110 protein-coding genes, 2 tRNA genes and 1 other RNA gene (1 of these 113 running past the window's edge) are annotated in these 112,463 nt (G+C 58.3%); 59 read left to right on the forward strand and 54 right to left on the reverse strand.

The window, feature by feature from the left end:
• Positions 1-466: 466 nt before the first annotated feature.
• Together yegS and GFN93_RS16565 are read right to left on the reverse strand one after the other, a co-directional pair.
• Positions 467-1,369: a lipid kinase YegS gene (yegS, locus tag GFN93_RS16560; RefSeq protein WP_328594837.1), complete on the reverse strand. Its 903-nt coding sequence runs from the start codon at positions 1,367-1,369 to the stop codon at positions 467-469.
• Positions 1,362-2,333 carry a DUF4382 domain-containing protein gene (locus GFN93_RS16565; protein ID WP_194285842.1) on the reverse strand — a complete coding sequence of 324 codons (972 nt, stop codon included), beginning with the start codon at positions 2,331-2,333 and terminating at the stop codon, positions 1,362-1,364. The genes yegS and GFN93_RS16565 overlap by 8 nt, the downstream gene beginning before the upstream one ends.
• A 231-nt stretch (positions 2,334-2,564) precedes the next feature.
• Here GFN93_RS16565 and GFN93_RS16570 point away from each other — a divergent pair, with 231 nt between their 5' ends.
• Complete coding sequence (locus tag GFN93_RS16570; RefSeq protein WP_153502420.1) at positions 2,565-2,792, forward strand: DUF2061 domain-containing protein; 228 nt, start codon at positions 2,565-2,567, stop codon at positions 2,790-2,792.
• 173 nt (positions 2,793-2,965) lie between these two features.
• The gene (locus tag GFN93_RS16575; RefSeq protein WP_235902106.1) at positions 2,966-3,529 is read left to right on the forward strand and encodes a TetR/AcrR family transcriptional regulator; all 564 of its coding nucleotides are present in this window, start codon (positions 2,966-2,968) and stop codon (positions 3,527-3,529) included.
• A 7-nt stretch (positions 3,530-3,536) separates the two neighbouring features.
• On the opposite strand, the gene GFN93_RS16580 is transcribed toward GFN93_RS16575, so the two are convergent.
• From GFN93_RS16580 to GFN93_RS16605, 6 genes are all read right to left on the reverse strand, one after another.
• Positions 3,537-4,337 (reverse strand): class I SAM-dependent methyltransferase, encoded by an 801-nt coding sequence (locus GFN93_RS16580; protein WP_153502422.1) that lies wholly within the window; start codon positions 4,335-4,337, stop codon positions 3,537-3,539.
• Positions 4,338-4,346: 9 nt separating this feature from the next.
• Positions 4,347-4,913 carry a TetR/AcrR family transcriptional regulator gene (locus GFN93_RS16585; RefSeq protein ID WP_153502423.1) on the reverse strand — a complete coding sequence of 189 codons (567 nt, stop codon included), beginning with the start codon at positions 4,911-4,913 and terminating at the stop codon, positions 4,347-4,349.
• Positions 4,914-4,937: 24 nt separating this feature from the next.
• Positions 4,938-7,697 carry a valine--tRNA ligase gene (locus tag GFN93_RS16590; protein WP_153502424.1) on the reverse strand — a complete coding sequence of 920 codons (2,760 nt, stop codon included), beginning with the start codon at positions 7,695-7,697 and terminating at the stop codon, positions 4,938-4,940.
• Between the two features lie 102 nt (positions 7,698-7,799).
• A complete protein-coding gene (locus GFN93_RS16595) occupies positions 7,800-8,132 on the reverse strand; it encodes a hypothetical protein (protein ID WP_153502425.1) in 333 nt (110 codons plus the stop codon).
• 29 nt (positions 8,133-8,161) lie between these two features.
• On the reverse strand, positions 8,162-8,581 hold the full coding sequence (locus GFN93_RS16600; protein ID WP_153502426.1) for a DNA polymerase III subunit chi: 420 nt from the start codon (positions 8,579-8,581) through the stop codon (positions 8,162-8,164).
• Positions 8,582-8,647: 66 nt separating this feature from the next.
• Complete coding sequence (locus tag GFN93_RS16605) at positions 8,648-10,117, reverse strand: leucyl aminopeptidase (protein ID WP_153502427.1); 1,470 nt, start codon at positions 10,115-10,117, stop codon at positions 8,648-8,650.
• A gap of 243 nt (positions 10,118-10,360) precedes the next feature.
• Between GFN93_RS16605 and lptF the strand changes: the two genes are divergently transcribed.
• The 10 genes from lptF (at position 10,361) to secF (ending at position 19,569) form a co-directional block, all read left to right on the forward strand.
• Positions 10,361-11,482 carry an LPS export ABC transporter permease LptF gene (gene lptF, locus GFN93_RS16610; RefSeq protein ID WP_328594839.1) on the forward strand — a complete coding sequence of 374 codons (1,122 nt, stop codon included), beginning with the start codon at positions 10,361-10,363 and terminating at the stop codon, positions 11,480-11,482.
• Entirely contained in the window at positions 11,479-12,540 is a 1,062-nt protein-coding gene (gene lptG / locus GFN93_RS16615; RefSeq protein WP_153502428.1) for an LPS export ABC transporter permease LptG, read from the forward strand. Before lptF ends, lptG begins: the two co-directional genes overlap by 4 nt.
• A 1-nt stretch (position 12,541) precedes the next feature.
• Positions 12,542-13,252, forward strand: a complete 711-nt coding sequence (locus GFN93_RS16620; protein WP_153502429.1) for a PP2C family protein-serine/threonine phosphatase — start codon at positions 12,542-12,544, stop codon at positions 13,250-13,252.
• Between the two features lie 40 nt (positions 13,253-13,292).
• Positions 13,293-13,379, forward strand: a tRNA-Leu gene (locus GFN93_RS16625).
• A gap of 73 nt (positions 13,380-13,452) precedes the next feature.
• Positions 13,453-13,926 (forward strand): RDD family protein, encoded by a 474-nt coding sequence (locus GFN93_RS16630; protein WP_153502430.1) that lies wholly within the window; start codon positions 13,453-13,455, stop codon positions 13,924-13,926.
• A gap of 86 nt (positions 13,927-14,012) precedes the next feature.
• On the forward strand, positions 14,013-15,080 hold the full coding sequence (queA, locus tag GFN93_RS16635; RefSeq protein ID WP_328594866.1) for a tRNA preQ1(34) S-adenosylmethionine ribosyltransferase-isomerase QueA: 1,068 nt from the start codon (positions 14,013-14,015) through the stop codon (positions 15,078-15,080).
• 101 nt (positions 15,081-15,181) lie between these two features.
• Positions 15,182-16,294 (forward strand): tRNA guanosine(34) transglycosylase Tgt, encoded by a 1,113-nt coding sequence (tgt, locus tag GFN93_RS16640; RefSeq protein ID WP_153502525.1) that lies wholly within the window; start codon positions 15,182-15,184, stop codon positions 16,292-16,294.
• A gap of 19 nt (positions 16,295-16,313) precedes the next feature.
• Positions 16,314-16,676, forward strand: a complete 363-nt coding sequence (gene yajC, locus GFN93_RS16645; protein WP_235902108.1) for a preprotein translocase subunit YajC — start codon at positions 16,314-16,316, stop codon at positions 16,674-16,676.
• Between the two features lie 76 nt (positions 16,677-16,752).
• Positions 16,753-18,633: a protein translocase subunit SecD gene (gene secD, locus GFN93_RS16650; RefSeq protein ID WP_153502431.1), complete on the forward strand. Its 1,881-nt coding sequence runs from the start codon at positions 16,753-16,755 to the stop codon at positions 18,631-18,633.
• Positions 18,634-18,645: 12 nt separating this feature from the next.
• Positions 18,646-19,569, forward strand: a complete 924-nt coding sequence (secF, locus tag GFN93_RS16655; protein ID WP_235902109.1) for a protein translocase subunit SecF — start codon at positions 18,646-18,648, stop codon at positions 19,567-19,569.
• Positions 19,570-19,780: 211 nt separating this feature from the next.
• Here secF and GFN93_RS16660 read toward each other — a convergent pair whose 3' ends face one another.
• The 7 genes from GFN93_RS16660 to GFN93_RS16690 all read right to left on the reverse strand — a co-directional run bounded on the left by GFN93_RS16660 (position 19,781) and on the right by GFN93_RS16690 (position 28,860).
• On the reverse strand, positions 19,781-20,986 hold the full coding sequence (locus tag GFN93_RS16660) for a pyridoxal phosphate-dependent aminotransferase (protein WP_153502432.1): 1,206 nt from the start codon (positions 20,984-20,986) through the stop codon (positions 19,781-19,783).
• A gap of 116 nt (positions 20,987-21,102) precedes the next feature.
• Positions 21,103-22,509: an amidase gene (locus tag GFN93_RS16665; RefSeq protein WP_153502433.1), complete on the reverse strand. Its 1,407-nt coding sequence runs from the start codon at positions 22,507-22,509 to the stop codon at positions 21,103-21,105.
• 57 nt (positions 22,510-22,566) lie between these two features.
• On the reverse strand, positions 22,567-23,559 hold the full coding sequence (locus GFN93_RS16670; protein ID WP_153502434.1) for a D-2-hydroxyacid dehydrogenase: 993 nt from the start codon (positions 23,557-23,559) through the stop codon (positions 22,567-22,569).
• Between the two features lie 170 nt (positions 23,560-23,729).
• Positions 23,730-24,977 (reverse strand): aspartate aminotransferase family protein, encoded by a 1,248-nt coding sequence (locus GFN93_RS16675; RefSeq protein ID WP_153502435.1) that lies wholly within the window; start codon positions 24,975-24,977, stop codon positions 23,730-23,732.
• A 34-nt stretch (positions 24,978-25,011) separates the two neighbouring features.
• Entirely contained in the window at positions 25,012-26,139 is a 1,128-nt protein-coding gene (locus GFN93_RS16680; RefSeq protein ID WP_153502436.1) for an isocitrate/isopropylmalate dehydrogenase family protein, read from the reverse strand.
• A 167-nt stretch (positions 26,140-26,306) separates the two neighbouring features.
• The gene (locus GFN93_RS16685) at positions 26,307-27,764 is read right to left on the reverse strand and encodes an NAD-dependent succinate-semialdehyde dehydrogenase (RefSeq protein WP_153502437.1); all 1,458 of its coding nucleotides are present in this window, start codon (positions 27,762-27,764) and stop codon (positions 26,307-26,309) included.
• Positions 27,765-28,041: 277 nt separating this feature from the next.
• Complete coding sequence (locus GFN93_RS16690) at positions 28,042-28,860, reverse strand: inositol monophosphatase family protein (protein WP_153502438.1); 819 nt, start codon at positions 28,858-28,860, stop codon at positions 28,042-28,044.
• Positions 28,861-29,020: 160 nt separating this feature from the next.
• Between GFN93_RS16690 and trmJ the strand changes: the two genes are divergently transcribed.
• Positions 29,021-29,794 carry a tRNA (cytosine(32)/uridine(32)-2'-O)-methyltransferase TrmJ gene (gene trmJ / locus GFN93_RS16695; protein WP_153502439.1) on the forward strand — a complete coding sequence of 258 codons (774 nt, stop codon included), beginning with the start codon at positions 29,021-29,023 and terminating at the stop codon, positions 29,792-29,794.
• Positions 29,795-29,847: 53 nt separating this feature from the next.
• Positions 29,848-30,615 (forward strand): serine O-acetyltransferase, encoded by a 768-nt coding sequence (gene cysE, locus GFN93_RS16700; RefSeq protein ID WP_153502440.1) that lies wholly within the window; start codon positions 29,848-29,850, stop codon positions 30,613-30,615.
• A gap of 114 nt (positions 30,616-30,729) precedes the next feature.
• On the opposite strand, the gene ychF is transcribed toward cysE, so the two are convergent.
• Positions 30,730-31,821, reverse strand: a complete 1,092-nt coding sequence (gene ychF / locus GFN93_RS16705; RefSeq protein WP_153502441.1) for a redox-regulated ATPase YchF — start codon at positions 31,819-31,821, stop codon at positions 30,730-30,732.
• Positions 31,822-31,993: 172 nt separating this feature from the next.
• On the opposite strand from ychF, the gene GFN93_RS16710 reads away from it, so the two are divergent.
• Positions 31,994-32,734, forward strand: a complete 741-nt coding sequence (locus GFN93_RS16710; RefSeq protein WP_153502442.1) for a glutathione S-transferase family protein — start codon at positions 31,994-31,996, stop codon at positions 32,732-32,734.
• Positions 32,735-32,823: 89 nt separating this feature from the next.
• Here GFN93_RS16710 and pth read toward each other — a convergent pair whose 3' ends face one another.
• From pth to GFN93_RS16745, 7 genes are all read right to left on the reverse strand, one after another.
• The gene (gene pth / locus GFN93_RS16715; RefSeq protein ID WP_328594843.1) at positions 32,824-33,411 is read right to left on the reverse strand and encodes an aminoacyl-tRNA hydrolase; all 588 of its coding nucleotides are present in this window, start codon (positions 33,409-33,411) and stop codon (positions 32,824-32,826) included.
• Positions 33,412-33,419: 8 nt separating this feature from the next.
• The gene (locus tag GFN93_RS16720) at positions 33,420-34,052 is read right to left on the reverse strand and encodes a 50S ribosomal protein L25/general stress protein Ctc (protein ID WP_153502443.1); all 633 of its coding nucleotides are present in this window, start codon (positions 34,050-34,052) and stop codon (positions 33,420-33,422) included.
• Positions 34,053-34,257: 205 nt separating this feature from the next.
• A complete protein-coding gene (locus GFN93_RS16725) occupies positions 34,258-35,217 on the reverse strand; it encodes a ribose-phosphate pyrophosphokinase (protein ID WP_035231737.1) in 960 nt (319 codons plus the stop codon).
• A gap of 78 nt (positions 35,218-35,295) precedes the next feature.
• Positions 35,296-35,371: transfer RNA gene (locus GFN93_RS16730), tRNA-Gln, on the reverse strand.
• Positions 35,372-35,395: 24 nt separating this feature from the next.
• Positions 35,396-36,286 (reverse strand): 4-(cytidine 5'-diphospho)-2-C-methyl-D-erythritol kinase, encoded by an 891-nt coding sequence (gene ispE / locus GFN93_RS16735; RefSeq protein ID WP_153502444.1) that lies wholly within the window; start codon positions 36,284-36,286, stop codon positions 35,396-35,398.
• A complete protein-coding gene (gene lolB, locus GFN93_RS16740) occupies positions 36,283-36,852 on the reverse strand; it encodes a lipoprotein insertase outer membrane protein LolB (protein ID WP_328594846.1) in 570 nt (189 codons plus the stop codon). The genes ispE and lolB overlap by 4 nt, the downstream gene beginning before the upstream one ends.
• Positions 36,849-38,561: a tetratricopeptide repeat protein gene (locus GFN93_RS16745; RefSeq protein ID WP_153502445.1), complete on the reverse strand. Its 1,713-nt coding sequence runs from the start codon at positions 38,559-38,561 to the stop codon at positions 36,849-36,851. Before GFN93_RS16745 ends, lolB begins: the two co-directional genes overlap by 4 nt.
• Before the next feature lie 225 nt (positions 38,562-38,786).
• Here GFN93_RS16745 and hemA point away from each other — a divergent pair, with 225 nt between their 5' ends.
• From hemA to GFN93_RS16770, 5 genes are all read left to right on the forward strand, one after another.
• Complete coding sequence (gene hemA, locus GFN93_RS16750; RefSeq protein WP_153502446.1) at positions 38,787-40,064, forward strand: glutamyl-tRNA reductase; 1,278 nt, start codon at positions 38,787-38,789, stop codon at positions 40,062-40,064.
• A gap of 27 nt (positions 40,065-40,091) precedes the next feature.
• Positions 40,092-41,177: a peptide chain release factor 1 gene (prfA, locus tag GFN93_RS16755; RefSeq protein ID WP_153502447.1), complete on the forward strand. Its 1,086-nt coding sequence runs from the start codon at positions 40,092-40,094 to the stop codon at positions 41,175-41,177.
• Position 41,178: 1 nt separating this feature from the next.
• Positions 41,179-42,048 carry a peptide chain release factor N(5)-glutamine methyltransferase gene (gene prmC / locus GFN93_RS16760; protein ID WP_153502448.1) on the forward strand — a complete coding sequence of 290 codons (870 nt, stop codon included), beginning with the start codon at positions 41,179-41,181 and terminating at the stop codon, positions 42,046-42,048.
• A gap of 67 nt (positions 42,049-42,115) precedes the next feature.
• A complete protein-coding gene (locus GFN93_RS16765; protein ID WP_153502449.1) occupies positions 42,116-42,868 on the forward strand; it encodes a HesA/MoeB/ThiF family protein in 753 nt (250 codons plus the stop codon).
• Between the two features lie 86 nt (positions 42,869-42,954).
• Positions 42,955-44,679, forward strand: coding sequence for an ATP-binding response regulator (locus GFN93_RS16770; protein WP_153502450.1), 1,725 nt, complete (start codon positions 42,955-42,957; stop codon positions 44,677-44,679).
• Here the strand turns inward: GFN93_RS16770 and GFN93_RS16775 are convergent.
• The 8 genes from GFN93_RS16775 to gatC form a co-directional block, all read right to left on the reverse strand.
• Positions 44,656-45,300, reverse strand: a complete 645-nt coding sequence (locus tag GFN93_RS16775; protein ID WP_153502451.1) for a response regulator — start codon at positions 45,298-45,300, stop codon at positions 44,656-44,658. The genes GFN93_RS16770 and GFN93_RS16775 overlap by 24 nt on opposite strands.
• A 73-nt stretch (positions 45,301-45,373) precedes the next feature.
• On the reverse strand, positions 45,374-48,034 hold the full coding sequence (locus GFN93_RS16780; protein ID WP_194285843.1) for an RCC1 domain-containing protein: 2,661 nt from the start codon (positions 48,032-48,034) through the stop codon (positions 45,374-45,376).
• A 205-nt stretch (positions 48,035-48,239) separates the two neighbouring features.
• A complete protein-coding gene (locus GFN93_RS16785; protein ID WP_153502453.1) occupies positions 48,240-48,386 on the reverse strand; it encodes a hypothetical protein in 147 nt (48 codons plus the stop codon).
• A gap of 36 nt (positions 48,387-48,422) precedes the next feature.
• On the reverse strand, positions 48,423-49,205 hold the full coding sequence (locus GFN93_RS16790; RefSeq protein WP_153502454.1) for a cyclic nucleotide-binding domain-containing protein: 783 nt from the start codon (positions 49,203-49,205) through the stop codon (positions 48,423-48,425).
• A gap of 294 nt (positions 49,206-49,499) precedes the next feature.
• Complete coding sequence (locus tag GFN93_RS16795; RefSeq protein ID WP_153502455.1) at positions 49,500-50,315, reverse strand: crotonase/enoyl-CoA hydratase family protein; 816 nt, start codon at positions 50,313-50,315, stop codon at positions 49,500-49,502.
• 84 nt (positions 50,316-50,399) lie between these two features.
• Positions 50,400-51,860, reverse strand: coding sequence for an Asp-tRNA(Asn)/Glu-tRNA(Gln) amidotransferase subunit GatB (gene gatB / locus GFN93_RS16800; RefSeq protein ID WP_153502456.1), 1,461 nt, complete (start codon positions 51,858-51,860; stop codon positions 50,400-50,402).
• Positions 51,857-53,317, reverse strand: a complete 1,461-nt coding sequence (gatA, locus tag GFN93_RS16805; protein ID WP_153502531.1) for an Asp-tRNA(Asn)/Glu-tRNA(Gln) amidotransferase subunit GatA — start codon at positions 53,315-53,317, stop codon at positions 51,857-51,859. The genes gatB and gatA overlap by 4 nt, the downstream gene beginning before the upstream one ends.
• A gap of 17 nt (positions 53,318-53,334) precedes the next feature.
• Entirely contained in the window at positions 53,335-53,622 is a 288-nt protein-coding gene (gene gatC / locus GFN93_RS16810) for an Asp-tRNA(Asn)/Glu-tRNA(Gln) amidotransferase subunit GatC (protein WP_153502457.1), read from the reverse strand.
• 285 nt (positions 53,623-53,907) lie between these two features.
• Between gatC and GFN93_RS16815 the strand changes: the two genes are divergently transcribed.
• The 9 genes from GFN93_RS16815 (at position 53,908) to GFN93_RS16855 (ending at position 65,123) form a co-directional block, all read left to right on the forward strand.
• A complete protein-coding gene (locus GFN93_RS16815; RefSeq protein WP_153502532.1) occupies positions 53,908-54,945 on the forward strand; it encodes a rod shape-determining protein in 1,038 nt (345 codons plus the stop codon).
• Positions 54,945-55,793, forward strand: coding sequence for a rod shape-determining protein MreC (gene mreC, locus GFN93_RS16820; protein WP_153502458.1), 849 nt, complete (start codon positions 54,945-54,947; stop codon positions 55,791-55,793). Before GFN93_RS16815 ends, mreC begins: the two co-directional genes overlap by 1 nt.
• Complete coding sequence (gene mreD / locus GFN93_RS16825) at positions 55,783-56,274, forward strand: rod shape-determining protein MreD (protein ID WP_153502459.1); 492 nt, start codon at positions 55,783-55,785, stop codon at positions 56,272-56,274. The genes mreC and mreD overlap by 11 nt, the downstream gene beginning before the upstream one ends.
• 141 nt (positions 56,275-56,415) lie before the next feature.
• Positions 56,416-57,009: a Maf family protein gene (locus GFN93_RS16830; protein WP_153502460.1), complete on the forward strand. Its 594-nt coding sequence runs from the start codon at positions 56,416-56,418 to the stop codon at positions 57,007-57,009.
• A 2-nt stretch (positions 57,010-57,011) separates the two neighbouring features.
• Entirely contained in the window at positions 57,012-60,860 is a 3,849-nt protein-coding gene (locus GFN93_RS16835; protein WP_153502461.1) for a YhdP family protein, read from the forward strand.
• The gene (locus GFN93_RS16840) at positions 60,857-61,693 is read left to right on the forward strand and encodes a carbon-nitrogen hydrolase family protein (protein WP_153502462.1); all 837 of its coding nucleotides are present in this window, start codon (positions 60,857-60,859) and stop codon (positions 61,691-61,693) included. Before GFN93_RS16835 ends, GFN93_RS16840 begins: the two co-directional genes overlap by 4 nt.
• Positions 61,693-63,129: a metalloprotease TldD gene (gene tldD / locus GFN93_RS16845; RefSeq protein ID WP_153502463.1), complete on the forward strand. Its 1,437-nt coding sequence runs from the start codon at positions 61,693-61,695 to the stop codon at positions 63,127-63,129. The genes GFN93_RS16840 and tldD overlap by 1 nt, the downstream gene beginning before the upstream one ends.
• Positions 63,129-63,590: a Crp/Fnr family transcriptional regulator gene (locus tag GFN93_RS16850; RefSeq protein WP_153502464.1), complete on the forward strand. Its 462-nt coding sequence runs from the start codon at positions 63,129-63,131 to the stop codon at positions 63,588-63,590. Before tldD ends, GFN93_RS16850 begins: the two co-directional genes overlap by 1 nt.
• 39 nt (positions 63,591-63,629) lie before the next feature.
• A complete protein-coding gene (locus tag GFN93_RS16855; protein WP_153502465.1) occupies positions 63,630-65,123 on the forward strand; it encodes a C13 family peptidase in 1,494 nt (497 codons plus the stop codon).
• A gap of 114 nt (positions 65,124-65,237) precedes the next feature.
• Here the strand turns inward: GFN93_RS16855 and yjgA are convergent, their stop codons facing one another.
• Complete coding sequence (gene yjgA, locus GFN93_RS16860) at positions 65,238-65,777, reverse strand: ribosome biogenesis factor YjgA (protein WP_153502466.1); 540 nt, start codon at positions 65,775-65,777, stop codon at positions 65,238-65,240.
• 42 nt (positions 65,778-65,819) lie between these two features.
• Here yjgA and pmbA point away from each other — a divergent pair, with 42 nt between their 5' ends.
• Both pmbA and GFN93_RS16870 read left to right on the forward strand, forming a co-directional pair.
• On the forward strand, positions 65,820-67,175 hold the full coding sequence (gene pmbA / locus GFN93_RS16865) for a metalloprotease PmbA (RefSeq protein ID WP_153502467.1): 1,356 nt from the start codon (positions 65,820-65,822) through the stop codon (positions 67,173-67,175).
• Positions 67,176-67,209: 34 nt separating this feature from the next.
• Entirely contained in the window at positions 67,210-67,992 is a 783-nt protein-coding gene (locus tag GFN93_RS16870; RefSeq protein WP_235902110.1) for a BPSS1780 family membrane protein, read from the forward strand.
• A 320-nt stretch (positions 67,993-68,312) separates the two neighbouring features.
• Here GFN93_RS16870 and mgtE read toward each other — a convergent pair whose 3' ends face one another.
• The 11 genes from mgtE to GFN93_RS16925 form a co-directional block, all read right to left on the reverse strand.
• The gene (gene mgtE / locus GFN93_RS16875) at positions 68,313-69,677 is read right to left on the reverse strand and encodes a magnesium transporter (protein WP_153502469.1); all 1,365 of its coding nucleotides are present in this window, start codon (positions 69,675-69,677) and stop codon (positions 68,313-68,315) included.
• Positions 69,678-69,828: 151 nt separating this feature from the next.
• On the reverse strand, positions 69,829-70,098 hold the full coding sequence (locus tag GFN93_RS16880) for an HPr family phosphocarrier protein (RefSeq protein ID WP_153502470.1): 270 nt from the start codon (positions 70,096-70,098) through the stop codon (positions 69,829-69,831).
• A 35-nt stretch (positions 70,099-70,133) separates the two neighbouring features.
• Positions 70,134-70,985 carry an RNase adapter RapZ gene (rapZ, locus tag GFN93_RS16885; protein WP_153502471.1) on the reverse strand — a complete coding sequence of 284 codons (852 nt, stop codon included), beginning with the start codon at positions 70,983-70,985 and terminating at the stop codon, positions 70,134-70,136.
• Between the two features lie 58 nt (positions 70,986-71,043).
• The gene (gene ptsN / locus GFN93_RS16890; RefSeq protein WP_153502472.1) at positions 71,044-71,517 is read right to left on the reverse strand and encodes a PTS IIA-like nitrogen regulatory protein PtsN; all 474 of its coding nucleotides are present in this window, start codon (positions 71,515-71,517) and stop codon (positions 71,044-71,046) included.
• Positions 71,518-71,532: 15 nt separating this feature from the next.
• On the reverse strand, positions 71,533-71,832 hold the full coding sequence (hpf, locus tag GFN93_RS16895; RefSeq protein ID WP_153502473.1) for a ribosome hibernation-promoting factor, HPF/YfiA family: 300 nt from the start codon (positions 71,830-71,832) through the stop codon (positions 71,533-71,535).
• 42 nt (positions 71,833-71,874) lie between these two features.
• Complete coding sequence (locus GFN93_RS16900; RefSeq protein WP_153502474.1) at positions 71,875-73,335, reverse strand: RNA polymerase factor sigma-54; 1,461 nt, start codon at positions 73,333-73,335, stop codon at positions 71,875-71,877.
• A gap of 259 nt (positions 73,336-73,594) precedes the next feature.
• On the reverse strand, positions 73,595-74,320 hold the full coding sequence (lptB, locus tag GFN93_RS16905; RefSeq protein ID WP_153502475.1) for an LPS export ABC transporter ATP-binding protein: 726 nt from the start codon (positions 74,318-74,320) through the stop codon (positions 73,595-73,597).
• Positions 74,317-74,835 carry a lipopolysaccharide transport periplasmic protein LptA gene (gene lptA / locus GFN93_RS16910; RefSeq protein WP_153502533.1) on the reverse strand — a complete coding sequence of 173 codons (519 nt, stop codon included), beginning with the start codon at positions 74,833-74,835 and terminating at the stop codon, positions 74,317-74,319. The genes lptB and lptA overlap by 4 nt, the downstream gene beginning before the upstream one ends.
• Entirely contained in the window at positions 74,819-75,376 is a 558-nt protein-coding gene (lptC, locus tag GFN93_RS16915) for an LPS export ABC transporter periplasmic protein LptC (RefSeq protein ID WP_153502476.1), read from the reverse strand. The genes lptA and lptC overlap by 17 nt, the downstream gene beginning before the upstream one ends.
• Positions 75,373-75,870: a KdsC family phosphatase gene (locus GFN93_RS16920; protein WP_153502477.1), complete on the reverse strand. Its 498-nt coding sequence runs from the start codon at positions 75,868-75,870 to the stop codon at positions 75,373-75,375. The genes lptC and GFN93_RS16920 overlap by 4 nt, the downstream gene beginning before the upstream one ends.
• Positions 75,870-76,838: a KpsF/GutQ family sugar-phosphate isomerase gene (locus tag GFN93_RS16925; RefSeq protein ID WP_153502478.1), complete on the reverse strand. Its 969-nt coding sequence runs from the start codon at positions 76,836-76,838 to the stop codon at positions 75,870-75,872. Before GFN93_RS16925 ends, GFN93_RS16920 begins: the two co-directional genes overlap by 1 nt.
• A 230-nt stretch (positions 76,839-77,068) precedes the next feature.
• Between GFN93_RS16925 and GFN93_RS16930 the strand changes: the two genes are divergently transcribed.
• The 6 genes from GFN93_RS16930 (at position 77,069) to hisC (ending at position 82,681) form a co-directional block, all read left to right on the forward strand.
• Positions 77,069-77,719, forward strand: coding sequence for an MlaC/ttg2D family ABC transporter substrate-binding protein (locus GFN93_RS16930; RefSeq protein WP_153502479.1), 651 nt, complete (start codon positions 77,069-77,071; stop codon positions 77,717-77,719).
• 137 nt (positions 77,720-77,856) lie between these two features.
• On the forward strand, positions 77,857-78,111 hold the full coding sequence (locus GFN93_RS16935; RefSeq protein WP_153502480.1) for a BolA family protein: 255 nt from the start codon (positions 77,857-77,859) through the stop codon (positions 78,109-78,111).
• Positions 78,112-78,153: 42 nt separating this feature from the next.
• Positions 78,154-79,416, forward strand: coding sequence for a UDP-N-acetylglucosamine 1-carboxyvinyltransferase (gene murA / locus GFN93_RS16940; RefSeq protein ID WP_153502481.1), 1,263 nt, complete (start codon positions 78,154-78,156; stop codon positions 79,414-79,416).
• A 13-nt stretch (positions 79,417-79,429) separates the two neighbouring features.
• Complete coding sequence (hisG, locus tag GFN93_RS16945; RefSeq protein ID WP_153502482.1) at positions 79,430-80,077, forward strand: ATP phosphoribosyltransferase; 648 nt, start codon at positions 79,430-79,432, stop codon at positions 80,075-80,077.
• A gap of 166 nt (positions 80,078-80,243) precedes the next feature.
• Positions 80,244-81,542, forward strand: coding sequence for a histidinol dehydrogenase (gene hisD / locus GFN93_RS16950; RefSeq protein ID WP_153502483.1), 1,299 nt, complete (start codon positions 80,244-80,246; stop codon positions 81,540-81,542).
• Positions 81,543-81,607: 65 nt separating this feature from the next.
• A complete protein-coding gene (gene hisC / locus GFN93_RS16955; RefSeq protein WP_153502484.1) occupies positions 81,608-82,681 on the forward strand; it encodes a histidinol-phosphate transaminase in 1,074 nt (357 codons plus the stop codon).
• A gap of 152 nt (positions 82,682-82,833) precedes the next feature.
• Here hisC and GFN93_RS16960 read toward each other — a convergent pair whose 3' ends face one another.
• Entirely contained in the window at positions 82,834-83,946 is a 1,113-nt protein-coding gene (locus tag GFN93_RS16960; RefSeq protein WP_153502485.1) for a trypsin-like peptidase domain-containing protein, read from the reverse strand.
• Between the two features lie 176 nt (positions 83,947-84,122).
• On the opposite strand from GFN93_RS16960, the gene GFN93_RS16965 reads away from it, so the two are divergent.
• Together GFN93_RS16965 and GFN93_RS16970 are read left to right on the forward strand one after the other, a co-directional pair.
• Positions 84,123-84,878 carry a Nif3-like dinuclear metal center hexameric protein gene (locus GFN93_RS16965; RefSeq protein WP_153502486.1) on the forward strand — a complete coding sequence of 252 codons (756 nt, stop codon included), beginning with the start codon at positions 84,123-84,125 and terminating at the stop codon, positions 84,876-84,878.
• A 63-nt stretch (positions 84,879-84,941) separates the two neighbouring features.
• Positions 84,942-85,817 (forward strand): diacylglycerol/lipid kinase family protein, encoded by an 876-nt coding sequence (locus tag GFN93_RS16970; RefSeq protein ID WP_153502487.1) that lies wholly within the window; start codon positions 84,942-84,944, stop codon positions 85,815-85,817.
• Between the two features lie 192 nt (positions 85,818-86,009).
• Here the strand turns inward: GFN93_RS16970 and GFN93_RS16975 are convergent, their stop codons facing one another.
• Complete coding sequence (locus tag GFN93_RS16975) at positions 86,010-86,546, reverse strand: YhcB family protein (protein ID WP_153502488.1); 537 nt, start codon at positions 86,544-86,546, stop codon at positions 86,010-86,012.
• Between the two features lie 116 nt (positions 86,547-86,662).
• On the opposite strand from GFN93_RS16975, the gene GFN93_RS16980 reads away from it, so the two are divergent.
• From GFN93_RS16980 to GFN93_RS17000, 5 genes are all read left to right on the forward strand, one after another.
• Positions 86,663-87,295 (forward strand): alpha/beta hydrolase, encoded by a 633-nt coding sequence (locus GFN93_RS16980; protein WP_153502489.1) that lies wholly within the window; start codon positions 86,663-86,665, stop codon positions 87,293-87,295.
• Between the two features lie 66 nt (positions 87,296-87,361).
• Entirely contained in the window at positions 87,362-88,444 is a 1,083-nt protein-coding gene (zapE, locus tag GFN93_RS16985; protein ID WP_153502534.1) for a cell division protein ZapE, read from the forward strand.
• Between the two features lie 205 nt (positions 88,445-88,649).
• Positions 88,650-89,795, forward strand: coding sequence for an acyl-CoA dehydrogenase family protein (locus GFN93_RS16990; protein ID WP_153502490.1), 1,146 nt, complete (start codon positions 88,650-88,652; stop codon positions 89,793-89,795).
• A gap of 203 nt (positions 89,796-89,998) precedes the next feature.
• Positions 89,999-91,351, forward strand: a complete 1,353-nt coding sequence (locus GFN93_RS16995) for an OmpP1/FadL family transporter (protein WP_235902113.1) — start codon at positions 89,999-90,001, stop codon at positions 91,349-91,351.
• Between the two features lie 66 nt (positions 91,352-91,417).
• Positions 91,418-92,080 (forward strand): outer membrane protein, encoded by a 663-nt coding sequence (locus GFN93_RS17000; protein WP_328594856.1) that lies wholly within the window; start codon positions 91,418-91,420, stop codon positions 92,078-92,080.
• 46 nt (positions 92,081-92,126) lie between these two features.
• Here the strand turns inward: GFN93_RS17000 and GFN93_RS17005 are convergent, their stop codons facing one another.
• The 5 genes from GFN93_RS17005 to GFN93_RS17025 all read right to left on the reverse strand — a co-directional run bounded on the left by GFN93_RS17005 (position 92,127) and on the right by GFN93_RS17025 (position 97,582).
• Positions 92,127-93,026 (reverse strand): DUF2167 domain-containing protein, encoded by a 900-nt coding sequence (locus GFN93_RS17005; protein WP_153502491.1) that lies wholly within the window; start codon positions 93,024-93,026, stop codon positions 92,127-92,129.
• Between the two features lie 113 nt (positions 93,027-93,139).
• On the reverse strand, positions 93,140-93,844 hold the full coding sequence (locus tag GFN93_RS17010) for an SGNH/GDSL hydrolase family protein (RefSeq protein WP_153502492.1): 705 nt from the start codon (positions 93,842-93,844) through the stop codon (positions 93,140-93,142).
• Complete coding sequence (locus GFN93_RS17015; RefSeq protein WP_153502493.1) at positions 93,844-95,469, reverse strand: phytoene desaturase family protein; 1,626 nt, start codon at positions 95,467-95,469, stop codon at positions 93,844-93,846. The genes GFN93_RS17010 and GFN93_RS17015 overlap by 1 nt, the downstream gene beginning before the upstream one ends.
• Positions 95,466-96,089, reverse strand: coding sequence for a TetR/AcrR family transcriptional regulator (locus GFN93_RS17020; RefSeq protein ID WP_153502494.1), 624 nt, complete (start codon positions 96,087-96,089; stop codon positions 95,466-95,468). Before GFN93_RS17020 ends, GFN93_RS17015 begins: the two co-directional genes overlap by 4 nt.
• A 455-nt stretch (positions 96,090-96,544) precedes the next feature.
• The gene (locus GFN93_RS17025) at positions 96,545-97,582 is read right to left on the reverse strand and encodes an aldo/keto reductase (protein ID WP_153502495.1); all 1,038 of its coding nucleotides are present in this window, start codon (positions 97,580-97,582) and stop codon (positions 96,545-96,547) included.
• A 248-nt stretch (positions 97,583-97,830) separates the two neighbouring features.
• On the opposite strand from GFN93_RS17025, the gene rplM reads away from it, so the two are divergent.
• The 7 genes from rplM (at position 97,831) to GFN93_RS17060 (ending at position 102,544) form a co-directional block, all read left to right on the forward strand.
• Positions 97,831-98,259: a 50S ribosomal protein L13 gene (gene rplM, locus GFN93_RS17030; RefSeq protein ID WP_153502496.1), complete on the forward strand. Its 429-nt coding sequence runs from the start codon at positions 97,831-97,833 to the stop codon at positions 98,257-98,259.
• A gap of 13 nt (positions 98,260-98,272) precedes the next feature.
• The gene (gene rpsI / locus GFN93_RS17035; protein WP_035231610.1) at positions 98,273-98,668 is read left to right on the forward strand and encodes a 30S ribosomal protein S9; all 396 of its coding nucleotides are present in this window, start codon (positions 98,273-98,275) and stop codon (positions 98,666-98,668) included.
• A gap of 214 nt (positions 98,669-98,882) precedes the next feature.
• Complete coding sequence (gene petA / locus GFN93_RS17040) at positions 98,883-99,470, forward strand: ubiquinol-cytochrome c reductase iron-sulfur subunit (RefSeq protein WP_153502497.1); 588 nt, start codon at positions 98,883-98,885, stop codon at positions 99,468-99,470.
• The gene (locus tag GFN93_RS17045) at positions 99,467-100,750 is read left to right on the forward strand and encodes a cytochrome b (RefSeq protein ID WP_153502498.1); all 1,284 of its coding nucleotides are present in this window, start codon (positions 99,467-99,469) and stop codon (positions 100,748-100,750) included. Before petA ends, GFN93_RS17045 begins: the two co-directional genes overlap by 4 nt.
• Positions 100,750-101,406, forward strand: coding sequence for a cytochrome c1 (locus GFN93_RS17050; protein WP_153502499.1), 657 nt, complete (start codon positions 100,750-100,752; stop codon positions 101,404-101,406). Before GFN93_RS17045 ends, GFN93_RS17050 begins: the two co-directional genes overlap by 1 nt.
• Before the next feature lie 95 nt (positions 101,407-101,501).
• Complete coding sequence (sspA, locus tag GFN93_RS17055) at positions 101,502-102,140, forward strand: stringent starvation protein SspA (RefSeq protein ID WP_153502500.1); 639 nt, start codon at positions 101,502-101,504, stop codon at positions 102,138-102,140.
• Entirely contained in the window at positions 102,140-102,544 is a 405-nt protein-coding gene (locus tag GFN93_RS17060; protein ID WP_194285844.1) for a ClpXP protease specificity-enhancing factor, read from the forward strand. The genes sspA and GFN93_RS17060 overlap by 1 nt, the downstream gene beginning before the upstream one ends.
• A gap of 89 nt (positions 102,545-102,633) precedes the next feature.
• On the opposite strand, the gene GFN93_RS17065 is transcribed toward GFN93_RS17060, so the two are convergent.
• The 4 genes from GFN93_RS17065 to GFN93_RS17080 are packed head-to-tail and all read right to left on the reverse strand — an operon-like array spanning position 102,634 to position 106,087.
• A complete protein-coding gene (locus tag GFN93_RS17065; RefSeq protein ID WP_153502502.1) occupies positions 102,634-103,212 on the reverse strand; it encodes a BON domain-containing protein in 579 nt (192 codons plus the stop codon).
• Positions 103,213-103,217: 5 nt separating this feature from the next.
• A complete protein-coding gene (locus tag GFN93_RS17070; RefSeq protein WP_153502503.1) occupies positions 103,218-103,805 on the reverse strand; it encodes a phosphoheptose isomerase in 588 nt (195 codons plus the stop codon).
• A 39-nt stretch (positions 103,806-103,844) separates the two neighbouring features.
• Entirely contained in the window at positions 103,845-104,222 is a 378-nt protein-coding gene (locus GFN93_RS17075; protein WP_153502504.1) for a YraN family protein, read from the reverse strand.
• Positions 104,222-106,087, reverse strand: a complete 1,866-nt coding sequence (locus GFN93_RS17080) for a penicillin-binding protein activator (protein WP_153502505.1) — start codon at positions 106,085-106,087, stop codon at positions 104,222-104,224. The genes GFN93_RS17075 and GFN93_RS17080 overlap by 1 nt, the downstream gene beginning before the upstream one ends.
• Before the next feature lie 90 nt (positions 106,088-106,177).
• Between GFN93_RS17080 and rsmI the strand changes: the two genes are divergently transcribed.
• The 8 genes from rsmI to GFN93_RS17120 all read left to right on the forward strand — a co-directional run.
• The gene (rsmI, locus tag GFN93_RS17085; RefSeq protein ID WP_153502506.1) at positions 106,178-107,008 is read left to right on the forward strand and encodes a 16S rRNA (cytidine(1402)-2'-O)-methyltransferase; all 831 of its coding nucleotides are present in this window, start codon (positions 106,178-106,180) and stop codon (positions 107,006-107,008) included.
• Between the two features lie 162 nt (positions 107,009-107,170).
• Positions 107,171-107,548: RNase P RNA component class A (gene rnpB / locus GFN93_RS17090), an RNA gene on the forward strand.
• 96 nt (positions 107,549-107,644) lie between these two features.
• Positions 107,645-108,427, forward strand: coding sequence for an oxygen-binding di-iron domain-containing protein (locus tag GFN93_RS17095; protein WP_153502507.1), 783 nt, complete (start codon positions 107,645-107,647; stop codon positions 108,425-108,427).
• A 349-nt stretch (positions 108,428-108,776) separates the two neighbouring features.
• The gene (mraZ, locus tag GFN93_RS17100; RefSeq protein WP_328594858.1) at positions 108,777-109,217 is read left to right on the forward strand and encodes a division/cell wall cluster transcriptional repressor MraZ; all 441 of its coding nucleotides are present in this window, start codon (positions 108,777-108,779) and stop codon (positions 109,215-109,217) included.
• Complete coding sequence (rsmH, locus tag GFN93_RS17105) at positions 109,217-110,155, forward strand: 16S rRNA (cytosine(1402)-N(4))-methyltransferase RsmH (protein ID WP_153502508.1); 939 nt, start codon at positions 109,217-109,219, stop codon at positions 110,153-110,155. Before mraZ ends, rsmH begins: the two co-directional genes overlap by 1 nt.
• Positions 110,152-110,418, forward strand: coding sequence for a cell division protein FtsL (gene ftsL / locus GFN93_RS17110; RefSeq protein ID WP_328594860.1), 267 nt, complete (start codon positions 110,152-110,154; stop codon positions 110,416-110,418). Before rsmH ends, ftsL begins: the two co-directional genes overlap by 4 nt.
• Entirely contained in the window at positions 110,415-112,136 is a 1,722-nt protein-coding gene (locus GFN93_RS17115; RefSeq protein ID WP_153502509.1) for a peptidoglycan D,D-transpeptidase FtsI family protein, read from the forward strand. Before ftsL ends, GFN93_RS17115 begins: the two co-directional genes overlap by 4 nt.
• Positions 112,133-112,463: the 5' end (the start) of a UDP-N-acetylmuramoyl-L-alanyl-D-glutamate--2,6-diaminopimelate ligase gene (locus GFN93_RS17120; RefSeq protein WP_153502510.1), read on the forward strand. It continues 1,148 nt past the right edge of the window; the window shows 331 of its 1,479 coding nt (coding positions 1-331); its start codon is at positions 112,133-112,135; its stop codon lies beyond the right edge, outside the window. The genes GFN93_RS17115 and GFN93_RS17120 overlap by 4 nt, the downstream gene beginning before the upstream one ends.

A 112,463-nucleotide genomic window follows, 5' to 3' on the forward strand; every position in this document is an offset into this window, starting at 1 on the left:
ATCGCCGATGGTAGTGTGGGGTCTCCCCATGTGAGAGTAGGTCATCGTCAGGCTCTTAAATAAACAAAAGGCCCCCGTTGCTAACGCAACGGGGGCTTTTTGTTATTGGGGGTTGTGTGGAATGTGCGGGTTGAGGGTCGAGGAGTGAACCGCTGCTCGTCTCTGGCACTTCCACTAGCCTGGCGGGCTACACGCCCTCTGCCGTCGCCGTTAGCCATGCCGACCAGCACAGGAGTGCCGGCGCTAAAGTCACGGTATGCAAGGTTGGGCTGTTCCGGATGTTCGGAAGTTAGAAAGCGCTTGGTCGATACGCAGGACAGTGATGACCGCTGCCGGCTGACTCCTTGCGAGATGGTGGAGTTGTACCGGGGTGTGGGAAGTGACATGGTCGCCGCTGTGGTCTGAAAGCTGCGTTGCGTTCGTGAGCGAGTGACTCATTCTGCCCTGCGCGTCAGCACCCCAGTGCTCACTCTAATAGTGGGCTTTTCTCCGGCAAGTGGATCGCCAGCCTGTTCTGGATTACCTTGATGTCGAATCTTGTATCCTTTAGAGGTTCACCATCAAGATTGAAATGCATTGGGGAAGGGGTTTCGACGATGAGCTCGTTGACTCTGGCGCGAATGAATAGCCCTTTCTGCTCTGTGTCGTTCCTGCCACCACTGTCAAACAGCTCCCTGACGCCGGCGAGCAAATCCATGTTGGCCGGCAGGATAGCCACGTCCAGTAGGCCATCATTGATGAGGGCATCAGGACAAAGTTGTTGCCCCCCGCCCGCCTGGCGCCCATTGCCCAGACCTGCGGCAAGAAACTCGCCTTCCCACTCGAAATCGTTGCCACGGAAATGGCCTTTTGCTGACTGGATCTCGGTGAACTTGCTGATTCCGGTAAGAAAGTAGGCTGCGCCACCAAGCAGACTTTTCAAATCTTCAGACGTCTGGGTGGTGACTTCGGTGCCGAACCCTCCAGTCGCCATGTTGAGAAAATATTGATCATTAATCTGGACGCAATCGCATGGCACGGCGGGTTGATCGAGAAGATTCAGTGCGTCTTCCGGAGGCTCAGGAATGCCCGCCGCGGTTGCGAGATCGTTGGCGGTTCCCAGGGGGAGAATGGCAAGTCGGAGATCATTCCGGCCACTATTCATCATGGCGTTCAAGACATCTCTTACCGTGCCATCTCCACCTGCGGCAATAAAACTGCGGGATCCTGAATCGAGCCCCTCATTGACGTACCGTTCTACGTCCCCGGCTTCCCAGGTAACGCGAACAGCAATATCGGTACCCGCATTGCGCCGGGCCATGACCGCCCGACGCAATACTTCGTTGCTGGCCTGTTTGCCATGCAAGATTAACCAGTGCTCATTATTCACTGGCGATGACCGGTGGCTCTTCCGGCAGGTCAGCGGTTTCGGTCTTATTCTCTGTTACCGTCACATTGCGCTGCGCGGGGAATATCAGGGCGTCGTCGTTTTCCGGATTATCATCCAGTGCCTGACAGGTAAACGCTACTGTGTAGCTCCCTGCGGGAACAAAGCCGATTTCATAGGTGTAGCTATCTGTTTCTGCGTCATAGACCACATTGGCGGTAGTGACGGGGTTATTGCTGTCAGCCGGTTCACCCTGGGCGTCGAGATAAACATCTCCGGCAGTCGCGTCAGTGCCGCTGTAGAGGTAGACCGCATTACCCTCCAGTGTGTCGGCTTCCATTACAGAGGTGCAGCTGGCGTCCTCAATGAGTGCGTCAGAGATTGTGCCAGTGATGGCGCCTACGGTGCTGTTATCAACCATGCGAATGGCCGGGCGCAACAGGTAGTAATCCTTGTTGGTTGGCTTGGTGATGGCCCGGCGCAGGTCCACATCCAGAGTGAAGCTGACTTCACCGCCAACGGGCACCACAAAGCCGCTGACCAACTGAACATGACGGACTTTCTCGTTGCCACTCTGTTGTCCTGGCACATAGAGCGGATACTGGCCACTCATGTCATCTACAACGTAGGTGTTGTTGTCGCCACTGAGTACATGCAGGCGGATCCAGTTGTAGCGACCGGCCGGTACCTCAGTGGGGGGAAGGACCGCTGTCGACAGAGTGCCCTGCAGATCCAGCAGGTTGTCGACGATCAGTGGTTCATCGAGCTCAAGATAGATCCGCTCGCCATCGGCGGGTTTGAGGGAAATACCGGGAATGGTCAGATGAACCTGTTGCAGATCATCGGCAGGAGCGTCAGTCATGGAAAACGCGACTTCCCCTGTCTGGGGGGCGTTATTGCTGTCTGAGCTGCCGCCACAGGCACTGAGAAGAGCGGTGGCGGCCACAAGAGCGATGTACTGTTTCATTGGAATCTCCCTGTTTGTCATGGATTGATCCCAGCTTATCTGCGTGCGATGAAGATTTCGGCGACGGGCCGCAGGACTTTACAACTATTAACATGTGGATGCTCAAGAGTGTGTGCAAGCGCAACAATCCTGGCCCGGATTGCCTGGCTCTATCATTGCGATAGCGCAATAGAGTTTCTTGATGGCAGTGACGTTGATGATAATTGTTATCAACACCAAGAGGCGGTCATCATGGTCAAAACAGTCAGCTTTGCTGCAGTGCACTTTTCGGTCGCGTTTGCCGTTGTCTGGGCGATGACGGGTGATTGGAGGGTAGGTGGGCTTACGGCGCTGATTGAGCCCTGTATCAATACGGTGGCTTACCACTTCCATGAAAAAGTATGGAAGGGGCGCGACAAAGGGCAATCCCTGAACAAAATGGTCATGTCAGAGGATAAACTCAGTGTTTACTCGGCATAACCCGTTGGTTAAGCTTGCAGCAAGTATACATTTTCAGGGGTGGGTGTCAGGTGCAAAGTCGAAGCAGTGACATAGATGCAATTCGTCAAGTAGTGAATCAGGTGCTCGAAGTTCACGCTCGTGAGGAAGGTTCGCAGCGTTCCCAAGCGAGAGCCGAGATTCTTATTCACTCCATGCAGGTATTTGCTCAGCGAGGCTTGCAGCGCACCACTGTTCAGCATCTGCTGGATGCATCGGATGTGTCCCGGCGCACCTTCTACAAATACTTTCGCAACAAGATGGATGTGCTAGAAAGCATTTACAGGATCTTTGTGGACAACATGCTTTTGCACTTTCATAAGGAAGTGAAGCAAGCCGGTTCCGCTAACGACATTATCCGTAATACCACCAAGGTGTACTTTGAATACCATGTCAGCATGGGGCCGATCATCAAGTTGATGATGGAGGAGGCTCGCTCATCCACGTCGGCACTGGCTCCGCATCGCATGCGTGCCCAAAGCATCGCATCGGAAGTACTTACCGCCCAGATCAGCCGGTTTACCGGGAGGGATTACGATCCCCTGGTATTCCGTACCATGCTGTGGATGTTGGAGAACTACTCCTTGTACATCTTTGATGACGGCGGTTTTTCCCAGGAGCGCCTTGAGCAATGCCAGCGCGTGGCCATTGGTATTGCTGAATCTCTGGTGCTGGGTGAAGTCACTCCCGGCATGCTTGAGCGGCAAGCCGCGTCCTGAGCTGTAACTATTCCGGTTTGACGAATTTCAGTGTCATGCGATCGCTTTCGCCGATCGCCTGATAGGTTTCACGGTCCTGGTCACCCAGCCGTAATGTTGGAGGCAGGCTCCACACCCCGGCTGGATGGTTGGTCTGATCTTTTGGGTTGGCGTTAATTTCCGAGCGCGCTACCAGTTTGAAGCCCGCTTTTTCCGCCTGCTCAATAACATACCCCTCGCTCATGTAGCCTGTCTCGATCTGTCTGGACAGTGGCCGCACTTCGGGAGCTCTGTGTTCAACCACACCGAGAATGCCACCGGGTTTCAGCGCTTCAAAAAAACTGGCAAAAACAGCCTCCGCCTTACCGGCCTTGGCCCAGTTATGTACGTTGCGGAAGGTGAGCACCCTGTCCACAGTGCCGGCAGGTGCAATGGCTGTGTATGCGGGGGGATTCAGTGCCGTGATGCGGACGTGATCATAAACCTCAGGGTGGCTGGCGAGCTTTTCCTTAAAGCGGGTGACCGCGCGGCGAAAGAAGGCAATGTCACTGTCTTCAGGAAATTGAGCCGCGTAGTAAGTGCCGGACTCATAAAGGTAGGGGGCAAGCAGGCTGGTATACCATCCTCCCGCACCCGGCCAGATTTCCACCACCGTCATATTTTGCTGCACATCGAAGAACCGCAAGGTCTCAACAGGATGGCGGTAGATGTCACGGCTTTTTTCTTCAGCGCTGCGGTGTGGTGCATCCAGAAGAGCCTGGAGTGGGTCTGCGTGAAGTGAAGAAATATTCAGGCACAGTAGCAGGGCCAAAACAAAAGTGATTCGCATGATCTCGTCCTATCTGAGGCCGCGGATCAACACCTTCATGTAATCGGCGGCTTGTTCTTCCAGACTGCCTGAGCCTGTCAGCGCCCAGGTATAAGTGGTTCCAATCACCAGATTGACCATCATCAGGATGGTATCGCGTGTAGGCAAGGCTACAAAGTAGCCATCCTTGCGGAGTTCGTTGAAAAACGCCTCGGCCACCGGCAGGTTTTGCTCGATAAGAGCCAGATACTGGCGCTGGATGTCGCCCATGAAGTCACCCGCTTCCTGGATCAGCACCCGGCTAAAGGCCTGATTCTGTTCCAGATAGCGGGCCACCTTGCGACACAGGTTTTCCAGCCGCTGCAGTGGCGATACCACGCTCATCAGCTCGCACAAGACGATGTCGCGGATGTCGTTGAGGTTTTCTTCAACGATGGTGAGTAGCAGAGCTTCCTTGGAGGCGAAGAACTTGTAGATGGTGGCCTTGCCCACCGCCGCTTGTTCCGCGATGGTTTTCACCTCGGCGGTGCGGAAGCCTTCGCGGGCGAAGACCTCCTGGGCGGCAACGAGAATGCGGGCGCGGCGCGGGTCATCCATGACTCAATTCCTGTTTCCTGGTGATTACAGGTATTTGATCTTTTCGAGCTGTTCTTCCAGCTTGGCGAGCTGGGAACGATAGTCATCAAGCTTGGCCTTTTCCTTGTCGACCACGGCTTGCGGCGCCTTGTCGGCAAAGTTCGGGTTCTTCAGCTTGCCTTCTGCGCGGCCGACTTCTTTACGTAACTTGTCGATCTCCTTGCCAAGGCGCTCGATCTCCGCTTCCTTGTCAATCAGACCGGCCATGGGCACCAGTATCTCCATGTCGCCCACCAGCGCGGTGGCAGAGGCGGGAGCGGAATCTTCCGGCGTCAGCCAGGTAATGGATTCCAGTTTGGCCAACTTGCTGAGGAAGCGACGGTTGGCGTCCAGCAAGGCCTTGTCGCTGTCCTTGCCATTGTGCAGATACAGAGGTAGCTCTTTGCCCAGCGGGATGCCCATCTCGCCACGGATGTTTCGCACCGCCGTGATCACGCTCTTGATCCAGGCAATGCCGGTTTCGGCTTCGCTGTCGATCTGCTCCTGCTGGGCAGCCGGGAAGGGCTGCAGCATGATGGTGTCGCCCTGCTTGCCGGCCAGCGGCGCGATGCGCTGCCAGATCTCTTCACTGATGAAAGGCATGAAGGGGTGGGCCAGGCGCAGGATGGCTTCCAACACCCGCACCAACGTACGGCGGGTGCCACGCTTCTGGGCTTCGGAATAATCGTCGCTGTACAGCACGGGCTTGGACAATTCCAGGTACCAGTCGCAGTACTCGTTCCAGATGAACTCGTAAGCGGCGTGGCTGGCCACGTCGAAGCGGAAGCTGTCGAGGGCTTCGCTGACTTCCTGTTCGGCACGCTGCAGGGCTGAGATGATCCAGCGATCGGCGATGGACAGTTCCACGTCATCGTTGAGTCCGCAATCTTGACCCTCAGTGTTCATCATCACATAACGGGCTGCGTTCCAGATCTTGTTGCAGAAGTTCCGGTAGCCTTCGATGCGGCCCATGTCCCACTTGATGTCACGTCCGGTGGAGGCCAGCGACAGAAAAGTAAAACGCAGTGCATCGGTGCCGTAGGCGTTGATGCCGTCAGGGAAATCCTTGTGTGTACGCTTGGTGATCTGCTTTTCTTTCTGCGGTTGCATCAAGCCCTTGGTGCGCTTTTCCACCAGGTCTTCCAGCTTGATGCCGTCGATCATGTCCAGCGGGTCCAGCACGTTGCCCTTGGATTTGGACATCTTCTGGCCGTCGTTGTCACGTACCAAGCCATGTACATAGACCTTCTTGAAGGGCACTTCGCCGGTGAACTTGAGTGTCATCATGATCATTCGGGCAACCCAGAAGAAAATGATGTCGAAACCGGTGACCAGCACGTCGGTGGGGTGGAAGGTACGAAGGGCGTCGGTATCCTCCGGCCAGCCGAGAGTAGAGAAGGTCCACAGGGCGGAACTGAACCAGGTATCCAGTACGTCGTCGTCCTGGCTCAGGGGAATGTCGCCCAGGTTGTTGTCGGCGCGCACTTCTTCTTCGGTGCGGCCCACGTAGACATTGCCGTCGGCGTCGTACCAGGCCGGGATGCGGTGGCCCCACCACAGCTGACGGGAGATACACCAGTCCTGCAGGTCGCGCATCCAGGAGAAGTACATGTTTTCGTAGTTTTTGGGCACGAACTGGATGTCGCCATTTTCCACGGCGGCAATGGCCGGCTTGGCCAGTTCTTCCACGGCCACAAACCACTGATCCGTCAGGTAGGGCTCGATGATGACGCCGGAGCGGTCACCACGGGGCACCTGAAGGGTATGGTCGGCGACTTTTTCCAGCAGACCGAGGGCGTCCAGGTCGTCGACCACTTTCTTGCGGGCCTCGACGCGGTCGAGGCCTTGGTAGGCTTCCGGTACTTCGTCGTTCAATGCCGCATCGATGGTCAGGATGTTGATCATCGGCAGGTCGTGGCGCTTGCCCACTTCGTAATCGTTGAAGTCGTGGGCCGGGGTGATTTTCACGCAGCCGGAACCGAAGTCCGGGTCCACATAATCGTCGGCAATAATGGGGATGTCGCGGTCGGCCAGCGGCAGGCGAATGGTCTTGCCGATCATGTCCTTGTAGCGCGGATCTTCCGGGTGCACCGCCACAGCGGTATCGCCGAGCATGGTCTCGGGGCGAGTAGTGGCGACCACCAAATGGCCGGAGCCGTCGGACAGCGGATAGCGGAAGTGCCACATGTGGCCCTGTTCTTCCACGTTTTCCACTTCCAGATCAGAAATGGCGGTGTGCAGTTTCGGATCCCAGTTGACCAGGCGCTTGCCACGATAGATCAGGCCTTCCTTGTGCAGGCGCACGAACACTTCGCGCACGGCATTGGACAGGCCGTCATCCATGGTGAAGCGTTCACGGGTCCAGTCCACGCTGGCGCCCATGCGGCGCAGCTGACGGGTAATGGTGCCGCCGGATTCGCCTTTCCACTCCCAGACTTTCTCCAGGAATTTCTCCCGGCCCAGTTCGTGGCGGTTGGTGCCTTCGCCGGCCAGTTTGCGCTCTACTACCATCTGGGTGGCAATGCCGGCGTGGTCGGTACCCACTTGCCACAGGGTGTTGTGGCCTTGCATGCGACGGTAGCGCACCAGGGTGTCCATGATGGTGTCCTGGAAGGCGTGGCCCATGTGCAGGCTGCCGGTCACATTGGGTGGCGGGATCATGATGCAAAAAGAATCGCCCTGGCCGGAGGGTTTGAAGTGTCCTGCCTTTTCCCAGGTTTCGTACCAGGATTGCTCAATGCGATCGGGTTGGTAAGTCTTGTCCATGATCAGCGCCTGTTGCCTGAAGAGGTTGCCTGCAAAAATGAGGGCGAATTATAACGAAGCCGGGCGGCGACGTCGCGCCCTGAAGATGGGGAAGGGGGTGGCTCAGTTCTTGCGGCGCAGCGCGTCGCGCAGACGCAGGCGCAGGGCTTTTTCCAGCTTGGGCAGGGCTTCTTCGACGAGGCTGTCCACGATACGGTCGATCTCGGCACTGCCCAGTTGCTGTGCGGGGCGAGGTGCCGGTGATGGAGTTGGGGGTGTGGCGCCCGGGCTCAGGAAGGGGTTGGCTCGTTCGCTGGCCAGTTTGCGGATCTGGTCACTATCCAGTGCGCCACCGGTTTTTGTGGCGGCAGACGATTCCATATCATCAAGCAGGGACTGGATATCACCCAGTTCCCGAAGCAACGCCTGCTTGCGTGATTCGCGATCGTCGTTCATGCCTGTGATCCTGAAGGGGCGGCGATGGCTCAGCCCAGTTCGTGAGTGGTGACGGGGAATCCGCGCTCACGGTAAAACCGAAAGCGCTGGCGTCCGGCCTGTCTCTCATTGTCTGCCCCGCTGATCATTTCCGCCACCCTTTGGAAGCGAGAAGCGAAATCCGGCACTTGATCGGTCAGGTTGATCAGCACATCGTGATGTTCGCCGGGGTCCGGGCCGTGGCCCAGAATGACAGGGGCCTGACCTTCGCTATGCAGGGCGTGGGGCAGGAAGCCCGTCTTGGGAGATTGCCAGAAATCATGGTCCAGCTGACGTGCATGGGCCTCATTCTGGCAATGAACATAAACCAGACGGCCCTGTTTCAGGGCTTTGTCGGCAATGCGCCAGGCCAGGGCCTGACGCACACCGTCGCCAACCTTGCTGCTTAGATAGAATGTTACTTCGGTCATGAGAACGCTCGCACACAACACGCATCACGCAACACGCCTGAAGCGTGTCGCGTGGGGCGAGGCATATCAGGCCAGATCCATCAAATAGCGGGTCAGCATGGGAACCGGGCGGCCAGTGGCGCCCTTGCTCATGCCGCCACTGATCCAGGCGGTGCCGGCGATGTCCAGATGCGCCCATTTCACGTCCTTGGCGAAGCGGGACAGGAAGCAGGCCGCAGTGATGGAGCCTCCCTTGGGGCCGCCAATGTTTTGCATATCGGCGAAGGGGCTGTCCAGCTGGCTCTGGTATTCGTCCCACAGGGGCATGGGCCAGCCGCGATCGCCGGTGGCTTGTCCTGCATCGAGCAGGGCCTGACTGAGCGCGTCATCATTGGCGTAAACCGCCTGGGCGTGGGAGCCCAGTGCCACCACACACGCCCCGGTCAGCGTTGCGATGTCGATGACAGTGTGCGGTTTGTGCTTCTTCTGTACGTAGGTGAGGGCATCGCACAGTACCAGTCGGCCTTCGGCGTCGGTGTTGAGGATCTCCACCGTCTGACCTGACATTGTCTTGACGATGTCGCCGGGGCGGGAGGCACGGCCATCCGGCATGTTCTCGGCGGCGGCTACCACGGCAACCAGATGGATCGGCAGATCCAGCTCGCAGACCGTCTTGACGGTGCCAAACACGCTGGCGGCGCCGCCCATGTCATATTTCATTTCATCCATGTTGGCGCCGGGCTTCAGGGAGATGCCGCCGGTGTCAAACGTGATGCCTTTGCCAACCAGTGCCACCGGGCCCTGTTTGGTGGGCTTGGCACCTTTATATTCCATGACGATGATCTGGCCCTGGCGCTCGGAGCCCTTGGCTACGGCGATAAAGGCGCCCATGCCCATTTTCTCTGCCTGGGCCTGGCTGATGACTTTGACCGACAGCTTTTCATACTGCTTGGCCAGATCGCGGGCGACGCCACTGAGGTATTCGGGATAGCAGTCGTTGGGCGGAAGATTCCCCAGGTCGCGGGCCAGATTAACCCCGTCAGCGACGCCCTTGCCGGTCTTGTGCGCCTTGGTCAGCGCAGACTCTTTATCCGCATGCCAGAACGTCCATTTGGCCAGTTTATTGGCCGGGGCGGGCTTGCTGCGGTACTGATCGAAACGATAGCCACCTTCTTCTACCAGGCGGGCGCCTTCGCGAACCTGCCACTCCAGCGGTTGGGGCAGGGTGTCGTCCAGCAGCATCACTGCGTGCTTCACGGGCGCGGCGAGAATTGCTTTTACGATGGCTCGCAACAGGTTTTGCCACTGTTGGTCACTGGGCTGGCTGTCGCCAGTGCCGACCAGGAGAATGCGGTCAGCGGAGATGCCGGCAGGGTTGTGCACCCAGACGGTCTGACCCTTGCCGCCATTGAAGTCGCCCGCCTTGATCAGCGCGGTCAGCTGCTTGCCTGTTTCTTCAGGGAGTGCCGCGGGCAGGTCGTGTTTCTTGCCCATCGTCACAATCAGTGCATCCGCCTTTATCTTGTCCAGCGGGCGGTTTGTTGCTGCGAAATCCATGTTGTCTCCAATTCGGTGAGCTACTGCCAACATCACGAAATAGTGGGGCCTCTGCGCAGGAAACGCAATCGGGGGCGGGAAGCATTATCACCTTTGATGGCCTGTCAGTTACACTATGCCGAATTCTCCGCGGTCTCCGGTGTTGCGTGTTTGCCGGTGGCGGTTTTTTTCGAGCGGAGCGTACCCGTGCTGCAGGGAAGCCTGCCTTTATGAGCCGGGTACCTCTCATGCAGACAAGGACGAGTGGGCCGCCCCTTGATTCTTCATCGCTATATCAATCGACAACTCTTCATGACCACGGTCATGGTCACCTTTATTTTGGTGATGGTGCTGGTGAGTGGTCGTTTCATCAAATATCTGGCGGAAGCGGCGGCAGGTGAGATCGCTGCCGATGCGCTGTTCATGGTGATGGCATTCCGGATGCCGGAATTCCTGCAGATGATCGTTCCCCTCAGTCTGTATATCGGTCTGTTGCTGGTGCTTGGGCGCATGCACATGGATAACGAGATGGTCGTGCTGCAGGCTGGCGGCCAGGGCCATGGGCGGATTGTCCGCTCTCTGGTGGTGCCAGTACTGGTAGCCACGACGGTGGTGGGAATGTTTTCCCTGTATGTGACGCCCAGGGGGGATGCGGAAGTAACCCGTATCTTTGAAGAGCAGAAAGATCGCTCAGTGCTGGAGCTGCTTACGCCAGGGCGATTTCATGTGAAAGGTTCCCGTAATGCCCAACGTGCCACCTATGCCGAGCACCTTAATCGTGAAAAAGGGGTGCTCGAGAATGTGTTCGTGGCGGACGCCCGATTCGAGGGGCAGGGGGATGCCAATCGTCTGCTCACGGTGTGGGCGAAGAGTGGGAAGCTGGTGCTGGAAGATGGCATCAGCTATCTGCTGCTGACGGATGGTTTTCAATATCAGGGCAAACCCGGTCAGTTGAACTATCGTGAGATCGGTTTTGATGAGGCGCGGGTGCGCATCGGAGGCGAGAAATCAGATAGTCGCCCTCCGGAGGTGCGGGGACGTTCCACGCAGGAACTGGTGTCAGTGCGCAATGAAAACCAGGAGGCCATGGCAGAACTGCAATGGCGTATCTCGCTGATTCTGACTGTGCCGATCATGGCCCTGGCGGCGATTCCGCTGGCCAGGGTGAATCCGCGCCAGGGGCGCTTCTACCGACTGATACCTGCCGTGCTCGGTTACATGCTTTATGTGGGCATGCTGCTGGTGTGCCGCAGTGCCATTGAGGACCACCGGGGCGGGCCGTTGCCCTGGTATCTGCATATGGCCTGGATTCATCTGGTGGCCGCTATCACGGTGTTCCTGTTGTATTTCGGTGGGCGGATCTTCCGCAGGAGGGCCGCCGCATGACCTTGCTGAATCGCTATTTCTGGCGGGCCGTGCTGATACCCACCTTTGCCATTCTTGGCATCATCGTTGGGTTGGACTGCCTGTTTGGGTTTATCTATGAGCTGGAGGCCCTGCGCGGAGACTACCAGGTCTGGCAGGCGTTGCAGTTTATCCTGACCACCACGCCCCGGCGGGTCTATGAGTATCTGCCCATGGCTATCCTGCTGGGTACGCTGATTGGGCTGGGGCTGCTGGCCAATAGTGGTGAGCTGTCGGTGATCCGTGCTGCAGGGGTATCGACCTTGCGGGTCAGTTGGCTGGTGCTGCGCCCGGTATTGTTGATGATTGTCCTGTCCATTCCGCTGGGGGAGTATCTCACCCCCTACACGGAGCAGGTGGCCCAGAGTAATCGTTCCATGGCTGAAGGCGGTGGCGAAGCCTTGCGCTCCAAGTACGGCTACTGGCACCGGGAAGGAAAGGAGTTCATTCATATCAACGCGGTACAGCCGAACGGTGTGTTGTACGGCCTGACCCGCTACCGTTTCGATGAAGATCACAAGCTGCTGGAAACCCAGTTTGTTGAGCGCGCCATCTATCAGGGGGAGTTCTGGTCTCTGGAAGGGATCAGCGGTACCCGACTGACGGAAGAGCGTACCGAAACCTATCGCCAGGATAATGCGGAGTGGGAGACCCAGTTGACCCCGCAATTGCTCAGTATCGTGGTGCTCAAACCGGACAATCTGGCGCTGGCCAAATTGCTGGAATATACCACCTACCTGAAGAGGCAGGGCCTGGAAACCGCAGACTATATGCTCAGCTTCTGGCAGAAGCTGTTTATGCCCCTGGCCACCATCGGCATGGTCTTGATCGCGATCTCTTTCGTGTTTGGGCCCTTGCGGGAAGTGACGATGGGTTTGCGACTGACAGCAGGGATCGTTGCCGGCCTGATCTTCCATTACGGCCAGCAGTTCTTCGGCCAGCTGTCACTGGTTTTCCATACCGAGCCGCTGGTGGCGGCGGCTCTGCCGCCGGTGCTGTGCCTGATACTGGGCATCTGGCTGCTGCAGCGGGTGCGATAGGATGATCTGGCGGGGGCAGGGACGCACCCACAAGGGGCGGCGGGCAACCAATGAAGATGCTCTGGTGTGCCGTGACGGTGAGGGCCTGTGGGCGGTCATCGATGGCATGGGAGGGCATGAAGCTGGAGACCTGGCGGCGAGCATGGTGCGTGACAGCCTGGATTCTCTCTCTCTTGGCGGCGGGATCGCCCATCGCCTCGTCGCGGTCGAAACCGCGCTGCAAACCGTCAATCATGCCATTCGCCACCATGCTGCGATCAACATGCGCAGCAAGCCTATGGGCGCCACTGTGGTGGTGTTGCTGGTGTACCGGGGAGAGGCGGCGGTGATGTGGGCCGGTGACTCGCGCTTGTACCGCTACCACGACGATGCCATGGCCATGCTGACCCGTGACCATACCCCTGTGCAGGATTTGATGGATGCCGGCCAGCTTTCCGAGCAACAAGCCATGACCCACCCCCGCGCCAATGTGATTTACCAGGCCGTGGGCATTGGTGAAAAACTGCAGCTAGACCGAATCCGCTTTGAGCCGGACCCGCTGGCCCGTTTTCTGCTCACCAGCGATGGTATCCATTCGGTGCTGTCGGTAGAGGAGCTGGGCGCATTGATGCGCCACGGGGTGAGTGAGTCCGGTGTGCTCAAGGCGGCGCTGGACAGAGGCAGCAGGGATAATGTGACGGCATTAATTGTCGGTGCGGATCCGGAAGAATAACTGGAAAAGCCCGCGCGGGCTGGTATACTCGCGCCCCACTGCCAGAGTGGTGGAATTGGTAGACACGACGGATTCAAAATCCGTTGCCTTTGCGGGCGTGCCGGTTCAAGTCCGGCCTCTGGTACCAAACAATAAAAAAGCCCGCTTTTTGCGGGCTTTTTTATGTCCGATGCAGTGACGCCCAGGTTTCGGAGTCCATGATGAACGACTACGCCCCTCCCGCCGGTTTAATCAAACGCCTGATGGCGCTGGTCTATGATGGCTTCCTGATTATGGCCATGTGGTTTGTCACCGCGGGTATTTTTGTGGTGGTTTACCCGCATACCGGATTGCCCATGGAAGACATCAATGGCGTCACCCGAGCCTCGACTCATTACCTGCAAGTGATTCTGTTTCCTCTGCTGCTGTTGGAGACCTGGGCATTTTACGCCTGGTTCTGGATGCGTGGCGGGCAGACACTCGGGATGCGAGCCTGGCGATTGCAGGTGAGGGATTACCGTGGTGGCCCGGTGAAATTGTGGCAGACAGTTGCCCGCTTTGCGGCAGGGTGTGTGTCCTGGGCACTGTTTGGCGCCGGTTATCTGGTGGCGCTGGTGGAGCCGCATCAGACGTTGCATGACCGTTTGTCGGCAACGGCAACGGTGGTTCTGCCGAAGCAATCAAAGAAGCCCTGACACCCGCTTAGCGGGTTTGGGTGTTTTTTCCCCGCCAGATAGCAGGTATCCTTGCCGTCCCTTGAACTTCCGTGCCGGTACAGTACGTGAACGTCGACGATTTTGATTTTGAACTCCCCGATGGGCTGATTGCCCGCCATCCCCCCGTTGAGCGCCGTGATGCTCGCCTGCTGGCGTTGACCCGTGATGAATTGCGCCATCAGCAATTTCCGGATCTATTGGGACATGTGCGGCCGGGTGACCTGCTTGTCTTTAACGATACTCGAGTGATTCCTGCGCGCTTGTTTGGCCAGAAGGACAGTGGCGGCAAGGTCGAGGTGTTGATTGAGCGGGTAGTGGATGATCACGAGGCGCTGGCCCATGTGCGAGCCTCCAAATCGCCCAAGCCCGGCTCCTGGCTGCAGTTTGACCAGGGCGTGCGTGCCCAGGTGACTGGCCGCCGCGACGCCCTGTTTATTCTCCAGTTTCATGGTTGCGATACGTTGCTTGGGGCGCTCGAGCAGATTGGTCATGTGCCGTTGCCTCCTTATATCGACCGCCCGGATGAGGCCGGAGACATGGAGCGTTACCAGACGGTCTATGCCCGGGAGCCCGGTGCGGTCGCCGCTCCTACCGCAGGCCTGCACTTTGACGAGGCGATGCTGGCGGCACTGGAGCAGCACGGGGTTGATATTGGCTATGTGACGCTCCATGTAGGAGCAGGAACGTTTCAGCCGGTGCGGGTCGACAAGGTGGAAGACCACCACATGCACAGTGAGCGTTACCAGATCCCGGAATCGCTGGTGGAGCTGGTGGCAAAGACCCACGCCCGCGGAGGACGGATCGTGGCGGTGGGCACCACCGCACTGCGTGCGCTGGAGGCCGCCAGTCAATCCGGCAGCCTGCGGGCCGGTCAGGGGGAAACCGATATTTTCATCTATCCGGGTTACCAATTCCGGCTTGTGGAGTGTCTGCTGACCAATTTTCACCTGCCGAAATCGACCTTGCTGATGCTGATCAGCGCCTTTGCCGGTCGCGACCGGGTGATGGCGGCATATCAGGCCGCGATTGAGGCGCAGTATCGTTTCTTCAGCTACGGCGATGCGATGTTTATAGAAAGAATGCCGGAAGCTGGACGCCTGATGCCCGACGCTTCGGGTTCGGAGGGGGCATAAAGGTATGTTGCTTGCAGCAAGCGTGAAGGTTCCTGTTGTTTTTGTTTTTTCAGCGTCCGGCGTCAAGCGTCTGGCGTCAGGCGAGTAAATCCATGTCCCGAATGACCTTTCAGCTCAACACAACCGACGGCGCGGCGCGTCGGGGGCAGATTACCTTTCCGCGGGGCACCATTCAGACCCCGGCGTTCATGCCCGTGGGGACTTATGGCACGGTGAAGGGCATGCTGCCGAAAGATCTGGCCGATACTGGTGCCGAAATCTGTCTGGGCAATACCTTTCACCTGATGCTGCGCCCAGGCACGGAAGTGATCGAGGCCCATGGCTCGCTGCATGGGTTCATGCAGTGGGACAAGCCCATCCTGACCGACTCGGGCGGTTTTCAGGTGTTCAGCCTGGGTGAAATGCGCAAGATTTCCGAGCAGGGGGTCGTGTTCAAGAACCCCATCAATGGTGACAAGGTGGAGCTCACACCGGAGCGGGCCATGCAGGTACAGCGCTCTCTCGGCAGCGACATCTGCATGATCTTTGATGAGTGCACGCCGTTCCCGGCCACCGAGCAGCAGGCCCGTGATTCCATGGAGCTGTCGCTGCGTTGGGCACAGCGCTCCAAAGAGGCCCATGAGGGTAATGATGCGGCCTGTTTCGGTATCGTTCAGGGCGGCATGTACGACAACCTGCGCCGTGAGTCCCTTGCGGGTTTGGTGGAGATCGGATTTGACGGCTATGCCGTGGGTGGCCTCAGTGTGGGCGAACCCCAGGACGAAATGCTGCGCACTCTAGGCAATCTGACGCCGCACATGCCGGCAGATCGGCCCCGTTACCTGATGGGGGTGGGCAAGCCTGAGGATATCGTGGAAGCGGTGCGCCGGGGTGTGGACATGTTTGATTGTGTCATGCCCACCCGTAATGCACGCAATGGTCACCTGTTTACCTCGCAAGGGGTGATCAAGATCCGCAACGCCAAACATCGTCATGACCTTGCTCCACTGGAGCAAGGGTGTGACTGCTATACCTGCCAGCATTTCTCTCGCAGCTATCTGCATCATCTGGATCGCTGCAATGAAATGCTAGGCTCCCAGCTCAATACCATCCACAACTTGCGCTACTACCAGCGCCTGATGGCTGGATTGCGGGGGGCCATTGAAGGGGGTACATTGTCCGCCTTTGTGGACGACTTCTATGCCGCTCGGGGTGAACAAACCCCGGCGTTATGACTGTTTACTGGAGTAATCAATGAAAATCGCAATGCGTTCCCTGCTGGCTCTGCTGGCCTCTGCCCTGGTCTCTCCGGCATTTGCTGCGCCTGCAACACCGGCGGGTCCGGGTGGCGTCGAGCTGATCATGCTGGTCGTGATGATGGTCGTGTTTTATTTCTTCCTGATCCGTCCGCAGCAGAAGCGCGCCAAGGAGCACAAGAGCCTGGTGGAAAGCCTGAGCAAGGGTGATGAGGTCGTCACCAGTGGTGGCATCCTCGGCAAGATTGCCAAGGTCACGGATGAATTTGTGGTAGTGGAAATCAGCAACAACCTGGAAATCAAACTGCAAAAGCAGAGCATTCAGGCCACCTTGCCCAAAGGCACTATCAAGTCCATCTAAAAGAAGACTCAGCCCCGTCTTGCACGGGGCTTTTTCATTACACCGGACATAACCGGAATAAACACCGGAAAGAGCTATGACCCGCTATCCACGCTGGAAATTTTTCCTCCTTTTGGCCGCCCTGGTTGTTTGCGGTCTTTATGCATTGCCAAACCTTTATCCGGACGCTCCGGCCATTCAGATCAGTCACGCCGATGCAGGCGGTGAAGTCAACGAGATGACTCGCCAGCGCGTACTGAGCGCACTGGACACGGCCGGCCTCCAACATGGGCCCGGCGAAACGGTAGGGACTTCCCTTCTGGTGCGGCTCTCTGACACGGAAGCCCAGTTGCGCGCCAGAGAGCTGGCGTCCGAGACGCTGGGCGACAACTACGTGGTCGCGCTGAACCTGGCGGCAACCACGCCGGACTGGCTGCGCTCCATTGGTGCCAGCCCCATGAATCTGGGTCTCGACCTTCGTGGTGGGGTGCACTTCCTGCTGCAGGTGGATATGGATGCGGTGGTCTCCAGCCGTATGGAAGCCTGGGCTGGCAACGCCAAGTTGACCCTGCGTGATGCCGGTGTGCGTTACCGTAATGTGGATGTGGATGGCACTACGCTGACCGTCACCTTTGCCGATCAAGTTGCTGCGGATGCCGCCCGTGCACCGCTACGCCAGGCGCTGGACAAGTTCACCATGAAGCCTGCCGGGGACGGCCCGGAAACGGTGCTGGTCCTGAATGACAGCGCCCTCAAGGAAATGCAGGATTATGCGGTGGATCAGAACCGTACCGCCTTGAACAAGCGCGTCAACGAGCTGGGTGTGGCAGAAGCGGTCGTGCAGCGTCAGGGTGCGGATCGCATTGTGGTACAGCTGCCGGGTATTCAGGATGCCTCTCAGGCGCGCCGTATTCTTGGCCGTACAGCCACCCTGGAGTTCCGCCTGGTGGACAACGGTGTGTCTGCTGCGCGTCTGCGTACCGGTATGGCTCCTCCCGGGCTGGAGTTCTTCCCGTTCAAGGGGCAGGAAGGCCGCATTGTTGCACTGAACAAGTCCAAGATTGCTACCGGTGATCAGGTGATCGATGCGCGTATGGGTTTCGATCAGCAATCGGGTTCCCCGGAAGTGAACGTGACGCTGGATGCCGATGGCGCCAAACGGATGCAGCGCATTACCGGCAAGAACGTGGGTAACCCCATGGGCGTTTTGTTTATCGAAACCAAAACCGATGTGAAGAAGGTGGAAGGTGACGATGGCAAGATGATGGACAAAATGATCAGTACCACGGACAAGTACGTGATCAACGTGGCGACCATTCAGGATACCCTCGGCAGCCGCTTCCGTATTACCGGACTTGATAATCCTGCTGAAGCCTCTGAATTGGCCCTGCTGCTGAGAGCTGGCTCCCTGGCCGCACCGGTAAGTATTGTCGAAGAGCGCACCGTGGGGCCAAGCCTGGGTGCAGAGAATATCGAAGCGGGTCTCAAGTCCATGGCCCTGGGACTGGCGCTGGTGCTGGTATTCATGATCGCCTGGTACAAGCTGTTTGGCATCATCGCCAATGTGGCGCTACTGGGTAACCTGGTCATCATCATCGGTATCATGTCCCTTATCCCCGGCGCGACCCTGACCCTCCCGGGCATTGCCGGTATCGTTTTGACCGTCGGCATGGCGGTGGATGCCAACGTGCTGATCTTCGAGCGAATCAAGGAAGATCTGCGCCGTGGTCTCAATCCACGTCAGGCTATTGAAGAAGGGTATGCCCGTGCGTTCACGACCATTCTGGATGCCAATATCACCACCTTGATTGTGGCTGTCATCCTGTTTGCGGCGGGTACAGGCTCGGTACAGGGCTTCGCGGTGACACTGTTTATCGGCATTCTGACCTCCATGTTTACGGCTATCATCGGTACCCGTGCCATGGCGGAAATGATTTATGGTCGTGGTGCCCGGGCACCGGCGAAACTGAGTATTTAAGGCGGTGATGCGATGAGTAAAGCAACCATGAACATCAATTTTATGGGTGCCCGCAAACCGCTGGGTATCCTCTCCTTGTTGCTGGTGGTCGCCTCGGTGGTACTGCTGGTGACCCGAGGTCTTAACCTGGGCCTGGATTTTACAGGCGGCACCACTGTGGTAGTGAAAAGCCCGGTCGATGTGGAGCTGTCTCAGGCCCGTGCGGATCTGGCAGCATCCGGTTTCACTGATGCCGTGGTGCAGCATTACGGCTCACCCAAGGAAGTGAATGTGCGTGTAGCTCCCAAGGATGGGGCCAACGCGGATGAAGTCGGTTATGACGTTTTCGCTGCCTTGAAGCTGCACAATGAAGAGCTGGAACTACTGAAGGTGGAGTTCGTCGGTCCCCAGGTGGGCGATGAGTTGCGCGATGAGTCTGGTACCGCCATGTTGCTGGCGCTTGGCCTGATGATGATTTATGTCTGGTTCCGCTTTTCCAACAAGTTTGGCGTCGCTACGGTGGTCGCATTGTTCCATGATGTGATTATCGTGCTGGGTATCTTTTCTCTCGTGCAGTGGCCGTTCGACCTCACGGTACTGGCCGCGGTGCTGGCCTTGATCGGTTACTCGCTCAATGACTCGATTGTTGTGGCGGACCGTATCCGGGAAGATTTCCGCAATTCCCGCCAGAATGAACCTGAAAAAATTATCAATAGTGCGGTGAACGCGACCTTCAGCCGAACGATCAACACCTCCCTGACGACCTTGCTGGTGCTGGTGGCGTTGTATTTCTTTGGTGGCGAAGTGATGCGCGCCTTCTCCGAAGCGCTGTTGGTCGGCGTGTTTGTCGGTACCTATTCCTCGATCTATGTGGTCAGCAATATCCTGTTCATGATGAAAGTGAGCAAGGAAGACTTCCTGATTCCTGAGCCGGAAGAAATCGAGGAAATGCCATAAGAGCAGTTAACAGTGAAAAATTAATAGTTAACAGCGAAAACCAAAAAAGCCGCGATTCGTTCGCGGCTTTTTTGGTTTTGGGGTTTCTGTAGGACCCGCTTGCAGGCGATTGTTGTTGGGAGGTGTAAGTAGCGAGGTACGAGTAACGAGATTCGAAGAGGAAAAGCGGATTTTGATTTTCGTTACTCGCAACTCATTACTCGCTTCTGGTTCACGAGAAATTCTGCTTTTTCATCCACGGAATAATTCGTTCGAAGGCTTCCTCGATCTGGTCCAGTGAGGTGGAGTAGCTGATCCTTAACGCGCTTTTTCCAGCCTCCCCAAAGGTATCACCGGAGATGGTGCAGACGCCGGTTTCTCGTAGCATCTTCAAGGCCACATTGGCGCCGTCCACGCCTTCGGGGAGCGAGGGGAACAAATAGAAGGCGCCTTCCGGACGGTAGCCGGTGAGGTGCGGGGTTTGCTCCACCAGTTCCACCAAGCGGTTCCGGCGTTGCTGGTACTCTTCCACCATGCTGTCGATAAACTGGTTGCTGCCGCGCAGGGCCGCCACGCCAGCCCACTGGCAGGGGGTGTTGGCCACGGTAGTGGTGAACATGTGATAGCGGCGCAGTTTCTTGATGGCGCCCTGGCTGCCAATCAGCCAGCCTATCCGCATACCAGCCATGGAAAAGGTTTTGGAGAAGCTGCTGATCACCATGACATGGTCCAGATCTGAGCAGCAGGACAACACACTGGGGTATTCGCGGCCATCGTAGATCAGGTGGTCATACACCTCGTCACTGATCACATGGATGCCCCGGTAGGCAGCCTCCTCAACAATGGCTTCCACGGTTTCACGCGGGTAAATGGTGCCGGTAGGGTTGCTCGGCGAATTGAGCACCACCGCAAAGGTATTCGGTCCCATGGCATCGATCACTTCTTGGGGATCCAGCTGGTGATTGTTCTCTGCCCGCGTGGCGATGCTCTTTACCGTACCGCCATTCATGCGGATCAGCGGACCGTATAGCATGAATGACGGGTCCGGGACGATAAACTCCCGCCCCGGTGCGGAAGTAGCCGTGAGCGCCAGGTAAATCGCCTCGGTGGCGCCGGTGGTAATCATCAGATTTTCGGGGGAAAGCGCCCGGCCATAACGTTGACTGTAATAGTCTGATAGCGCCTCCAGGAGCTCTGGCAGGCCGGCATCCATGGTGTAGCCGGTTTGTCCTGCATTCAGGGCATCGACGCCGGCCTGGATCACGTGGCTTGGCGGCTTGAAATCCGGCTGGCCGATGGACAGGTGGATCACATCCTCCATGTCCGCCGCCAGATTCACCATGCGACGAATGCCGGGGACCGGAATGGTAAGCAACGCCGGATTCCAGATCGGGTCTTCGCTTTCGTAGAAATCCGTGTCCAGATTGATATTGCCCATTCTGTTCTCCTTTCCTGAAAAACCCTGTGCGCGAGAGCGTGAGTTGGGGTGCCAAACTCGTTACTTGCTTCTTTCCAAGGTTATCGCGGTGCTGACGAGGTAACCGCGATAATGGTTTATTCCTGCAGCATTGGCGGCAGGTGCACGAAGGGTTGTGCCTGTTCGAAGGCATGGCCGGCAGCCAGTACCCGGGCGTCATCAAATCGGGCGCCGACAATCTGCAACCCCATGGGTAACCCGTTGCTGTTCAGCCCCATGGGCACGGACAGGGCGGGTTGGCCCGTCATGTTGAAGGGGTAGGTAAAGGGCGTCCATGTGGGCCAGCGGGTGCTGGGCCAGTCCTTCGGCACTTCGCGATTGGTATCAAACGCCTCCAGCGGAAGGGTGGGGGTGATCAACAGGTCAAACTTGGTATGGAACACCGCCATTCGCTCGCTCACCGCCATGCGTTCATTCATGGCCCCCAGATAGTCCAGCATGCTGAGTTTCTCCGCCTTGCTGGCCACTTCCACCAGAGCCGGATCCATCAGGCTGCGTTGACGGTCGCCCAGGTCGCGCATGGCATTGGCGGCACCGCTGTAGAACAGGTGGCTGAAGGCGGCTAGCGGGTTGCTGAAGCCGGGATCCGCTTCGCTCACGACTGCGCCGAGTGCTTCGAAAACCTTGGCGGCCTCTTTGAAGGCCTTGTCGATTTCGGGGGCCACATCCACGTAGCCCAGGTTTGGGCTCATGGCAATCTTGAGCCCTTTCATGGGCTGGTGCAGTTCATGCACATAATCGATACGGCGGCGTGGCGCCGCGAGGCTGTCACGTGGGTCTGCTTCCGTCAGCACGTTCATCATCAGCGCCGCGTCGGCCACGGTGCGAGTCATGGGGCCGGCATGGGCCAGTGTGCCAAAGGGGCTGGCAGGCCAGTGCGGGACTTCGCTGAAGGTGGGTTTATGGCCAACAATGCCACAGAAGCCAGCAGGGATGCGGATGGAGCCACCGGCATCGGTGCCCAGGGCCAGTGGGGCCATGCCTGCGGCCACTGCGGCGGAGCTGCCGCCACTGCTGCCACCGGCGGTCTTGCTCGGGTCCCAGGGGTTATTGGTGTGGCCGCACAGGGGGCTGTCGGTGATCCCTTTCCAGCCGAACTCGGGGGTAGTCGTCTTGCCAAGAGGAACATAGCCATGCCGCTCCAGAGCGGCCACGGCCGGGGACCGCTTGTTCATTGTCGATTCTGGATCAATGGTTTTGGAGCCCTTTACAGTGGGCCACATGGGTGTAAGGAACACATCCTTGACTGCGACAGGTACGCCATCCAGCAAGCCTTCCGATGTCCCATCCTGGTATCGCTGCTCGGATTCCCGGGCCCAGTGGAGGGTGGTCTCCCGGTCGATCAGGCACCAGGCATTCAAGGTGTCGTCGTGCTTTTCAATATGGTCCAGCAGGCTGGAACAGACTTCCACCGGCGATAGCGCACCGGTCTGGTAAGCGGCTTTGAGCGCCTGGGCACTCATGGTCAATAGTTCCTTGCTCATCGGCATCCTCCTGGTTCGATACAAACCCTGGTTGCGAGAGCCGGAGATGCTGACGTGTCAGGCGTCCGGCGTCGGGCCTCCAGCATTACTTACATATCCATGTTCCTTGCTGACAGGGTTCACGAGCGGTTCCCCCTTTTGCCAGCGTTGAAAATTATCGGCAAATTGTTGGCCCAGAGCTGTTCGCCAACCGATAAAATCGCCGGCCATGTGAGCCGAGATCATCACGTTGGGCTGGTCCCACAAGGGGTGATCGGCAGGCAGTGGTTCTTCCTCAAAGACGTCCATTGCTGCGCCACCCAGTCGCCCACTTCGCAGCGCAGCAAGCAGGGCCTCGGTCTGCACAATAGGACCGCGGCCTACATTCACCAGGGTCGCGCCAGGCTTCATTCGCAGGAACTGGTCGGCATCAAACAAACCTTCGGTGTCCGGAGTCAGTGGCGCGGTAATAATGACGGCGTCCGCGTCCGGGAGCAGCGTGGGTAGATCCTGTTGGGCATAGACTTTTTCAAAGGCTGAATCTTCACGGGCATGACGTGCTGTTCCACTCACCCGGACACCCAGAGCCCCCAGCAGGGTTGCGACCTCTCGGCCGATGGAGCCGGCACCGACCACCACGACCCGGCTGCCGCGAAGCAAGCCTGTCTCCCTGTGTTGCCAGCGATGCTCCTTCATCAATGCAAGATTGGTGAGGGTATCCTTGGTAAACATCAGTAGGGCGCCCAACACATATTCGGCAATGCCACGATCAAAGATGCCACGGGCATTGGTGACGACAATATCGCTGTGACGAATCGGGTCGATCATGAGGGCATCAACTCCGGCACTGGTGGCATGTACCCAACGAACCGGGCAATTGTTTGGCCAGACGTCGGCCAGCATCCCGGTACGAAAATCGGTTACCACCAGGATGTCGGTCACCGGCAACGCCGCTTCCAGCTCAGACCTTGTTCGGGCCTCACGCACCTCGGCCTGGCCGGAGAGCGAGTCCAGGCCTGGCAGGCTGGGTTCGTCTTCGGCGAGCAGGACGGTGATGGTGGGTTGTGTCATTGGGGCTCCTTGATTTTAGTTGCAAGTTTCAAGTTGAAAGTTGCAACGCGGATTAATGTTGATGGACTGTTTTGGCTTTGAGTCCGCGACCAGATCTTGAGCGCGGGTATGGAGCCTGAAATCCAGAAACGTCTTCACCGCGTTGCAACTTGAAACTTGTAACTTGCAACTCAGGTTTCTTTTAATGCGGCTTCGAAAAGCGCGACCGCCTGTTCGATTTCCGCTTCGGTGACGGTCAGGGGCGGCAGCCATCGCACCACTTGTCCCTGGCTGCCGCAGCGCAGCATCAGCATGCCGTTTTGTTCACAGTGTTTGAGAATACGCGCAGCCCGATCGCCGTCGGGAGTATGGGGGGCGCTGACCATTTCCACGCCCAGCATCAGGCCGGCGCCGCGTATTTCGTCGATGCAATCATGCTCTTTTTGCAAACCTTCAAGGTGGTCTCGCAGTTGGGCGCCCAGCTTTTCGGCGCGAGCCACCAACTGTTCTTCCTCAATCACGTCCAGCGTTGCCAGCGCCGCCGCACAGGCAACCGCATTGGCACCATAGGTGCCACCCTGCGATCCGGGATAGCCGTGATTCATGAGCTCCTTGCTGGCGGCAATCGCCGATAGGGGGTAGCCGCTGGCGAGCCCCTTGGCAGTAATGATCATGTCCGGTTTTACGCCATAGTGTTCATGGCTCCAGAACTTTCCGGTGCGACCATAGCCGGCCTGAATTTCATCAGCGATCAACAGGATGCCGTGTTTATCGCAGCGCTCTCGCAAGCCTTTCATGAAGGCTTCAGTCGCGGGGTAATAACCGTACTCTCCCTGAACGGGCTCGATGATCATGGCGGCGGTGTCTGCCGGATTGCACTCGGTGGCAAAGATATGATCCAGCTCATGCAGGCAGGCCGCGACGCACTCGTCCATGTCCTGGTTGTAGCGATAGGCATGGGGGAACGGGGCAATGCTGACCCCGGCCATCAGTGGCTGCCAACCGGTTCTGACCTTGCTGGTCGAGGTGGTCAGCGAGGCGGCGGCGAGGGTGCGACCGTGGAAGCCGCCGCGAAAGGCAATCAGGTTGGTGCGCCCGGTGGCCTGTCTTGCCAGCCGCACTGCCGCTTCAACGGATTCGCTCCCTGAGTTGGAAAAGGCGACCGCATCCAGTCCTTGTGGAAGGTGGTTATAGAGGCGATCGGTGAGCGCCAGCATGTTGGGATGAGTGACAGTGGCGTACTGGGCGTGAACCAGCTTGGCGACTTGCTCCTGGGCTGCTGCTACCACTTTGGGGTGGCAGTGCCCGGTGGCGGTGACACCGATGCCGGAAGTGAAGTCCAGCCAGCGGTTGCCGTCGTGGTCATAGAGCCAGCTACCTTCGCCGCGCTCCGCACATATGCCGCTGGACTGTACCAGCAGGGGGGACAGATGACTCATGGCGCCTCCTTTCTGTCGCGCTTTGGCGGCGGGGTTATCCCGCAGCCAGTCGTTGACTCAGTCGTTGCCCGGTTTCTCTTGTTCCCGAGAAAGCGTGTTTCATATCTTCTGCAATCAGGTCATGCAGATGTTGTGCCGCATTGCCGATGGCCGGGTGTTTCGGGGCCAGATGATCAAGCAGCATGGCCAGGCTCATGAGGGTGGCTCTGGGGTCGGCCATATTGCGCCCGGCAATGTCCGGTGCGCTGCCATGAACCGGTTCGAACAGCCCGGGAATACGCTCGTCAGCCGGATTGAGATTGGCAGAGGGCGCCAGCCCCGGGCCGCCGCACAGTACCGCGGCCAGATCGGTCAGGATGTCACCGTGCAGGTTGCTCGCCACCACCACGTCGAAGCGCCAGGGGCACTGCACGAACTTCATGCACGCCGCATCCACCAGTTCATGATGGGTATCCACATCGGGGTACTCCTCGGCAATACGGACAAACGTCTCGGTATAGAGGTCACCCCAGAAGGGTTGTGCGTTGCGCTTGGTGATCAGACAAACCTGAGCGGTTTTTTCCTTGCCAAAGAGTCGTGTGCTGCCTCTCAATGTGGCGCGTTGTCGGGCACGCTCGAAGGCATGGCGAATCAATCGCTCTGTCGCACCAGCAGTGAACACTTCCACTTGAGTGGCCACTTCGCTGGGGGTGCCAGCGCGGAGGCGACCGCCCTGGTTGCTGTACTCTCCTTCGCTGTTTTCGCGGATCACCAGCATGTCCACATTGCAGGCACGTTCATCGGCGAGATACTGCGGTGCGCCAGGCAGCCACCGGGCAGGGCGTTCACAGGCCCACAGGTTAAGCCGCTTGCGCAACGCCAACAGCGGTGCAAGTGAAACACTGTCAGAAAGCAAATAGCGCTGCGGATCATCAATGGGGCCTGGGTCTCCCAGTGCTCCGAGCAGGATGGCATCGAACGCGCGCAATTGTGCCACCCCATCCCCAGGCATCATCTCGCCATGTTGCCGATGCCATTCATGGGATGGCCACTGAAACGTCGTCGCTTCTATCGGTAACTGAAACCGTGACACCAGTTCTGCCAGAATTTCCGCCGCAACGGTCATGACTTCAGGGCCGATGCCGTCACCGGGAAGCAATGCGATCTTCAGCGTTTCGGTCATCCGCAACTCCTTTTCAAGCCACAAGCCTCAAGCTACAAGCTGCAACACGGGACAGGTATGAGCAATCTGCTTAGTCCTGAGCCCGCGACTCATGGGGGATAGCGCGGATCTAATGCCTTTCAGTGTTAACTGAACTTTCCTCGCGTTGTAGCTTGCGGCTTGTAGCGTTAATTCCCCATACACAGGTATTTCTCTTCCAGATACTCATCCATACCCTGATGAGAACCCTCCCGGCCAAGGCCGGATTCCTTTACCCCGCCGAACGGTGCGGCGGCATTGGAGATGATGCCTTCATTGACGCCGACCATGCCGCTTTCCAGTGCCTCGGCTACGCGCCAGCAGCGATGAATGTTGTCGCTGTAGAAGTAGGCGGCCAGTCCGTAAGGCGTGTCGTTGGCGATGCGAATAGCGTCCTCTTCACTCTTGAAACTGATCACAGCGGCCAGCGGGCCGAAGGTTTCTTCGAGGCAAAGTTGTGCATCCGTTGTGACACCGGTTATCAGGGTGGGCTGTACAAAGCTGCCGCCTTTCTCGTGGCGTTGTCCGCCGGTGACGACGTTGGCGCCTTTGCCCAGTGCATCCTCAATGTGCTCGATGACCTTGTCAGCGGCACTGCGGTTGATCAGTGCTGCCTGGGTAACGCCTTCTTCAAGGCCATCGCCAATTTTCATGGCTTCGATGGCATTCTTGAGCTTTTCCACAAACGCATCATGAACGCTGTCCTGTACCAGGAAGCGGTTCACGCACACACACGTCTGCCCGGTGTTGCGGAACTTGCTGGCCATGGCGCCTTCCACGGCCTTGTCCAGATCGGCGTCGTCAAACACGATGAAAGGGGCGTTACCGCCCAATTCCAGCGACACCTTCTGAATATGTTTTGCGCACTGGGCCATCAGTTTACTGCCCACTTCAGTGGAGCCGGTAAAGCTCAGCTTTCGCACCACCGCTGAGTCGGTCAGTGCGTTTGAAATCGCACCTGCGCTGCCGGTGATCACATTGAAGACGCCGGCGGGAATGCCTGCGCGCTCTGCCAATACCGCGAGCGCCAGCGCGGAATAAGGCGTCGCACTGGCAGGTTTGACCACCATGGTGCAGCCGGCGGCGAGTGCGGCACCTGCCTTGCGTGTGATCATGGAGGAGGGGAAGTTCCATGGGGTGATGGCCGCGGTAACCCCGATGGGTTGCTTGATCACCACAATGCGCTGGCCGGGTTTGGCGCCGGGGATGGTGTCGCCATAGGCGCGTCGGGCTTCTTCAGAAAACCATTTCAGGAAGGACGCAGCGTAGGCGATCTCGCCTTTGGCTTCTGCCAATGGCTTGCCCTGTTCGAGCGTCATCAACCGGCCGAGATCGTCCTGGTGTTGCATCATCAGGTCGTGCCAGGTTTCCAGCAGGCTGGCGCGTTCGGCGGCGGTCTTGTCACGCCAGGCGGGGAAGGCGGCGTGGGCGGCATCGATGGCCCGGTTGGTTTCCGCTTCGCCCATTCGTGGCGCACTACCCAGCACCTGCTCGGTGGCAGGGTTATCAACCTGGAGGGTGCCGCCGTCGTCAGCATCGCACCATTGTCCGTTGATGTAGCACTGCTCACGGAAAAGTGCCTGATCCGATAACTTCACTGAGGTCATTCCGGGTCTCCTGGCCAACGAGTCAGTCTTTCACGCTAGCAAAGGAGGCACAGATGTCCATGCCGAATTACAAAAATCGGTTTGGGGTCTAAGGAAATAGTGCGACACGCATCACGGACCAGAGAATGACGCGGATCGGCTTCGGCGTGGACGTAGGGGGAGAGAGGCCGCGATTCACCGGGGCAGTGCAAGGCAATGGGGACGCGGCTCAAGTGGTGTCAGTGGGCACCAGGCTTGGGCCGCGTCGCAGCCGGAAGCGAGTAGCTCCTGGCTGTCTTTATCTGCGCAAGCCTTCCGTCAGATGCGGTTTGATTTTCTGTAGCAGGCCCTTGAAGACTTTCGGGCTGCCGGCGACGACGCCACCACTTTCCAGGAATTTATGACCACCGCTCAGGTCACCGACCAGACCCCCGGCTTCGGTAATCAGCAGGGCGCCTGCCGCCAGGTCCCACTCGGCCAGGCCGAATTCGAAGAAGCCATCCAGGCGACCAGCAGCCAGCCAGGCCAGGTCCAGTGCGGCAGAGCCGGGGCGACGCAGACCGGCGGTGCTGGCGGCGATATCGGCGAACATGCCCAGATAGGCATCCATGAACGGCGCTTGCTCCTTGCGGAACGGGAAGCCGGTGCCGATCAGGCACCCTTCCAGCCCGGGACGATTGGTGCAACGAATACGGCGACCGTTAAGCGCGGCGCCTCGACCACGGCTGGCGGTAAACTCTTCATCGCGATTGGGATCGTAGATGACCGCATGTTCCAGCTTGCCCCTGTACTTGAGGGCAATGGAGACACAGAACTGGGGGAAGCCATGAATGAAGTTGGTGGTGCCATCCAGGGGATCAATCACCCACTGGTAGTCGGCGCCTTCGCCCTTTCCGGCAATGATGCCGGATTCCTCGGCGAGGATGCCGTGGTCGGGATAGGCCTTCAGGATGGTTTCGATGATGCGTTTTTCAGCCGCGCGATCCACTTCGGTGACGAAGTCGTTCATGCCTTTCTTGGTGACAGAAACCGGATCACTGCTTTCCGCAGCGCGTCGAATCAGGTTACCCGCGGAACGGGCGGCTCGCAGGGCGATATTCACTTGCGGCGCATGCATGCGTCTGTCCTCAAAAAAGTCATTAGGGCTGTCAAAGAACGCCGGTAGACAGGGCGAGACCCTGACCGGGGCGCGGATTGTAGCAGAGCTCGGGCGTTCTGGGCAGCGCTCATGATAACATTGCCATCTTTTACGACCAGACCTCTGTACAGGAACGCTGATGCTGGAAAATGTGCGTATCGTGATGGTGGAAACCTCCCATCCCGGCAATATCGGGGCGGCCGCCAGGGCCATGAAGACCATGGGGCTGTCGGACCTGCGTCTGGTGCAGCCGCAGGCCTATCCCAGTGTGGAAGCCACTGCCCGCGCCTCCGGGGCGGGGGATGTCCTGGAAGCGGCCCAGGTGTGCCAGAGTGTGGATGAGGCGCTGGAAGGAGCAACGCTGGTGATTGGCACCAGTGCCCGTCAGCGCCGCATTCCCTGGCCCTGCCTGACGCCCCGTCAGCTGGCAGCCCAGCTGTCCCATGAGCCGGATGAAACCCGCATTGCGGTACTGTTCGGTCGTGAGGACCGCGGGCTGACCAATGATGAGCTGCGTCGTTGCAACTTGCATGTCAGCGTGCCGACCAACCCGGAGTACGGGGTGCTGAATGTGGCGTCGGCGGTGCAGCTGATCAGCTATGAGTTGCGGCTGGCATTACTCGGTGAGGATTTCGATCTTGAGGCATCCCGCTCCCGTCGAGAGGCGATGCCGTTGCCGGAGATGTTCTGGGATGAGCCGCTGGCCACCAATGAGGCGGTATCCGGATTCCTGGATCATCTCGAGAAAGTCATGGAACAGAGCGGCTTCCTCAATCCAGAGCAGCCTGGCCAGGTGATGACCCGCATGCGGCGTTTGTTTATGCGTGCCCGACCGGACAAAATGGAAATGAGCATTTTGCGGGGTGTGCTGGTGGCGCTGGAGAAGAAAATGAAGGGTGATGGCCAACCGTAACAGGGCGGGTAGTGCTGCATCCAACTGGGCCGTCGGTCCGAGAAGAGGTTTGTATGTTTGATCGAGTACGCGAGGACATCGCGTCGGTGTTCCATCGGGACCCGGCGGCACGTAACACGCTGGAAGTGTTGCTCAATTATCCGGGCCTGCATGCGGTGCTGTTTCACCGCCTGGCCCATGCTCTCTGGCGTCGCAATTTCAAGCAGCTGGCACGTTTCATCTCCACGTTTTCGCGTTGGCTCACGGGTATTGAAATTCACCCAGGTGCGCAGATCGGTCGTCGCTTTTTCATCGACCATGGAATGGGCGTGGTGATTGGTGAAACCGCTGAGATTGGCGATGATGTGACGCTGTATCACGGAGTCACCCTCGGCGGCACCAGCTGGAGCAAGGGCAAGCGCCATCCGACCCTCGAAGATGGTGTGGTGGTGGGCGCCGGGGCCAAGGTGCTGGGGCCTTTCGTGGTCCACAAGAATGCCAAGATTGGTTCTAACTCCGTAGTCACCAAGGAGGTGCCGGAAGGCGCTACCGTGGTCGGGATTCCCGGTCGTGTTATCAGCAAGCCGATGACAGAAAAAGAAAAGACCCGCCAGGAGATGGCAGAGAAAATTGGTTTCCAGGCTTATGGTGTCAGTAACGACATGCCTGACCCGGTGGCCGAAGCCATCCACTTGTTGCTTGATCACATGCATGCAGTGGACAACAAGCTGGATCGGGTTTGCACCAATCTGAAGAAGCAGGGAATTCAGGGTTGCGATGAAAAGTTGCCGGAGCTGAAAGATGAGGACTTCGAGCCGGTGAATGCGGGCGGCACGGACTGAAAAACCAGTTAATAGTTAATAATGAATAATTATTAGCGAAAGCAAAAAGGCCGCACCCGGCAGGGTGCGGCCTTTTTTTGCGTGTTGCATGAGGCGTGTTGCGTGAAGCTGCTCTTACACGTTAAAGCGGAAGTGCACCACGTCGCCGTCCTTGACGATGTATTCCTTGCCTTCCAGGCGCCATTTGCCTGCATCCTTGGCACCGGACTCGCCATTGTGCTCAACGTAATCGTCATAGGCGGTCACTTCGGCGCGGATGAAGCCCTTCTCGAAGTCGGAGTGGATCACGCCGGCGGCCTGCGGGGCAGTGGCACCCACCTTCACTGTCCAGGCGCGAACTTCCTTCTTGCCAGCGGTGAAGTATGTCTGCAGGCCAAGCAGGCTGAAGCCGGCGCGGATCACGCGGTTCAGGCCAGGTTCGGCCATGCCCAGATCGGCGAGGAAGTCGGCTTTCTCTTCATCGTCCAGCTCGGCAATCTCGGACTCAATCTTGGCGCAGATGGGCACCACGGAAGCGTTTTCCTTTTCCGCCAGCTCGCGCACGGCATCCAGTAGGGCGTTATCCTCAAAGCCGCTCTCATCCACGTTGGCGATGTACATGGTGGGTTTAAGCGTCAGCAGGTTCAGACTCTTGAGGGTTTTTCGCTCGTCGTCGCTCAATTCCACGGAACGAGCGGGTTCACCTTCGTTCAGGGCGGGAAGCACCTTCTCGAGTACTGGCAACAGGCCCTTGGCATCCTTGTCCTGTCCCTTGGCGGCCTTGGTGGCACGCAGGAGGGCTTTCTCTACGGTGTCCAGATCGGCCAGGGCCAGTTCGGTGTTGATCACCGAGATATCGTCCAGTGGGGAGACCTTGCCGGATACGTGGATCACGTTTTCATCGTCAAAGCAGCGCACCACATGGGCGATGGCGTCGGTCTCACGGATGTTGGCCAGGAACTTGTTGCCCAGGCCTTCACCTTTGGAGGCACCTGCGACCAGGCCGGCAATATCCACGAACTCCATGGTGGCAGGCATGACCCGCTCGGGATTGACGATGGCGGAGAGCTTGTCCAGACGGGGGTCCGGCACGGGAACTACACCGGTGTTGGGTTCAATGGTGCAGAACGGGAAGTTCTCGGCATCAATCCCCGCCTTGGTGAGTGCGTTGAACAGGGTGGATTTGCCCACGTTGGGCAGACCGACGATACCGCATTTGAAACCCATGACAGACCTCCATAATTCGAGGGCGCAATGCTACTCAAGGCGGGCTGAAAAAGCGACCACCACAGGGCGGAAAGCGCGGTTGCTGGCGGGACGGGATCGGCAGGCGCTGTTGCCGATGTGCCGCGCAAGGACTGGGCTAGACTGACTCCAATCATGGCCGGTTGATGACATTATGGCGGATCGAATCCTCTACCAATTCCCGATATCCCACTACTGCGAGAAGACCCGTTGGCAGCTGGATTACAAGGGCCTGGATTTCCAGGTCAAGAACCTGCTGCCCGGGCCCCATCGGGTGCGTACCCGGTTGATGGCCCGGATCGACACCCTGCCAGTTCTCAGGGATGGTCGCCGTACGGTCGGGGACTCCACCAGGATCGCCTATTACCTGGAAAAGTATTATCCGCAGCGCGGCCTGCTGCCGGCAGCGCCGGACCAGCGGGCACGGGTGATTGAGCTGGAGCAGAAGTTCGACCGCCTGGGGGTGGATGTGCGTCGCTGGCTGTATGGTCAGATCATTGATCGCCCGGAAGTCATGCAGGCCATGCTCAACCCCTATGGGTTGCCGAGAGCGGTACAGTCCGTATTGACCCCGTTGACACGGGAAGGGGTAAGGCGTCTTTACCGGATTGAGCCCAAAGCGGTGATGCGTTCCGAGCAGCGGCTGGAAGAGGGCTTGCAGCTACTGGAGGATACCCTGAAGAAGGGTAATGGCCAGTACCTGGTCGGTGAGCGGCTGACACTGGCAGACATTGCTGCTGCCAGCTTGCTGGCCCCTTTGCTGAGCCCGCCAGGTACGCCCTGGGACATCTTCGATGAAGGCACCCTGAAACCCGCGCTGCAGGTGCAGCTTCAGAAGCTTCGGGAGCGGCCAGCAGGGCAATGGGTGCTGGCTCGGTATGCGGGCGATCGCTAATCATTTGTTTCGAGTTTCGAAAAGCGAAAAGATCAGTGCTTTGGGGGATTGGGTTTTCGAGACTCGTGACTCGAAACTCGCTTCTGATTCTAGGCTTTAAACCCGTTCAGCCTGTTCATGGCGGTATCAAGGTCACCACGGAGCAGGTCAGGCGTGTAGTACACGGCTTCGTCGATGGCGCGCTCAATCAGATCCCGGTCAGCTTTTGAGGGCTTGTTGAGCACGTGCGGGGTCACCAGTGCGGCAGAGCCGGGGTGGCCAATGCCAAGACGCAGGCGGTAGAAGTCGCGGCTGTTACCATGCTTGCTGATGATGTCGCGCAGACCGTTGTGACCGCCGTGGCCGCCACCGAGCTTGAAGCGGGCGGTGCCGGGGGGCAGGTCAAGCTCGTCATGGGCGACGAGAATCTGCGAAATGGGGATCTTGAAGAAATTGGCCAGAGCGGCGGTGGCTTGGCCGCTGCGATTCATGAAGGTGGTCGGTACCAGCAAGCGAATAGTTTCGCCTTCAAAGGTAAATGTGCCGGTAAGGCCGAAATACTTCTTGTCTTCGGAAAGGAAAACGCCCTGGCGGCGAGCCAGGGCGTCCACGAACCAGACGCCGGCGTTGTGGCGGGTGTCTTCATACTCGCGGCCTGGATTGCCCAGGCCCACGATCAGTCGAACAGGTTCCGCCACGGTGCGTCTTATTCTTCGCTGGCGGCTTCTTCGCCTTCGTCGGCTTCAGCAGCACGAACTTTAGGCGCGTGAATCGCAGCAACCGGCTGGTCGTGGTCTTCGCCCAGCGCCAGCTGAGTCAGTTCCACGCCTTTCGGCAGTTTCAGGTCAGACAGGTGAACCACAGCATTCAGCTCAACGTCGGTCATGTCGACTTCGATGAACTCAGGCAGGTTCTGGGGCAGACAGCTCACTTCCACTTCGGAAATGTTGTGCTGGATCTCGCCGCCCTGCTTCTTCACGCCCACAGAGGCAGCTTCATTGATGAAGTGCAGCGGTACGTTCATGGTGATCTTGTGGGTCTTGTCCACGCGCAGGAAGTCTGCGTGAGTGGGGAAGCCCTTGGCCGGGTTGCGCTGCAGGTCACGCAGTACAGCTTGAACTTCCTTGCCATCAATCTTGAGGGTCAGGATGTGGCTGTAGAAGGCTTCGTTTTCCAGGGCCTTCTTCAGTTCACGCAGTTCAACACTGATCATCTGCGGCTCGGCTTCGCCACCGTAAACGATGCCAGGAACACGTTCTTGCAGACGACGCAGGCGGCGGCTCGCACCTTTCCCTGTATCGCTGCGGCTTTCTGCATTCAGCAGGAATTCATTGGACATGGTATGTCTCCAGTATGCTCTCAAGCTTCCCGCGACCAGGTCGGCCAGAGAGGTTAATAAAACCACGGACTATTCCGCGGGGGCGCGATTATGCATGAAAAGCACGCAGGACGCCAGACGCCTGATGTCCTGCGTGCCCAAAAACAAAAACCCGCTCGGAGAGCGGGTTTCAGCGTCAGGCGTCAAGCATTTGGCGTCCGGCGTTCTAAACCAGCTCCAGCCGGTCGAACATGGCGCTCAGGGACTCTTCGTTGTTCACCCGACGGATCGTCTCGGCGAGCATTGGTGCCAGGCTGAGAACGCGGATCTTGTCGCAGGCGCGGCCGGCTTCGGACAGCGGGATGGTGTCGGTAACGACCAGCTGGTCCAGCGAGCTGCCAGCGATGTTGTCGATGGCCGGGCCAGACAGTACCGGGTGGGTAATGTAGGCATATACCTTGGCGGCGCCGTGCTCTTTCAGGGCGTCAGCGGCCTTGCAGAGTGTGCCTGCGGTGTCGACCATGTCGTCTACCAGGATACAGGTGCGGCCTTTTACTTCACCGATGATATGCATGACCTGGGAGACGTTGGCCTTGGGGCGGCGCTTGTCGATGATGGCCAGATCGGCGTCGTTCAGTTGCTTGGCCAGGGCGCGGGCGCGGACTACGCCGCCCACGTCCGGGGAGACGACCATCAGGTCATCGTGCTTCTGGCGTTCGATATCAGCCACGATGAGCGGGGTGGCGTAAACGTTGTCTACCGGGATATCGAAGAAGCCCTGAATCTGATCGGCATGCAGGTCCACGGTCACCACACGGTCAATGCCCACGGTGGTGATCATGTCGGCCACCACCTTGGCCGTGATCGGCACACGGGCGGAGCGCACGCGGCGATCCTGGCGGGCATAACCAAAATACGGCATCACGGCGGTAATGCGGCCAGCGGAGGAGCGACGCAGGGCGTCGGCCATGACCAGCAGTTCCATGATGTTGTTGTTGGTGGGATTGCAGGTGGACTGGACAATGAAGACGTCCTTGCCACGGACATTTTCCTGAATCTCGACAGCCACTTCACCATCACTGAAGGTGCCCACATCGGCGTTGCCAATGGGCAGATTCAGATGGTTGACCATCGCGCGGGCCAGTTCGGGGGTAGCATTACCGGTGAAAACGACGAGCTTGGACACTGGCGCCTCTCTTCGTGATGACCTTAATGTCGTGAATTATGCCGGCCCCGGGGAAGGGGTGGGGCCGGTGAAGAAATATGGCTGGGGTACCAGGACTCGAACCTGGGAATAACGGGATCAAAACCCGCTGCCTTACCAACTTGGCTATACCCCAACACTCTTTCTCAGGTCTGCACTATTAATCAGTTTGTGCAGATTCGCCTGAATTCTGTGTCTCTCGAAACCTTGCCAGTGCCTCATGAAGAGGGGAGGTGTTTCTGCTTCGAGCGACGAAACCTGTCCAGTGTTGTGGCAACTGTTGCAGCAACTGCTGCCCCTGTTGCGATCCGGTCAGTCTTGCAAAGCAGCAAGCGCCTGTACCGGTCATGCGAGAGTTTCCCGCATGTTGCCTGAGCCAGTCCAGCGTCTTTCCTATTTCCGGAAAGTGCCGCTTTGCTACCGCTTCACAGTCGTTGTGAAAGTCGCGTGTTAGCACCGCCTCAAGCGAGGCCGGTAATTTACTGATGGGGGTATCCCTTGTCAATTCCCGGTCGCCGAAAATTCGAGCAGTTGATACATGAATTTGTGGGTGAACGACTAAAAAGTAGGCATCCGGTAGCGAAACCGGGGTGATTTTCTCTCCCACACCCTCTGCCCAGGCAGATTGACCTTTTACAAATACGGGTACATCGGCGCCCAGTGTCAGCCCGATTTCCGAGAGGGTGTCCAAAGACAAGCCCAGTGCCCAGAGCTGGTTGAGGCCGAGCAGGGTGGTGGCTGCGTCCGAAGAGCCGCCGCCAACACCTCCCCCCATCGGCAAGCGCTTGTGCAGGGTGATACGTGCACCCAGCGTGCAACCGGTGTGTTTACGGAGAGCCGCCGCGGCCTTGAGGATCAGGTTGCTCTCATCGCAGGGCAAAGACGGGTCGTCACAGCGCAGCGTGAGAGACTCTGACGGCTCGAAAGTGAGAGAGTCAGCTTGGTCCAGCAGGGCGAACAGGGTCTGCAGGCAGTGATAGCCGTCGGGTCGGCGGCCGGTGATGTGCAGAAAAAGGTTGATCTTGGCCGGGGCTGGCAGGGTCAGGGTCATGGCTTGCCTGGGGCCCATTGTTTGATCAGCAGGGTAAAACGGTTGCCATCCTGCTGCGCCTTGACCCGGTGCGGCAGGCTGACGCCGGCAACCGGCTGGTAGCGATCGAATTCCAGCTGCCAGCCCAGTTGCTCCAGCTGGATCAGCTGTTCATTCTCATCGTAACGTGCCTCGCCGGGGGCGCCAGGCCAGGGCAGACCCCGTGCCCAGTATTGCAGGGCAGAGATTGGCATCCAGAAGCCGGTCAGGTGCCAGGCAAGCTCGCCGGGGCTGCGCGCCTGATACTGCTCCTTGGCGGTGATCAGTTCTGCGCGGCCCGGATCCCAGCGCAGTTCCGCGCTGCCAAAGCCCAGTGGTCCAGAGAAACGGATATCGCCACGGGTGGGTTGCTGGCGCCACTCAAAGGTGGCGCTGCCGCCATCGTTCTCCGTGCGGTAACCCAGCTTGCCATCCATTTGCCAGCGTTCAATCTGGCTGGGGTGGGTGAAGGTGTCCGTGGCGGTGGGGCGGGTTTGGCAGCCGACCAGAATCAGGGAGAGGGCTGCCAGGGTAATGAGCGCTTTCACAGACGGGCTCCAAGTCTTTCCATGGTTTCACGGACATGGGCGGCGTCCGGATTGCTGTTCAGGGTGTCGCGCCAGACTTCACGGGCCTGGTTCTGGGCGCCCATGACCCAGAGGACTTCACCATAGTGGGCGGCAACTTCCGGATCGGGGAACTTTTCGTAGGCGCGCCGCAGAAAATTGCGCGCTTCCTTCAGTTTGCCCTGGCGATATAGCACCCAGCCCATGGAATCGAGAATGGCCGGGTCATCCGGACTCAACTCCAGGGCGCGTGATACATAGCGGTGTGCTTCATCCAGCCGGGTGGTGCGATCGGCCAGGGTGTAGCCCAGCGCATTGAGGGCGCTGGGGTCATCCGGGTTAAGGGAGAGGATATGCTTCAGGTCCGCTTCCAGTTGGGCCAGGTCGTCGGCTTTCTCTGCCATCATGGCGCGGCTATAGCGCAGTTCGGTATTGTCCGGGTCGTTTTCCAGGGCGTCGCTGAGCAGCTCCCGGGCCTTTTGGCTGTGCCCATTGCTGTTCAGCATCTCTGCTTCGCTGAGTGTCAGGCTGGTTGCCATCTCGGGATGTTGCAGTTTGAGACTGTTGAGCAGTGCATGGGCCTGCTCGAGCTGGCCCTGGCGGCTGAGTAGCCGGGCAGCCTGAACGCGGGCGCGAACCGCTTGAGGGCCGCCAACCTTGAGATAGTGGTCGATGGCAGCGTCCAGATTGGCCTGTTGCTCCTCGCCCTGCGCCAGATAGAGGTGGACATCGTCCGGGCGGTAATTGATGGCCAGTAACTGCTGCAGTTGATCCCGTGCGGTGTCCGTGGCGCCGGCTTCCAGGGCCAACAAGGCCAGGGAGAACTTGAGATCCAGATCATCGGGGTTGCGCTCAGCCATGATGGTGAGCTGCTTCTCGGCCTGTTTGATCTCGCCCGTGGCCAGCAACATGCGAACGTAGGTAATGCGGGCGCGACGGGAATTAGGGTATTTGCGCACGATCTTCTTGAGATGGCGCAACGCCTGATTTGGCTCTCCCAGCTTGTAAAGCAGCTGCGCCTTGAGCAGCAGGGCATCTTCATGCCGGGGCATGCGCTTCAGTGCTTCTTCGTTGGCATCCAGTGCGGCCTCCAGCTTGCCCTCCCGCTCCTGCCACAGGGCGCGTGCATACCATAGCGGTGCCTGTTCTGGATATTGGTCCGTCAGCTGGGCCAGGGCCTGTACCAGTTGCAGGTTGCCTTCCGCATCCAGCCCTCGGGCCTTTGCGACTAGCCGGCCGAGTGCCTGCTCGCCATGGGCTCCCAGCAAGGTATCCAGATAGTGAGTGGCGGCGTCGGTATTGCCCAGGCGAATTTCAGAGAGAATGGCCAGCTGCAGCGCTTCTTCGTTCTCGGGGTCTTGTTCAAGGCGTTGCTGGCTCAGCAGCAGGGCTTGATGATGGTCTTCCAGATAGTGAGCCAGCTGGGAGGCCTGGCTAAGGAGCTGGGGGTCACCGGTGGATTTGGCGACCTCGGTGTAGTAACCCAGTGTGACACCATAGGCCTGACGTTGTGCGGCGACCTCGGCCACCAGCAGGTCGGCCAGCTCTGCGCTGTCATAGCTGTGAGCATTGGCTGGGGCCGTGCTGGCTTGAGCCGGGGTCGGGGAGCCAGTGACGGTATCCGCAGGTTGGGTGCTGCATCCTTGCAGGAGCAGAAGGCCGCATAGCGGCAAAGACAAAAGACGCGTCATTAAAGGAAATTAGCCTGATTTCTGTTTCAGCTATCATGGCACAGAGGTCAGTGCACCGAAAACCATATTGCGACGACAGGCAGAGTCTATGGCCCATATCATTGTTTTGGTGGGCGCTTTCACGCAAAATGCCACTCCCTTGCGCCCCGGATTTTGGGGCAAGCAGGCTGACTGGTACGGACGGGCAAGGGTGCCGCCCGTTGCGACTGACGGGCTCGGGAAGTTATGAATCTGGTTGCTGTTGGCGTTAATCACACCACTGCCGATGTGGAGATACGCGAACGCCTGGCGTTTTCCACGCAGCAGGCGCAGGCAGCGCTGGCCAGCCTTCGAGACATGCCCGGTGTCCGTGAAGCTGCGCTTCTGTCTACGTGTAATCGCACCGAACTCTATTGCCTGACCGATGAAAGCGGTCCGGATCTGGTGGACTGGCTGGCCCAGCGTCGCAGCCTGAGCCGCGACAAACTGATGTCCATACTCTATCAACATCAGGGTGAGCAGGCGCTCGAGCATATGATGCGGGTGGCCGGTGGGCTAGATTCCCTGGTGCTGGGCGAGCCGCAGATTCTTGGCCAGATGCGTGAAGCCTATGCGCGTGCCCATGAGGCGGGCCTGCTCAATGGTGAGCTGTCCCGCCTGTTCCAGGAAGTCTTCTCGGTGGCCAAGCGCATCCGCACCGAAACCGGTATTGGTGCCAATCCGGTGTCGGTGGCTTACGCCGCCGTATCGTTTGCTCGCCACATTTTTGCCGACCTGAAGAAAAGCCGGGCGCTGTTGATCGGTGCCGGTGAGATGATCGAACTGGTGGCGCGCCACCTCAGTGAGCAACAGGTCAGCGAGATTACCATTGCCAACCGCACCGCCGCGCGTGCCAGCGAACTGGCTGCCAGTGTCGGCGGGCGGGGGATTAGCCTGGAAGAGCTGCCGGTGGCGCTGGAGCATGCCGATATCCTGATTTCCTGTACTGCCGCCCCGTTACCGATCCTTGGAAAGGGGATGGTGGAGCGGGCGCTGAAGCAGCGCCGCCACCGGCCCATGTTCATGGTGGATATTGCCGTACCCCGTGATATCGAACCGGAAGTGGGCGATCTGGACGATGTGTATTTGTACACCGTGGACCACCTGCAAGAAGCCATTCAGGAAAACGTGCGCGCCCGTCAGGAGGCAGCGCAGGAAGCCGCCGAACTGATTCGTGATGCCATTGTTCGGCATCGCCGCCAGCGCCGTGAACAGGATGCGGTTTCTGTGCTGCGAGAATACCGTGAGCAGCGTACCGAGCTGGCGGCGGGAGAGCTGGACAAGGCCCTTCAACAATTGCAGAACGGCGGAGACCCGGAAGAAGTGTTGCGCCGTTTTCAGCATTCCCTGGTCAACAAGTGGCTCCACGGCCCCAGTGTGACCCTGCGCCGTATGGCGGCCGAAGGTCGCGCCGAGGCACTGCTCACTGCCCGCGAGTTGCTGCTCGACGATGATGACAAGACTGATCTGTCTGACCCGGAATAAACACTGCCCTGACGGGTTGAGGAAAGTATGAAAGCGTCTCTGCAAACCAAGCTGGACAAGCTGGCCGATCGGTTCGAGGAACTGTCCGGTCTGCTGTCTGATCCCGACGTGATCGGCAACCAGAACCGTTTTCGTGATCTGTCCCGTGAATATTCGGAAATTGATCCGGTGGTGAAATGCTACCGCGACTATCTGCAAGCCGTGGATAACCTGGAGGCGGCCCGCGCCATGCAGGACGATAGCGATCCGGAAATGCGTGAGATGGGAGCGGAAGAAGCTCGCGACGCGCAGGTTCGCATGGATGAGCTGGCCGGCGATCTGCAGATGTTGATGTTGCCGAAGGACCCCCGCGACGGTTCAAACGTGTTTTTGGAAGTGCGCGCCGGTACCGGTGGCGATGAAGCTGCCATCTTTGCCGGTGATCTTTTTCGCATGTATTCCAAATATGCCGACCGCATGGGCTGGAAGGTGGAGCTGGTGAGCGCCAGTGAGGGCGAGCACGGTGGCTATAAGGAAGTGATTGCCCGAGTCATTGGCGACGGTGTGTATTCCCGACTGAAATTCGAGTCGGGTGCTCACCGCGTGCAGCGTGTGCCCGCCACGGAATCCCAGGGCCGAATCCATACCTCCGCCTGTACCGTGGCGATCATGGCCGAGGCGGAAGATCTGGGTGATATCCAGATTCGTAACGAAGACCTGCGCATCGATACCTACCGTTCCTCCGGGGCCGGTGGACAGCATGTGAACACCACCGACTCTGCAGTAAGGATTACACACCTCCCCACTGGCGTGGTGGTGGAGTGTCAGGATGAGCGCAGCCAGCACAAGAACAAGGCCAAAGCCATGAGCCTGTTGAGCGCCAGACTGTATGATGCCCAGCAGAATGCCGCCCACGCTGAGCAGGCTGCAGAACGGAAATCCCTGGTGGGCTCCGGTGATCGCTCAGAGCGGATTCGCACCTACAATTATCCCCAGGGCCGGGTCACGGATCACCGCATCAACCTGACCCTGTACCGTCTCTCTGAAGTGATGGAGGGGGACCTGGACGAAGTGCTGGGTGCGCTGCTGGCCGAGTACCAGGCAGACCAACTGGCTGCGCTGGGCGAGCAGTAACATGCGCATTGATGCCGCCCTGCGTGATGCCCGCAGCCGGTTGGCATCATCGCCCTCTGCGGCGCTGGATGCAGAGTTGCTGCTTTGTCATGTACTGGGCCAGACCCGTACCTGGCTATTCACCTGGTCCGACCGTGAGCTGAATACCGCGCAACTGGCCGCGTTTGAAGCACTGTTGGCGCGTCGCGAAATCGGGGAGCCGGTAGCGCATCTGACTGGTGAGCGCGAATTCTTCGGTCGCCCTTTTCGGGTGACTGCCGACACCCTGATCCCCCGCCCTGACACGGAAACCCTGATCGAGGTGGCCCTGGCGCTGCCGCTGCCAGCCGCGTCACGGGTGGTGGATTTGGGCGCTGGAACCGGTGCCATTGGTATCACCCTGGCGCTGGAGCAGCCCGACTGGCAGGTAACGCTGGTTGATCTCAGTGAAGCGGCCTTGCAGGTGGCCAGGCAAAATGCCAAACAGCTGAACTCGCCGGTGCAGTGTCTATCCGGTAGTTGGCTCACGCCCTGCGACGGGCTGTTCGATCTGATTGTCAGTAATCCTCCCTACATCGATGATGCGGATCACCATCTGCAGCAGGGCGACGTACGCTTTGAGCCTCGCTCGGCGCTGGTGGCGGCAGACCATGGGCTGGCGGATCTGGTCGAGATCGTTCGCCAGGCCACCAGCAAACTGGTAGCCGGGGGCTGGCTGATGTTGGAGCATGGTTTTGAGCAGGGCGCCGCCGTGCGATCCCTGCTTGTTGATGCCGGCTTCGACACGGTGCGCACAGAGCAGGACCTGGGGGGCAACGATCGCGTTACCCTGGGGCGTTTTTCGGTGAATGATGAACAGTCAACAGCGAAACCCGGGCTGACACAGGGCTGAGATTGCCGAAGGCGACTCTAGCCGATTTTATTGATGAGACACGTGTTTCGTGCAGCGGTAGCTAACCATGTTTAATGATGAGCAGCTTGAACGATACAGTCGCCAGCTCATGGTCAATGAGGTGGACCTGGCCGGGCAGGAAGCACTGTCCGCAGCACGGGTGTTGATCATTGGTTGTGGTGGCCTTGCCAATCCGGCGGCGCTGTATCTGGCCGGGGCTGGCGTTGGTGAGCTGGTGCTGGCGGATGATGATGTGGTCGAGTTGAGCAACCTGCATCGTCAGGTAGCCTTTCGGGGTGGGCAGCTCAATCTGCCCAAGGCGCAAGCGCTGCGTGATCAACTCCAGCAACTGAACCCGGATGTAGACGTGCGCGCTTGTGTGATGCGCGTGGATGCCGACTGGCTGGACAGGGAAGTGGCGGCGGCGACTCTGGTGCTGGACTGCAGCGATAACTTTGCGACCCGCCAGGCAGTCAATCGGGCATGTGTGGCTCACCGGGTTCCCCTGGTCAGTGGTGCGGCCATTCGCATGGACGGGCAGCTGGCTTCCTTCGATCTTCGCCTGCCGGATTCGGCTTGCTATGCCTGTGTGTATGGTGATGGTGAAGAGGGGGATCTGGCCTGCAATCAGGCGGGTATTGTCGGGCCGGTGGTGGGTGTCATCGGGACGCTGCAGGCCTTGGCCGCCATGCAATTGCTCATGGGGCAGACATTGCCTCAACGATTGCAGTTGTTTGAAGGCCGCTCCCTGAGCTGGCGAGATATCGCCATACGTCGCGATCCAGGTTGCCCGGTGTGTGGAGCTGTCTCGACCCCGTGATATCTTTTTGATCTGCCTTTTATTTGGGTTGAACTGAGGCGCGCCCGTTTCAAGGGGGGCGTCGTCATTATGGGGAAGCGTTAAGGATGATGATTCCTTTCAAGAAGCATGAGCATGCCGCACAAATTGATCATGCCAGGCTGGTGCAATCCATGTCTGAGCTGCGGCCTCACCTGGTAGGCAGCATCTTCGGCGCGGCGCTGGTATGGTTCGTGTTTCGGGGAGAAGCATCAGCGTTTGCCAATACGTTGTGGTTGTCGACGCATGGCTTGCTGCTGGTTTTCGCTCTGCTCTGTTTTCTGTTTTATTACTGGCGCCCAAGTGGATTGACGGTGTCCCAATGGGGAGACCTGAATGCGCTGATAGTGTTCGCCATGGGGAGCGCCTGGGGTCTGGCGCCTTTTGCCTTTCTGCAAACTGAAAACCCGGTCTATATCGTCACCCTGATCAGTATTCTCATCGGCGTGTGTACCAGTCCTTCCGCCACAATGGCGTTGTACCCGCTCAGCTACTTCCTGTTTATTACACCGATTCTGGCATCCCTCACCTGGCATCTGAATCAGCTCGATTTCGGCCAGAATATTATTATCCGACTACTGGTGCCGATCTTCTGGTGCTTTCTTCTTGGCTACAGCTTGAACCTGCATCGCTTGCAGATTCGACTGCTGCGCCTGCAGGTAGAGAAGGATAATGCGCTGGCGGAGGCGGAGCAGGCCAACGCGTCCAAGTCCCGCTTTCTGGCGTCGGCCAGCCATGATATTCGCCAGCCCTTGCAGGCTGCGAACCTTTTTCTGTCCTCATTGGAAAGGCAGGTGGACAGTGAGGAGGGCAAGGTGCTCTACGGTCGTCTGCAGGATGCCCTCAGCAGCATGACGGAGTTGCTCAACAGCCTACTGGATATTTCCCGTCTGGACTCCCAGTCTGTTGCGGTTCACAAGGAAGATATGGCGCTGGCGCCATTACTGGACAAGCTGGCGCAAAGCGTAGAGGCACAGGCTCAGGCAAAGGGGGTGACGTTTCGCCTTACAGGGCATGCAGTTTTTGTAAAAAGTGATGCCCTGTTGCTGGAAAGAATCCTGTCCAACTTGTTGGCAAACGCGTTGCGTTATACCAAGCAGGGCAGTATCACCTTGCGAGCCGAGCAGCAGGGGAAGCGGGTCCGGATTCGGGTGCAGGATACCGGACCGGGGATTCCTGCCGAGGAACACGAGGCCATTTTTTCCGAGTTTTATCAGCTTGCGAATCCGGAGCGTGACAGCCGCAAGGGCTTGGGGCTTGGTCTGGCTATTGTCAGTCGCTTGTGTGCCTTGCTTGGGCACCGGGTCCTGATTGATTCCGTTCCCGGCGAGGGGGCCTGCTTCACTATCGAACTGGATGCGGGCAATGCTCCGGTGACCGTCGTTGGGAGTGTGACCCGCGATCAGTGGATGTTGCCCGCCCTGAATGTGTTGGTGGTGGATGATGAATGTGCTATTCGCGAGGGGATGGCCACCCTGTTGGGGCAGTGGGGCCTGGTAGTACGGGAGGCGGAGTCGTTGCAGGAGGCACAGCAGGTGGTGCTTTCGGGCTGGCTGCCAGATGTGGTGCTGACAGACTTCCGGTTGCGTGGAAATCAGTCCGGTGAGGATGTGATTGATGGCCTGAAGACAGCGCTTGGCCGTGAGATCCCGGCGATAATGGTGACCGGCGACACGGATCCGCAAACCCTTGAGCGGGTCAGGGAGAAGGTCAGTCTGGTGTTATTTAAACCGGTGAAGGCGCCGCAACTGAGGGCCGCCTTACAGCGATTAGTGCGCCACCTGTCCGAGTAAACCCGCGCGTTCAGCGCAACGGACACACTCCACCCGGTTTGCTGCATCAAAATTTCGAAGCAGGGCTTTAACGTGGGATTTGACGGTGTGCTCGCTGAGAAAAAGAATATTGGCGATTTCCTGGTTGCCATAACCTTGCTGCATGAGCCTCAGTACATCCAGCTGGCGGCGAGTGATGCGATGGCTGGCGGCGATGCGGGCCGTTTCTTCTTCGGGTTCAATGTCGGGTAGTTGATCAAGGCGTGTCTTCAGGTCATCGGGCAAAAAAAAGTGCCCGGCCATGATGCGCTCAATCGCTAGCTTAATGTGCTGAACGGGAAGGGCTTTGGGAATGAAGCCCATGGCCCCCTCATCCAGGCAGCGTTTGATTTTCCAGTTGTCTTCAGCCGCCGACATGATGGCCACCGGGGCCACAACACCTCTGGCAAAGAGTGCCTTAAGCAGGGCTTGACCATCCATGCCAGGCAGTCCCAGATCAACCAGAATAAGGTCTGCATCAGGGTGCTGTTCTGCCAGCAACAGACCTTCCTCCGCATTGGATGCGGTGTGGATGTCGTGTCCCAGAATTGCTTTCAGACCTTCGACGAAGAGCGCGTGATCGTCGATATGCACAATTTTCATGCGCTCATCTTACTACCCCGTGAGCGCGAGAGTATAAAAAAAGGCGCCTGAGCGCCTTTTCGTGAGCGAGTACTCAGAAGCCGATGATAATCCCGGTGGGGGACTCTGCCATCAACTCCATCGTGGGTTCATTATTCTTTAGGTAATCGTTACCCAGGGCACCGGTGGAACTGCGCCCCCAGCACATCAGGGCACCATTGGTCATTAGGCCGCAGGCATTGCGCTCCCCCACGCTCAAGGCCGCGAGGGCCGCATTGTCGCCATTGAAACCGATAACGGTTGCCGGGGTGGCGGAGTCGAGCTGATTCCCTCGGCCGAGAGTGCCATCGCTGTTGCTGCCCCAACATTTAGCGCCGCTATTGCTGAGTCTTGCACAGGTAAAGTCCGAACCCACGCTGACGTCGGTGGCGCTGGGAAGGCCCTGTACCTCAACCGGGGTGTAGGCATTTTCAGTCAGGCCGTCGCCCAGCTGGCCACTTCCATTGGCGCCCCAGCAGCGCACGCTGCCGTTTTTCATGACGGCACAGCCGTGGTTCCACTCCAGCGACAGGCTTTTTGCGCGGCTGGCATCGCTACTGCCGTCGATACCGGCGACAACGGTGGGTGTGTCCAACTGATAGACCTGGTCATCACCAACCCCGAGGCGACCGTCGCTGTTCGAGCCCCAGCACTTTACGGCTCCAGTATCGAGCAGGGCGCAGCTGTTGTATTCGCCCACATCGATCTGAGTTGCACGGGCAGTAACGCCATCAAGGCTGGTCACATCGACGGGCTGGTAGCTCTCTGTGGTAACGGTACTATCTATGCCCAGCTGACCATCGTAGTTTTCTCCCCAGCACTTCACTGCACCCGTTTCCATGAGGGCGCAGGCGTGGCTGTAACCAATAGCGACGGCGGTGGCTTTTGTGGTGCCATCCAGGCCGTAAACGTTGGTCGGGCTGGCGTTCTTGCTGATGTTGGGATCCTGGCCGAGCATGCCGTAATCATTGTAGCCCCAGCATTGCACAGCCCCCGTGCTCAGCACTGCACAGGCGGAAGAATAACCGCGAGAAATGTGCGTCGCGGTGGCACTGATGCCATCAATGCCCGATACCGCCATGGGCGTATCGGTAAACTCCAGCGCGGTCTGGTTTTGTCCGGTGCCGAGGACGCCATTGTCGTTGGTGCCCCAGCATGACAGGGCTCCGCTGGTGTCGATGGCGCAACCGCCATCCTGGCCCATATCGAGTGCTATCGCGTGTGCATCGGTGCCGTTGAACAGGGATACCGGGCGAGGGCTGCTCTGGCTGTCCCAGTTGCCCAGGCCCAGCCTGCCGTATAGGGCGTAGCCCCAGCACATGACACCGCCGGTCTCAAGGGTGGCGCAAGTCCGGTTGGCATTATTCGTCACCTTGGCGACACTGCGGTTCACGCCATCCAGGCCGATGACTGCAACAGGCGAGAGTCGGTGTTCGGTGGTGCCGTCACCAACAATGCCGTAATCGTTTTCCCCCCAGCATTTCAGTGCACCGGTTTCCATCGCTGCACAATTAGCTGAGATCGCGATGGCCGTGGTGTCGGGTGTCAGTCCATCAATACCGTCGACTTTTTGCGGTGCCGCGCTGGAGGCACCCACGAAGCTGTTGCTACCGAGGCTGCCATTGCCGTTATAGCCCCAGCAGACAACGTCATCATTTTCCAGCAGGGCGCAGGTGTGGTTGCTGGCGCTGGCAATGGCTGTTGCAGATTTGGCGGCGCTGCTGCCATCCAGTGAGCCGTCGCTGAGCTGGAAGAATTGATTGTTGCCACCACATTCGACGGCGCCGTTGTCGAGCAAGGCACAGACATGGGCCGCACCAGAAGCAATCGCGGTGGCGACCTTGGTAATGCCGTCTATGGGGGTGGAGGCTGGGGTGTCACCATCTCCGATATCGACACCGCTTGCCCACTCCCCCCAGCAGGTCAGGGCGCCTGTGGCCAGCAGTGCGCAGCTGTGTCGTTCACCCGCGCTGACCTTGGTGGCATTGCTGATGCCGTCCACAGCCAGAGGGATCGCCGATCCAGAGGTTGAGCTGTTGCCCATCTGGCCACGAGAGTCCTGTCCCCAGCACTCCACGGCGCCATTCTCCAGGGCGACGCAGGTGTGATAATCCCCGGTGGCCACATCGACCACGGACAGTGCTGTCAAGGATGCGTTGTATTTACTTATGCGGGTTGGGACGTAGACGATATCCGGGTCATAGTTTGCGGCCGCGATACCGGAGGTGTTTCTTCCCCAGCAATAGATTTGTTTGCTGTCTCGCAGCAGGCAGGAGTGACTGCGTCCGACACTTACCTTGCTGACCTGGTCTATGGGGGCATCATAATTGACATGGGTGTAAAGCGTCTGGCCTCCGGTGGTGACGGAGATCTCGGTCTGGCCTTCGCCTGCGGCGACACCGGGTGCAACGAAGCGCAGTTGTGAATCCGCGGCGATCAGCAGCTCGGCAGGCTCGCCATTGACGGCGACGGCGCTGGTGTTTTCCAGGGAAACCCCCGCGATTTCCAGCACATAATCCTTGCCGGTGCTCGGAACTTTATTCTGATAAACAGTGAAGATTTCCGGTGTGGCGGGTTTGATGCCGACTGAGCTTGTGTTGTTGCCGGCAGCGCTTCCCCCTCCGCCGCCACCGCCACAGGCGGAGACCAGTGCTCCGATGAACAAAATCGTCAGTGGTTGTTGTATGGGGGGCTTCCCCAGTGATGCCCAATTCATAGTCCCTCCTTTTACTGAGCTTGAGCAAGTCAGTACCGGTGTCTTGATACGCATAAATTATTTTATCGGTGGGTATGAGGGGGCGAATCACTCTGAAGGGTGAATTCAGGCTGATCGAGCGCAGGTGGGCGACTTGAAGGAGGCGCACAGAAGATCGTCCCGGGCGGGCCTCCGGGTCAGGCGGGAACGGACTGTCGACCAGTGGTTAGTGGTCGACAGAGTCGCTATGGTGGGCTTGCTCCATCATGCCGGATTCCATATCGGTCATGGGCATGGGCTCGTCCGTGGTCAGGCCGATGATGATGAGAATCACCACTGCAATAACAAACGCCGCACCGAGTAAGTGTTTCATGACAACACCTCTTTTCATCGTCGGTGGCGGCGTCAATCAGGCTGACAGTTCCACCACCTGTCCATTGAGCGTTTTGATCTGCCGGGCCATATCGGACAGCAGGCTGTGAATCATGCCCGGGTTGGAACGAATCAGGTCCTTGAACTCGTGTTTGGGTACCTTCACCACGGAGCAGCGCGTTTTGGCGCGCACCGTGGCGCTGCGAGGGGAGTGGGTAAGCAGGGCAATGGCGCCGACCACTTCTCCTTCGCTGACTGACCCGACAACCACGTCATCCACCAGTACATCGGCTTCGCCTTCGAACAGGCTGAGCACGTAGTCTGCTGGCTCGCCCTGACGAATGATCACATCCCGTGGCTCGAAATAGGCAAAGCCGGTGGTGGTGTAGGATTCCTCTGGAATATGGGCCGCCAGCAGTCTCACCAGCATGGCCTGTTGGGTCGTCAGAATACGGGTCCACAGGCGAGCCAGTTGAACATCTTCCAGAATCGCTTCTACCAGTTTGACCGTCGGGTAGGCTGCCAGCAATACCGCGCTTTCTGCATAGTAGGTGATTTCGTTGTTGCCGGCGTCGGGGAGAATCAAGTCCCCTTCATCCCAGATAAACAACTTTCTGTCCTGGCAGCGCATACCCAGCATACCGCCCTTGATGACATAGGTGGTGTCTTCGCACATGCCGTGGCGGAAGGCGTCGTCAGTCGGGATAAGGGGTAGCGTTTGCGGTTGCAGGGGCAGCTGCCCGATGAGCTCGTTCACCTGGCGCTTGTACATCCGGGACAAGGCGGCAAAACCGCCACTGGCTTCGGCCACAGATATCATACTTTGCCTCTAGGACTGTGTTGTTTTCCTCGAGTATGCAGGAAGAAAGCATTAGGAAACAGGACGAGGTTGGCAGATGTGCACGCCGGACGCGAGACGCCAGATGCCTGGCGTGGAAAGACAAAAGCGCCTTGTTCCGTTTGCTGGACAGGGATGGATGGCAAGAAAGTTTTGTCGTGGATCAAAGGGGGGGGCGGGTTGGTCAGACCTCCGACTGGCCCTAAAAAGCCCGCCCGGTTTTTCCGGACGGGCTTTTAACGTGTTGCATCAAGTGTGCTGCGTGATGCATCTCTCTCAATAATCGCGCTCTCGAGGCAAGAACTCTGGCGGCTGCTTTTTCTTGCCAGCGGCCAGGGCGCGGCGATAATTCTTGCCGCGCATCAGTTTGAATTGCATCTTGCTTTCGATATCGAATGCCTGGGATTCGGACGCATTCCAGGTTTTGTGGAACAGGCTCTTGCCGGCACTGATGCCATCGGGAGAACGCGTCTTGATGGCCTCGGCCAGCTTCTCGGCTTCTTCGAGCGGGTTGTTCGCCACCCGGGTGACCAGATTCAGCTGTTTGGCTTCTTCGCCACTGAACAGTCGGCCCGTCATGGTCAGTTCCTTGGCCACATCCATGGGGACCAGCTCCCGAAGGGTAACCGTGCCAGTCATGTCCGGGATGAGGCCCCACTTGATTTCCATGATGGACATTTCGCAGTCGGGGGTGGCAAAACGGAAATCCGCCGCCAGGGCAATCTGCATGCCCCCGCCATAACAGTAACCGTGCAATACCGCGATCACCGGAACCGGTAGCTCTCGCCAGCACCAGCAGACTTCCTGAAACAGGTTGGTCTTCTTGATGCCGTACTTGGTAAAGCCCTTGAGGACTTTTAATGGTTGCGTCATCACAGTGCCGAAATCCAGGCCGGCACAGAATGCTTTGCCGTCACCTTGCAGGATGACAACGCGCAGGGAGCGATCTTTCTTCACCGCCTTGGCGGCGTCGATCAGGCCTTCCATCATGTCGAAATCCAGGCCGTTATATTTATCGGCGCGACTTAACGTGATGTAGGCAATGTCGTTTTTCTTTTCCAGAGTGACGCGATTACGGAAAGTTTGAGTCATGGTTGAGTTCCATGCCTGATGCTCGACGCCAGCGGCCCGACGCAATTCGTACATTGCGTCGGCCGTCTGGTTCGGCGACCGGCGTTATCCCAGTTTGTCCTTCAACAGCTGGTTGAGCTGTTGCGGATTGGCTTTGCCTTGCGTGGCCTTCATGGCCTGACCAACGAAGAATCCGATTTTTTTCTTTTTCTTGTCGTCGTCTGAACTGCGGTAATCTTCAACCTGCGGAGCGTTATTGGCGATGATGTCGTCAACAATTTTTTCCAACTCACCGCTGTCGCTCATCTGCTTGAGGCCTTTGGTTTCAATGATGACATCCGGGTCACCCTCGCCGGCCCAGCACGCTTCGAATACCTGCTTGGCAATCTTGGAACTGATGGTGCCATCCTTGAGGCGGGCAATCAGCTGGCCCAACTGTTCAGCGGAAACCGGGCTGTCGGTAATGGGCTTCTCTTCTGCATTCAGCCTTGCAGCCAGTTCTCCCATTACCCAGTTGGCGGCCAGCTTGGCGTCGTTGCCGGCTTTGGCGGCGCCTTCAAAAAATGCAGCGGTGGCTAGATCTCCAGAGAGCAGATCCGCGTCATACTCGGACAGCTGGTAGTCGGCCATGAACCGCTCCTTGCGCGCGCCAGGCAATTCCGGCATGGCGGCTTTCAGGGCGTCCAGATCCGCATCGGTGATTTCCACTGGCAGCAGGTCCGGGCAGGGGAAGTAACGGTAATCGTTGGCGTCTTCCTTGCTGCGCATGGAGCGTGCGGTGTGGGTATCACCGTTGTAGAGGCGGGTTTCCTGAACAATCTCGCCGCCGTCTTCTAGCACATCAATCTGACGTTCCACTTCGAGCTTGATGGCGCGTTCCATGAAGCGGAAGGAGTTCAGGTTTTTGGTTTCGGTACGGGTACCGAGCGGCTCGCCAGGCTTGCGAATGGAAACGTTCACATCAAAGCGCATGTTGCCCTGGGACATGTCGCCATCGCAGATGCCGATGGACGTGACAATGGCGTGCAGTTTTTTTGCAAACGCCACCGCTTCTTCTGCGTTGCTCATGTCCGGTTCGGTGACCACTTCGATTAGCGGGGTGCCAGCGCGGTTCAGATCAATGCCGGTCATGCCATGAAAGTCTTCATGCAGGGATTTCCCCGCATCTTCTTCCAGGTGGGCATGATGAATACGGACAATTTTTTTCTCGCCCTCCCCACCTTCATTGCCCTTCGGGGCCAGCTGCACTTCAACGACACCTGCGCCAACGATGGGCTTGTCCAGCTGGGTGGTCTGGTAGCCTTTGGGCAGATCCGGATAGAAATAATTTTTCCGCTCGAACACGCTGTGTCGGCAGATGTCCGCATTGATGGCAAGGCCGAACAGCGCCGCTTTGCGTACCGCTTCCCTGTTCACTACTGGCAGGGTGCCGGGCATGCCTAGGTCTACCAGCGAAGCCTGGGTGTTGGGCTCTGCGCCAGTGGACAGCTTGCTGCCGGAAAACAGTTTGCTGGTGGTATTGAGCTGGACGTGAATTTCCAGACCGATCACGACTTCCCAACTCATTGTTCACCTCCAAAAGCCGGTAGCTGACGATGCCAGTCCGTCGCTTGCTGATACTTGTGCGCCACGTTGAGAATCTGGCCTTCACGGAAATAGTTGCCGATCACCTGGGTGCCGGTGGGCAGGCCGTTGATGAAACCGGTGGGCATGGACAAGGCGGGGAGGCCGGCAAGGTTCACGCCGATGGTGAAGACGTCGGCCATGTACATGCTGACTGGATCATCTTTCTTGGCGCCAAGCTTGAATGCGGTCTCCGGGGCGGTGGGGCCCATCAGCACATCCACCTTTTCAAAGGCGCGGGCAAAGTCGTCACGAATCAGGCGACGAACCTGCTGAGCGCGACGGTAGTAGGCGTCGTAATAACCGGCGGACAGCGCATAGGTGCCCACCAGGATACGGCGCTTTACTTCGTCACCAAATCCTTCGGAACGGGAGCGCTTGTAGAGGTCCTCCAGATCCTGCGGATCGTCACAGCGATGGCCGAAACGTACGCCATCGAAACGGCTCAGGTTGGAGCTGGCTTCGGCGGGGGCGATCACGTAATAGGCGGGCACGGACAGCTTGATGCTGGGCAGGGATACCGACACCACTTTGGCGCCCAGTTTTTCCAGTTCGCGAATGGCGGCACGGCTGTTGTCAGCGATGGCGCCGTCCAGCGTAGCGGGGAAGAATTCTTCCGGGATGCCGATGGTCAGGCCGCTGATATCCTCATTCAGGGCGCCAAGATAATCGTCCACTTTTTCATTCAGGCTGGTGGAGTCACGGTGGTCATGACCCGCCATGGCCTGCAGCATCAGCGCACAGTCTTCCGCGCTCTGGCCCATGGGGCCGGCCTGATCCAGGCTGGAGGCAAAAGCGATCATGCCCCAGCGGGAAACCCGGCCATAGGTGGGTTTAAGGCCGGTGACATTGTTCAGTGCCGCCGGCTGGCGAATGGAGCCGCCAGTGTCCGTGCCGGTAGCGGCGGGGGCCAGACGTGCCCCCAGGCACGCTGCGGCACCACCGGAGGAGCCGCCGGGAACCCGTTCCAGATCCCAAGGGTTTTTCACTGCGCCGTACCAGCTGGTTTCATTGGAGGAGCCCATGGCGAACTCATCCATGTTGGTCTTGCCCAGCATGACGGCGCCTTCGGCGGCCATCTTTTCCACCACGGTGGCGGTGTAGGGCGCAATAAAGCTGTCCAGCATCTTCGAGCCACAGCTGGTGCGTACACCTTCGGTGCAGAAGATGTCCTTGTGGGCGATGGGCAGGCCGGTGAGAAGGCCGGCCTGGCCGGCGGCAATGGCCTGGTCAGCGGCGTCGGCCTGGGCCAGTGCCTGCTCTTCAGTGACGGTGATGAAGCTGTTCAGCTCACCATCAAATTGCTTGATGCGGGCCAGAAAGTGTTCGGTGAGCTCCCGGGAAGAGTACTCGCCGTTGGCGAGACCGGCCTTGAGTTCAGTCAGAGTCTTGTCGTGCATGGCGTTGCTTGTTCCCATTATTCGATCACCCGGGGTACCAGGAAGCAGCCTTCTTCGGCGGCAGGGGCAATTTCAAGAGCCTTGTCGCGAATATTCGGCTCGCTGACCACGTCTTCACGCAGCGGCTGGGTCACGTCCAGGGGATGGGCCATGGGCGCCACGTCGGCCACGTCGGCCTGCTGCAGCTCATCCACCATCGCAAGGATGTCATTGAGGCGGCTGGACAGGTCTTCGCTGTCTGCCGTGTCCACTTTCAGGCGAGCCAGGTGGGCAACCTGGGCTACCACCTTGGAATCAATGGCCATGGTTTTCTCCATGTAGGCATGGTGTCGGGGCACTATCTACAGGGGAGTGCAAAAGGGTGCACTCGCCGATATGGGTCCGGAAAGCGGCAAAAAGTACCATAGACCGCCTATCCGCGACCACTGTCCGGCGGTGAGAAAGGGCCAGCAAAGCGGAGAGAAGCGTGACGCCATTGCTTGCCCAATGATCGCGCCGTTGCTAGAGTTGCGCCATCTTAGCGATGCCCTGCTTTTTTCCGTTGGGCATCGGATTTTCGCGAAAAAATCAGGAAACTGGCCAGGATGTCCATGATCAAGCGTATTCGGGGGATGTTCTCCACCGATCTCTCCATCGATTTGGGGACCGCTAATACTCTTATTTACGTACGCGGCCGCGGCATCGTGCTGGATGAGCCCTCTGTGGTTGCTATCCGGCATCACGGTGCCCAGAAGAGTGTGGCTGCTGTGGGGGCTGACGCCAAGCGCATGCTGGGCCGTACCCCCGGTAACATTACTGCCATCCGGCCGATGAAAGACGGCGTGATCGCCGATTTCGACGTGACCGAGAAGATGCTTCAGTACTTCATCAAGAAGGTGCACGACACCGGGTTCTTCCCGCCGGCGCCCCGAGTACTGGTCTGTGTGCCGTGCAAATCCACCCAGGTGGAGCGTCGTGCCATTCAGGATTCCGCCTACGGTGCGGGTGCCCGTGATGTCTACCTGATCGAAGAGCCCATGGCGGCTGCCATCGGTGCCGGTCTGCCGGTAGAGGAAGCACGTGGTTCCATGGTGGTGGATATCGGTGGGGGTACTACCGAGATTGCCCTGATTTCCCTTAACGGTGTGGTGTATTCCGAATCCGTACGGATTGGCGGTGACCGCTTCGATGAAGCGATTGTGGCCTTTGTTCGCAAGGAATATGGCTCCCTGATCGGCGAGTCCACCGCCGAGCGTATCAAGCACGAGATCGGTACAGCCTACCCGGGCGCTGAAATCCGTGAAATCGACGTGCGTGGCCGGAATCTGGCTGAAGGGGTGCCGCGCAGCTTCACCCTGAACTCCGAAGAGATTCTGGAAGCGCTGAAAGAGCCGCTGGCGGCCATCGTCAACGCGGTCAAGAACGCACTGGAAGCGTCCCCGCCGGAACTGGCCTCCGATATTGCCGAGCGTGGCCTGGTGATCACCGGTGGTGGTGCCTTGCTGCGTGATATCGATCGCCTGCTGTCTGAAGAAACCGGCCTGCCGGTGATCATTGCCGACGACCCGCTGACCTGTGTGGCCCGCGGTGGTGGCAAGGCGCTGGAGCTGATGGACAGCCAGGGCTTTGACATGCTGGCCATGGGCTGATGTCGGCTCCGGCCAATCCTCTTTACCGCCTCGTTGCTGCGCTGATCCTCTCCATTTGTGTCATGGTGCTGGATCAGCGTACGCCGTGGGCGGAGCCGATACGCTACTTTCTGGGTGCCCTGACGGCCCCCGTGCATTACATTGCCCACCTGCCGGTGGATTCTGGCCAGTGGCTATCCGAGCAGGCGCAAAGCCGCTCCTCCCTCCTGGATGAAAACCGCCGTTTGCAGCGCAAATCCTTGATTCTGGAGCAGAAGGTCCAGCGTCTGGCCGTGCTGGAAGCAGAAAATGTTCGCTTGCGTGAGTTGCTCAATTCCTCCGCCAATCTGGATGCCAATGTCCTGGTGGCGGAGATCATTGGCCTGGATGCAGACCCAAACCGGCAGGAGCTGGTGATTAACAAGGGCGCGGGCTCCGATGTGGTCACGGGACAGGCGGTGCTGGATGCCCAGGGGCTGATTGGTCAGGTGGTTGAGGCGGGCCCACTGAGCTCCCGGGTTCTGCTGCTGACCGATGCCAGTCATGCCATGAGTGTTCAGGTTAACCGCAACGGTGTGCGCGCGGTGCTGGCGGGTACCGGCCAGGTCGGTGGGCTGCGCTTGCTGTATGTGCCGGACACCGCGGACATCGAGGAAGGGGACCTGCTGGTGAGTACCGGTCTCGGGCAACGCTATCCCCGCGGTTATCCGGTAGCCAAGGTGACCAGTGTCCGTCATCAGTCTGGCGCGGCCTTCGCCGAGATTACCGCAAGACCGACTGCCCGTATTGATCGCGCAAGCCACGTTTTGCTGGTTCAGCCGTCCGCCCTGCCTGAGCGCAAGACCCCGGAGGTGAGTGATGAGGGATGATCGTCCCGCCGGCTCCGGCGTCATCATTGTGACTTTGCTGCTGGCGGCTTTGCTGGAAGTCGTCCCGCTGCCCGAGGCCATCAACTGGGTGCGTCCTGAGTGGATGCTGTTGGTGCTGGTCTACTGGGTATTGAGCTTGCCGCGCCGGGTGGGGGTGCTGTGGGGCTTCTTTGTGGGCCTGTATATGGATGTGCTCAGTGGCTCCACGCTGGGGCAGTGGGGGCTCGGTTTCTCTCTGGGAGCCTACATCATGCTGCTGGCGTACAAGCGCATGCGGGTGTTTACGGTATTGCAGCAATGTGCGGTGGTCTTCCTGCTGGTGGGCTCGGTGAGCCTCCTGGCGTATCTGGTGCAGGAGTCCGTGGGGCGCACCCTCTATCCCCCCTACACCATCCTCTATTCTTCTCTGGCCAGTGCGGTTGCCTGGCGTCCAGTCTGTGCACTGCTGCGCTGGGTTCAGTTACGGTTTATTGTACGCTGAACAAGCAATTAATAATTAATAGCGAATAATGAATAATTGAGATGTTCATGGCGCGGCGTGGTCACATATGACTTGCTGTCGCGCCCGGTTTGCGTAGTTATTAATTCTTCATTATTAGTTATTCATTATTAACTGGTTTTTATGACTCTCTACCTTGCTTCCGGGTCCCCCCGCCGTGCCGAGCTGCTCCAGCAGATCGCCGTGCCTTTCACTGTGCTGAAAGCGCCGGACATTGATGAAAGGCCGCTGCATAACGAAGATCCGCAGTCCTATGTGGAACGCATGGCGAAGGAAAAATCCCGTGTGGGTGAGCTTCGTCGCCAGAGCGAGGGGCTGCCGGACGGTGCTGTGCTGGGCGCCGATACGGCCGTGGTGCTGGGCAAAGAGATTCTCGGCAAACCCCGTGACCGTGATCATGCCCTGCAGATGTTGCGGGCACTCAGTGGCAACGAGCACCAGGTCATATCTGCACTGGCACTCACCCAGGGCCAGGCCTGTTCTCTGGCCTGCAGCATAACCCTTGTGCGCTTTCGGGAGCTGAACGAGCACCAGCTGGCGCGCTACGTGGCCACGGGAGAAGGGGATGACAAGGCCGGAGGGTACGGCATTCAGGGTTTGGGAGGCGCGCTGGTGGCACAGTTGACGGGCAGTTACAGTGGTGTGGTGGGCCTGCCGCTTGAACAAACGGTAGCGCTACTTGAGCAGGCCGGCCTCGACTACTGGCGCATTGATTGAACATGGCGAAGATACCTTTTAAAACCTGGCGACGACTCTACCTGTCCCTCTGGGGCCTGGTGGCACTGTGCCTGCTGTTGGTGGCGGCCTATGTGGTACTGGCCCGCCAGGCGATGTTGCTGGTGCCGGATTACCGAGAAAAGCTGGAGTTGTTGTTCGAGGAGAAGGCTCAGACGCCCCTGGTCATTGATGAGCTTGAAGGGAAGATGGCAGGGCTTGTGCCGCAGTTTGTAGCGCGCCGCATACGTTTGCCGGCCCCGGAGGGAGAGTCCCCGCTGGAATTGCAGGAAGTGGTGCTGAGTGTCGATGTCCTGCGCTCCCTGCTGGTCCGTGACCTGGTGTTGAAGGAGCTGCGCATCAAAGGGGTGGCCTTGCACCTGGTGCGAGGTGACGATGGCAAGGTGCGCTTGCGCGGCCTGGATATCAAGAACAGTTCTGCCAGCAACGAGCCCGCGCCCATAGAGCGCTTTTTGCGCATTTTTTACCGCCAGCAGTTGCTGACCGTCCATGACGCACAGTTGTCTCTGGACTGGCCGGGAATGCCGCCGTTGGCCGCCTCCAGATTGAGCGCTACCCTCATCAATGATGGCGACAATCACCTGCTGTCTCTGAACGTAGAGGCCCGGGACCGTCCCCTTCGGCTGGAAGCCAAGGCGCATCTTTATGATGATGCCTTTGCTCTGGATGAGGTGGATGCGGACCTGTATCTCAAGGTGCGCGGGCAACGTCTTGAAGAGTGGCTGCCTTCGACCCTGAAATTGCCGCTGTCGGTGGAGGGACTGCAAGGCAAGCTGGAATTCTGGGGGAGCCTGGAAGCCGGGCAACCGCAGGAAGGTCAGCTTGCCCTGTCAATGCCGGCGGTGACCCTGCGTGATGACAAGATGCTCTGGCCTCTGTCCGCCGTTTCCGCTCGCCTGGCACTCAAGCGCGATGATGATCAGGCGGTGTTAAGCCTGCTGAATCTGAGCGGGCAGACGGCCGCCGGCCAGCTGCGACTGGGTGATATGGCGTTGCAATGGGATACCGAAGGTGAGCAGCGAAGCTGGCAGGCACGCACCGGAGATTTGCCGTTGCGTGCGCTTAGTCAGCAGCTGCAGCAATGGCCGTTTGCCCTGCCCGAGAAGGCTGACAAGCTTCGTGAATTACTCAAGGCCTTGTCGCCCCAAGGTGTGGTGGATGGCCTCTATGTCCGGGGTGTTGGCCGTTCCCTGGAAAATTTTCAGGCTCGTTTTACCGGGCTTGGCAATCAGGCCAGTGGCAAACTTCCGGGAGTTTCTCGCCTGAGTGGATGGGTCTCCGGTAATTCAGAGCAGGGACGTGTTCATCTTTACAGCGATAGCCTGGCACTGAATCTGCCTTTGCTATTCGACCAGCCCCTGGCCGGGCAGATGGCCGGGGTGCTCGACTGGCGCCGCGACGGGGATGACTTGACGGTGCGTAGCGGCAGGTTGCGCGTTGTGAATGACGACGCCCATGGCGAGGCCATGGTGTCGGTGAAGGTGAGCAAGGGGCAGGTGCCCGAGTTGCGCCTGGCCGCGGAGATCTATGACGGTGACGGGGCTCAGGCGAGCCGCTATATCCCGTTGCGCAAATTGTCCGATGGCCTGGCCGACTGGCTGGGCCAGGCCTTGCAGGGCGGGCACTTGAGGCGAGGCCAGCTGCTCTATCAGGGGCCTGTCAAAATTGACCCGGATCACCAGCAGGACCGTACCTTCCAGATGCGATATCAGGGCGAGGATATTGTCATGTCAATCCTCCCCGAATGGCCCCTGGCCCGTAATGTGACGGCGGATGTGTTTATTAATGGCCGTGAAGTCAGGGGGATTGCCTCGAAAGGCAACATCTACGGTAGCGAAGTAAGCCAGGTGTATGTCGACGTCCCTGCATTCGCTACCGAGCAAGGGCCGAGATTGATTGTCTCCGGCAAGTTGAAAGGGCCGCTGGCAGATCTGGACTCGCTGATGCACGACACGCCTCTGCAAAAGCAGTTGCCGGAAGAGCTTCTGGACTGGCGTATGCAGGCGGGCAACGTGGATGGCCGCCTGCTGCTGGATTTTCCCTTCAAGCCAGCCAAAGATGAGGGGCTGACAGTCATTGTGGATGGTCGTGTTGAGCAGGGTGTGCTTGAAAACCCGGCACGTAAACTGATCGTCAGTGACGTGAAAGCGCCCGTGTATTTCCACCTTCGCGACGGGGTGCAGATCCCGGAACTGCAAGCGTCTGTATTGGGCGGCAAGGTTACCGGGCGCTGGGAAACAAACCCGCAGGGAAGTCAGTTGGCGCTGCAGGGCGCGTTGCCTGTGAGCCAGTTACGCGACTGGCTGGGCTTTGCCTGGTTGTCGCCAGCCAGCGGAGATATGCCCCTGGAAATGACAATGGATATACCCTGGAAAGAGACGGGGTTTGCCCTTCGTGCGCACTCGTCCTTGCGCGGAGTGGCCGTGGATGCGCCGGCACCGCTGGGGAAAAAGGCGGATACGGAAAGCAGTCTGGATGTGGAAATTCGCGGAGAGGGTTCCCGTCAGAACTTGTACCTGGATGTGGGCAACCTCTGGCGTGGGCGGATGGCCATCGGGCAGACCCCGTTGCGCGGGGATGTGGTGGTGGGGGCTGGCAGCCTGACTCTGCCGGAGTCTGGTATCTCTCTGCGCGGTCAGCTTGCCAGGGCTAATGCGGCGGACTGGATTGATTTTATTTCCGAGAAAATGGTGCCCGCTTTTGAGCGTGATCCGGGGGAGGCCTCCGGTAATGAAGCAGAAGCTGAAGCGTCGATCAGTAAAGTCAGCCTGCGGATTGAGTCGCTGGATCTTTTTGGCGTGAATGTGAACGATGCCAGCCTTTCAGTGTTGCCGACCAATCAGGGCTGGGATCTGGCCCTCAGCAGCAAGGCCATTGCGGGTTCGGTACGCATTCCCGAGGGTTTTGAAGCGCGCGGTGACAAACCGCTCTCGTTGTCGGTCAGTCGAATGAATATTGCCATGCCTGCGGTGGAAGAGGGAGATGCCGTGACGCCACCAGTTTCCCCCCTGCAGCTCCCGCCCATGGATGCCCGTCTCGATAACTTGAGGGTTGATGGCGAAGAGTACGGTGAGTGGAAGGGGAGTGTTCGTCCGCTGGCACAAGGTGTGCGTATTTCCAACCTGGTAGGCAACTGGCGCTTTACCGAGATCGAGGGCAGTCTGGACTGGACAGAGCAAGCTGGAGATAGTGGCAGTCAGTACAGTCGCTTCAGTGGTCTTGTGAAGGCAGAAAAGCTGGAAAGAGCGCTGAAAGCCTGGGATATGCCTGAGTTGATTCAATCGGACGATGCCCAGGCCAAAGTGGTGCTGGGATGGCAGGACTGGCCGCTGAACCCGGACTATCTTGCACTGGATGGTCAGGCTCGCGTGGATATCGGCGAATGCCGCATCCCTGAGACTGACACCAAAACGTCATTCCTGCGGGTGCTTGGGGTGTTGAATTTGGGCACCATCCAGCGACGGCTGCGACTTAATTTTTCCGATCTGTACAAGAAAGGTTTGAGCTGCGACAGCATTACTGGTGACTTCCTGATTGAGGGCCCGTTGGTATCGACCACGAATCTGCAGATTCGCTCTCCGTCGGCCCAGATTGAAGTGCAGGGGCAGATGAATCTGGACAAGGAAACCCTTGATCACAAGATGGAAGTGACCCTGCCGCTGTCCAGTAACCTTTATGCGGGTTGCCTGGCAGGTCCCGCGGCCTGCGCCGGCATTTTTGTGGTGGAGCGGATCTGGGGCGACAAGCTGGATCGCACTGCCACCCTGGAATATGCGGTAACGGGCACCTGGGCTAACCCGAAAGTGACTGAGACCGAAGGGATATTCGAATGACGCAGACAGTGAGGTTGGCGGCAATCCAGATGACCAGCGGCAGTGAGGTCCAGGCCAATCTGGATGCGGCCCGGCGCGGCTTGCGGCAAGCGGCCGATGCGGGCGCGGCGCTGGCGGTGCTACCGGAGAATTTTGCCCAGTATGGTGGCGATTACCGTAGCCTCTCTGCCCAGTATGTCTGGCTGAAAGAATGGCTTTGCGAGCAGGCAAAAACCCTGGGTATGGCCATTATTGGGGGGAGTATCCCTGCCGGGGAAAGGCTGGACGGCAGCCCGGTGCCGGCTCCACTGGTGCGGGCCCGTAGCCTGGCCATTGATGAAAATGGCAGGGTGCAGGGCACGTACGACAAGCTTCATTTGTTCGATGCCCAGGTCAATGATGCCCAGGGACGTTACTGCGAATCGGACGTTTTTGAGCCGGGAGACCAGACTCAGGTGGTGACGTTGGCTGGACTGAAAGTGGGGCTGGCGATCTGCTATGACCTGCGCTTCCCGGCTCTCGCGCAGCAGCTGGCAAGGGATGGGGCCGATCTACTGGTCTACCCTTCGGCATTTACGGCGGTGACCGGTGCGGCCCACTGGGAGTTGCTGCTGCGGGCCACAGCGGTACAGACGGGTTGCTATACACTGGGCGCGAACCAGTGTGGTCAGCATGCGCCGCGTCGTGCCAGCTTCGGTCGTTCCCTGCTAGCCAATCCGTGGGGAGACGTGATTGCTGCTCTGGATGATCATCCTGATGTGCTTGTTGCCGAGCTGGACCTTGCTACCATGAAGGAACTTCGCCAACGTATCCCGGTGCAACGTCACCAACGACTCCAGATTAAAGGTCCCTGATGAGCGATACCCTGTCCATTGCTGAATCCATTCTGTTGGCCCCTGCGAACTTGCACACCGGCCAGCTGGAATCCTTGCTTAACGGTAAGCTGACCGGGCAGGCGGATTATGCCGATATCTATTTCCAGCACAGTCGCCATGAGGCCTGGGTGCTGGAAGATGGCATTGTCCGTGACGCCAGTTTCAGCACCGAGCGGGGCGCCGGCGTGCGCATTGTTCAGGGGGACAAGACCGGCTTTGCCTACAGCGATGACATCACGCTTGCGGCCCTGCAGCAGGCCAGCGGAGCGGCCCGGGCGATTACTCGTCAGGGGCAGGATCGTCAGATCCGCCTGGCCAGTAGCCAGGCGCCGGTCCGCTATCAGGCGCTGGATCCCCTGCAGGGCTGGCCAGCGGAAGAAAAAGTGGCGCTGCTGCAGCGTCTGGATGCCCTGGCCCGTTCACTGGATCCGGCCATTGTGGAAGTAACGGCCAGCCTCAGTGCAGTTCAGGACGTGGTCATGGTGGTGGCCAGCGATGGCACCCTGGCTGCAGATGTGCGGCCATTGATCCGCTGTAATGTGAGTGTGATTGCCGAACGGAATGGCCGTCGCGAGCGCGGCAGCGCGGGTGGCGGCGGTCGCGTCAGCTATGACTGGCTGCTGCAGGATAATCGTGTGGAAAGCTGGGCCCGGGAAGCGGTGCGTGGCGCATTGCTGAATTTGGAAGCGGAAGCGGCCCCGGCGGGCTCCATGCCGGTGGTCTTGGGGCCCGGCTGGCCGGGAGTCCTGTTGCATGAAGCGGTGGGACACGGCCTGGAAGGGGACTTCAATCGCAAGGGCACTTCCATGTTTGCCAAAAAACTGGGCCAGCAGGTGGCCTCCAGTCTGTGCACGGTGGTTGATGATGGCACCCTGCTGGATCGTCGTGGCTCGCTCAATGTGGACGATGAGGGGACCCCCAGCGCCTGCAATACCCTGATCGACAAAGGCAAACTGGTGGGCTACATGCAAGACAAGACCAATGCCCGACTGATGGGGGTGGCTCCCACCGGCAATGGCCGCCGGGAGTCTTATGCGCACCTTCCCATGCCGCGCATGACCAACACTTATATGCTGCCGGGCGAGAGTGATCCGGAAGAAATTATCGCCAGCCTCGACCGTGGTATCTATGCAGTGAACTTTGCGGGTGGCCAGGTAGATATCACCTCAGGTCGCTTTGTGTTTTCCACCAGCGAGGCTTATCTGGTGGAAAAGGGCAAGATTGTCTGCCCGGTGAAAGGGGCGACCCTGATTGGCAGCGGTGCTGAAGTGATGGACCGCATTTCCATGGTGGGTAACGACCTGGCACTGGATTCCGGCATCGGCGTGTGCGGCAAGGAAGGCCAGTCCGTCCCGGTGGGGGTCGGCCAACCGACGCTGCGAGTGGATGCTCTCACGGTTGGGGGAACTGCCTGATGTCCTCGGTGCTGGACACCCTGGCGCGGATGCGTCTGTTTGAGGGTTTAAGTGAGGATGAGCTCGAACTACTGGAAACGCTGGTGTTTGTGAATCGGGTGTCCGCCGGGCAGACGGTATGCGAAGAGGGAGACCGTAGTGATTTCGTCTGCTTTGTGGTGCGTGGTTCCCTGGATATCGTGAAGACCAATGTGGACGGCGGTGAAGTGGTAATTGCGCATCTGCATGCGGGGGATTCCATGGGCGAGATGGCCCTGGTCGATAACGAGCCACGCTCTGCCACGGTCAGGGTGGCGGAGGATGCCACCCTGATAGTACTGACCCACAAGGGGCTCGATCAGTTGCGCAAGCGCAGTCCCAGCGCGGCGACCCAGGTCATGGAAAATATCGCCCGCCTGCTGTGTGTGCATCTGCGGCGCACTTCCTCTCAGCTGGCGCAGTTCAAGCTGGCCGCAGGCTGAACGTCTCCTTTTTGGGTCGCTGTAAACGGAACCAACAAGATGAACAAGATCGTTGCCTTGCTGCTGCCGTTACTCCTGGCTGCCTGTGATCCGCTACAGTTGCCCGCAGATATCCAGCTGCCGGATGGCGCGGTATATGACGGTGATATTGAAGACAACCTGTTCCATGGTCAGGGCGTGCTGACATGGCCGGATGGGCGTCGTTACAGCGGTGAATTCCGCCAGGGTCTGATGACCGGAAAGGGGCGACTGGAAGACCGCGATGGTTGTGTTCAGGAAGGTGACTTCGTTCAGGGCGTGCTGAACGGTGAGGGGCGCTATGACTGCGACGGCAGCAGCTACCAGGGAACCTTTAAAAATGGTGAGCTGATCAAGGGCTCAGCGGCCTACCTGGACGACAACACTTACCAAGGTGAATTTCAGCATTTTCAGCCTCACGGTAAGGGCAAGTGGACCACCGCGTCCGGAGAAGAATTTGAAGGCCAGTTTGTTGACGGCTTTCTGGAATCCGGCCGTTATCAGAACCAGAGTGGCATGGTTTACCAGGGGGAGTTCGAGTGGTTCAGCTTTGATGGCAAAGGCGAGCTGACCCGGCCTGATGGTGTTGTGATCAGAGCGCAGTTTGAGAACGGTCAGGCGCAGGGCAAGGGGGTTCGCATCCTTCCCGGTGAAAATGGACCTGTGGAAGAAAAAGGATACTTTGTTGCTGGCGACTACTACCCCAGCAAGCAGGCCTACGAGCAACGCGAGAAGGCGCAGGCATCAGGGATGGAGGCACGGCTTTATACCGAAGCCAGTCGCCTGCAACTGGTCCTGTCTTCGCTGGCGCCGCAGCGGCCAGGTGTTCGTGACGTGTACTTCCTTGCCATTGGCGGCGACGGTACTTCCGGGGTGTTCAGCCGGGAAGTGGATTGGGTCAGCGAACAGCTTGGCGGCGTGCTTGACCTCAAGCGCCGTCAGGTAAAACTGGTCAATGGCGGCGGCGATGAACTGCCGCTGGCGACCCGCACCAGTGTGCATGAAGCCCTGAACGCGCTGGATGGACTGATGGATCCGGAGGAGGATCTGCTGCTGGTGCACATCGTTAGCCACGGCACCTCCAACGGTGAACTGGTGCTGGATACCCGTAATATGCCGTTGAATAACCTGACCGTGGCGGACGGCAAGCAGTGGCTGAATGCCCTGAAAGTGAAGCATCAATGGATTGTGGTGTCTGCCTGTTATTCCGGCCAGTGGGTCAATGCGCTGGCTTCGCCACGGCGAGCGGTGTTTGCCTCTGCAGCGCAGGATCGTACTTCGTTTGGCTGTGGTGATGATTCCGAGCGTACCTGGTTTAGCCGCGCCCTGTATGGTGAGGACATGGGTGCCGGCATCCATGACCCTGATGCCTGGTTTGCTGCCGCCAGCGGCCGGGTGACCGCCATGGAGCAGGAGCAGGGCATCGCCGAGGAAGAGCATTCCCTGCCGCAGAAGTCCGTGGGGAAAGGGTTTGTCAGTTGGTGGCAGAGTGAGACGCTGACCGCGCCGAACTGACAAACTGCAAGCTACAACGCGTCCAAGGCTTCCAGGATTTGAAGCGCCTTGCCCGCGAACACTGAAAGGGTGCGCGGGTGTGATGCTTTTGGCGTGTTGCGTGAAGCGTCGTCATCAATACAGCGGCGCAGTCTTGTCCAGCTGATTGAGGTAGTTCATCAGCTTGCGGCGCTCCCGTTTGAATTTGTCTTTGTCTGCGGCGCTGGCCGTGTCCGGGTCCGCCACTTTTGACTTCAGTGCGTTGCGGGTCAGGTTGCGCAGTTGCTGACGATCGCCGTGTGGGTAGGCATCCAGGATTTGTTGCAGCGTGGCGTCTGCATCGCGGGGTTGATCGCAGGCTGCGATCTGGTCTACCCAGTTGCTCAATCGCTGCTGGCGGAACGGGTCATTGAGTGCGGCCAGTGCCTGCTCAATCTGTTCGATGTTGGATTCGCGCACCAGGCGACCAATGTAGAGTGAGTGGCGGCGGCGCGCTTCGTGGCTGGTAATGCGGCGAGCCTCCTCCAGACCTTTTATCAAACCGTCGCTGAGCGGTAGCCGTTGCTGCTCTCCCTGCTTCAGCTCCATGAGCGACTGCCCAAGTTCCTGCAAGGCCAGGTCATCACGTTTCTGTTCTGACTTGCTGGTGTACTGGTCGTCGTTATACTCGGTCATCGGATCCACTATTTATCGTCTAGGTAACGGAAGCGCTATTTTATGTCTGATTCCCCCGTAACGACAGCGGTACTCGACGCAGCGCAGCTGCGCCAGGCAGAAGACACGGCCAGCTGGGTGCTGGAAGAGGGTAAACGCCTGGGCCTGGATGGGGTGGAGGTGAATGTGAGCCTGAGCCAGGGGTTCTCGGTCAATGTGCGTCAGGGGGAGGTGGAAACAGTGGAGTTCCACCGTGATCGAGGTGTTTCACTGACCGTCTTCAAGGGCCTGTGCAAGGGCCATGCGAGCAGCTCTGACGATAGCCGGGATAGCCTGCGTGACAGCCTCAAGGCAGCCGCAGCCATTGCCAGCTACACCGAAGCCGATAAATATGCCGGCTTGGCACCGGCGGCCGAGCTGGCCAAAGAGATTCCCGACCTGGATCTCTACCATCCCTGGGAAATGGACACGCCGCGCGCTATTGAAGAAGCGCTGGCCTGCGAAACGGTAGCGCGCGCGGACAAGCGGATCGTGAATTCCGAGGGGGCCTCGGTGAACAGTGGTGCCAGTCTGCGCGTGTTCGCTACGTCTGAAGGGTTCCTGCATGGTTATCGCGGCACCCACCACAGCCGCGTCTGCAGTGTGGTGGCCGAGGATGCCGAGGGAATGCAGCGGGATTACTGGTATGACGGCGGCCGCATTGGAGCCTCACTGCAAAGTGCTCAGGAGGTGGGCGAGCAGGCCCGTGAGCGTACCCTGGCCCGGTTGGGGGCGATTATCCCGGAGACGGGTGAATTGCCGATCATCTTTGCTCCTCAAGTGGCTTCCGGCTTGCTGGGTCATCTGGTTTCCGCCATCAGTGGAGGCTCCATCTACCGTCGCAGTTCGTTCCTGCAGGACAGCCTGGGCAAGGCCGTGTTGCCCAAGGGGTTTGCTCTGGGTGAACAGCCGCATCTGCCGGCCGGTAATTCTTCTGCGCCTTTTGACGGTGATGGTCTGCCTACCCGCGCCCAGTTCTTTATAGAAGATGGCATTCTCAATCAGTTCGCACTGGGCCTGTATGCCGGCCGCAGACTGGGCATGGCTCCCACTGGCAATGGCGGCGGCGTCCGCAATCTTCATGTCACAGATACCGGTGAATCCCTTGAGGCGCTGATGGCAAAAGCGGGCAAAGGTATTCTGGTGACGGAAGTAATGGGGCAGGGGGTCAATGTGGTTACTGGCGACTACTCCCGTGGTGCCACTGGTTTCCTTTTTGAGAACGGTGTCATACAACAGCCGCTTCAAGAGTTTACGATTGCGGGGCATCTTGGCGATATGCTGAGAGGTATTCAGGGGAGCGGTACGGATGTGGATCGTCGTGGCAACATTGCCTGCGGTTCTTTGCTGCTGTCACCCATGAAAATCGCAGGGCGATAACATTATCCATTTGTGGGGGAACATGATGTCTGAAATGAATCCATACCAACAGCCGACCGCGGATGTGGCGGTGCCAGTACAGGGCGGGGAACTGACGCTGGGCGAGCCCAAAAAGATTTCAGTGGGCGATGCCATGGGTTGGTTTGGCCAGGGCAAGGAAATGCTGTCAGGTAACTGGGGGCTGGTGATTGGCAGCCTGATCGTGATCATGCTGTTGAACATGGCCGTGCAGTTCATTCCCTTTATCGGCTGGTTGGCTGGCATGTTTATCATGACGCTGCTGTATGCCGGACTGGTGAAAATGTTCTACCGTCTTGATAGTGAAGGCAGTGCCGAATTTGCTGATTTGTTTGCGGGCTTTTCGGAGAAGACCGGTCCGTTGGTGATTCTTGCGCTGATCCAGATGGCGGTGTATTTCGTGGTAATTGTGGTGGCGTTGGCTGCCGTGTTCATGGTGTTGGGTTTCGATGCAGACACCCTGAATGCCATGGAATCCGGCATTATGCCTGATTCGGCGGCCAGCGGAGGTGCAATCGCTGCGGTTGTGTTCGTGATGTTCCTGCTGTTCGTGGGGATTGGCCTGCTGTTTTACTTCAGCATTCCGCTGGTGTTTCTGGGCAATCAGGGGCCGGGTGAAGCGCTTGCTACCAGCTTCAAGGCCTGCCTGAAAAACTTTGTGCCGTTGTTGATCTACGGCATCGTGGCAACACTGCTGGTGATGGTGGCCTCCATTCCCCTTATGCTCGGATTGCTGTTCGCCATGCCGTTGCTGGCAGGAGCCTACTACGCTTCCTTCAAACAGGTATTTGCGGAATAAGGCCTCAGGCGCATAAAAAAAGCCGGAAGGGTTTCCCTTTCGGCTTTTTTGCTTGAGCTACGAGCTACGCTTGATTTGATAGGGTAACCCCGAATAGTTTCCGAATTTCTGCATTCAACGAAGCCGCTGTAGGAACGTAGCGTAGCGGAGTAACGCACGGAGTGCGGCCCCGAAGGGGTGAGCGCAGCGAATAACCTGCCTGCAGGCGATCCGAGCCTCAGCGAGGTAAGGATTCCAGAAACGCCTTAAGGATGGGCCGGTGAGCAGGTGGCATGTGCGGTTTTCGCATGTTGCGTGAAGCGTACTGCTTGTTGCGTCTGTTAAACCAGCAAATTGGCGTAGAGGATGGTGGCCAGTCCCAGAAAGGCCATGAAGCCGACGATGTCGGTGATGGTGGTCAGTACCACGGAACCAGCCAGTGCCGGGTCGATTCCCATCTTCTTCATGATCATGGGCAGCAAGGCGCCGGCGCAGGCGGCCATGATCAGGTTGATGACCATGGCGACGCCAATCACCAGGCCGATACTGGGATCGTTGAACCAGAGTCCGGCGGTAATACCGATCACTGTCGCCCAAAGCAGGCCGTTGATGGCGCCCACTGACAGTTCCTTGAACAGCAGGTAACGGGTGTTATTGGACTGGATTTGGCCCAATGCCATGGCGCGGATCACCAGCGTCAGGGTCTGGCTGCCGGCGATCCCACCCATGCTGGCAACGATGGGCATGAGAATGGCCAGTGCCACCACTTTTTCCAGTGTGGCTTCAAACAGGCCGATAACGGCTGAGGCGGCCATGGCCGTGAGCAGGTTGATGCCCAGCCACAGGGCGCGGCGGCGGGCGGTTTGCCACACGGAGCCGAACGTATCCTCGTCGTCATCCAGGCCGGCCATACTCATCAGGGAGTGATCGGCTTCTTCCATGATCACGTCTACCACGTCATCAATGGTGATTCGGCCCACCAGCATGCCTTCCTCATCGATCACGGGCGCAGTCACCAGGTCATGCCGCTCGAAGATTTTGGCTACCTCGGAAGCCGGCAGGGCCGCAGGTATGGACTGGATATCAGTGATCATCGCCTCACGCACGGTGGTGCCCGGGTCGCTGATCAGAACCTTGGTGAGAGGCAAAAGCCCGATGAACTGATTCTTCCGGTTGACGACGGCCAGGTTATCCGTGGTGCGTGGAATCTCGCCTCGCAGGCGCAGGTACCGCTGTACTACCTCGAAAGTGATTTCCGGGCGTACCGTGATCACGTCGGTATTCATGATCCCGCCGGCGGTATCCTCCGGGTAGCTCATGACGTGTTCGAGACGTTCGCGGTTCTGCTCGTCCAGGCTGGCCATTACCTGGCTGGTGATGTGATCCGGCAGTTCCTGCAGCAAATCCGCCAGGTCATCGGTGTCCAGTTCTTCAACCAGCGATACCAGCTCATCGGTGCTGAGGTTGCGGAGCAGCTCTACCCGGACCTCTTCGCCCAGGTACTGGAGAACTTCTGTTTCCTGCTCCTTGTTGAGGAGTTGCCAAAGAATCTCCCGCTCGCGGGGCGGGGAAGACTCAATCAGGTGAGCGACTTCTGCGCCGGGCAGGTTGTTGATCAGCTGGCGAACCTGTGAGTAGGTACCACTGGCGAGCGCGCGGTTGATCGCTTTGAGATGTTGCTGGCTGCGGCTGCTATCGGCGGGCATTGGAAAATCAGTTAATAGTTAATAATTAATAGTGAATAGCTGGAAATGCAAAAACAGCTATCGACATTGCCTGTAAACAGTAACAGTCGTGACGTCTGGGGGGTACCGGTTTTAGTTATTAACTATTCATTATTAACTATTAATTACGATCCTACTCTCCCTCATCGAACATCCGGGCAAACAGGTCTTCCAGTTCGTTCATGGCATCCGCTTCATCGGGGCCCTGTACCTGAAAGGTGACCTGGCTGCCTTTGGCTGCACCCAGCATCAGAAGTCCCATGATACTTTTCGCATCGATGGGGTTGCCGTTATGAATCACATGGATGCGGCTGTCATAACGGGAGGCCACGCTCACTACCTTGGCGGCTGCGCGTGCATGCAGCCCCAGTTTGTTGATCACGTCGAGTTGTTTTTCAATCATGGGTCGGGTGTTCCTGGGCCGGGAGCGTAGGCAGCTTAATGTTTTTCGCGGTGGCGTACCTGCAGGGTAATGCCCTGCTCGCGCAAGCGTTTTGCCAGCTGCTCCACAATGAAGACAGAGCGATGTCGTCCACCGGTGCAGCCAATGGCGACAGTGACGTAGCTGCGGTCACTGTGTGCGAAGGCGGGGAGCCAGCGCTGCACAAAGCCGCTGATGTCATCGAGCATGTCGTGGCTGGCCTGGTGCTGCTGCAGAAAATCGATAATGGGCTGGTCCATCCCGGTCAGTGGCCGCAGGGCTGGATCCCAGTGGGGGTTGGGTAGTACGCGGACATCAAAGACCAGATCGGCGTCATTGGGCAGGCCGTTCTTGAAACCAAAGGACTCCAGCTGAAGGGACAAGTTGCTCTGGCGGCGGGCAACCCGTTCACGGATCTGGTTTCGCAGGCTATGGACTTCGTAATTGCTGCTGTCGATGACCAGGTCAGCGCGCTGACGGATGTTGGCCAGCAGTACCCGTTCATGCTGGATGGCGTCTTCCAGGGTGCGATCGCCTGTGCCCAACGGGTGGCGGCGGCGGGTGGCGCTGAAGCGCTTGAGCAGGGTGTTGTCGTCTGCATCCAGATAGACAATTTCAGTGTCGATCTGCTGCTGGTGAAGCGCATCCAGAATACGGTCAAAGGCTTGCAGCTGGGCAGGCACATTTCGGGCATCAATGCCCACCGCGACCCGCTCAATGGGGGCCTCGCCATCATTCAGCTGGCTGGTGAGGGTAGGCAGCATGCCAACTGGCAGGTTATCCACGCAGTAGTAACCCTGGTCCTCCATGGCCTGCAGGGCAGTGGTTTTGCCGGAGCCGGAACGGCCGCTGATGATGGTCAGTTTCATGGGTTTGCGACCGGGCTGCGTGGCTGCTTGGTTGTTGGCTGCATGTAACTTTCGCGGATCATGATGCCAGTCGGAGTTCTGCCTCGGATTCTACGGCGGTCAGGTAAAGCTTGTGGGTGTCCTGGCTGCTTCGCAATTCATTGCGATAGTCATCGTCGTTGAACAGTGTAGCCAGGTGACTCAGGGTCTTGAGATGTTGTTCGGGATTTTCCTGGGGAACCAGCAAAACAAACACCAGATCCACCGGGCGGCCGTCAACAGCGTCAAAATCAATGGGGGTGTCCAGCTTGAGCAGCAGGCCCACGGGTTGTTGGCAGTGTCCCAGGCGGCAGTGAGGAATGGCAATGCCTTCACCGATGCCGGTGGAGCCCAGTTTTTCCCGGGCTACCAGCGCATCGAATACCTCCTGCTCATTCAGGGTGTCACAGCCGGCCGCAGCCAGCTGTGCAACCTGATCCAGCAACTGTTTCTTGCTGCTGGCCTGTACTCCGCTATGGGTACGTGCTTCGGTGAGTATTTCGCGAACTCGCATAATTGTCGTTTCGGTTTAGTGACCGTGCTTGTGGCTGACGGTCTTTTCCTTGTGCTTGAGGATCTGACGATCAAGTTTGTCGGTCAGTTTGTCGATGGCCGCATACATGTCGTCGGCTTCAGCGGTGGCGAACAGGTCTGCCCCGGAAATATGGATGGTGGATTCTGCCTTGTGAGTCTTCGGTTCCGGAGAAAGAATTACCTGGATGCTGGTGATCTGGTCGAAGTGCCTTTCCAGACGGGAGAACTTGTCGCCGACATAAGTGCGAAGAGCGTCGGTAACTTCCAGGTGATGACCGCTGATATTAATTTGCATGGCTGGCTCCTTTACCTGCTTGTTGGGCCCGTCATTCGTGCCCTACACCAAACGCTTGCGAGCACTGGATGACGGTATTCTCATTGCCTCACGATACTTGGCAACGGTCCGGCGCGCTACGTTGATTCCCTGATCGTTGAGCAAGCTGGCCAGTTTGTTATCACTGAGCGGCTTGCGGGGATTCTCGGCGGCGACCAGCTTCTTAATAATGGCACGAATAGCGGTGGAGGAACACTCGCCTCCGCCGTCTGTTCCCACGTGGCTGGAAAAGAAATATTTCAGCTCAAAGACGCCGCGGGGTGTCATCATGTATTTCTGGTTGGTAACCCGACTGATGGTTGATTCGTGCATCTCGACGGCCTCGGCGATGTCGGCGAGTACCAGGGGTTTCATGGCTTCTTCGCCATAATCAAAGAAGTCCTGCTGCACTTCAACAATGCGGGTGGCCACCTTGAGCAGGGTGTCGTGGCGGCTTTGCAGACTCTTGATGAACCACTTGGCTTCTTGCACGCAGTTTTTCAGGTATTGTCCATCTTCCCCGGAGGTCTGCCTGGCAAGGCTGGCATACTGTTGCTGCAGGTTCACCTTGGGCAGGATGTCATCATTGAGGCTGACCTGCCAGCGTCCATTGTGCTGGCGCACAATCACGTCTGGTACTGCATAGTCTACGGAGCTCTCGCCAATTTGCTCACCGGGTGCAGGATCGAGTGTACGGATTAGCGAAAGGGCATCCAGTAGCTCCTGCTCACTGGTCTGGAGCACCCTTCTCAGGGCGGCATAGTCATGCTTTTCCAGCAGCTCAAGGTGTTTCAGTAATTCCATGGCCAGGGACAGATAGGGGGTGTCCCCTGGCAGTTGGCGTAGCTGGACGGCAAGGCAATCAGCCAGATCGATACTGGCAACGCCGAGAGGATCAAACTGCTGCAGCCGGTGCTGCACTGCCAGCACTTCATCAGCTTCCAGCTCGTCACCCTCAGTAAGCAGGCCTTCTTGCTGGTTGACCATCTCGACAATATCGTCAATGGACGTGGTCATGTAACCACGGTCGTCTACCGATTCGATGATGGCCATGGCGATGATGCGATCCACATCGCTCATGGGGGTCAGATTCAGCTGCCACAGCAAGTGGTCTTGGAGGCTTCCGGAAACGGAATGGCGCTGCTGCCATTCATCGGCGTCGTCAGGAAGGGTGGCGGAGCTGCTGCTCTGGCCCGAATAGACGTCGTCCCATTCGGTTTCTATGCCTGGGTCGCTGTCCACGAATTCTTCGAGGGCGTCGTCGCGCTCGGGATTGAGTTCGTCATCCTGACGCTCTTCGTCAGCTTCGGGGAGGGCATCGTCACCAAAATCGTCAGCCAGCTCAAGCAGCGGATTGCTTTCCACGGCCTGCTGAATCTCCTGGCGTAGATCCAGAGTGGAGAGCTGGAGGAGGCGGATGGCCTGCTGCAGCTGAGGCGTCATGGTCAGCTGCTGGCCGATTTGTAATTGTAGTGTGGGCTTCATACTGCTCAGGTTGGTGATTGATCCCCAAAACCTGAGAATAGCAGCTTCAAAGTCTTACTAGCAATAATTGTGCCAGTGATGCTTGTGTGGTAGGGAGGGGTGAGTTAATAGTTAATAATGAATAATTAATAGCTGCGCGGTCAGATAGCTCGGCTGCTTCAAGCGTGGAGGCCGCGCCCATCTCTTGGGCGCGGCCTCCTTCGGTTCAAAACGGGGAGCCTGTCCCGCGACGTTATTCATTATTAACTATTAATTCTTTCTAAAGTCTGAAGTCCGCCCCCAGATACACATCCCGCACCTGCTGGTTGGAAAGGATGGTGTCGGCGTCGCCGGAGGCGATGATGTGGCCGGCACTGACGATATAGGCGGTATCGCAAATATCCAGGGTTTCGCGCACGTTGTGGTCAGTGATCAGCACGCCAATGCCGCGCTCTTTGAGGTGGCGAATGATGCCCTTGATGTCGTTCACGGAAATCGGGTCGACCCCGGCGAAAGGTTCATCCAGCAGGATGAAGTCCGGGTCGGTGGCCAGACCGCGGGCAATTTCTGCGCGGCGACGCTCCCCCCCGGACAGGCTCATGCCGAGCGAGTCGCGGATATGCGTGATATGGAACTCCTTGAGCAGGTTTTCCATGCGTTCGTGGCGTTCCTGCTTGCTGAGTTCCTTGCGGGTTTCCAGGATCGCCATAATGTTCTCTTGTACCGTCAGACGGCGAAAGATACTGGCTTCCTGGGGCAGGTAGCCGATGCCTCGCTTGGCGCGACCATGCATGGGCAGATGGGTGATGTCGGTTTCATTAATTTCAATACGGCCAGCATCAGCCTCGACCAGCCCAACAATCATGTAAAAACAGGTGGTTTTGCCGGCACCATTGGGGCCAAGTAATCCGACGATCTGCCCGGAGTCTACGTCCAGGGACACGTCTTCGATCACCCGGCGGCCTTTATAGCTCTTGGCCAGGTGATGGGCGCGTAGGTGCGTCATGGCTTGGAAGACTCCGAATCTGTGTTGTCTTTCTTGTCGTTGCCGGGGATCTGGTTCTCCGCCGGGATGACCAGGCGAACCCGCTGGTCGCCTTCACTGCTGGCATCCACGCGCTTGGAGTCCAGGCTGTATTCTACCTTGGCGCCCTCAAAGGTGTTGCCCTTGTGGCGGATAAAGGCATCGCCAGTCAAAACCAGGGTGCGGGCCTTGATGTCGTAAACCAGATTGCCAGCGTGGGCCTCCAGGTCTTCACCTTCCGACAGCTTTACCGGGCTGCCAGTCGCTTCCACTCGAACCAATTCGCCGTTCTTGGTGAACAGCGACATTTTATCGGCTTGCATGCTGCGGTTGCCTTGCAGCAACTCCACATTGCCACTGTATACACCGGTTCCGGCATCCTGCTCAAAACGGCCGCGATCGGCGGAAACGGAAATCGGGCCCTCTACCGGGGCGGCGCAGGCAATGCTGGAAAACAGGGCCAGGCAGGCGCCCAGAGCCTTACGATGCCGGGGCATTGAATTCACTCTCTACTCCTTGATCGAGGGATAATACCCCTTTGTCGAGATCGGCCTCCAGTGCGCCGGCGCGGGTCTCGCCGCTTTCAAAGCGGATGGTGGCGTCGCCGGGGCTGGTCGCGATATTGGTGTCGCTATTAAAACGGAGTTCATCCGTGTCGAGCTCGATTTTCTGGTCCGCGTTGCGTGCTTCCACCGTGCCGGTAAACACAATCAGCTTGCCATTTTGCTGCACGGCGCCACTCTCGCTGCGAATGGTCCAGGTGCCCTTGTCGTTGGCCATGGCCAGCTTCGGCTGGTTCATTTCAGTAAGCGGGTTGTGATCATACTGGATCAGATTGTCGGCGATCAGATGATATTGCAGCTCTCCGTCTTCCTCGCTGTAGGCTCGCGCGGTGATGTTTTTGGCCAGAATGGCCGGGGCTGTCAGTACCGCCTGATCCTCTCCGGGCAGGGTGCTGTCCCACTCGTGCAGCGTCATCAGGACCACCAGGCCCAATAGCAGGATGCCGGTGGCGCTTAGTAGCCCCTGGCGCCTCATGCCGCACCTCGCTGGGCGAGGATAGCGTCACAGATTTCCCTTACCGCGCCTTCGCCACCGCGACGCTGGGTATGGTGATCGGCGGCCTGCTTGGCGCACTCATGGGCGTTGGCCGGAGCAAAACTCAGGCGGGCCCATTCCAGGGCGCTTACGTCCGGCTCGTCATCCCCGGCATAGCCGGTCTCGCTGGCGGCAATACCCAGTTGATCGGCAAGATCAGCCAGCGCCACCCCCTTGTCTTCACGGCCCTGAATGACGTGCTGGATACCCAGATCGGCTGCCCGTTTGGCTACCATTGGGGTGTTGCGGCCAGTGATGATGGCCAGGGTGACGCCACTGGCAGCGAGCTTTTTCAAGCCGTGACCATCCAGGGTGTGGAACACCTTGATGGCCTCGCCTTCCTGGGTGAAATAGATGCGCCCATCGGTCATGACGCCGTCCACGTCGAAGGCCATCAGGCGCAGGTTCTGGGCATCAACAGCGGAAATCTGCATTACACCACTCCCGCCCGCAGCAGGTCCTGCATGTTAAAGGCTCCCAGCGGCTTGCGGTCTGCGTCCAGCACGACCAGACCGTTGATCTTGCGGCTTTCCATGACCTGCAAGGCCTCGGCGGCCAGATGACCGGTGGCAATGGTGATCGGGTCGGTGACCATCACTTCGGCGATGCTGGCCTTGCGGATATCCAGATCCCGGTCCAATAGCCGGCGCAGGTCACCGTCGGTAAAGATTCCGGCGAGGGTGCCGTCATCGGCGGTTACTGCGGTCATGCCCAGCCCCTTGGCGGTCATTTCCAGCAGGGCGTCACTGAAACTGGTGTCGGTGGATACCGCGGGCAGGGCTTCGCCCGCGTGCATGATGTCATCCACCTTGAGCAGCAAGCGTCGGCCCAGGCTGCCGCCGGGGTGGCTGAGGGCAAAGTCCTCGGCGGTAAAGCCGCGGGCTTCCAGCAGGGCGATCGCCAGTGCATCGCCCATGGCCAGGGCGGCTGTAGTGGAGGAAGTCGGAGCCAGGTTATGTGGGCAGGCTTCTTCGTCCACGGCCACGGTAAGGTGCACATCTGACAGCTGTGCCAGGGTCGATGAGGGCCGTCCGGTCATGCCGATCAGCACCGTCCCCTTGCGTTTGATCACCGGTAAAATGGCCAGCACCTCGGCGGTTTCACCGGAGTTGGAGAGTGCCAGTACCACGTCATCCGGGGTAATCATACCCAGGTCGCCGTGGGAGGCTTCGCCGGGATGCACAAAGAAAGAAGGGGTGCCGGTGCTGGCCAGGGTGGCGGCCAGCTTGTTGCCCACATGGCCGCTTTTGCCCATGCCGGTCACAATAATGCGACCTTTCGCCTTGAGCATCTGATCGCAGGCTGCAGAAAACTGTTCATCGAGGCTGTCTTTCAGCGCGTTGACGGCGCGAGCTTCGATATCCAGTACCCGCCGGCCGACGCTGATATGGTCGTGACTCATGCAATCTCCCTGTAATTGCGGCGATTATACACGCCAAATGTGCTCAAGGTTGACCCGAAATAACGCAATTCGTGGCGCTGTCTCACGGTCGGTCATCATACTTGCCTGCAATTCGGTGTTAGCGATTTTGGAACTGTTCTGCGTGGTTATGACTCCAATATGGCATACAGGTTCTGGACAGGGGCGGCGGAACCCCGTAAAACCGCCCGATGATGACAGGGAGACACCGGATGCAAAGACAACAATATTTTACCTGGGCGGCGGCTTTGATCGTGATGTTCATGGCTGCCTTTGCGCAGGCACAGACCGATCCGAGACAGGTGGTGATCGATGCGGTCGATCGCATGACCACCCGCATCGACGCGGACCGTGAGCAGCTGAAAGCAGATCCGGAGCTGGCCCGAGAGCTGGTTCGTGAGGAGCTGGTGGATCTGGTGGATTTCAAGCGGATTACCCGCATGGTCATGGGCGACTACTTTGGTCCGTCCAGTAAAGAACAGAAGTACCGTTTTCTGGATGTGTTCAAGAATAGTCTGATCAATACCTATGCTTCCGGCATTACGCTTTATGAAGGGCAGCAGATCACCACCTTGCCCATGCAGGAGGGGGATTTGCGCGGTGACTATGCACGGGTGCGCATGGAGATTCAGACCAACACCGGCAAAACGGTGCCAATCTTCTATACCCTGTTCTCCCGCGATGACCAGTGGAAGGTCATCAACGTCTACGTGAATGGCCTGGATCTGGCCGACACCTTCAAGAGCCAGTTTGCCCAGGGTATGGACCAGTACGGGGATATGGACAAGGTGATCGACAACTGGTCAGCAGACTCCAAAATCGATACTGGCCTGAAAGATGAGGCGGTCGCCGACGACGCCTGATGTTTTCTTGAGGAAGGCGCCGTGGCAAGGCTGCGGCAGCTCGCGTATTATTGCGCCCCTGAGATGGAGCGGGTCCAGCCCGCTCCTGTGCTGTTTGGGGCCGAATATCCCGTCAATGCCCCCCAAAAGGAGCCAACATGAATCCGGAAGAGGTAAAAGCGCTGGTGGAAGCCGGCTTTGAAGGCGCCGATGTGGCCGTGGAAGGTGGCGGTGACCGTTTCCAGATTCGCGTGGTGTCAGAGGCCTTTGCCGGCCTGATGCCGGTGAAAAAGCAGCAGCTGGTCTATGCCACCATCAACGAGCAGATCCAGAGCAATACCATCCACGCGGTACAGATCATTACCTTTACCCCCGCCGAGTGGGAAAAAGCCCAGAAGATGGGGCTGGCCTGAGCTACACGCCAGGCCTTACAAGACAAGCCTTAGAGACAGTTCATGGATAAATTGATCATCACCGGCGGCCGCCGTCTGGACGGCGAAATCCGGATTTCCGGCGCCAAGAATGCTGCCCTGCCGATTCTCGCTGCCACCTTGCTGGCGGATGAGCCGGTCACGGTGGGTAACCTGCCGCATCTTCAGGATGTGACCACCCTGATCGAACTGCTGGGCCGCATGGGCGTGGAAGTGGTGATTGATGACCGCATGCGGGTCGAAGTGAATGCCAGCACCATCAAGGAGCTGGTGGCGCCCTATGAACTGGTGAAAACCATGCGCGCCTCCATTCTGGTGCTCGGCCCCATGGTCGCTCATTTTGGCAAAGCTACAGTGTCACTGCCGGGCGGCTGTGCCATTGGTTCCCGTCCGGTGGATATCCACCTCAGCGGCCTGGAAGCCATGGGGGCCCAGATCGAGGTCGCCAATGGCTATGTGCACGCGTCCGTGGATGGTCGCCTGAAAGGGGCTCGCATTGTCATGGATACGGTCACCGTCACTGGTACCGAGAACCTGATGATGGCGGCGGCTCTGGCGGATGGTACGACTTACCTGGAAAACGCTGCCCGTGAACCGGAAGTGGTGGATCTGGCCAACTTCATCAATGCCATGGGAGGCAAGATCAGCGGCGCCGGAACCGATACCATCACCATTGAAGGGGTGGAGCGACTGGGCAGCTGTCACCACCAGGTGATTGCCGACCGGATTGAAACCGGAACCTATCTGATTGCCGCGGCTATCACTGGTGGCCGTATCAAGACCAAGGACACGGTGCCGGGCATCCTCGATGCGGTGCTGCAGAAGCTGCAGGAAGCAGGCGCTAAAATCACCACCGGCGAGGATTGGATTGAGCTGGATATGGAAGGGCGCCGCCCGAAGGCAGTGTCCCTGCGCACGGCGCCTTACCCGGCCATGCCCACCGACATGCAGGCCCAGTTCATGGCCCTGAACCTGATTGCCGAAGGCACCGGGACCATTGTCGAAACCGTATTTGAAAACCGTTTCATGCACGTGCAGGAAATGAATCGCATGGGCTCGGATATCGAAGTGCAGGGCAACACCGCCATTTGCCGCGGTGTCGAGCAGCTCACTGGCGCGCCGGTAATGGCCACCGACCTGCGTGCATCCGCTTCCCTGGTGATCGCGGCGTTGGCGGCAGAAGGGGAAACCATTGTAGATCGCATCTACCACATTGATCGCGGCTACGAATGTATTGAAGAAAAACTGCAATCGCTGGGCGCGGTCATTCGCCGTGTACCGCGTTAGGTCTGCCGAAGCTATGTCTCAGAAACCGTTGACCATTGCCCTGTCCAAGGGGCGCATCCTCAAGGAAACCCTGCCGTTGCTGAAAGCGGCCGGGATTGAGTTGCTGGAAGATCCGTCTGCCTCCCGGAAGCTGATCTTTGATACCACTCGTGATGATGTGAAGATCATCATCATTCGTGCCACTGATGTGCCGCCCTATGTGCAGCACGGGGCTGCGGATATTGGTGTGGCGGGCAAGGATGTGCTCATGGAGCATGGTGCGGACGGTGTGTTCGAGCCGCTGGATCTCAACATCGCTCGCTGCAAGCTCATGGTGGCAGCGGTAAATGATGCCCCGGATGTGGGTGGTCGCCTGCGCGTGGCGACCAAGTTCGTCAACGTGGCCAAGGCCTACTTTGCCGAGCAAGGTAAACAGGCGGAAGTGATCAAGCTGTACGGCGCCATGGAGCTGGCGCCCCTGGTGGGGCTGGCGGATCGCATCGTGGATATTGTTGATACCGGCAATACCCTGCGGGCCAATGGTCTGGAGCCCACCGAGCTGATTGCACATATTTCTACCCGCGTGATCGTCAATCGCGCCAGCATGAAGACCCGTCACAGCGATATCCAGGCGATTCTGGACAAGCTGGCGGAAGCGGTGGAATCACGCAAAGGGGAGTAAGTTTCCCTTGGGCACAAAGCCTCAGAGTGAGCGGGCCCTGTTCTCGGGCTGCTGCTGGCCAGAGGCTTTGCTGATCCCGGTGATAGAAAATCGCCTGCCTCATCCCCGGTGCATTCCTCGCCCTCTGTGGTAAAAATAGACTCTGACTTTTAAACGGTACCCAAGCATGGAAACCACCTGGCTCAATACTCAAGATGCTGACTTTGAAGCGCAGCTCGCCGCATTGACGGCCTGGTCTGAAGAGCGCGATGCAGAAGTCGCTGAGCTTGTGCATGGCATCCTGCGTGAGGTAGCCCGTCGTGGTGATGAGGCGCTGGTCGAATACACCGTCAAATTTGATCGCCGCGATATTGCCAGCGTGGCGGATCTGGTGGTGGGCCCGGAGCAACTGCAGGCCGCACTGGCGCGCATTCCCGTGGAGCAGAGAGAGGCGCTGGAAGCCGCTGCCCAGCGTGTGCGTAGCTACCACGAAAAGCAGAAGCAGGACTCCTGGAGTTATCGCGAAGCTGACGGCACTCTGCTTGGTCAGCAGGTGACGCCGCTGGATCGCGCTGGCATCTATGTTCCCGGTGGAAAGGCGGCCTACCCCAGCTCGGTACTTATGAATGCCCTGCCGGCGAAGGTGGCAGGCGTTGAAGAGATCATCATGGTGTCCCCGGCGCCGGGTGGCGAGTTGAATGACATGGTGCTGGCGGCAGCGGCCATTGCCGGAGTGGATCGTTTCATCTCTGTCGGCGGCGCCCAGGCTGTGGCGGCGCTGGCCTATGGCACAGATACCGTGCCTGCGGTGGACAAGATCGTGGGGCCCGGCAATATTTTTGTGGCGGAAGCCAAGCGTCAGGTATTCGGCAAGGTCGGTATCGACATGATTGCCGGTCCGTCGGAAATTCTGGTGATCTGTGATGGCAAGACCAATCCGGACTGGATTGCCATGGACCTGTTTTCCCAGGCGGAACACGATGAAGAGGCGCAGGCTATCCTGCTATGTCCGGATGCGGATTACCTCCAGCAGGTAGCCACTTCCATGGAACAACTGGCGGTGACCCTGGAACGGGAAACCATCATTCGTACCTCCATGAAAAATCGCGGCGCCCTGATTCAGGTGAAAGATCTTGATGAAGCCATCGCGATTGCCAACACCATTGCCTCCGAACATCTGGAGTTGTCCATCGACAATGCGGAAGAGTGGGCCAGGAAGATCCGTCATGCTGGCGCCATTTTCCTGGGGCGCCATACGCCTGAAGCGCTGGGCGACTATTGTGCCGGCCCCAACCACGTGTTGCCCACCAGTGCCACGGCGCGTTTTTCTTCACCACTGGGGGTCTATGATTTCCAGAAGCGCAGCTCCCTGATTGGCTGTTCACCGGACGGTGCCAGCACGCTGGCAGCGATCGCTTCCCCCCTGGCCCGTGGTGAAAGCCTCACAGCCCACGCGCGCAGTGCGGAATATCGAATTAAACGCTAGAGCCCGGATACCAAACGCCTGACGTGAGGGTGTTTGTCCGGCGTCAGGCGTCAGGCGGAGATGTTATGAGTAAATACTGGAGCGATTTTGTTCATCAGCTGGAGCCCTATGTGCCAGGTGAGCAGCCAAAGATGAACAAACTGGTGAAGCTGAATACCAATGAGCATCCGCTTGGTCCTTCGCCCAAGGTACTGGAGGTGATCCGCGCTGAAGCGGATGATCGTTTGCGTCTGTATCCCGATCCAGACAGTGCTCAGCTCAAGGAAGCAATTGCCGCCTATTATTCTGATAAAGGCTATGGCGTGGAGCGTGAGCAGGTGTTTGTCGGCAACGGCTCCGATGAGGTGCTCGCGCATCTGTTTCTGGGGTTTTTCAAGCAGGACAAGCCTCTGCTGTTCCCGGACATCACTTACAGTTTCTACAAGGTCTACTGCGGCCTTTACCAGATTGACTATGAATCGGTGCCGCTGGATGACGAGCTTGCTATCGCGGTGGATGATTACCTCAAGCCCAACGGCGGTATTATTTTTCCTAACCCCAATGCGCCTACCGGGCGCCTGCTGCCGTTAAGCGACATTGAGCGATTGCTACAGGCGAATACCGAATCGTTGGTGGTGGTGGACGAGGCCTACATTGATTTTGGTGGCGAAAGTGCCATCAGCCTGATCAATCAGTACCCGAATCTGCTGGTGACCCAGACGCTGTCCAAGTCCCGTTCTCTGGCGGGCCTGCGAATTGGCCTGGCCGTCGGGAATGCGGCCTTGATCGATGGTCTCAACCGTATCAAGGACAGCTTCAACTCCTATCCGCTGGATCGGCTGGCCATTGCGGCCGGCGCGGTAGCGTTCGATGACAGGGAGTGGTTTGATAAAGGCTGCGAGTTGGTGATCAGCCAGCGTGACTGGCTTGATGGCGAGCTGGCACAGCGTGGCTTCGAGAGCCTGCCGTCCGCGGCAAACTTTCTCTTTTCTCGCCATCCGCAACACAGTGGTGAGAGTCTGGCGAAGGGATTGAGAGAGCAGGGCGTCATTGTCCGCCACTTCGGCAAGCCCGAGCGTATAGCCGATTACCTGCGTATTACCGTTGGGAACCCTGAGCAGAATCAGGCGTTGATTGAGGCGCTGGATACGTTGCTGTAGCGAATGTTTTCTGCAGGAGAGCCAACAAGCTGGCTCTTCTGCTGCGTGAAATAGCGAGTCTTTGCTTCACTAACAAAAAAGGGCCGTCCGGTTTACCGGGCGGCCCTTTTTTGTCGGGCGTGCAGCATGAAGCGTGCTGCACGCCGCGTCTCTTACTCCGCCTCTGCCGGCGGCCGGGTGCCGATCACCACATCCACACTCATGGGTTGGCGGTTGCGGATAATGTCCAGAGTGACATCAGCGTCCGGTTTCATTCCGGCGATTCGGTTCATGGCTTCGTAGCCATCTTTCATCAGATCACCGTTGACGCCCACCAGCACATCGCCCGGCTGCAGACCGCCCTTATGAGCGGGGCTGTCCACGACCACGGCGGTGATCACGCCACCGCGCACTTCATCAATCCCAAAGGTGTCTGCCAGGGACGGCGTCATGTCCTGTACGGTCACACCCAGATAGCCGCGGATCACCCTCCCATACTCGATCAGGTCGGTCATCACTTCACTGGCGATGGACGCAGGGGTGGCAAAACCGATCCCTTGCCAGCTGCCGTCGGCGGAAAGAATGGCCGTGTTGATGCCGATCAGGTGGCCATTGGTGTCAATCAGGGCGCCGCCAGAGTTGCCGCGGTTGATAGCCGCATCGGTCTGGATGAAATTCTCGAAGGTGGCAATGCCCAGGTGGCTTCGGCCCGTTGCGCTGACAATGCCCATGGACACTGTCTGGCCCACGCCGAGGGGGTTGCCGATGGCCAGTACCACATCGCCAACCTGCACCGGGCCGTTGCCGTTCAGCTCCACTTCCGGCAGATCTTCCAGAGCGATATGCAGCAGTGCCAGGTCGGTCTCCGGGTCCGTGCCCACCACCCGGGCAGGGCTGTCACGGCCGTCGCGCAAGGCCACCAGAATCTCGTCCGCATCGCGAATTACATGGTAACTGGTGAGAATATAGCCAGCATCATCCACAATCACGCCGGACCCCAGGCTGCTCAGTGCGCGCTCGCGACGGGGTTGTTCCATGAAATTGTTGAACAGTGGCGCTTCGGCGTCATCGTTGCTGGTGACGATCTGGGTGGTGTAGATGTTCACCACCGCCGGGGCGGCATGGTTCACCGCACCGGCATAGCTGGCGACGCCGGTATCATTGCGGGCGGGTTGTGCGCTGGGGCCCCATTCGTACCACCACAGTACGGCCAGGCCCACCGCCAGACCGGCAAGGATCGGTCCGGCAAAAAAACGTATCACTCTGACCACCGAAAGTGCCCCCATAGGTATGCGGTAACCGGTTGTCCGGCCCGGGCTGAGTGGCATGGACAGCCGGTTGGCGAGACAAGTGCAGGCCCGGGTAGGTAAACTGCGCGCATAGTAGGGCCTGTGGCAGTGAAATTCTACCGCTCTGGCGGTGGCCCGGCCTCCACTTTTCAGGATATTGCCCGGTAGGTGTCATGCTCAAGCGCGATTACATGCTGTCTCTGCTCGATCAGGAACTGGTTGCAGATCGTTTTCAGGATTACTGCCCCAATGGACTCCAGGTCGAGGGGCGAGAGCAGATTCGTCGGGTGGTCACGGGGGTGACCGCCTGTCAGGCCTTGATTGATGCGGCCATTGTGGAAGAAGCGGATGCCATCCTGGTGCATCACGGTTATTTCTGGAAAGGCGAGGAAGCACGAATCCGCGGCATGAAGAAGCAGCGTCTGCAAACCCTGCTGCGACATGATATCAACTTGTTTGCCTATCACCTGCCGCTGGATGCGCACCCGGTGCTGGGAAACAATGCCCAGCTGGCGCGCCGCCTGGGGTTTCAGATCGAGGGTGGGTTGGATGATTCGGTCAACCCCATCGGCAATGTGGGGCGGCTGGACAGTCCCATGACGGCCGAAGAGTTCTGTTCGCAGGCGGAGGCCGTACTGGGGCGGACACCATTGCATGTGGGCGACCCTGGGGACGAGATTGAAACCATTGCCTGGTGTACCGGTGGCGCCCAGGGTTTTATTGACAAGGCTCAGCTCAAAGGGGTGGATGCCTATCTAAGTGGCGAGATTTCCGAGCCCACGACGCATTTTGCCCGGGAAACCGGCATTCATTACTTTGCCTGCGGTCATCATGCCACGGAGCGCTATGGGGTCATGGCCCTGGGGCAGTGGCTCAGCGACAATTACGGCATAGAACATACCTTTATCGACATCGATAATCCGGCCTAGACCCTGGCGCGCAAGCAACACCACGGGTGAAACCGGACGCAGTACGAGGATTTCCTTTCGGTCATGAATATCACTGTTATCTATAACCCGGCGGCAGGGGGCGGCCGGGAGGCGTTGCTTTGCCGTTTTGTGGCCGAGCTGGAACGTCTCGAGGCAAAGGTAAGGCTACATCACACCACTGGCCCCAGCGATGCCACCCGTTATTTGCAGTCCTTGCCAGACCAGGGGGACTGCGTGGTGGCGGTCGGCGGTGATGGGACCACCAATGAAGTGCTCAACGGCCTGGCGCCGGGCGTAGCCATGGGCGTGTTTGCTACCGGAACGGCCAATGTGCTGGCCAAGGAGCTTGGCCTGCCGAAGAAGCCGGAAGCAGCGGCGCGGGTAGTGGTGGAAGGCAAGAGTGTGTCGGTCACGCCGGCACGGCTGAATGGGCGCCGTTTCATCATGATGTGCGGTGTCGGCTACGATGCCTGGGTGGTGGACGGTGTGGACCTCTCCATCAAGGAAAAATTCGGCAAGCTGGCCTATGTCATGGCCATGTTGGGACAGATTCGTCGCTATGGTGAACGCCGCTATCGCGTGACGGTGGATGGCCGCCCGCTGGACAGCTTCTCGGCCATCATCACCAATGGCAAGCACTATGGCGGCAGTTTCGTGCTCAGCCGTGAAGCCAATATTCTGCGCCCGCAAGTGCAGGTGCTGTTGTTTCAAAAGCCCGGTGTGCGTTTTCTGTTGCGCTGCCTGACGGCCCTGTTATTTGGACGCATGGAGCAGGTGGATGGCGTGGCCAGCCTGCGCGCGCAGGCGGTGACGATCCAGTGTGAGGGGGCAGAGGAGCCGATTCAGGCGGACGGGGACCCCGCAGGGATGCTGCCTGCTGATATTCAGGTAGATGATTTGGCGGTGCCGGTGAGGGTACCCCAGATGTTCCTGCCATAAGGTCAGGGGCCAAGCTGTCGTTTCAGAACCGCGTTGTAAAGGCGACCGCAGTAACTGGCACATGAAAGCGCTGTCGGTGGACCCTTGAGGAGAGGAGCCGGTGGCGTCTCTCGCTGAACCCGCTGTTGCACGCACAAAAAACGGAGGCCCCTGAAAGGGCCTCCTTTTTCGTTTCATGGCCCGAGGCCGGAGCTACTTTTTTTCCTGCTCAGGCGGGCAGCCTTGCTCGTCGCAGCCGTCGGCATAATCCCGGGGCGGCTCGACGATGGTTTCCGGTACGGTGGTGGGCGTCACATCCACCGGTTCAAACGGACCTTCTACCTTGTTGCTACGCAGGCCGAAATCTTCGGCGAGGGTGCCGCCCTTGGCGCTGGGGGCATAATCCAGCGGCGGGGTGATCGGGTCAGAATTGTCGCGGTTTGATGCCGAGTCCAGTGATTTGGCCGCGGCACGCTTGCGGCCACCTTCTGAACACAGCGCCTGTGCGCCGCGGGAAAGGTGCTCATGAACCGTGCGGTATGCCTGGGTCATGTCGTTGACCAGCTCGGCGGTGTGCAGGAAGTGATCGTCCACCTGCTCGCGGTAATGATTCAGCGCCTGACGCGCTTCATCCCGATCCCTGATCAACTGGCCGGCCTGACGCCGTGCCGGTAACAGCCAGAACAGCAGGCCCGCTCCAACGATTACGCCGGCAGCAAAGCTCAGCACCCCGGTTGTCAGCATATCCATGGCATACTCCTGTACAATGTCACCATTGCTTGGCAACAAACTCCTGGCTATTGCAGCACAGAGCCGGGTGGTCGCCAAGGGGATAACTCGTAACAATTCTTCGATGGAGGTAACTGATGGCGGCACAACGTGAGCAGCTGGCAGGTCCTGCAGGGCGACTGGAAGCGGTTGTAGAGCAGGACAGAGAGACGCCGGACTTCATTGCCATCGTTTGCCATCCTCATCCTCTGTTTGGCGGCACCATGGACAACAAGGTGGTAACCACGCTCACCCGGATGGTTCGTGACAAGGGTGGTGTTGTGGTGCGCTTCAACTTTCGTGGCGTGGGTGAAAGTCAGGGGGCTTACAGTGATGGCATCGGTGAGACCGAAGACTTGCTGGCCGTGCATAGCTGGCTTCGACAGCAGTGGCCTTCGTTACCTTTGTGGCTGGCGGGCTTCTCCTTCGGCAGCTTTGTGGCAGCACGCGGTGCCGAAATTCTGAATGCCAATGGCGACCCGGTGAATAATCTGCTGCTGGTGGCTCCACCGGTGCATCACTATCCCTTTACGGACATCGAAAGCACCGGTTGTCCTGTCACCGTGGTGCAGGGTGAGGAGGATGAAGTGGTGCCGGCCGAGCAGGTGTTCCAGTGGGCTGCCTCGACGCCGTTGCAGCCGGATCTGATTCGCTTTCCGGAATGCGGGCACTTCTTTCATGGCCGCCTTGTGGAGCTGAAGGAGGCGGCGGCCAGTCATTTACCAGACTGATAGCCGATTGCCATCGATCAAGCCCGGCGCTACATTGGCGCGCTTATACCCGTTGTTTAGATGACTATGACCCCTCTTGAGCAATACAAGGTTGACCTCCAGCGTGAAGACTTCTTCCAGGATGCTGCCCAGCTGCAGGCCGTAGAAGCACTGGATGACCTCTATCACCGCCTGCTGGCCGGGCCGGGCAAGGGTAGGCTGTTCGGCCGTTTCCGCAGGCCTCAGCCGCAGATGGGCCTCTATATGTGGGGGGGCGTTGGACGCGGCAAGACCTACCTGATGGATGTATTTTTCGAGGCGCTGCCTTTTGAAGAAAAGCGTCGCATGCATTTCCACCGTTTCATGCAGAAAGTACACCGTGAAATGCGTGAGCGTCAGGGGGAGAAAAACCCGCTTATCAGCATCGCCCGCAAGTTTGCTTCCCAGGCTCGGGTGCTGTGCTTCGACGAATTCTTTGTTACTGATATCACCGATGCCATGATCCTCGCCGGTCTGATGCAGGAGCTGTTTGCCAACGGTGTCACCCTGGTGGCGACGTCAAACATTGTGCCGGATGGGTTGTACAAGGATGGCCTTCAGCGCGCCCGTTTCCTCCCCGCCATTGAGTTACTCAAGCAGCACACCCAGGTGCTCAACGTGGATGGTGGTACCGATTACCGACTGCGACTTCTGGAGCAGGCAGAACTCTATCACTGCCCTCTGGGTGAGGTGGCGGATGCCTTCATGCGCGAGCGTTTCCAGACACTGGAGCCGGATCATTCCCGTCATCGTGAATCTTGTAATGTGTTGATTGAAGGTCGCAAGATTCCGGCGGTGCAATGTGCCGATGATGTGGTCTGGTTCGACTTCAAGGCGCTCTGTGATGGCCCACGCAGCCAGACAGACTACATCGAGATCGCCCGGGAATTTCATACTGTTCTGGTGAGTAATGTGGAGCAGATGAGCGCCAGCAAGGATGATATGGCTCGTCGTTTCATCAACATGGTTGATGAATTTTATGATCGCGCCGTCAAACTGGTGGTAAGTGCCGAGGCGCCCATTGAAGATATCTATGCGGGGGGGCGACTGGACTTTGAGTTCGAGCGAACGCGATCCCGCCTTCAGGAGATGCAGTCCTCGGAGTATCTGGGCCGAGAGCATCGAGCTTGATTCCTCGTCCTCATGCATGACGACCGTTGTCTGCCTGCCCCCTGACGTATTGTTCACGACTATTGGCCGGATTTCTCAGGGTGGCTGGGCGGTGAACAATTCGGTCATTGCCTGATGGCAGGGTTAGTGAACATCATGGGGCATTCTGTGCCCCGGCCATTTCCGGTTTTGGGGCGGCTCCCACAAAACAAGACCGGAGAGATTCATGATCCCCCGTACGCTGTTTAGTTCTGACCACGAAACCTTCCGCGATACCGTTCGCAAGTTCCTCGAAGCCGAAGCCGTTCCCTGCCACGAAGAGTGGGAAAAAGAAGGGGTTGTGCCCCGTGAAGTGTGGCTGAAAGCGGGTGAGCAGGGTTTTCTGTGCCCTATGGTGAAAGAACAGTATGGCGGTATCGAGGCTGATTACCTTTACAGCGTTGTTATCGGGGAAGAAGTGTCCCGCTTGGGGCTGACCGGTATTGGTTGGGGTCTGCACACTGAAATTGTGGCTCCCTACATCCAGAACCACGGTAGTGAATTCCTGAAAGAAAAGTATCTTCCGAAGATGGTGACCGGTGAGTGCATTGGTGCCATCGCCATGACCGAGCCGGGCGCTGGCTCCGATCTGCAGGGTGTGAAGACCACTGCCGTCAAGAATGGTGATCACTACGTGCTGAATGGTTCCAAAACCTTCATCACCAATGGCCAGAATGCCGACATCGTGATTGTGGTGGCCAAGACCGATCCGACCAAAGGCGCCAAGGGTATTAGCCTGTTCGTGGTAGAAACAGCTTCCGAAGGTTTCGAGAAAGGCACCAACCTGAAGAAAGTGGGTATGAAGGCTCAGGATACCTCAGAGCTGTTCTTCCAGGATGTAAAAGTACCGGCCGAGAACCTGTTGGGTGAAGAAGGCATGGGCTTCATCTACCTGATGAAAGAATTGCCGCAGGAGCGTCTGGGTATCTCCATCGGTGGTCTGGCCATGGCCGAATCAGCGCTTGAGCTGACCGTCCAATACGTGAAAGAGCGCAAGGCGTTTGGCAAGTCCATCGCAGACTTCCAGAACACCCAATTCAAAATTGCCGAAATGCACACCAAGCTGGAAGTGGCTCGCGCCTATGTGGATCGATGCCTCGAGCTGCACCTGAAGCACGAGCTCGACATCCCGACTGCCGCAGCTGGCAAGTACTACATCACTGACCTGCAATGTGAAGTGATTGATGAGTGTTTGCAGCTGCACGGTGGCTACGGCTACATGTGGGAATACCCGATTGCGCGCATGTTCGCGGATGCCCGTGTGCAGCGTATTTACGGTGGTACCAACGAAATCATGAAGACCATTGTCGCCAAGGCGGTATTGGCTGACTGATCCGTGGGTCAACATGCATGGGAAAGGGCTGCTTCGGCAGCCCTTTTTCGTTTTACACCGCCTTCCTCGAAAATTTATTTCTGTTTTTTTCCTCTCACGCTTTCCTGACGACGCGTTCGCCGTTTTACAAAAAATTGCTTTTTTGTGCCTTTCTACAGGCATAGGCTGGGAGTCAATCGCTACTTGGCGATTTTTTGAACAGTATGGGCATTTGCCCAGCGTGTTTGAGCAGTTTCTTGAGATCAGGGAGAGTCACAATGAAAAGAGCTCATTGGTGTATGTTAGGCGCAGCGATTGGACTGGCCTCCGGTCAGGCTGTGGCGAGCGGTTTTTCTGTTTCATATCAATCAGTCTCTGCCATGGGAAGTGCCTACGCAGGTGCTGGTGTGTTGGCAGAAAATGCATCCAATCAATGGTTTAACCCTGCGACACTCGCAGCACTCGACTCGACAGAGTTTTCTGTTCCCCTTCATCAGGTATGGGTAGATACCCGCTTCAAGACGGATGATGATGGCCGCTTTTTGGGAGTGATTCCCCAGGCCGGCACCGGGCCTGGCGACTTTGACGATGTCGACCCGTTTGTCGGGAGTCTTTTTCTCGCGGTTCCAATCAATGACACGATGACATTCGGGTTGAGTGTTGTTTCTCCATTTGGCACCAAGATCGAGTATGAAGACGGCTGGGGAAATGCCTATGTGACCCCTCCGCCCCCCGGTGGTTTGGGCCCGGTGACCGCCGGTGATTTCTATGCTCTTGAATCGGACTTGCAAACCATCAACATCAACCCTTCCCTGGCGTTGCAGGTTACCGAACGCCTGAATCTTGGCGTGGGGCTAAACTATCAAAAACTGGATGCGGATATTCGTAATGCTGCTACCAGGCTGGAAGGCGATGATGAGGCTTTTGGCTGGAATCTTGGCCTGACCTTCCAGGCCGATGATAACAATCAGTTCGGGGTGGCCTACCGCTCCAATCTCGATTATGAAGTTGAAGGCGATATTACCTTCTCCCAGGCTGGAGCCGCGCTTTCCAGCCTTTCTGGTAACCCGGTTGCGCCAGGAAGTTATGCCGGTACGGCTGATATAGAGCTGCCGGCATCATTGCAGCTTTCCTATGCCGGCAATCTCTCAGACCGTACCCAGTTGTTGTTGGGCGTTGAGTGGACAGAGTGGAGCTCTCTGGATGCACTGGTTGTTGAAAGCCCTGCACTGGCATTCAACCCCACCGAAGAATTTGACTGGAATAATACGGTTCGTTATTCACTTGGCGCACGACATGACCTGAATGGTTCTACCGTTATCCGGTTTGGTGTCGCCAAGGAGGATTCAACTCAGGGCACGGATAATCGTTCCGCGATATCCCCTGATTCCGACCGTACCTGGGTAACGCTGGGAGCCGGTTTTCAGCCCGCAGACAATATGACCATCGATGTGGGATATGCTCATATCTTTGTTGATGATGCGGACATCAATCGCACTGATAAAGGCGCCCAGCTCAAAGGTACATATGAGCTTGATGCCGACGTAATCGGTGCCCAGATGAGTTATCGCTTCTGATTTTCTTCGGTTAGCGTGCTATAAAAAAGCGGGCCACATGGCTCGCTTTTTTTGATGAGGTTTCAAGTGAAACGAATCTGTTTGCCTATTCTATTGGTGTCGTTGCTGCCATTGTCTGCTCTGGCGGACATTCCGGGTAGTTATCGTGCTGAACGTTGGGAGGGCAGTGTCCGTGTTCTCGGGTTACAGGGCCAGACTGTCTCCGGCGAGCGTGGATCCAGCGTCGATATCACTGATGATGTGGGCTTCGGTTTTGATTTGGCCTACAACCGCGATGAGCATCTCGCGCTGGGTTTCGCCATGGAGTGGCTGGAAACGGATTTCCGCACAAACACCACGTCAGATTCCAGCGGAAGCTTTGATGGCCGTGGAGAACTAGAGCTGACCACCATGAACCTCAACGGCACTTACCACTTTTTCAAAAAGGCGCTGACGCCTTATGTGCACGGTGCCGTGGGGGCTACCTACCTGAATACCAATGTGGCTACAGGCCCCTCTGTGCCGGTGTGCTGGTATGACCCCTGGTGGGGTTATTACTGTAGTCTGGATACGCCGACGCTCTCCGATACGGTATTCAGCTATGAGGCGGGTGTCGGTGTGCGGCTGGATATGAATGATGGCGCTTTCCTGCGTGCAGGCTATAGCAGGGAATGGCTGGATGTAGGGCGCGGTGCAGGAACGGTGGATCAGGGGTTGTGGCGGCTTGGCATCGGTATGGTATTCAATTGAGATGTACACCGTTCATGCCTGCCGGCATGAACGGTGGTGAGTCGGACTATTTCTTTCGGAAAAGCATTTTCCCGAGTCCAAACAGGCCTGCCAGCGCCACGAACCAGAACTTTTTAAGAAACAGTAGCGCAATAGCGAAGAAGCCGGTTTTTGCCAGCACCTTGCCGGCAATCAGGCCGCCGATGCCATAAGCGGCCAGATGGTCGGTGTCCGGGTTGTAGTCTGCATAGCGGCTGCCCTCGGTAAAAGAGGGGATCGCCAGAACCTGATCCAGGCGTTGATTGATCTCTGGCAGCGACTCCATGCTGGCAATGAAGTTCAGCTGCAAAAAGCCTTCACGTCCGAGTTTGCGGATGTTGTAGTTCAGCGTATCACCCTCAGTGTCTTCGAAGCGTAACTGCTTGGCCCAGTATAACTGGTGTTGAGTTGCATCGTAGTGTGGCGTTTCAGCCCAGCCTACCAACTCGATGGTGGGATAGTCCTGTTCACGCCGCAGCGCGTTTTCGTCTTCCAGGGAGTCCTGCATGTCGCTCAGCAGATCGTCATAATCAATACTGTCCGCATCTTCATCGTTCACGTGGCCCTCTTCCACATAGGCAATGTCCACTCCCCAGGCATTGTCGTCATAGGGACGGTACTCCGACGGGAACAGCATACCGAGAGTGTCTTCCCCGGGGGGATTGCCCCACATGTCTTCCAGCACCGTGCGCGCGTCTGTGCTGTTCAGGTAATAGAAATTCTCCGGCACGTTCAGCACTGCGCCACTTTCGTCGAGAAATATCTGCCCCTGCTGTGGTGTCATGTTGTCCCACAGGTGCTCGACGTACAGCTGGTACTGCTGAATCATCTCCGCTTCGCTGAGAACAGGCTGCTCGTCGGTGTTGGCTATCGCCAGGGTGCTGGCAATGAGCAGGCCACAGCCTGCCAGATGGCTCCATGCTTTCATTGGCATTCCTTTGAATTGAGATTGTGTTGAAAAGGTGGGCTTTTCCCCCCAGTGCAAAGAATAAGAATTTTTTCGCATTTGCGGGAGGAAAAGTCTTTCTGCTGTGATCAATCTCACAGTTGACGTGCAATGGCCTCAGCCATGGCCAGGTAGCCGTTGGCACTGGGGTGGTAACCGTCCTCTGCCAGCAGCGCAGGGTCACTGAGTGGTGGATAGCCGAGGTAGAAGACATTGGCCGTGGTGGATGCCAGCTGCTGGTGTTGCCCATCAAGCAGCCGGGCTCGCCAGCCGAGTATCTGCCGCAGCGGTGAGGGCAGGGCTGTGAATTGATGCATGGGGGGAACCGACAGCAGGTAGATGGCGACATCAGGCTGCTGGTGTTGGATCAGCTGAATGAGCCGGGCAAGCTGCTGACGATAGCGCTTGCGAGGCGTCAGGCCTGTGGTGTCATTTACTCCCATGCTGACAAAAACCGCATCGTATTCTGGCAGGGTTGCGTTGTGGACCTGGTCCAGCAGCGCCGCCATGCGAATGCCGTTGGTGCCCATCGTCTGCCAGTCCACGCGGCGGCGGCTCTTATGGGCGAGCAGGCGGGCAATCTGGCTGGCCAGACCTTGCTGATGCTCGGGTACACCCACGCCTGCGGCGGTGGACTCTCCCAGCACTAGAAGGCGATAACCTGCTGACCCGCCACCATGATGCCCCGCGCGATGCCCTTCGGCTTCCGGCAGCCGAGGAGTGGTGTGGCGGGTATAAACTGCCAGCGGGGCAATGGCGGGGCTCAGGGCGGCCACGGTCAGCCAGAATGGTAAATGCATTAGCCGACAAACATTTTCTTGGCCAGAGGAAGGCTTTTGGCGCCGCCCACAGCAATGGTGGTGAGCAGGCCGCCGATCATGGCGCCGACCACGCCGCAGGTCATGATGTCCTGACCGGTGAGGTAGAGGCCTGGAATGCGGGTTTTCGGTTTCAGCCAGTCCTGCTCGAAACGCTCCGGGGTATGGTCAAGGCCGTAGATTTCGCCGGTGCTGTAGCGGCAAAAGTAATCCGTGGAGAGCGGCGTGGACAGCTCGTAGTAATCCACCTTGCCGCGCAGGTGCGGCATTTTCTCGTACAGTTTTTCCAGCAGTCGCTGTGAATAGGCTTCTTTTTTTGCCTCGTAGTCATCGCCGCGCTTACCCCAGGGCTTGTCGGCCCATTCCTGGTACCACTCGAATGGCCCCGGGGCGACTATTTCGATAGTGGCGCGACCGGGGTAACGCTCGGCAAAACTCGGGTCTTTGGCTGACGGGAAGGAGATGTAAGTGAGCGGAATCTCATGATTCTCCGGGTCTTCCAGGAAGGCATTGACCTGGCTGGCATGATCGCTGCCGGGATAGATCCAGAAATTGGTCTTTGGCAGCTGCAGGTTTTCGGCGCTGTCCTGAATGCCGATGTAGAGACAGACGCTGGCCATGGAGCGCTGCACCTGGCCCAGTTTCATCTGGTAGAAATCCTTGTGCGGCGCGTTGTCCGGCAGCAACGCGCCAAAGGTGTTAAACACGCCTGCGTTGCTGATGATGGCCGGGGCAAAAATATCCTGTCCGTCCGCCATGCGCACGCCAACCGCCTTGCCATGTTCAATCAGGATTTCTTTCACGTCGGCATAGGTGAAGACTTCGCCCCCGCTTTGCTGGATGACCGGGATGATGGTCTTGGCCATTTCCGAGGCGCCGCCAATGGGGTAATAGCCGCCATGGAGATAGTGTCGGGCAATCAGGGCGTGAATAATGAAGCTGGATTCGGTGGGTACCATGCCATTGTCACCCCACTGGCCGGTGAGGGCGGCTATCAGCTCCTGGTTGTCGGTGAGACTCTCCAGTACCTGCTGGGTGGTCTGGTTGAGAAAATCGGGTGCCTTGCGTCGTGCCAGGTGTCGGAACGGGGCGGCCATCACTTTTGGCAGTACCTTGGCCAGGGTGACCCCGGGCATGGCCTTGGCGACCTGGCCGAGATAGCTCATGTAGGTATCGATGGCCTGCTCCTCGTCGGGGAACTGTTTTTTCAGTTCATCGGCAAAGGCTTTGGGGCCAGCAACAAGATCAACCTGACGGTCGCCAATAAATAGCCGGTCATATACCGGGTCCATGGCCTCCCACTGCAGCTGGCTGTCCGTGACATAGTCGAACAGACGCCGCGCCATGGTGTGCTTCGCGCCCATGTCACCGATGTAATGCACACCCACATCCCACTCGTAGCCGTTGCGGTCGTAGCTGTGGGTAAAGCCTCCGGCAGTGTAATGCTGCTCCAGCACCAGCACTTTCTTGCCCAGCTTGCTGAGGCAGGCTGCGGCGGTGAGCCCACCGATACCGGAGCCGATGATGATGGCGTCGTAGTGGCCGTCAAGGCGATTGGCACGATAGCGGCGGCCAACGCTGATGGTGCTGGGTTTAGGGGTGCTCATGGGGAAACCTCGTTGTGCGATGAAATTGGGGGAGATGCAATGGCGCCATCCAGCAAAAGGCTGGTAACGCTTTCGGCGAGATGGGGCTCGGCATCCGCAGTGGGCAAGTGGCCGTCAATGGTCAGTAGCGACAGGCCGTGGACCAGAGACCAGGCTGTGGCCGTCATCAGGTTCAAAGGCTGGGGCTTCAGGTAGCCGCGCTCGCGGGCGCGGGCGACGGTGTCTTCCAGGACCTGAAAAGCTCCCTTGCCGGCGTTGTCCAGGCGTGGGTGCATGCCCATGGGAAGCACGCGCCCCCCAAACATCAGTCGATAAAGGTTGGGCTCATCCTGGGCAAAAGCAACATAGGTCAGGCCAATACCAATCAGGGCCTGTCGCGGATCCTGCTGGTCCACGCTCAGTAGACGCTCGCGCAACCAGTGAAAGCCGCTGATAGCCAGCTCGGCCAGCAGGCTTTCCCGGTCGGCAAAGTGGCGGTACAGCGCCGGGGCACTGACGCCCAGCTGTTTGGCCAGCGCCCGCAGACTGATGGCGCTGTCGCCATGCTCGCGAACAATGTCCAGTGCCTGCTGGTGAGCCTGCTGCTGCAGGTCGCCGTGATGATAAGCGGTGCGTGCCATGTTGATCCGTTGTGTAAGTTAACGGTGTTAACATTGGCATGGCAGAGGCCTTGTCGTCAAGCGTCTTGGGCAGAGCTGCTCCCGGAGGTGGGGCGGAGCCGCTGTAGGAGCGTAGCGCAGCGAAGTAACGCACGTAGTGCGGCCCTGAAGGGGGGAGCGCAGCGAATAACTTGCCTGCAAGCGATCCGAGCCCAGGCGGGGCAATCAGTTTCGAGAGACAAGTACCGAGTTACGAAGGGCAAAACCCCAACCCCCGAACTGGCTGCCGTTTTTTTGGTTTTCGAAACTCGTGACTCGAAACTCGTCTCTGGAATCCTTACCTCGCTTAGGCTCGGATCGCTTGCAGGCAAGCTCCTACAGCGGGGTGTAGCGAGTGTTTTATCGACGCAAAAAGGCCCGCCTTGGAAACCGGGTGGGCCCTTTTTGCGTCAGGCATGATGCGTGTTGCGTCTCTTTTAAGGTGCCGGATACGGGAAGCAGGTGTGAATGGCTTCCAGGGCTTTCTCCAGATCCTTGTCCCAGTGCAGGTCCACGCTCTTGAGGTTTTCTTCAAGTTGCTCAAGGTTGGTGGCACCAATGATGTTGCTCGTCACGAAGGGGCGGGTGGTGACGAACTGCAGGGCCATCTGGGTGACGCTGATCTCCCGTTCCTCGGCAAGCTGGCAGTAGGCTTCCGTGGCGGCAATGGCCTGTGGATTGGTGTAGCGGGCAAACTGCTTGAACAGGGTCAGGCGCCCTTTCTCCGGCCAGCTGTCATTGCGGTACTTGCCGGTGAGCATGCCGAAGGCCAGTGGGGAGTAGGCCAGCAAACCTACCTCTTCGCGGTGGCTGACTTCCGCCAGGCCCACTTCATAGCTGCGGTTGAGCAGGGAGTAGGGGTTCTGGATGCTGACCGGGCGGGGCAGGCCAATCTTTTCAGCCTCATGGATGAAGGTCATCACCCCCCACGGGGTTTCGTTGGAAAGACCCCAGTGGCGGATCTTGCCCGCGTCGACCAGTTTTTTCAGCCCTGCGACAGTGTCACTGATGGCGATGGCGTTTTCGTCATTCCTGTGCTTGTAGCCAAGACGACCAAAAAAGTTGGTGGTGCGTTCTGGCCAGTGCAGTTGATAGAGATCAATCACGTCTGTCTGCAGACGTTTGAGGCTGCCTTCAACGGCGTCCTGAAGGCTTTCTGTGTTGAAGCGCGGGCCGCCACGGATATGTTTAACGTATTCGCCGGGCCCGGCTGCCTTGGTGGCCAGCACGACCTTGTCGCGGTTACCGGTTTTGGCAAACCACTCGCCAATAATGGTTTCGGTTCGGAAGGAGGTTTCCGGGCTGGCTGGCACGGCATACATTTCGGCGGTATCGAAGAAATTAATGCCGAAATCCAGCGCCATATCCATTTGGGCATGGCCTTCTTCGCGAGAGTTCTGATTGCCCCAGGTCATGGTGCCCAGGCACAGGCTGCTGACATTGAGGTCGGTGCGACCCAGGCGGCGGTGTTCCATGTTTTCCTCCTGATTTTACTGCGGGGCCATAATGCGCGATGATTGGCGCCCAATCTGATCACGGTGCCCGCCTGCCCACAAGGGCGGATAAGGCCCTGACTATTGCGAAGCGCGTCAATTCAACAAATCCCTTCTTATCGCTTGTGTTATGTGGGGGGCTTGGGTAGAATTCGCGCTCTCTTGCCCGGCGGAACTGACGCCGGCGGGTGTTTACGACCCGTAACATATTGATTTTAGGGCAGAATTCCATGAAGACCTACAGCGCAAAACCGGAAAGCGTAAAGCGCGACTGGTATGTGGTAGACGCCTCCGGCAAAACGCTGGGTCGGTTGGCGACCGAAGTCGCAAGCCGTCTGCGCGGTAAGCACAAGCCGGAGTACACTCCACACGTCGACACCGGTGATTACATTGTCGTAATCAATGCCGAAAAAGTGGCCGTTACCGGTAACAAGGCAAACGACAAGATGTACTACCGTCACACCGGTTACCCGGGTGGCCTGAAAGAAGCCAACTTCGCGACTCTGCAGGCAGAAAAGCCTGAGATGATCATTGAGAAGGCTGTGAAGGGCATGTTGCCGCGTAACCCGCTGGGTCGCGACATGTACCGCAAACTGAAAGTCTATGCAGGCTCAGAGCATCCTCATACTGCTCAGCAGCCGCAGCAGCTGGAAATCTAAGGGGTTTTAGACGATGGCAACTGTAGAAACCAACTACGGCACCGGTCGCCGCAAGACCTCTTCCGCACGCGTATTTCTGCGTGCTGGCAGCGGCAAGATCACCGTTAATGGTCGTCCGCTGGATGTGTATTTCGGTCGCAAAACCAACCAGATGGTTGTTCGTCAGCCGCTGGAACTGGTAGAAGCCACTGACAAGTTTGATGTGCTGGTTACCGTTAGCGGTGGCGGCAACAATGGTCAGGCTGGCGCCATCCGTCACGGTATTACCCGTGCGCTGATGGAATACGATGGTGAGCTGCGTGGTCAGCTGCGTCGTGCCGGTTATGTGACTCGTGATGCTCGTGAAGTAGAACGTAAGAAGGTTGGTCTGCGTAAGGCGCGTCGTCGTCCGCAGTTCTCCAAGCGTTGATACTTCCGGTCAATCGGTTCACAAAAAAGCCCAGCAATGCTGGGCTTTTTTGTGTCTAAATCAGGCGTTTAGGGTGTGTCGTTACGGAATAACCGGTTGTCAGGTGTGGGCTTTTTCTTTACCATTTGCGCCGCCTTACTCCGCCCGTAGCACGAGGATGAGCCTCGTGTCCCGGACAAACCCCGAGCGTGGGATCTGAGGGGAGAATAACTCAATGAGCAACGACGGCGTAAATAGCAGCCGCCGCACGTTTTTGATCGGCCTGACCTCGGCAATTGGTGCTGCAGGTGCGGTCGGTGTGGCTGTTCCATTCGTAAAATCCTGGCAACCCAGCGCCAAGGCCAAGAATGCCGGAGCTCCGGTGAAGATCGACATTGGCAAGCTGGAATCCGGTCAGCGTGTGGTCGAGGAATGGCGAGGTCAGCCCATCTGGGTTGTGCGTCGTACCGAAGACATGCTTGGCACTCTTTCCAAGCTGGACGAGAATCTTCGTGACCCCGCGTCCGAAGCCGATCAACAGCCGGAGTATGCCAGGAACGAATGGCGTTCCATCAAGAAAGAATACCTGGTGCTGGTGGGCACCTGTACCCACCTGGGTTGTTCTCCCTTGTTTGAGCAGCAGCCTACCGTGGAACTGGAATTTGGCGGCTTCTTCTGCCCCTGTCACGGTTCCAAATTCGACCTGGCTGGCCGCGTTTACAAGAGCGTGCCGGCGCCGACCAACCTGGTGGTTCCGCCTCACTCTTACCTGAGCGAATCCGTCGTCATTGTTGGCTCTGAAGAAGGGGAGACCAAGGCATGATGGGAATGGTGAATCGCGTGATTGACTGGGTAGATGCGCGTCTACCCGTGGTTGACGCCTACAAGCGTCACATGTCCGAATACTACGCACCGAAGAACTTCAACTTCTGGTACTACTTTGGCGTGCTTTCCATCGTGGTACTGGTCAACCAGCTGCTCACCGGTATCTGGCTGACCATGTTCTTCTCTCCCAATGAAGGCTTTGCTTCCGTTGAATACATCATGCGTGATGTGGAGTGGGGCTGGCTGATCCGATACATGCACGCTGTGGGCGCTTCTGCGTTCTTCGCCGTAGTGTATCTGCACATGTTCCGTGGCCTCATGTACGGCTCCTACAAGCCGCCGCGCGAGCTGGTGTGGATCTTCGGTATGCTGATCTATCTGGCCCTGATGGCGGAAGGCTTCCTGGGTTACGTACTGCCATGGGGCAACATGTCCTACTGGGGTGCCCAGGTGATCATTTCCCTGGCAGGTGCGATTCCGTTCGAGCTGTTGCCTGGCATCAGCCCGGCAGATGCCAAGGAAATTGGTGAAGGCCTGACCACCTGGGTGCGTGGTGACTACCTGCTTTCCACCGCCACGGTGAACAAGTTCTTCGCGCTGCACGTTGTGGCCATTCCGATTGTGCTGCTGGCCCTGGTGGTTCTGCACATTCTGGCGCTGCATGAAGTGGGTTCCAACAACCCTGACGGCGTGGAAATCAAGAAGAACAAGGATGAAAACGGTATCCCGGTCGACGGCATTCCGTTCCACCCCTACTACACCGTGAAGGATCTGCCGGGCGTCATCGTCTTCCTGATGATTTTCGCTGTGGTGATTTTCTTCTTCCCGGATGGTGGTGGTTATCTGCTGGAAAAGCCGAACTTCGAACCGGCTAACCCGCTGAAGACTCCGGATCATATCGCGCCGGTATGGTACTACGGTCCGTACTACGCCATGCTACGTGCCACAACCATTGATTTCATCATGTCTTCCAAGGCCTGGGGTCTGGTTGCCATGGGTGGTGCCATCGTGATCCTGTTTGTGATTCCGTGGCTGGATCGTCACCCGGTGAAATCCATTCGTTATCGCGGTATCTGGAGCAAGGTGTTCATGGCGATCTTCGTTCTGGACTTCCTGATGCTGGGCTATTTCGGTACCCAGCCGGCGACTCCGGGCAAAACCATGATGGCGCAGTTCGGCACGATTTATTACTTCAGCTACTTCCTGCTGATCATGCCGTTCGTTCACAAGTTTGAAAAATCCAAGCCGGTTCCGGAACGGGTAACAGGGGGTCACTGATGAAGAAACTCGCAGTCATTCTTTTCAGCTGCCTGCCTCTGGTCGCCTTTGCGGCTGGCGGTGGTAACAATGAATACGTGGTAAAGGCCCCGGTCAATCTGCAAGACAAGGTGAGCCTGCAGAATGGTGCCAAGCTGTTCGTCAACTACTGCATGGGCTGTCATAGCCTGCAGTACATGCGCTACAGCCGCATGGCCGAAGATCTGGGCATTTCCGAAGAGCTGGTCATGGCTAACCTGAATTTCGCCACCGAGAAGTTTGGCGATCAGATGGAAAATGCCATGCCGGAAGCGGCAGCCAAGAAGTGGTTTGGAACGGCTCCGCCGGATCTGACCATGGTGACCCGCCTGCGTGACTCTGATTGGGTGTATTCTTACCTGATCAACTTCTATGAAGATGAGTCTCGTCCGTTCGGTTACAACAACCATGTGTTCCCGAATGTGGGCATGCCCCACGTGATGGCGGGTCTGGAAGCTGATCTGGGCGAAGATGAGTTCAAGGAAGCCATGGGTGATATCACCAACTTCCTGACTTATACCGCTGAGCCGGTACGTCTCGAGCGTGAGCGTCTGGGTGTCTATGTGCTGATATTCCTGGGCATCCTGCTGATCCCGGCCTACCTGCTCAAGAAAGAATACTGGAAAGACGTACACTGATCCGTCAGCAACGTCCTTTTCCAGAGATGAACAGGGTACCCGCGCAAGCGGTTACCCTGTTTCTGTTATAGATCACAAGTGGAGATGACTCGACAATGGGTGTGGTGACCAAGCGTTCCTCAATGACTTTTTTCTCTTCCCCGGAAGATCATTACAGCCACCGTGTCCGTATCGTGCTGGCTGAAAAAGGGGTCACGGTAGACATTGTTGATGTGGACAGCAGCAACAAGCCAGAAGACCTGGCCTCGCTGAACCCGTACAACGAAGTGCCCACTCTGGTTGATCGTGAGCTGACCCTGTATCAGTCCGCGGTGATCATGGAGTATCTGGATGAGCGTTTCCCGCATCCGCCGTTGCTGCCAGTATACCCGGTAGCCCGTGCCCAGAGCCGTCTGCTGATCCACCGTATCGAGCGTGACTGGTGTGGTCATGTGGATGCGATCCTGGCTGGCGAAGAGAAGGAAGCCAGCCTGACCAAGCGTCGTAAGGAGTTGCGTGAGGCAATCCTGGCCTGCGCGCCGATCTTCAGCGAGCTGCCATACTTCATGAGCGAAGAGTTCACCCTGGTGGATTGTGTAGTGGGTCCGATTCTTTGGCGGCTGCCTGCCATGGGTGTCGAGCTGCCGGCCAAGCAGGCCAAGCCGTTGCTGGATTACGCTGAGCGCTTGTTCGATCGCGACGCTTTCCAGGCAAGCCTGACAGACGCTGAACGCGAACTTCGTAATCCGCTCTGATGGCTGAAATGACCTCCAATCGCCCGTATCTGATACGGGCGATTCACGAGTGGATCTGCGATAACGGCCTGACCACGCATATGGCGGTCAATGCGGTGTATCCCGGCGTGGAAGTGCCGCAGGATTTTGTTCAGGATGGCCAGATCGTGCTGAATATTGCCCCCCGGGCGGTGACCAACTTTGTGGCGGGTAACGATGAAATCGCGTTTTCTGCCCGCTTCGGCGGTGTGCCCATGTCGATCCGGGTACCGGTGAATGCGGTGGTTGCCATTTTTGCACGTGAAAATGGTCAGGGGATGGCCTTTGATCCTGTGGATCCACCGGAGCCTCCCTCAACGCCGCCCGAGCCGGAAAAGAAAGAGGATGGCAAAGGCAAGGTCAGTCATTTGAAAGTCGTGAAATAGACGCAGCATGCTTCGCGTCGCACGTAACATGAAAAAGCCCGCTCATTGAGCGGGCTTTTTTTGTGAAGCGTGTTGATGGCACATGGCGCCTAGTCGATATACTCGATGATCTTGACGATTTTCTGTACTCCGTACACCCGCTGCGCCTGACTCACTGCGGCGTCGGCTTCCGCATGGGTAAGCAGTCCCATCAGATAGACCACGCCATTTTCGGTGACCACCTTGGTGCGCCAGCCGGGGGCTTCGCCATTCACGAACAAGCGGCTCTTGACCTTGCTGGTAAGCCAGCTGTCGTTGGTGCGGGCCAGGAAAGAGCTGCCGCCGGCCACTTCCAGTTCGTTGTGCACATGGCGAACGTGGCGTACCTGGGATGCAATGTTTCCTGCCTGGCTTTTCAGGTCTTCAGTGGGCACCTGGCCGGCGAGCAACACGTTGCCATTGAAGCTGACTACCACGATGCGAGACTGGTCAAGCTCATCGCTGGCGCGAGAAATATTGATGGCTACCTTGCGTTCAATGCTGCCATCTTCCCAGAAGGCGCCGAAGGTGCGGGAGCCATGATCCTGATCGGTGGGCTGGTCAGACATGCCCTTGGTCAGCGCCACACAGCCTGAGAGGCCCAGGCAGGCAGCCAACAGGGCGTACAGCAGGGAATCACGAATACGCATGCGGCTTACTGGCCTCCAAAGAGTTGCTGGTCGATGTGATCACAGAGGGCATGGATGACCAGCAGGTGAACTTCCTGAATTCGTGCGGTGGATGTGGCGGGTACCCGGATCTCGATATCGTCCGGGCCGTAAAGGTTCACCATCTCGCCGCCTTCCTTGCCGGTCATGGCGACCACGCGCATTTCCCGGTCGTGGGCGGCCTGAATGGCCTGGATCACATTGCCGGAGTTGCCGCTGGTGGAGATGGCGAGCAGGATGTCCCCGCTGGCGCCAAGCGCGCGCACCTGCTTGGAAAAGATTTCGTTGTAGCTGTAGTCGTTGGCGATGGACGTCAGCGTTGAGGAATCCGTGGTCAAGGCAATAGCCGGCAGGGCGGGGCGTTCCATTTCGAAGCGGTTAAGCAGCTCGGAGGAAAAGTGCTGGGCATCACCGGCGGAACCGCCGTTACCGCAAGTGAGGATCTTGCCACCATTGAGCAGGCACTCAACCATCGCCTGGCCTGCCGCCGCAATGACACTGGGCAGGACTTCGCCGGCCTTGGCCTTGGTTTCAATACTTTCGGCAAACAGTTGCCGGATTCGGTCCACGCTCATAAATACCTCAACTGGTCTTGTCTCTACGCAGGCTACAGCTTATTCGCTGTAGAACGCATTTTGTATCCATTGATAACTGACAGAACCGTTATTGTCCGGTTCCATGCCAATCACATCAAAGCGACAGGGGCGCTGTTGATGTGCGGGGTGTTTGGCCAGAAAGTGTCTGGCAGCCTGAATCAGGCGATGTTGCTTGTGATGATCCACCGAGGCGAGGGCGCCACCATGGCTCCGGTTCTGGCGCCAGCGCACTTCGACAAAGACCAGGGTGTCCTGGTCCTGCATGACCAGATCAATCTCTCCCTGACGACAGCGATAGTTGCGGGTGACCAGCGCAAGCCCCTTGCGTACGAGCCACTGCTCGGCAGCGGCTTCAGCCTGATCGCCCCGCGCCTTGCGGCGCGTCAGAAACGGCATTACTGGGCGGACAGACTGTTGGAAGGGTTGGCGACCTGCGGCATGGCCTTGGCCTCACCGCGCATGAATACCGCCCAGTCCAGCCGTCGAACCACCTGCTGGTTTCGCATCTGCAGGCGACCGGTGGCACCGGGCAGCTCGCTTGAAGGCAGAGTATTGAGCAGATACAGGCGACTCTGCAGGCGATAGGCATCGATGCCCATGGCGTACAGGCGCTCGTAGCGACCGTGGCCATCCGGCCATTGTTCTGCGGCAACCTTGTGCAGGTCGCTGCTCTGGTCACCGATAATCCAGGGCATATCCACAAAACGGATGCCATTGAGATCCTGATCGCGACGCGGATTGGATTCACCGCTATAGATCAGCGAAGTGGAATACACCGGCAGATCCTTGGCGAAATGGAAATTGAGAGCGGGTTTGACCTGGCGTCCCTGGTTGGGGTTGGCAATCAGGAACAGGAAATCCATGTCCTGACGACGTCGAGGTTCAATGTCCATGTCCAGGTTGGTGAAACGGCTCACTTCCTTGCCGCGTGCCTCGCTCTGGGCGACCAGCAACAGTTCTTCCACAGTTTCACCAATGTCGGGGCCTTCCTGGTAGGCGCGACTCACGGTGACGGTGCCGTGCAGGTTTTGCCATTCTTCGGCGAACGCCTGGGCGACACGTTCGCCCCAGTCGCCCTTGGGATAAAGGATGCCGGCCTGGTTGCTGCCTTCACGAACGCCCTGACGGGCAATCTGGCGGGCTTCATCCTCCGGGGCCAGACCAAACTGGAAAAAGTTTTCCGGTACCTGGTCAGTCTCGATGTAGTTCAACGCCAGGGTGGTGACGGGAAGGGTGCCCTGGGCAGCAATGGTGGCTGCTTTTTCCTTTGATAAAGGGCCCAGCACGAAATCTGCGCCATCATTAATGGCTTGCTGATACACCGCCAGAATATTATCCGGGCCGGAGTCGTAGAATCGCAGGGTCGGGCTCAGGCTGTTCTGCTTCTGCTGATAGTGGGCTGTCATGATGCCCTCCTGCAGCGTCTTGCCTACATTTTGCAGTGGGCCGCTGGTGGGCAGCAGGATAGCCACCTGACTGGGGCGATGGCTGGCGGCTTCCTTCAGGGCATCCAGCATGGCTGGCACATCAGAGATGGCCGGGTGGGTGCGCCATTGGGCGCTCCACTGGTCCAGCCGTGATACCTGGGCGTCAAGGTCGGCAATCGGGTCGCGGTAGAGTTGTGCCAGGGTGAGCCAGCCACGCAGGTCGCCGCTGCTGGATTGAATGGCGCTCGCCAGTTCCTGCGGTGACAACTGCATCAGCAGTTGCCAGATCATTTCGTGGTTGTAGTCCTGATCCTGATCGTTAAGCAGCGGGTGAGCGGCAACCCGTTGTTGCAGGCTGTCGATCAGTTGCCCTTCCATGGCCAGGGCATCGGCGCGTAACAGGTCCAGTTGCGCCTGTTGTTCCACAGGGTATTGCTGGATTTCTTCCTGGTAACGATTCAGCAGCTCTACTGCCGGTGCTGCATTTTGCTGGGCAAGGGCGGCACGGCCACTGAGCAGAATCCACTGAAAGCGCTTTTCGGTAGTCAGTGAAGCGGGACTCAGATCGGCCAGTAACTGTTCGGCATCCTCCGGACGCTGTTGCTGCAGATATTCAGCTGCCCATGCCAGGGTCAAGTTGATGCGAAACTCCGGCGTTGCCTGGGCGTTTATTTGGGCGCGCGCAACTGACAACGATTCCGGCGCCTTGTCCATACCGCGGGTTTGCTCCACGGGCAGGGTTGCGGGTTGGCCTGTGCCGGTTGGGGTGGTGCTACAGCTTGCGAGTGCAAAGGTGGCGACCAGTGCAATCCAGTATGCCTTCTTGAAATCCATGGCGAGAGTCGTATTACCAGAATGGAGCGGCTATTGTAGGCGCTTCGTAGTAGGGTCTCCAGCGGCCAGCCATAAGGAAGTTCGACAATTATGAACTCTGTCTTGTATGTAGTGAGTACACCCATCGGGAATCTGGACGATATTTCCCGTCGCGCCATTTCCGTGCTGGAAGAGGTGGACTGGGTGGCGGCAGAGGATACGCGGCATAGCCAGCGTTTGCTGGATCAGTTGGGTTTGCGCAAGCGCATGATTAGTTGTCACGATCACAATGAAAATCAACGCAGTGCAGAGCTGGTTGCGCGAATGCAAAATGGTGAAAAAGGTGCGTTGATCAGTGATGCCGGCACACCGTTGGTGAGTGATCCGGGCTATCGGTTGGTGCGAGCCTGTCAGGATGCGGGCGTTCAGGTGGTGCCGGTGCCGGGGGCCTCCGCTTTGCTGGCGGCATTGGCCGCAGCGGGCCAGCCTTCGGATCGATTTGTGTTTGAAGGTTTCATTCCTTCAAAAGGGGCGCCCCGTCAGCAAGTCATTGAGCGACTGGCTGCAGCGGATGTCACCAGCATTATTTACGAGGCACCACACCGTGTACTTTCCTTCCTGGAGGCGCTGCGAGAGGTGGTCTCGGCAGAGCGGGAAATCACCCTGTGCCGTGAGCTGACAAAACAGTTTGAAACCATCCGTCGTGGGCCGGTGGCTGAACTGTGCGACTGGGTGGCCGGCGACAGCAACCAGCAGCGTGGTGAACTGGTGCTGATCCTGTCTCCGTCTGAATTGGCAGCAGGCTGGAGCGACAAGGACCAGGCGTTGGCCAAGCTGCTGCTGGCCGAACTCCCTGCGTCCCGGGCCGCCAAGATTCTGGCAGCGCATACGGGGATGAAACGGCAGGAGGTTTATGCACTGTTAGAGGCAATGAATAATTAATAATGAATAGTGAATAGTTCGCGAACTGGCCTGTTTGGTCTTCAGGCGCATGAGGCCGCGTCCAGCGATTGGGTGCGGCCTCATGCGTTTCTGGCCCAGAAAAGCGTCGTCGTGCCGCTATTAACTGTTCACTGTTCACTGTTAACTGATTACACTCGCCCCCGGATCGGTCAGACAGTCGCTGGCAGCGCCCTTCTTTGAAGGGACTGCTGGAGGAAAGTCCGGGCTCCGCAGGGCAGGGTGCCAGGTAACGCCTGGGGGCCTCACTGGCGACGGTGAGGCTACGGCTAGTGCCACAGAGAAGATACCGCCCGTTCCTTCTTCGGAGGGTTCAGGTAAGGGTGAAAAGGTGCGGTAAGAGCGCACCGCGCCGCTGGTAACAGTGGTGGCAGGGTAAACCCCACCCGGAGCAAGACCAAATAGGGATCCAATGGCGTGGCCCGCGCTGGATCCGGGTAGGTTGCTAGAGGCTGATGGCGACGTCAGTCCCAGATGAATGACTGTCCACGACAGAACCCGGCTTATCGACCGGTCCACCTAATGCTCAGCCGCCTTGATGTGTATCAAGGTGTTATCAGTCTAAATGACTAGACTGCACTCCCCCGCTAACGGGATTCCCTGCCGGAGAGTGCGCGCATGTCCCAGATCGACACCCTTTATAGCCGTGATGATCATGAGGTGCTTCGCTTTGCCGATCTGGTGACGGGGGAAGGCGTGCAGGCTAACCAGTTCTGCATTCGCCATGGTCAGCGAGCCGCCTTGATTGATCCGGGTGGTGATCTGACCTTTACTCCGCTCAATATTGCCCTCAGTCGGCTGATCAAGCTGGAGAACCTTGAATACATCCTCGCATCCCACCAGGATCCGGACATTATTGCGTCCTTGCCGCGCTGGCTGATGCATACCCCTTGTCAGGTTGTGGTTAGTCGTCTCTGGTCACGATTTCTGCCGCATCTGGCTTCCAGTTACGAGATCAGCCGGATGGGGGATCAGTTGCAGGCGCGCATTCAGGGCGTGGGGGATCAGGGGGCGGTCTTGCCGTTTGGTAACGATAGCCTGTGGGTGTTGCCTGCCCACTTTCTGCATTCGGTGGGTAATTTCAGTTTCTACGATCCGGTCAGTCGCATCCTGTTTTCCGGGGATGTGGGCGCCTCTCTTGGTGGTGAGGAGGGCGAGGTGACGGATTTCAATGAGCATGTGCACAGCATGGCCGGTTTCCATCGCCGCTATATGGCCAGCAACCGGGCTTGCCGCCTGTGGGCGGGGATGGTGCGCAAGCTTAATCCTGCCATGATTGTGCCTCAGCATGGAGGGTATTTTGTCGGCGAGCAGGTGGGTCGCTTCCTGGACTGGTTTGCGGGTCTGGAGTGCGGTGTTGACCTGATGTCAGAGGCCGATTTCCGCATTCCGGCAGCTTGAAGTGATTTTTGAAATAAAAAGCGCGGTTAGTAATAACTAATTTGTCTAACACTTAAAGTGCTTTCTCATCAGCGTGCCCCAGCACTCTGATTCGTCTCGAAACTCCCTCCGTTGATCACCTCCCATTTTCATGAATGGGTGCCTTTGTGTGCCCTAACAGACTGATTTGTCTAGGAATTCTTTTACGTTTATGCAGCCGGGTTTGCTTGACTTGGGCTTCGCTGTGGCCCTAGAGTGTCTCATTGTGGTGAAAAGTGGGAAAAAGTGGGTTTTTGAGTGCGGCAAGTGTCGCCAAGTGGGTCAAGGCCCGCGGGCAGGAACCACCTAACCAAGAGACAGAGGACGGCCAGTGTTTACTGGGAGCACATCACTCAATCTGGATGCCAAGGGGCGGCTGACCATGCCGACCCGGTACCGCGCTTCGTTGATCGAAGCCTGCGGCGGCCAGCTTGTGCTTACCCGTCACCCCTTTGACGAATGTCTGGCGCTCTATCCGCGTCACGAGTTCACCGAAACCGCCAACAAGCTGTCTGCCCAGCGGGATTCCAACCCTCATGTGCGTCAGCTCAAGCGTCGTTTTCTTGGCCAGGCGGTAGAAATCGAAATGGACAGCAATGGCCGACTGCTGGTGCCGCCGGAATTGCGTGCGGCCATTGGTCTTGAAAAGCAGGCCATGCTGATCGGTCAGATGCACCGCTTTGAAATCTGGACAGCAGAAAGCTGGTCAGAAGAAGACAGCATCCTGGATCCGGAAGCCTTGCCGGACAGCGTGCAGGAGTTGTCTTTCTGATGACCGACACAGGGAAGCAGTACGAACACCTGCCAGTGTTGCTGGAGGAGGTACTGGAAATGTGGTTTAGCCGTAGTGACGGTTTTTACGTGGATGGCACCTTCGGGCGGGGTGGTCATAGCCGTGCGCTGCTGGCAAAGCTGGATGCAGAGGGTCGCCTGACCGGTATTGATCGTGACCCCCTGGCCATTGCCGAGGGTGAAAAGCTGGCAAGCGAAGATAGCCGTTTCCAGATCAAAGCCAGCCGCTTTGATTGCCTGCCTGAGGTGGTAGCGGAGCAGGGCCGGCCGATTGATGGTCTGCTGCTGGATCTGGGGGTGTCTTCCCCGCAGCTGGATGATGCCGGCCGCGGTTTCAGTTTCCTGCGTGACGGCCCGCTGGACATGCGCATGGATCCCACTTCGGGTGAAAGTGCTGCGGACTGGCTGGCGCGGGCAGAAGAGAAGGAGATTGCGGATGTGTTGTATCGCTATGGCGAGGAGCGCAAGTCGCGCTGGATTGCCAAGCGCATCTGCGAGACCCGGAAGGAACAACCGATCACCCGAACCTTGCAGCTGGCTGACCTGATCGAGTCGGTGCTGGGGCGGAGTGAGCCGGGCAAGCATCCGGCCACGCGCAGCTTTCAGGCGTTGAGAATACATATAAACGGGGAACTGGATGCGCTGACAGAAGTGCTGGAACAGTCCCTGGAGACGCTCGCCATCGGCGGGCGTCTCGCCATTATCAGCTTCCATTCTCTGGAAGACCGGATCGTGAAGCTGTTCATTCGCGATCATTCCGGCCGGGCTCCGAAAGGGCGCGGTGGCTTGCCGTTGGGTGATGAAATGCCGCAGCGGCTGGAGCCGATTGGCAAGGCAATCCGCGCCGGCAAGGCGGAGCTGAAAGTGAATGTCCGCTCGCGCAGTGCTGTATTGCGAGTGGCGGAGAAAGTGGCGTGACCGCGCCGTGGGCAATTCGCGGTCTGGTGGTGCTGATTGCGCTGTCCGCCCTGGCGGTCAGTTACAGCGTACATCAGGCTCGCCGCCTCACCGACGAGAGCCAGAAACTGCAGCAGCAACAGACCCGCCTGGAAAGTCAGTGGAGTCAATTGTTGCTGGAGCACAGCACCTGGGGCAGTTATGCCCGGGTGGAGCGCCTGGCACGTGAAAAGCTGGGCATGAAGTTACCGAAAACTGATGAGCGAGTGCTGATTCGACCATGAAGAACCGGGTCCGCAAGACACGGCAACCTAACCTCCGGACACGCTGGCGCTTTGTGCTGGGGTTCTGGGCGGTGTGTGCCTGTCTGTTGGTGGCCCGGGCTGTGGATCTGCAAGTGATTCAGCACGACTTCCTCGCGCATCAGGGCGATATTCGCAATCTGCGCGTGGAGCCGCTGGCCGCGCACCGCGGTGTGATCCGTGATCGGGCAGGGCGCCCGCTGGCTGTGAGCACCCCGGTGATTACGCTCTGGGCTAACCCCCGTGAAGCACTGGCCCATCAGGATGCCTGGACGCGCCTTGGCAACAATGGCGTGATCAGTCAGAAGGAGTTTGCCAAGAAAGTTCGTCGTCACGAGAACCGCGAATTCGTTTATCTGGAGCGGGGTCTGGCACCGGAAACGGCCAAAAAGGTGCTGGATCTGGATGTCCCCGGCATCCATTCGCTCACCGAGTACCGCCGCTACTATCCGGCCGGTGAAGTGTCCAGCCATGTGGTTGGCTTTACCAATATCGATGACGAGGGCCAGGAGGGCACCGAGCTGGCCATGGATGCCGCGCTCGAAGGTCACAGTGGTCGCAAGAAGGTGGTCCGTGATCTGCTGGGCCGTGTGATTCAGGATATTGAGGTTCTCAAACCTGCAGAGCCGGGCGAAGATGTCACCCTCAGCATCGATCTGCGCCTGCAGTATCTGGCCTATCGTGAGCTGCTGGCGGCAGTGCAGAAGCACAAGGCACGTGGTGGCAGTGCGGTGGTGGTTGATGCGCATACCGGTGAAGTGCTGGCTATGGTCAACCAGCCTGCCTACAACCCGAACAACCGCGGCAACATGGATGCTGCGGCACTACGTAATCGCGCGGTCACTGACTTGTTCGAGCCGGGCTCCACTATGAAGCCCTTTACGGTGGCGGCGGCACTGGAAATGGGGATGGTGACACCCTCCACCACCATCAATACCCATCCAGGCACTCTGCGAGTGGGTACCAAGACCATTCGCGATCACCGTGACTACGGCATCATCGACATTACCACCGTGCTGACCAAGAGCTCCAACGTGGGCACCAGCAAGCTTGCGCTGGCCATGGATCAGCAGGCGCTGCCAGATTATCTGGAGCGTTTCGGCTTTGGCCAGGCCACAGGTATTGCCTTCCCGGGTGAGAGCGACGGTCTGTTGCCGCTGCGCAGCAAGTGGCGCGATGTGGAGCGTGCGGCACTGTCTTACGGTTACGGTTTGAGTGTGTCTGCGGTCCAGTTGGCCCAGGCTTATGCGGTGATTGCCAACGATGGCAAGAAAGTGCCTCTGACTCTCAAGAAGGTCACGGGTGTGCCGCAGGGTGAGCAGGTTATCGGTGAGGAAACCGCGCGTCAGCTGGTGCAGATGCTGGAAACCGTGGTCAGCCGTGAAGGGACGGCCAGCCGGGCCCAGGTGCCGGGTTATCAGGTGGCCGGTAAGACCGGTACCGTACACAAGGTCGTCTCCGGTGGTTATGCCGATGACAACTACATTGGTCTGTTTGCTGGTCTGGCGCCGGCAACGGATCCGCGCATCGTTACTGTGGTGGTCATCGATGACCCTCGCGGCGATGCCTACTATGGTGGTCTGGTCGCCGCACCGGCATTTTCCAACATCATGAGCGGGGTGCTGCGAACCCTGCACGTGCCACCGGATCGGCCCGAGGGGCTGCTGGCGGGCGCGCCGGACACGGAGGATCGTTCATGATGAGCCTCCAGCAATTGCTGCCCAATCTGAACCTGCCTGCCAACGTGGCAGGTATCGTCGTTTCTGGCCTGCAGTTGGACAGTCGTCAGGTGCAGGCGGGTCAGGCCTTTGTCGCGGTGCCTGGTGTGGCCAGCGATGGCCGACATTATGTGGCGCAGGCGGTGGCGGCGGGTGCCGCTGCGGTGCTGGCCGATGCCGAGCAGGGGCCGTTCACTGTCAGCTACGAACAGCAGGTGCCCTGTGTGCATGTGCCGGAGTTGGCCGGGCAGGTTGGTGATGTGGCTGCGCGCTGGTTTAACGAGCCGGCGGCGCATATGGCGCTGACGG

The sequence above is a fragment of the Alcanivorax sediminis genome (genome assembly GCF_009601165.1).
Taxonomy (GTDB): Bacteria; Pseudomonadota; Gammaproteobacteria; order Pseudomonadales; family Alcanivoracaceae; genus Alcanivorax; species Alcanivorax sediminis.

Excerpts from the sequence above, each read along its gene's own strand:
- GFN93_RS16565 (WP_194285842.1), bottom strand. The coding sequence starts at position 2,333 with ATGAAACAGTACATCGCTCTTGTGGCCGCCACCGCTCTTCTCAGTGCC.
- GFN93_RS16570 (WP_153502420.1), top strand. The coding sequence starts at position 2,565 with ATGGTCAAAACAGTCAGCTTTGCTGCAGTGCACTTTTCGGTCGCGTTT.
- GFN93_RS16575 (WP_235902106.1), top strand. The coding sequence starts at position 2,966 with ATGCAGGTATTTGCTCAGCGAGGCTTGCAGCGCACCACTGTTCAGCAT.
- GFN93_RS16580 (WP_153502422.1), bottom strand. The coding sequence starts at position 4,337 with ATGCGAATCACTTTTGTTTTGGCCCTGCTACTGTGCCTGAATATTTCT.
- GFN93_RS16585 (WP_153502423.1), bottom strand. The coding sequence starts at position 4,913 with ATGGATGACCCGCGCCGCGCCCGCATTCTCGTTGCCGCCCAGGAGGTC.
- GFN93_RS16590 (WP_153502424.1), bottom strand. The coding sequence starts at position 7,697 with ATGGACAAGACTTACCAACCCGATCGCATTGAGCAATCCTGGTACGAA.
- GFN93_RS16595 (WP_153502425.1), bottom strand. The coding sequence starts at position 8,132 with ATGAACGACGATCGCGAATCACGCAAGCAGGCGTTGCTTCGGGAACTG.
- GFN93_RS16600 (WP_153502426.1), bottom strand. The coding sequence starts at position 8,581 with ATGACCGAAGTAACATTCTATCTAAGCAGCAAGGTTGGCGACGGTGTG.
- GFN93_RS16605 (WP_153502427.1), bottom strand. The coding sequence starts at position 10,117 with ATGGATTTCGCAGCAACAAACCGCCCGCTGGACAAGATAAAGGCGGAT.
- lptG (WP_153502428.1), top strand. The coding sequence starts at position 11,479 with ATGACCTTGCTGAATCGCTATTTCTGGCGGGCCGTGCTGATACCCACC.
- GFN93_RS16620 (WP_153502429.1), top strand. The coding sequence starts at position 12,542 with ATGATCTGGCGGGGGCAGGGACGCACCCACAAGGGGCGGCGGGCAACC.
- GFN93_RS16630 (WP_153502430.1), top strand. The coding sequence starts at position 13,453 with ATGAACGACTACGCCCCTCCCGCCGGTTTAATCAAACGCCTGATGGCG.
- tgt (WP_153502525.1), top strand. The coding sequence starts at position 15,182 with ATGACCTTTCAGCTCAACACAACCGACGGCGCGGCGCGTCGGGGGCAG.
- yajC (WP_235902108.1), top strand. The coding sequence starts at position 16,314 with ATGAAAATCGCAATGCGTTCCCTGCTGGCTCTGCTGGCCTCTGCCCTG.
- secD (WP_153502431.1), top strand. The coding sequence starts at position 16,753 with ATGACCCGCTATCCACGCTGGAAATTTTTCCTCCTTTTGGCCGCCCTG.
- secF (WP_235902109.1), top strand. The coding sequence starts at position 18,646 with ATGAGTAAAGCAACCATGAACATCAATTTTATGGGTGCCCGCAAACCG.
- GFN93_RS16660 (WP_153502432.1), bottom strand. The coding sequence starts at position 20,986 with ATGGGCAATATCAATCTGGACACGGATTTCTACGAAAGCGAAGACCCG.
- GFN93_RS16665 (WP_153502433.1), bottom strand. The coding sequence starts at position 22,509 with ATGAGCAAGGAACTATTGACCATGAGTGCCCAGGCGCTCAAAGCCGCT.
- GFN93_RS16670 (WP_153502434.1), bottom strand. The coding sequence starts at position 23,559 with ATGACACAACCCACCATCACCGTCCTGCTCGCCGAAGACGAACCCAGC.
- GFN93_RS16675 (WP_153502435.1), bottom strand. The coding sequence starts at position 24,977 with ATGAGTCATCTGTCCCCCCTGCTGGTACAGTCCAGCGGCATATGTGCG.
- GFN93_RS16680 (WP_153502436.1), bottom strand. The coding sequence starts at position 26,139 with ATGACCGAAACGCTGAAGATCGCATTGCTTCCCGGTGACGGCATCGGC.
- GFN93_RS16685 (WP_153502437.1), bottom strand. The coding sequence starts at position 27,764 with ATGACCTCAGTGAAGTTATCGGATCAGGCACTTTTCCGTGAGCAGTGC.
- GFN93_RS16690 (WP_153502438.1), bottom strand. The coding sequence starts at position 28,860 with ATGCATGCGCCGCAAGTGAATATCGCCCTGCGAGCCGCCCGTTCCGCG.
- trmJ (WP_153502439.1), top strand. The coding sequence starts at position 29,021 with ATGCTGGAAAATGTGCGTATCGTGATGGTGGAAACCTCCCATCCCGGC.
- cysE (WP_153502440.1), top strand. The coding sequence starts at position 29,848 with ATGTTTGATCGAGTACGCGAGGACATCGCGTCGGTGTTCCATCGGGAC.
- ychF (WP_153502441.1), bottom strand. The coding sequence starts at position 31,821 with ATGGGTTTCAAATGCGGTATCGTCGGTCTGCCCAACGTGGGCAAATCC.
- GFN93_RS16710 (WP_153502442.1), top strand. The coding sequence starts at position 31,994 with ATGGCGGATCGAATCCTCTACCAATTCCCGATATCCCACTACTGCGAG.
- GFN93_RS16720 (WP_153502443.1), bottom strand. The coding sequence starts at position 34,052 with ATGTCCAATGAATTCCTGCTGAATGCAGAAAGCCGCAGCGATACAGGG.
- ispE (WP_153502444.1), bottom strand. The coding sequence starts at position 36,286 with ATGACCCTGACCCTGCCAGCCCCGGCCAAGATCAACCTTTTTCTGCAC.
- GFN93_RS16745 (WP_153502445.1), bottom strand. The coding sequence starts at position 38,561 with ATGACGCGTCTTTTGTCTTTGCCGCTATGCGGCCTTCTGCTCCTGCAA.
- hemA (WP_153502446.1), top strand. The coding sequence starts at position 38,787 with ATGAATCTGGTTGCTGTTGGCGTTAATCACACCACTGCCGATGTGGAG.
- prfA (WP_153502447.1), top strand. The coding sequence starts at position 40,092 with ATGAAAGCGTCTCTGCAAACCAAGCTGGACAAGCTGGCCGATCGGTTC.
- prmC (WP_153502448.1), top strand. The coding sequence starts at position 41,179 with ATGCGCATTGATGCCGCCCTGCGTGATGCCCGCAGCCGGTTGGCATCA.
- GFN93_RS16765 (WP_153502449.1), top strand. The coding sequence starts at position 42,116 with ATGTTTAATGATGAGCAGCTTGAACGATACAGTCGCCAGCTCATGGTC.
- GFN93_RS16770 (WP_153502450.1), top strand. The coding sequence starts at position 42,955 with ATGATGATTCCTTTCAAGAAGCATGAGCATGCCGCACAAATTGATCAT.
- GFN93_RS16775 (WP_153502451.1), bottom strand. The coding sequence starts at position 45,300 with ATGAAAATTGTGCATATCGACGATCACGCGCTCTTCGTCGAAGGTCTG.
- GFN93_RS16780 (WP_194285843.1), bottom strand. The coding sequence starts at position 48,034 with ATGAATTGGGCATCACTGGGGAAGCCCCCCATACAACAACCACTGACG.
- GFN93_RS16785 (WP_153502453.1), bottom strand. The coding sequence starts at position 48,386 with ATGAAACACTTACTCGGTGCGGCGTTTGTTATTGCAGTGGTGATTCTC.
- GFN93_RS16790 (WP_153502454.1), bottom strand. The coding sequence starts at position 49,205 with ATGATATCTGTGGCCGAAGCCAGTGGCGGTTTTGCCGCCTTGTCCCGG.
- GFN93_RS16795 (WP_153502455.1), bottom strand. The coding sequence starts at position 50,315 with ATGACTCAAACTTTCCGTAATCGCGTCACTCTGGAAAAGAAAAACGAC.
- gatB (WP_153502456.1), bottom strand. The coding sequence starts at position 51,860 with ATGAGTTGGGAAGTCGTGATCGGTCTGGAAATTCACGTCCAGCTCAAT.
- gatA (WP_153502531.1), bottom strand. The coding sequence starts at position 53,317 with ATGCACGACAAGACTCTGACTGAACTCAAGGCCGGTCTCGCCAACGGC.
- gatC (WP_153502457.1), bottom strand. The coding sequence starts at position 53,622 with ATGGCCATTGATTCCAAGGTGGTAGCCCAGGTTGCCCACCTGGCTCGC.
- GFN93_RS16815 (WP_153502532.1), top strand. The coding sequence starts at position 53,908 with ATGATCAAGCGTATTCGGGGGATGTTCTCCACCGATCTCTCCATCGAT.
- mreC (WP_153502458.1), top strand. The coding sequence starts at position 54,945 with ATGTCGGCTCCGGCCAATCCTCTTTACCGCCTCGTTGCTGCGCTGATC.
- mreD (WP_153502459.1), top strand. The coding sequence starts at position 55,783 with ATGAGGGATGATCGTCCCGCCGGCTCCGGCGTCATCATTGTGACTTTG.
- GFN93_RS16830 (WP_153502460.1), top strand. The coding sequence starts at position 56,416 with ATGACTCTCTACCTTGCTTCCGGGTCCCCCCGCCGTGCCGAGCTGCTC.
- GFN93_RS16835 (WP_153502461.1), top strand. The coding sequence starts at position 57,012 with ATGGCGAAGATACCTTTTAAAACCTGGCGACGACTCTACCTGTCCCTC.
- GFN93_RS16840 (WP_153502462.1), top strand. The coding sequence starts at position 60,857 with ATGACGCAGACAGTGAGGTTGGCGGCAATCCAGATGACCAGCGGCAGT.
- tldD (WP_153502463.1), top strand. The coding sequence starts at position 61,693 with ATGAGCGATACCCTGTCCATTGCTGAATCCATTCTGTTGGCCCCTGCG.
- GFN93_RS16850 (WP_153502464.1), top strand. The coding sequence starts at position 63,129 with ATGTCCTCGGTGCTGGACACCCTGGCGCGGATGCGTCTGTTTGAGGGT.
- GFN93_RS16855 (WP_153502465.1), top strand. The coding sequence starts at position 63,630 with ATGAACAAGATCGTTGCCTTGCTGCTGCCGTTACTCCTGGCTGCCTGT.
- yjgA (WP_153502466.1), bottom strand. The coding sequence starts at position 65,777 with ATGACCGAGTATAACGACGACCAGTACACCAGCAAGTCAGAACAGAAA.
- pmbA (WP_153502467.1), top strand. The coding sequence starts at position 65,820 with ATGTCTGATTCCCCCGTAACGACAGCGGTACTCGACGCAGCGCAGCTG.
- GFN93_RS16870 (WP_235902110.1), top strand. The coding sequence starts at position 67,210 with ATGAATCCATACCAACAGCCGACCGCGGATGTGGCGGTGCCAGTACAG.
- mgtE (WP_153502469.1), bottom strand. The coding sequence starts at position 69,677 with ATGCCCGCCGATAGCAGCCGCAGCCAGCAACATCTCAAAGCGATCAAC.
- GFN93_RS16880 (WP_153502470.1), bottom strand. The coding sequence starts at position 70,098 with ATGATTGAAAAACAACTCGACGTGATCAACAAACTGGGGCTGCATGCA.
- rapZ (WP_153502471.1), bottom strand. The coding sequence starts at position 70,985 with ATGAAACTGACCATCATCAGCGGCCGTTCCGGCTCCGGCAAAACCACT.
- ptsN (WP_153502472.1), bottom strand. The coding sequence starts at position 71,517 with ATGCGAGTTCGCGAAATACTCACCGAAGCACGTACCCATAGCGGAGTA.
- hpf (WP_153502473.1), bottom strand. The coding sequence starts at position 71,832 with ATGCAAATTAATATCAGCGGTCATCACCTGGAAGTTACCGACGCTCTT.
- GFN93_RS16900 (WP_153502474.1), bottom strand. The coding sequence starts at position 73,335 with ATGAAGCCCACACTACAATTACAAATCGGCCAGCAGCTGACCATGACG.
- lptB (WP_153502475.1), bottom strand. The coding sequence starts at position 74,320 with ATGACGCACCTACGCGCCCATCACCTGGCCAAGAGCTATAAAGGCCGC.
- lptA (WP_153502533.1), bottom strand. The coding sequence starts at position 74,835 with ATGCCCCGGCATCGTAAGGCTCTGGGCGCCTGCCTGGCCCTGTTTTCC.
- lptC (WP_153502476.1), bottom strand. The coding sequence starts at position 75,376 with ATGAGGCGCCAGGGGCTACTAAGCGCCACCGGCATCCTGCTATTGGGC.
- GFN93_RS16920 (WP_153502477.1), bottom strand. The coding sequence starts at position 75,870 with ATGCAGATTTCCGCTGTTGATGCCCAGAACCTGCGCCTGATGGCCTTC.
- GFN93_RS16925 (WP_153502478.1), bottom strand. The coding sequence starts at position 76,838 with ATGAGTCACGACCATATCAGCGTCGGCCGGCGGGTACTGGATATCGAA.
- GFN93_RS16930 (WP_153502479.1), top strand. The coding sequence starts at position 77,069 with ATGCAAAGACAACAATATTTTACCTGGGCGGCGGCTTTGATCGTGATG.
- GFN93_RS16935 (WP_153502480.1), top strand. The coding sequence starts at position 77,857 with ATGAATCCGGAAGAGGTAAAAGCGCTGGTGGAAGCCGGCTTTGAAGGC.
- murA (WP_153502481.1), top strand. The coding sequence starts at position 78,154 with ATGGATAAATTGATCATCACCGGCGGCCGCCGTCTGGACGGCGAAATC.
- hisG (WP_153502482.1), top strand. The coding sequence starts at position 79,430 with ATGTCTCAGAAACCGTTGACCATTGCCCTGTCCAAGGGGCGCATCCTC.
- hisD (WP_153502483.1), top strand. The coding sequence starts at position 80,244 with ATGGAAACCACCTGGCTCAATACTCAAGATGCTGACTTTGAAGCGCAG.
- hisC (WP_153502484.1), top strand. The coding sequence starts at position 81,608 with ATGAGTAAATACTGGAGCGATTTTGTTCATCAGCTGGAGCCCTATGTG.
- GFN93_RS16960 (WP_153502485.1), bottom strand. The coding sequence starts at position 83,946 with ATGGGGGCACTTTCGGTGGTCAGAGTGATACGTTTTTTTGCCGGACCG.
- GFN93_RS16965 (WP_153502486.1), top strand. The coding sequence starts at position 84,123 with ATGCTCAAGCGCGATTACATGCTGTCTCTGCTCGATCAGGAACTGGTT.
- GFN93_RS16970 (WP_153502487.1), top strand. The coding sequence starts at position 84,942 with ATGAATATCACTGTTATCTATAACCCGGCGGCAGGGGGCGGCCGGGAG.
- GFN93_RS16975 (WP_153502488.1), bottom strand. The coding sequence starts at position 86,546 with ATGGATATGCTGACAACCGGGGTGCTGAGCTTTGCTGCCGGCGTAATC.
- GFN93_RS16980 (WP_153502489.1), top strand. The coding sequence starts at position 86,663 with ATGGCGGCACAACGTGAGCAGCTGGCAGGTCCTGCAGGGCGACTGGAA.
- zapE (WP_153502534.1), top strand. The coding sequence starts at position 87,362 with ATGACCCCTCTTGAGCAATACAAGGTTGACCTCCAGCGTGAAGACTTC.
- GFN93_RS16990 (WP_153502490.1), top strand. The coding sequence starts at position 88,650 with ATGATCCCCCGTACGCTGTTTAGTTCTGACCACGAAACCTTCCGCGAT.
- GFN93_RS16995 (WP_235902113.1), top strand. The coding sequence starts at position 89,999 with ATGGGCATTTGCCCAGCGTGTTTGAGCAGTTTCTTGAGATCAGGGAGA.
- GFN93_RS17005 (WP_153502491.1), bottom strand. The coding sequence starts at position 93,026 with ATGAAAGCATGGAGCCATCTGGCAGGCTGTGGCCTGCTCATTGCCAGC.
- GFN93_RS17010 (WP_153502492.1), bottom strand. The coding sequence starts at position 93,844 with ATGCATTTACCATTCTGGCTGACCGTGGCCGCCCTGAGCCCCGCCATT.
- GFN93_RS17015 (WP_153502493.1), bottom strand. The coding sequence starts at position 95,469 with ATGAGCACCCCTAAACCCAGCACCATCAGCGTTGGCCGCCGCTATCGT.
- GFN93_RS17020 (WP_153502494.1), bottom strand. The coding sequence starts at position 96,089 with ATGGCACGCACCGCTTATCATCACGGCGACCTGCAGCAGCAGGCTCAC.
- GFN93_RS17025 (WP_153502495.1), bottom strand. The coding sequence starts at position 97,582 with ATGGAACACCGCCGCCTGGGTCGCACCGACCTCAATGTCAGCAGCCTG.
- rplM (WP_153502496.1), top strand. The coding sequence starts at position 97,831 with ATGAAGACCTACAGCGCAAAACCGGAAAGCGTAAAGCGCGACTGGTAT.
- rpsI (WP_035231610.1), top strand. The coding sequence starts at position 98,273 with ATGGCAACTGTAGAAACCAACTACGGCACCGGTCGCCGCAAGACCTCT.
- petA (WP_153502497.1), top strand. The coding sequence starts at position 98,883 with ATGAGCAACGACGGCGTAAATAGCAGCCGCCGCACGTTTTTGATCGGC.
- GFN93_RS17045 (WP_153502498.1), top strand. The coding sequence starts at position 99,467 with ATGATGGGAATGGTGAATCGCGTGATTGACTGGGTAGATGCGCGTCTA.
- GFN93_RS17050 (WP_153502499.1), top strand. The coding sequence starts at position 100,750 with ATGAAGAAACTCGCAGTCATTCTTTTCAGCTGCCTGCCTCTGGTCGCC.
- sspA (WP_153502500.1), top strand. The coding sequence starts at position 101,502 with ATGGGTGTGGTGACCAAGCGTTCCTCAATGACTTTTTTCTCTTCCCCG.
- GFN93_RS17060 (WP_194285844.1), top strand. The coding sequence starts at position 102,140 with ATGGCTGAAATGACCTCCAATCGCCCGTATCTGATACGGGCGATTCAC.
- GFN93_RS17065 (WP_153502502.1), bottom strand. The coding sequence starts at position 103,212 with ATGCGTATTCGTGATTCCCTGCTGTACGCCCTGTTGGCTGCCTGCCTG.
- GFN93_RS17070 (WP_153502503.1), bottom strand. The coding sequence starts at position 103,805 with ATGAGCGTGGACCGAATCCGGCAACTGTTTGCCGAAAGTATTGAAACC.
- GFN93_RS17075 (WP_153502504.1), bottom strand. The coding sequence starts at position 104,222 with ATGCCGTTTCTGACGCGCCGCAAGGCGCGGGGCGATCAGGCTGAAGCC.
- GFN93_RS17080 (WP_153502505.1), bottom strand. The coding sequence starts at position 106,087 with ATGGATTTCAAGAAGGCATACTGGATTGCACTGGTCGCCACCTTTGCA.
- rsmI (WP_153502506.1), top strand. The coding sequence starts at position 106,178 with ATGAACTCTGTCTTGTATGTAGTGAGTACACCCATCGGGAATCTGGAC.
- GFN93_RS17095 (WP_153502507.1), top strand. The coding sequence starts at position 107,645 with ATGTCCCAGATCGACACCCTTTATAGCCGTGATGATCATGAGGTGCTT.
- rsmH (WP_153502508.1), top strand. The coding sequence starts at position 109,217 with ATGACCGACACAGGGAAGCAGTACGAACACCTGCCAGTGTTGCTGGAG.
- GFN93_RS17115 (WP_153502509.1), top strand. The coding sequence starts at position 110,415 with ATGAAGAACCGGGTCCGCAAGACACGGCAACCTAACCTCCGGACACGC.